At 71.0% G+C, this 89,512-nt stretch carries 75 protein-coding genes and 1 riboswitch (1 of these 76 running past the window's edge); of the genes, 48 read left to right on the top strand and 27 right to left on the bottom strand.

What is annotated here, in order from left to right; translation table 11 throughout:
* A protein-coding gene (locus tag NQ165_RS11440) for a GNAT family N-acetyltransferase (protein ID WP_257526503.1) crosses the window boundary here: on the top strand, positions 1–389 show its 3' portion. 190 nt of this gene lie to the left of the window's left edge; the window shows 389 of its 579 coding nt (coding positions 191–579); its start codon lies beyond the left edge, outside the window; its stop codon occupies positions 387–389.
* A gap of 160 nt (positions 390–549) precedes the next feature.
* Positions 550–1,500 (top strand): hypothetical protein, encoded by a 951-nt coding sequence (locus NQ165_RS11445; protein ID WP_257526501.1) that lies wholly within the window; start codon positions 550–552, stop codon positions 1,498–1,500.
* Positions 1,501–1,777: 277 nt separating this feature from the next.
* On the opposite strand, the gene NQ165_RS11450 is transcribed toward NQ165_RS11445, so the two are convergent.
* Positions 1,778–3,697, bottom strand: coding sequence for a PTS sugar transporter subunit IIA (locus NQ165_RS11450; protein ID WP_257533519.1), 1,920 nt, complete (start codon positions 3,695–3,697; stop codon positions 1,778–1,780).
* A 125-nt stretch (positions 3,698–3,822) separates the two neighbouring features.
* Here NQ165_RS11450 and NQ165_RS11455 point away from each other — a divergent pair, with 125 nt between their 5' ends.
* From NQ165_RS11455 to NQ165_RS11500, 10 genes are all read left to right on the top strand, one after another.
* The gene (locus NQ165_RS11455; protein ID WP_257526499.1) at positions 3,823–4,140 is read left to right on the top strand and encodes a PTS sugar transporter subunit IIB; all 318 of its coding nucleotides are present in this window, start codon (positions 3,823–3,825) and stop codon (positions 4,138–4,140) included.
* Entirely contained in the window at positions 4,137–4,409 is a 273-nt protein-coding gene (locus NQ165_RS11460; protein WP_257526498.1) for an HPr family phosphocarrier protein, read from the top strand. The genes NQ165_RS11455 and NQ165_RS11460 overlap by 4 nt, the downstream gene beginning before the upstream one ends.
* A gap of 20 nt (positions 4,410–4,429) precedes the next feature.
* Positions 4,430–6,103, top strand: coding sequence for a phosphoenolpyruvate--protein phosphotransferase (gene ptsP / locus NQ165_RS11465; protein ID WP_257526497.1), 1,674 nt, complete (start codon positions 4,430–4,432; stop codon positions 6,101–6,103).
* Positions 6,100–7,707: a PTS mannitol transporter subunit IICB gene (locus tag NQ165_RS11470; RefSeq protein ID WP_257526496.1), complete on the top strand. Its 1,608-nt coding sequence runs from the start codon at positions 6,100–6,102 to the stop codon at positions 7,705–7,707. Before ptsP ends, NQ165_RS11470 begins: the two co-directional genes overlap by 4 nt.
* A gap of 144 nt (positions 7,708–7,851) precedes the next feature.
* Complete coding sequence (locus NQ165_RS11475) at positions 7,852–8,292, top strand: PTS sugar transporter subunit IIA (RefSeq protein WP_257526495.1); 441 nt, start codon at positions 7,852–7,854, stop codon at positions 8,290–8,292.
* Positions 8,289–9,440: a mannitol-1-phosphate 5-dehydrogenase gene (locus NQ165_RS11480; RefSeq protein WP_257526494.1), complete on the top strand. Its 1,152-nt coding sequence runs from the start codon at positions 8,289–8,291 to the stop codon at positions 9,438–9,440. The genes NQ165_RS11475 and NQ165_RS11480 overlap by 4 nt, the downstream gene beginning before the upstream one ends.
* Before the next feature lie 20 nt (positions 9,441–9,460).
* Complete coding sequence (locus tag NQ165_RS11485; RefSeq protein WP_257526493.1) at positions 9,461–10,258, top strand: alpha/beta hydrolase; 798 nt, start codon at positions 9,461–9,463, stop codon at positions 10,256–10,258.
* A 67-nt stretch (positions 10,259–10,325) separates the two neighbouring features.
* Positions 10,326–11,732, top strand: coding sequence for an NAD(P)/FAD-dependent oxidoreductase (locus NQ165_RS11490; RefSeq protein WP_257533521.1), 1,407 nt, complete (start codon positions 10,326–10,328; stop codon positions 11,730–11,732).
* Positions 11,729–12,745, top strand: coding sequence for a bile acid:sodium symporter family protein (locus tag NQ165_RS11495; RefSeq protein WP_257526491.1), 1,017 nt, complete (start codon positions 11,729–11,731; stop codon positions 12,743–12,745). Before NQ165_RS11490 ends, NQ165_RS11495 begins: the two co-directional genes overlap by 4 nt.
* Complete coding sequence (locus NQ165_RS11500; RefSeq protein ID WP_257526490.1) at positions 12,742–13,770, top strand: NAD-dependent epimerase/dehydratase family protein; 1,029 nt, start codon at positions 12,742–12,744, stop codon at positions 13,768–13,770. Before NQ165_RS11495 ends, NQ165_RS11500 begins: the two co-directional genes overlap by 4 nt.
* 5 nt (positions 13,771–13,775) lie before the next feature.
* Here NQ165_RS11500 and NQ165_RS11505 read toward each other — a convergent pair whose 3' ends face one another.
* The 8 genes from NQ165_RS11505 to NQ165_RS11540 all read right to left on the bottom strand — a co-directional run bounded on the left by NQ165_RS11505 (position 13,776) and on the right by NQ165_RS11540 (position 23,206).
* The gene (locus NQ165_RS11505) at positions 13,776–14,891 is read right to left on the bottom strand and encodes an adenosine deaminase (RefSeq protein WP_257526489.1); all 1,116 of its coding nucleotides are present in this window, start codon (positions 14,889–14,891) and stop codon (positions 13,776–13,778) included.
* A 26-nt stretch (positions 14,892–14,917) separates the two neighbouring features.
* Positions 14,918–16,210: a thymidine phosphorylase gene (locus NQ165_RS11510; RefSeq protein ID WP_257526488.1), complete on the bottom strand. Its 1,293-nt coding sequence runs from the start codon at positions 16,208–16,210 to the stop codon at positions 14,918–14,920.
* Positions 16,207–16,608 carry a cytidine deaminase gene (locus tag NQ165_RS11515; RefSeq protein ID WP_257526487.1) on the bottom strand — a complete coding sequence of 134 codons (402 nt, stop codon included), beginning with the start codon at positions 16,606–16,608 and terminating at the stop codon, positions 16,207–16,209. Before NQ165_RS11515 ends, NQ165_RS11510 begins: the two co-directional genes overlap by 4 nt.
* Before the next feature lie 7 nt (positions 16,609–16,615).
* Positions 16,616–17,902 carry an ABC transporter permease gene (locus NQ165_RS11520; protein ID WP_257526486.1) on the bottom strand — a complete coding sequence of 429 codons (1,287 nt, stop codon included), beginning with the start codon at positions 17,900–17,902 and terminating at the stop codon, positions 16,616–16,618.
* Positions 17,899–19,215, bottom strand: a complete 1,317-nt coding sequence (locus NQ165_RS11525; protein ID WP_257533523.1) for an ABC transporter permease — start codon at positions 19,213–19,215, stop codon at positions 17,899–17,901. The genes NQ165_RS11520 and NQ165_RS11525 overlap by 4 nt, the downstream gene beginning before the upstream one ends.
* Positions 19,212–20,726 (bottom strand): ABC transporter ATP-binding protein, encoded by a 1,515-nt coding sequence (locus NQ165_RS11530; protein WP_257526484.1) that lies wholly within the window; start codon positions 20,724–20,726, stop codon positions 19,212–19,214. Before NQ165_RS11530 ends, NQ165_RS11525 begins: the two co-directional genes overlap by 4 nt.
* 114 nt (positions 20,727–20,840) lie before the next feature.
* Positions 20,841–21,956: a BMP family protein gene (locus NQ165_RS11535; protein WP_257526483.1), complete on the bottom strand. Its 1,116-nt coding sequence runs from the start codon at positions 21,954–21,956 to the stop codon at positions 20,841–20,843.
* A 137-nt stretch (positions 21,957–22,093) separates the two neighbouring features.
* Positions 22,094–23,206, bottom strand: a complete 1,113-nt coding sequence (locus NQ165_RS11540) for a mannose-1-phosphate guanylyltransferase (protein WP_257526482.1) — start codon at positions 23,204–23,206, stop codon at positions 22,094–22,096.
* Positions 23,207–23,401: 195 nt separating this feature from the next.
* Here NQ165_RS11540 and sdhC point away from each other — a divergent pair, with 195 nt between their 5' ends.
* The 8 genes from sdhC (at position 23,402) to NQ165_RS11580 (ending at position 31,294) form a co-directional block, all read left to right on the top strand.
* Entirely contained in the window at positions 23,402–23,836 is a 435-nt protein-coding gene (sdhC, locus tag NQ165_RS11545; RefSeq protein ID WP_257526481.1) for a succinate dehydrogenase, cytochrome b556 subunit, read from the top strand.
* Positions 23,836–24,291, top strand: coding sequence for a succinate dehydrogenase hydrophobic membrane anchor subunit (locus NQ165_RS11550; protein ID WP_257526480.1), 456 nt, complete (start codon positions 23,836–23,838; stop codon positions 24,289–24,291). The genes sdhC and NQ165_RS11550 overlap by 1 nt, the downstream gene beginning before the upstream one ends.
* A gap of 41 nt (positions 24,292–24,332) precedes the next feature.
* Positions 24,333–26,138, top strand: a complete 1,806-nt coding sequence (gene sdhA, locus NQ165_RS11555) for a succinate dehydrogenase flavoprotein subunit (protein WP_257526479.1) — start codon at positions 24,333–24,335, stop codon at positions 26,136–26,138.
* 2 nt (positions 26,139–26,140) lie between these two features.
* Positions 26,141–26,911: a succinate dehydrogenase iron-sulfur subunit gene (locus NQ165_RS11560; RefSeq protein ID WP_257526478.1), complete on the top strand. Its 771-nt coding sequence runs from the start codon at positions 26,141–26,143 to the stop codon at positions 26,909–26,911.
* A gap of 69 nt (positions 26,912–26,980) precedes the next feature.
* Entirely contained in the window at positions 26,981–28,177 is a 1,197-nt protein-coding gene (locus tag NQ165_RS11565) for a YihY/virulence factor BrkB family protein (protein WP_257526477.1), read from the top strand.
* Positions 28,178–28,224: 47 nt separating this feature from the next.
* A complete protein-coding gene (locus NQ165_RS11570) occupies positions 28,225–29,076 on the top strand; it encodes an exodeoxyribonuclease III (protein ID WP_257533525.1) in 852 nt (283 codons plus the stop codon).
* Between the two features lie 46 nt (positions 29,077–29,122).
* Positions 29,123–30,127, top strand: a complete 1,005-nt coding sequence (trpS, locus tag NQ165_RS11575; protein WP_257526474.1) for a tryptophan--tRNA ligase — start codon at positions 29,123–29,125, stop codon at positions 30,125–30,127.
* 543 nt (positions 30,128–30,670) lie between these two features.
* On the top strand, positions 30,671–31,294 hold the full coding sequence (locus tag NQ165_RS11580) for an SDR family NAD(P)-dependent oxidoreductase (RefSeq protein ID WP_257533569.1): 624 nt from the start codon (positions 30,671–30,673) through the stop codon (positions 31,292–31,294).
* A 61-nt stretch (positions 31,295–31,355) separates the two neighbouring features.
* On the opposite strand, the gene NQ165_RS11585 is transcribed toward NQ165_RS11580, so the two are convergent.
* A complete protein-coding gene (locus NQ165_RS11585; protein WP_257526473.1) occupies positions 31,356–32,243 on the bottom strand; it encodes an endonuclease domain-containing protein in 888 nt (295 codons plus the stop codon).
* Between the two features lie 516 nt (positions 32,244–32,759).
* On the opposite strand from NQ165_RS11585, the gene NQ165_RS11590 reads away from it, so the two are divergent.
* On the top strand, positions 32,760–33,323 hold the full coding sequence (locus tag NQ165_RS11590; RefSeq protein WP_257526472.1) for a GNAT family N-acetyltransferase: 564 nt from the start codon (positions 32,760–32,762) through the stop codon (positions 33,321–33,323).
* A gap of 37 nt (positions 33,324–33,360) precedes the next feature.
* Entirely contained in the window at positions 33,361–34,236 is an 876-nt protein-coding gene (locus tag NQ165_RS11595) for an Fpg/Nei family DNA glycosylase (protein ID WP_257533527.1), read from the top strand.
* A 2-nt stretch (positions 34,237–34,238) separates the two neighbouring features.
* Here the strand turns inward: NQ165_RS11595 and glpK are convergent, their stop codons facing one another.
* The 6 genes from glpK to NQ165_RS11625 form a co-directional block, all read right to left on the bottom strand.
* Positions 34,239–35,780, bottom strand: a complete 1,542-nt coding sequence (glpK, locus tag NQ165_RS11600; RefSeq protein ID WP_257533570.1) for a glycerol kinase GlpK — start codon at positions 35,778–35,780, stop codon at positions 34,239–34,241.
* The gene (locus tag NQ165_RS11605; RefSeq protein WP_257533571.1) at positions 35,780–37,522 is read right to left on the bottom strand and encodes a glycerol-3-phosphate dehydrogenase/oxidase; all 1,743 of its coding nucleotides are present in this window, start codon (positions 37,520–37,522) and stop codon (positions 35,780–35,782) included. Before NQ165_RS11605 ends, glpK begins: the two co-directional genes overlap by 1 nt.
* A gap of 2 nt (positions 37,523–37,524) precedes the next feature.
* Positions 37,525–40,215, bottom strand: coding sequence for a sugar-binding domain-containing protein (locus NQ165_RS11610; RefSeq protein WP_257533529.1), 2,691 nt, complete (start codon positions 40,213–40,215; stop codon positions 37,525–37,527).
* A 78-nt stretch (positions 40,216–40,293) separates the two neighbouring features.
* Complete coding sequence (locus NQ165_RS11615) at positions 40,294–41,673, bottom strand: extracellular solute-binding protein (RefSeq protein ID WP_257526469.1); 1,380 nt, start codon at positions 41,671–41,673, stop codon at positions 40,294–40,296.
* Positions 41,674–41,756: 83 nt separating this feature from the next.
* On the bottom strand, positions 41,757–42,665 hold the full coding sequence (locus NQ165_RS11620) for a carbohydrate ABC transporter permease (protein ID WP_257526468.1): 909 nt from the start codon (positions 42,663–42,665) through the stop codon (positions 41,757–41,759).
* Positions 42,662–43,774 carry a carbohydrate ABC transporter permease gene (locus tag NQ165_RS11625; RefSeq protein ID WP_257526467.1) on the bottom strand — a complete coding sequence of 371 codons (1,113 nt, stop codon included), beginning with the start codon at positions 43,772–43,774 and terminating at the stop codon, positions 42,662–42,664. The genes NQ165_RS11620 and NQ165_RS11625 overlap by 4 nt, the downstream gene beginning before the upstream one ends.
* A 125-nt stretch (positions 43,775–43,899) precedes the next feature.
* On the opposite strand from NQ165_RS11625, the gene NQ165_RS11630 reads away from it, so the two are divergent.
* The 7 genes from NQ165_RS11630 to NQ165_RS11660 all read left to right on the top strand — a co-directional run bounded on the left by NQ165_RS11630 (position 43,900) and on the right by NQ165_RS11660 (position 50,641).
* On the top strand, positions 43,900–44,910 hold the full coding sequence (locus tag NQ165_RS11630) for a LacI family DNA-binding transcriptional regulator (RefSeq protein WP_257526466.1): 1,011 nt from the start codon (positions 43,900–43,902) through the stop codon (positions 44,908–44,910).
* A gap of 240 nt (positions 44,911–45,150) precedes the next feature.
* Positions 45,151–46,221, top strand: a complete 1,071-nt coding sequence (gene ribD / locus NQ165_RS11635) for a bifunctional diaminohydroxyphosphoribosylaminopyrimidine deaminase/5-amino-6-(5-phosphoribosylamino)uracil reductase RibD (protein ID WP_257526465.1) — start codon at positions 45,151–45,153, stop codon at positions 46,219–46,221.
* Positions 46,221–46,865, top strand: coding sequence for a riboflavin synthase (locus tag NQ165_RS11640; RefSeq protein WP_257526464.1), 645 nt, complete (start codon positions 46,221–46,223; stop codon positions 46,863–46,865). Before ribD ends, NQ165_RS11640 begins: the two co-directional genes overlap by 1 nt.
* Positions 46,862–48,136, top strand: a complete 1,275-nt coding sequence (ribB, locus tag NQ165_RS11645; protein ID WP_257533532.1) for a 3,4-dihydroxy-2-butanone-4-phosphate synthase — start codon at positions 46,862–46,864, stop codon at positions 48,134–48,136. The genes NQ165_RS11640 and ribB overlap by 4 nt, the downstream gene beginning before the upstream one ends.
* A complete protein-coding gene (gene ribH, locus NQ165_RS11650) occupies positions 48,133–48,609 on the top strand; it encodes a 6,7-dimethyl-8-ribityllumazine synthase (RefSeq protein ID WP_257526462.1) in 477 nt (158 codons plus the stop codon). The genes ribB and ribH overlap by 4 nt, the downstream gene beginning before the upstream one ends.
* A gap of 48 nt (positions 48,610–48,657) precedes the next feature.
* Entirely contained in the window at positions 48,658–49,011 is a 354-nt protein-coding gene (locus NQ165_RS11655) for a Fe-S protein (RefSeq protein ID WP_257526461.1), read from the top strand.
* Positions 49,012–49,195: 184 nt separating this feature from the next.
* Entirely contained in the window at positions 49,196–50,641 is a 1,446-nt protein-coding gene (locus NQ165_RS11660) for an MFS transporter (protein ID WP_257526460.1), read from the top strand.
* A gap of 82 nt (positions 50,642–50,723) precedes the next feature.
* On the opposite strand, the gene NQ165_RS11665 is transcribed toward NQ165_RS11660, so the two are convergent.
* Genes NQ165_RS11665 through NQ165_RS11675 form a run of 3 tightly spaced genes read right to left on the bottom strand, consistent with a single transcriptional unit; the run spans position 50,724 to position 53,391 of the window.
* Positions 50,724–51,575: an ABC transporter permease gene (locus NQ165_RS11665; RefSeq protein ID WP_374679349.1), complete on the bottom strand. Its 852-nt coding sequence runs from the start codon at positions 51,573–51,575 to the stop codon at positions 50,724–50,726.
* Complete coding sequence (locus NQ165_RS11670) at positions 51,572–52,453, bottom strand: ABC transporter permease (protein WP_257526458.1); 882 nt, start codon at positions 52,451–52,453, stop codon at positions 51,572–51,574. The genes NQ165_RS11665 and NQ165_RS11670 overlap by 4 nt, the downstream gene beginning before the upstream one ends.
* A complete protein-coding gene (locus NQ165_RS11675) occupies positions 52,450–53,391 on the bottom strand; it encodes an ABC transporter ATP-binding protein (RefSeq protein WP_257526457.1) in 942 nt (313 codons plus the stop codon). The genes NQ165_RS11670 and NQ165_RS11675 overlap by 4 nt, the downstream gene beginning before the upstream one ends.
* A 105-nt stretch (positions 53,392–53,496) precedes the next feature.
* Here NQ165_RS11675 and NQ165_RS11680 point away from each other — a divergent pair, with 105 nt between their 5' ends.
* Both NQ165_RS11680 and NQ165_RS11685 read left to right on the top strand, forming a co-directional pair.
* A complete protein-coding gene (locus NQ165_RS11680; RefSeq protein ID WP_257526456.1) occupies positions 53,497–53,712 on the top strand; it encodes an AsnC family protein in 216 nt (71 codons plus the stop codon).
* Between the two features lie 29 nt (positions 53,713–53,741).
* The gene (locus tag NQ165_RS11685; protein ID WP_257526455.1) at positions 53,742–55,640 is read left to right on the top strand and encodes an ABC transporter ATP-binding protein; all 1,899 of its coding nucleotides are present in this window, start codon (positions 53,742–53,744) and stop codon (positions 55,638–55,640) included.
* Positions 55,641–55,746: 106 nt separating this feature from the next.
* On the opposite strand, the gene NQ165_RS11690 is transcribed toward NQ165_RS11685, so the two are convergent.
* Entirely contained in the window at positions 55,747–57,636 is a 1,890-nt protein-coding gene (locus NQ165_RS11690) for a phosphoenolpyruvate carboxykinase (GTP) (RefSeq protein ID WP_257533534.1), read from the bottom strand.
* Between the two features lie 103 nt (positions 57,637–57,739).
* Here NQ165_RS11690 and NQ165_RS11695 point away from each other — a divergent pair, with 103 nt between their 5' ends.
* Positions 57,740–59,182 carry an XRE family transcriptional regulator gene (locus tag NQ165_RS11695; protein ID WP_257526453.1) on the top strand — a complete coding sequence of 481 codons (1,443 nt, stop codon included), beginning with the start codon at positions 57,740–57,742 and terminating at the stop codon, positions 59,180–59,182.
* Between the two features lie 6 nt (positions 59,183–59,188).
* On the opposite strand, the gene NQ165_RS11700 is transcribed toward NQ165_RS11695, so the two are convergent.
* Positions 59,189–60,277 carry a winged helix DNA-binding domain-containing protein gene (locus NQ165_RS11700; RefSeq protein ID WP_257533536.1) on the bottom strand — a complete coding sequence of 363 codons (1,089 nt, stop codon included), beginning with the start codon at positions 60,275–60,277 and terminating at the stop codon, positions 59,189–59,191.
* A 344-nt stretch (positions 60,278–60,621) separates the two neighbouring features.
* Complete coding sequence (locus NQ165_RS11705) at positions 60,622–62,094, bottom strand: NAD-dependent succinate-semialdehyde dehydrogenase (protein WP_257526449.1); 1,473 nt, start codon at positions 62,092–62,094, stop codon at positions 60,622–60,624.
* Between the two features lie 228 nt (positions 62,095–62,322).
* On the opposite strand from NQ165_RS11705, the gene NQ165_RS11710 reads away from it, so the two are divergent.
* Positions 62,323–63,972, top strand: a complete 1,650-nt coding sequence (locus NQ165_RS11710; protein WP_257533538.1) for a thiamine pyrophosphate-binding protein — start codon at positions 62,323–62,325, stop codon at positions 63,970–63,972.
* Between the two features lie 355 nt (positions 63,973–64,327).
* On the opposite strand, the gene NQ165_RS11715 is transcribed toward NQ165_RS11710, so the two are convergent.
* Positions 64,328–66,244 carry an FAD-binding monooxygenase gene (locus NQ165_RS11715; RefSeq protein WP_257533573.1) on the bottom strand — a complete coding sequence of 639 codons (1,917 nt, stop codon included), beginning with the start codon at positions 66,242–66,244 and terminating at the stop codon, positions 64,328–64,330.
* Positions 66,245–66,388: 144 nt separating this feature from the next.
* Between NQ165_RS11715 and NQ165_RS11720 the strand changes: the two genes are divergently transcribed.
* The gene (locus tag NQ165_RS11720; RefSeq protein ID WP_257526447.1) at positions 66,389–67,090 is read left to right on the top strand and encodes an IclR family transcriptional regulator; all 702 of its coding nucleotides are present in this window, start codon (positions 66,389–66,391) and stop codon (positions 67,088–67,090) included.
* Between the two features lie 51 nt (positions 67,091–67,141).
* On the opposite strand, the gene NQ165_RS11725 is transcribed toward NQ165_RS11720, so the two are convergent.
* Positions 67,142–68,527: an MFS transporter gene (locus NQ165_RS11725; protein WP_257526445.1), complete on the bottom strand. Its 1,386-nt coding sequence runs from the start codon at positions 68,525–68,527 to the stop codon at positions 67,142–67,144.
* Positions 68,528–68,637: 110 nt separating this feature from the next.
* Here NQ165_RS11725 and NQ165_RS11730 point away from each other — a divergent pair, with 110 nt between their 5' ends.
* From NQ165_RS11730 to NQ165_RS11765, 8 genes are all read left to right on the top strand, one after another.
* A complete protein-coding gene (locus tag NQ165_RS11730; RefSeq protein WP_257526444.1) occupies positions 68,638–70,113 on the top strand; it encodes a fumarylacetoacetate hydrolase family protein in 1,476 nt (491 codons plus the stop codon).
* 1 nt (position 70,114) lies between these two features.
* Positions 70,115–70,789: a GntR family transcriptional regulator gene (locus tag NQ165_RS11735; RefSeq protein WP_257526443.1), complete on the top strand. Its 675-nt coding sequence runs from the start codon at positions 70,115–70,117 to the stop codon at positions 70,787–70,789.
* A gap of 26 nt (positions 70,790–70,815) precedes the next feature.
* Positions 70,816–72,330: a 5-carboxymethyl-2-hydroxymuconate semialdehyde dehydrogenase gene (hpaE, locus tag NQ165_RS11740; protein ID WP_257526442.1), complete on the top strand. Its 1,515-nt coding sequence runs from the start codon at positions 70,816–70,818 to the stop codon at positions 72,328–72,330.
* Positions 72,331–72,361: 31 nt separating this feature from the next.
* A complete protein-coding gene (gene hpaD, locus NQ165_RS11745; protein WP_257526441.1) occupies positions 72,362–73,522 on the top strand; it encodes a 3,4-dihydroxyphenylacetate 2,3-dioxygenase in 1,161 nt (386 codons plus the stop codon).
* A 214-nt stretch (positions 73,523–73,736) separates the two neighbouring features.
* On the top strand, positions 73,737–74,522 hold the full coding sequence (locus NQ165_RS11750) for a 2-keto-4-pentenoate hydratase (protein WP_257526440.1): 786 nt from the start codon (positions 73,737–73,739) through the stop codon (positions 74,520–74,522).
* Positions 74,507–75,310, top strand: coding sequence for an HpcH/HpaI aldolase/citrate lyase family protein (locus tag NQ165_RS11755; protein WP_257533540.1), 804 nt, complete (start codon positions 74,507–74,509; stop codon positions 75,308–75,310). Before NQ165_RS11750 ends, NQ165_RS11755 begins: the two co-directional genes overlap by 16 nt.
* A 121-nt stretch (positions 75,311–75,431) precedes the next feature.
* Positions 75,432–78,986 (top strand): S8 family serine peptidase, encoded by a 3,555-nt coding sequence (locus NQ165_RS11760; RefSeq protein ID WP_257533542.1) that lies wholly within the window; start codon positions 75,432–75,434, stop codon positions 78,984–78,986.
* Between the two features lie 141 nt (positions 78,987–79,127).
* The gene (locus NQ165_RS11765) at positions 79,128–79,703 is read left to right on the top strand and encodes a hypothetical protein (RefSeq protein ID WP_257526437.1); all 576 of its coding nucleotides are present in this window, start codon (positions 79,128–79,130) and stop codon (positions 79,701–79,703) included.
* 106 nt (positions 79,704–79,809) lie between these two features.
* Here NQ165_RS11765 and NQ165_RS11770 read toward each other — a convergent pair whose 3' ends face one another.
* Complete coding sequence (locus tag NQ165_RS11770) at positions 79,810–80,694, bottom strand: bifunctional methylenetetrahydrofolate dehydrogenase/methenyltetrahydrofolate cyclohydrolase (RefSeq protein ID WP_257526436.1); 885 nt, start codon at positions 80,692–80,694, stop codon at positions 79,810–79,812.
* Positions 80,691–81,965 carry a serine hydroxymethyltransferase gene (gene glyA, locus NQ165_RS11775; protein ID WP_257526435.1) on the bottom strand — a complete coding sequence of 425 codons (1,275 nt, stop codon included), beginning with the start codon at positions 81,963–81,965 and terminating at the stop codon, positions 80,691–80,693. Before glyA ends, NQ165_RS11770 begins: the two co-directional genes overlap by 4 nt.
* 59 nt (positions 81,966–82,024) lie before the next feature.
* Positions 82,025–82,108: riboswitch (ZMP/ZTP riboswitch) on the bottom strand.
* Between the two features lie 89 nt (positions 82,109–82,197).
* On the opposite strand from glyA, the gene nagA reads away from it, so the two are divergent.
* Genes nagA through NQ165_RS11790 form a run of 3 tightly spaced genes read left to right on the top strand, consistent with a single transcriptional unit; the run spans position 82,198 to position 85,191 of the window.
* Positions 82,198–83,355, top strand: a complete 1,158-nt coding sequence (gene nagA / locus NQ165_RS11780; protein WP_257526434.1) for an N-acetylglucosamine-6-phosphate deacetylase — start codon at positions 82,198–82,200, stop codon at positions 83,353–83,355.
* A 43-nt stretch (positions 83,356–83,398) separates the two neighbouring features.
* On the top strand, positions 83,399–83,812 hold the full coding sequence (locus NQ165_RS11785; protein WP_257526433.1) for a YrdB family protein: 414 nt from the start codon (positions 83,399–83,401) through the stop codon (positions 83,810–83,812).
* Positions 83,809–85,191 (top strand): FAD-binding oxidoreductase, encoded by a 1,383-nt coding sequence (locus NQ165_RS11790; RefSeq protein WP_257533544.1) that lies wholly within the window; start codon positions 83,809–83,811, stop codon positions 85,189–85,191. Before NQ165_RS11785 ends, NQ165_RS11790 begins: the two co-directional genes overlap by 4 nt.
* A 22-nt stretch (positions 85,192–85,213) precedes the next feature.
* On the opposite strand, the gene nagB is transcribed toward NQ165_RS11790, so the two are convergent.
* Positions 85,214–85,993 carry a glucosamine-6-phosphate deaminase gene (nagB, locus tag NQ165_RS11795; protein WP_257526431.1) on the bottom strand — a complete coding sequence of 260 codons (780 nt, stop codon included), beginning with the start codon at positions 85,991–85,993 and terminating at the stop codon, positions 85,214–85,216.
* Between the two features lie 208 nt (positions 85,994–86,201).
* Here nagB and NQ165_RS11800 point away from each other — a divergent pair, with 208 nt between their 5' ends.
* The 3 genes from NQ165_RS11800 (at position 86,202) to NQ165_RS11810 (ending at position 89,191) form a co-directional block, all read left to right on the top strand.
* The gene (locus tag NQ165_RS11800) at positions 86,202–87,671 is read left to right on the top strand and encodes a L,D-transpeptidase family protein (protein ID WP_257533546.1); all 1,470 of its coding nucleotides are present in this window, start codon (positions 86,202–86,204) and stop codon (positions 87,669–87,671) included.
* Positions 87,672–87,699: 28 nt separating this feature from the next.
* Positions 87,700–88,674 (top strand): acetylxylan esterase, encoded by a 975-nt coding sequence (locus tag NQ165_RS11805; RefSeq protein WP_285181642.1) that lies wholly within the window; start codon positions 87,700–87,702, stop codon positions 88,672–88,674.
* A 64-nt stretch (positions 88,675–88,738) separates the two neighbouring features.
* Positions 88,739–89,191, top strand: coding sequence for a GNAT family N-acetyltransferase (locus tag NQ165_RS11810; protein WP_257526428.1), 453 nt, complete (start codon positions 88,739–88,741; stop codon positions 89,189–89,191).
* Positions 89,192–89,512 lie beyond the last annotated feature (321 nt).

Below are 89,512 nucleotides of genomic sequence, written 5' to 3' on the forward strand. Positions count from 1 at the left end.
TGAACGCCTGGGCGATCGTGCGGGAGGGCACCGCGGTCGGGATGACGACGTTCTGCGGCATCGACCAGGCGAACCGTCACGTCGAGATCGGCTACACGTGGCTCGCACTGTCGGCGCAGCGGACAGCGGTGAACACCGCGGCGAAGCTGCTGCTGCTCGGGCACGCTTTCGACGCGTGCGCCGCGATCGCGGTGGAGTTCCGCACCCACTGGCACAACCGGCAGTCGCGCCAGGCGATCGCGCGGCTCGGGGCGAAGCAGGACGGCGTGCTGCGCAACCACCGGCTTGGTCCGGGCGGCACGCTGCGCGACACCGTGGTGTTCTCGATCCTCCCGCACGAGTGGCCGGCGGTGTGCCTCGGGCTCGAGGAGCGACTGCGCCGCGGCTGACGGCGCCGGCCCGGTCACCCCCACCCTTCCCGGTTCGGGAACCCACACGCGACCCAAGGGCGCGGTGACGCCTCCTCCACACGGCGGGGATGCCGCGACCTGTCCACCATCCGGGACTTCGCCGTCGCACTTGCGCGCCCGGGGGGACGACGCTCGGACCATGACCGACGGCATCCCCCTGCTCACCCTCGACGATCTCCGCGCACGCGGACTGCCGTCGCGCCGGGTCGCTGCCGAGGCGGCGGGCGGGAGCCTGGTGCGACTGCGGCGAGGCATCTACGTCGATGCGGCCAGATGGCGGTCGGCTTATCCGGAGCAGCGCATCGTCGCCCGTGCGCACGCGCTGGCCGCCGTCTCGGCCCGCCGTCCGGTCTTCGCGTACGAGACGGCGCTCGCGCTGCTCGGTCAGCCGCTCTACCGCGCAAGTCACGACCGGGTGCACGTCATCGCGGATGCCGATCGCACCGGGCCTGCCCACGGCGTGGTGCGCCACCGCGGCGAGCCCGACCACGACGTGGTCGAGGTCGCCGGCCTGTTGTGCACGAACCTGGCGCGCTCCGTGGCCGATGTGGCTCGGACGGCGTCCTTCGAGCAGGCGGCCACGTCGGCCGACGCGGCGCTTCACACGCTGTTCGCGCCGCGCGACGGCGCCTACGACCTCTCCGGTGCAGGTGAGTTCCGTGAGTGCGTCCGTGGGATCGCGCGGACGAGAGCCCACGGCATCCGTCGCGCCGAGCGGGTTCTGGATTTCGCCGACGGAAGGGCGCATCTGCCCGGTGAGACGATCAGTCGCATCCGGCTGGTGGAGCTCGGTTTCCGGCGGATCCGGTTGCAGGCTGCCGTGCCCTCACCTTCGGGCAGCTACTTCGTCGACTTCGCTCTCGACGACGCCGACGCGTTCGGGGAGTTCGACGGGACCATCAAGTATCAGGACGGCGGGATGCTGGACGGGCGCTCGCGCGCGGACGTGTTCGACGCGGAGAAGCAGCGAGAGGACTGGATCCGCGGCACCACCCAACGCCGACTCGCGAGGTGGGGTTGGCCGCACGTGGCCACCGCGGCGGCGCTCGGTGAACGGCTCGGTGCCTTCGGCATCCACCCACCGCGCTGACCCGATCACCCGGGTTCGGGAACCGATATGCGACCCAAAGGCCCACAACACCCGGCTCGGGAACCGACACGCGACCCAAACCCCCGAAACACCCGGCTCGGGAACCGACACGCGACCCAAACCCCGCAACACCCGGCTCGGGAACCGACACGCGACCCAAACCCCGCAACACCCGGCTCGGGAACCGACACGCGACCCATACCCCGGCGAGGCGGCGAGGCCGCGACCGCGGCGACCGCGGCGACCGCGGCGACCGAACCCCGCGCGGCCGCCGACGTCAGCCGTCGATGACGGCGACCAGCTCATCCAGGAACGACGCGAAGTCGGTCCCGCGGCGCACGATCCGCTGCACGCTGTCGCGCTCGCTGAAGACCTCGACGAACTGCTCGAACACCGTCTGGAACGCGGCGCGGTCGCCCTCGGAGAACGCCGTGAACGCCACGACCTGCACACGGCCCTCACCCCACGCGATCGACGGCTCGGCGATGCCGATCGCGATCGCGGTGCGGGTGGCGGTCATTCCGATCGCGTGCGGCACGGCGAGCGCATCGGTGAACGCGGTGGACGAAAGACCCTCCCGCTCGATCGTGCGCTGCACGTACCCCTCGTCGATGATGCCCTCGGCCACGAGCGTCTCGCCGAGCCGACGGATCACCGCCTCTTCTCCGCCCTCGCCGTCGAGCCCCCGCACGAAGGCGGTCGGCGAGAAGTACCGCTCCAGCTCCTCGCGCAGGCGGGCCAGGCGGCGTCCCCGCCGCACCCTGCCGGCCGCCGCCTGCACACGCTCCACGTCGGCCTCGGTGAGGAACGGCTGGATCCGCACGATCCGCTCGCCCGGCGCCGGCGGCTCGATGGTCGTCAGCACCAGGTCGGTGCGGATTCCCGCCCAGTCGGGGTCGACGCGGGTCTCCACCCCGACGACCTCCACCACCTGCCCGAGCGAGCGGTCGACACTCGAGCGCAGCAGCTCGTGCAGCTCGTAATAGCCGGGGCAGACGATCGTCGCCGTGAGCATCTGGTCGGCGCGGCGGCTGCGCTCCAGGCGCCCCCCGACGTGCATGGCGATGTAGGCGATCTCGTCGTCCATCAGCGCGATGTCGAGCCGGTCGGCCAGGCGGCTGGCGATGTAGACGGCGACTTCGAAGATCATCGGGTAGGTCGATTTGAGCGAGCGCGTCAGCGGGTTGCGCGACCACGCCTGCGCCCGCGCGCGCTGCTGCAGGTTCTGCACGTGCAGGGCGAGGCGCACGATGAAGTCCTCGTGGGCGATGTCGACGAGGAACTCCGCCGCCGCCGCCATCACCACCTCCCGCACGGCGCGTTCGATATCGGGGTCCAGCCGCTTCATGGCCCGATCGTCGGGCGCGGTGCCGGGGGCCACGACGCGGGTGAGCACCAGGTTCGCCAGATGCCTGACGTCCCCCACCCCGAGCTGCACCCCCAGGTGCGCGAAGCTCAGACGGTCGATGAGGGCGCCGATCTCGGCGCGCGCCTCGTCGTCGTCGGATGCCGCGCCCTCCAGAGCCCGATCCCGCGCCACCCTGTCCGCGGCGATGGCGATGTGCATGACGACGTCGGCGATGCCGAGCTCGTTGACGAAGTAGCCGAGCGCGCCGAGCCCGGCGACGAGCTCGGTCTTGAACGGCCCGAACGCCTGCGCGCCGACGGATTCCGTCCCGAGCGTGCGGCGCAGCGCCTCGATGTCGAACGAGCCCGCATCCATCTCGTCGTGGGCGAGCCGGCTGAGCAGCCGCCGCTGGGCGGCCTCGGTGCCGCGCAGCCGCGCACGCGACGCCGAGCGCTCGAGCGTGAGCTCGGTCCCCCCGAGCAGTCCGCGCACCCGCGCAAGATCGGCATCCACCGTCGCGGGGCTGACGTGCAGGCGATCCGCCGTCTCGAACACATCGATGCCCTGATGCTCGTCCAGCAGCGTTCGCACCAGGGCGTGCAGTCGGTCGCGGGGGGTGCCGGCGTCTGTCTCGGCCCGCAGCGCCGTGCCCGCCTCCTGCCCTGCCCGGTACCCGAGCGGACCGGATTCGACCGCCCCGCCGCCCGGCACCCGGGCGTTGACGGCAGTGACATAGCTGCGCACGCTGCGCGGGGTGACCCCCAGGGAGTCGGCGAGCGTCGCCGCCGTGCGCCATTCGCCGTCTCGGGTGAGCAGTGCCAGGAGGCGGTCCTGCCTTGCTCTGGTCACGTGGATCTCCCCGAATACGGCGCCGGCTCCCAGTCAACCACGCCCCCACCTTCCGCCCCTGCGGAAGCAACCCTGGTTGTCCACTCCCAGCGGATTCACCACAATGGCCGGAGGAAGGCAGGTCGATGAGGATCCTCGTGGTGTGCGCAGCGGGAGCGTCGAGCACGTTCGTCGCGCAACGGGTGCGCCACGCCGCACACGACCGTGGTCTGCCCTACGCCGCCTTTGCGGGTACGGAGCAATCGCTTACCATCGATCTCGACTCGGCCGACGTCGTGCTGGTGGGCCCGCACCTCACGTACGCACTCGAGGACATCCGACGGGTGGCAGAGCCCCGCGGTACCGCCGTGGTGCTTCTCCCCGACGACATCTTCAGCGACCACGACGGCAGCCGCACGCTCGCTTTCGTCCAAGACGCCCTCAAAGAGACGGAGACCTTGTGACTGCACTCACACGAACCGTGCGCGTCGGTTCGAACAACGGACTGCACGCCCGCCCCGCGAAGATGTTCGCGCAGGCGGCGAAGGACTCCGGAATCCCCGTGACCATCGCGAAGGATGCCGGCGCGGCCGCCAACGCCGCCAGCATCCTCGGGGTGATCGCGCTCGGGGTGGAGCGCGGCGACTACGTGACCCTGACGGCCGACGGCGACGGAGCCGAAGCCATCCTCGATGAGCTGGCTGAGCTGCTGGCCACCGATCACGACGCCTGATGAACGACGAAGGAGAAAAGATGACCGAGCTGCGCGGAGTCGGAATCGGCCTGGGGGTGGCGCAGGGCCCGGTGGCCCGCATGTCCGAGCCGTTGCCCCCGCCGTCGGACGCGGCCAGCCAGCGCACTGCCGAGGAGGAGCGCGACCGCGCCCGCGCCTCGGTGGCTGCCGTCGCACGCGAGCTCGAAGAGCGCGGCGCGCACGCCGGCGGCGCCGCCCGTGACGTGCTCGAGGCGCAGGCGATGATGGCGGAGGATCCGGCGCTGCTGCAGCAGGTCGACGCCCGCATCGCGCAGGGCAAGACCGCCGAGTACGCCGTGTTCGACGCCTTCGCCTCGTTCCGCGAGCAGCTCACGGCCATGGGCGGCTACCTCGGCGAGCGCGCCGCCGACCTCGACGACGTCGCGCAGCGCGTCATCGCCCACCTGCAGGGCGTTCCCGCTCCGGGCGTGCCCGACCCCGGCCACCCGTTCGTGCTCGTGGCCCGCGACCTCGCCCCGGCCGACACCGCGCTGCTGGACCTCGACAAGGTGCTGGCGCTGGTGACGAGCGATGGCGGACCGACCTCGCACACCGCGATCCTCGCCCGAGAGAAGGCGATCGTGGCCGTGGTGGGCGCTGCCGGCGCCACGAACCTCGCCGACGGCGACACGGTCATCGTCGATGCGGCGGCAGGTCTGGTGGTCAGCGAGCCCTCCGCCGAGGATCTCGCCCGTGCACAGCACCGTGCCGACGCCCGCGCGTCCGCGGCATCCGCCCCCATCACCCCCGGCGCCCTCGCCGACGGCACGCCCGTGCCGCTGCTGGCCAACCTCGGCAAGCCCGAGGGGGCAGAGGAGGCCGTCGCGCTGGGAGCGGAGGGCGTGGGGCTGTTCCGCACGGAGTTCCTCTTCCTCAGTTCCAGCTCCGCACCCACCGTGGAGCAGCAGCGGGAGACGTACACGCAGCTGCTGCGGCACTTCCCCGGCAAGAAGGTGGTCGTGCGCGTGCTCGACGCCGGTGCCGACAAGCCGCTGGCCTTCCTCAACGACGCCCACGAGGACAATCCCGCTCTGGGCCTGCGCGGGCTGCGCGCCCTGCGCGCCAGCGAGGACATCCTGCGCGAGCAGTTGACCGCGCTGGCGCAGGCGGATGCCGCGACCGAGGCCGACGTGTGGGTGATGGCGCCGATGGTGTCCACGGTCGAGGAGGCACGGTACTTCACCGAGCTCGCCCGTGACTACGACCTCAAGATGGCCGGGATCATGGTCGAGGTCCCCTCGATCGCCCTCATGGCCGACAAGGCACTCGCCGTTGCGGACTTCGCCTCGATCGGCACGAACGACCTCACGCAGTACACCCTCGCCGCCGACCGTCTGCTCGGCTCGGTGGCAGCTTTCCAAGACCCCTGGCACCCCGCCGTGCTGCGCCTCATCCGCGAGGTCGGCGCCGCGGGGCAGGCCACCGGCAAGCCCGTCGGCATCTGCGGCGAGGCCGCAGCCGATCCGCTGCTGGCGGTCGTGCTCGTCGGTCTCGGCGCGTCGACCCTGTCGATGGCGCCCACCGCGCTGGCCGACGTGCGCGCCAGCCTGCTCACCCACACGTTCGGCGATGCGCAGCGCATCGCCGAAGCCGCCCTCACCGCCGACGACGCGGCGGGGGCACGCCTCGCGGCGCAGCAAGCCGCTACCCGAGAGAAGGAGACACAGCAATGACGACTGCGTCAGCCCCCGCCACCCAGGGCGGCAGCAAGGCGCGTGTCGGAGTCCAGCGCTTCGGCACGTTCCTGTCCGGCATGATCATGCCGAACATCCCCGCGCTCATCGCGTGGGGCATCTTCACCGCGTTCTTCATCGACGTGGGCTGGACCCCCAACGCCGACCTCGCGACCATCGTCGGTCCGTTCATCCACTACCTGCTGCCGATCATCATCGCCTACACCGCCGGCCACATGGTCTACGGCGTGCGCGGCGCGGTCGTCGGCTCGATCGCCGTCATGGGCGCGATCGCCGGTTCCGACCAGCTCATCGCGCAGTTCAACGCGACCCTCCCCGAGGGTGTGGCGCCGCTCGGCCAGATCCACATGTTCATCGGCGCCATGATCATGGGCCCGCTCGCGGCCTACACCATGAAGTGGCTCGACAAGCTGTGGGACGGCAAGATCCGCGCCGGCTTCGAGATGCTCGTGAACATGTTCTCGGCGGGCATCTGGGGCTTCGTCATGGCCATCGTCGGGTTCTACCCGGTGGCGTGGCTGGTCAACGGCCTGATGGATGTGCTCGGCAACGCGGTGGACTGGCTGGTCGAGGCCAACCTGCTGCCCCTGACGAGCATCCTCATCGAGCCGGCGAAGGTGTTCTTCCTGAACAACGCCATCAACCACGGCGTGCTCACGCCACTCGGCATCGCCCAGGCGGACGAGACCGGCAAGTCCATCCTGTTCCTGCTCGAAGCCAACCCCGGCCCCGGCCTCGGTCTGCTGCTGGCGTTCACGTTCTTCGGCATCGGCGCGGCTCGCGCGTCGGCCCCCGGCGCGGCCGTCATCCAGTTCTTCGGCGGCATCCACGAGGTCTACTTCCCGTTCGCCCTGATGAAGCCGGTGCTGATCGTCGCGCTCATCGCGGGCGGCATGACCGGTGTCACCACGAACATGCTGCTCGGCGCCGGCCTCCGCGCGCCGGCGGCACCGGGCTCGATCATCGCCGTGCTCGCACAGACGGCGAACGACAGCTACGTCGGTGTCATCCTGTCCGTCATCCTTTCGGCGGCGGTCACGTTCATCGTGGCGTCGCTCATCCTGCGGGCTTCTCGCAAGCGCGATCTGCTCGCCGAGGGCGACAAGTTCGCCTCCGCGGTCTCGCAGACCGAGGCGAACAAGGGCAAGACGTCGGCTGCCATGGATGCGCTGCGCGCCTCGGGCCGCAACGACCGTGAGTCCGTGCGCGAGGGCGAGCAGGCGGTGGACCGCCTCGAGACCGAGGCGGAGACCGGTGGTCGCCTGGACGGCGGCGCCGTCGCGGTCAAGCCGGTGCGCAACATCGTGTTCGCGTGCGACGCGGGCATGGGCTCCTCGGCCATGGGCGCGAGCGTCCTGCGCAACAAGATCAAGAAGGCGGGCATCGAGGATGTCACGGTCGTCAACAAGGCGATCGCGAACCTCGACCCCTCCGCCGACCTGGTCATCACGCAGAATCAGCTCACCGACCGGGCGCGGAAGCAGACGCCGAACGCCATCCACGTGTCGGTGGACAACTTCATGAACTCGCCGAAGTACGACGAGGTCGTGGAGATGGTGCGCGACCAGCACGACCGCGCGTGACAGACCGCTGCGGGGCCGGGCGGCGCGATGCCCCCGGCCCCGTGGCCTTTTTCCGTCGGGCGCGCAAGAGGTCGTCATGTCCCGCCCCGACTTGAGACAGTGAACACGGATGCCACGGCATCCGACCGATGAAAGGGGTAAGACATGGCACGGGACGTGCTGAACGTCGGACAGGTCCGCATCCACTCCGGCTCGGTGAGCCGCGAAGACGCGATGAAGGAGGCCGCCGACATCCTGGAGGCCGCCGGGGCCGTCACCCACGCTTACTTCGATGCGATGCAGCAGCGGGAGGAGACGGTCTCCACCTACATGGGCAACGAGCTCGCGATCCCGCACGGCACCAACGAGACGAAGGAGACGATCCTCGACTCGGCGCTGTCCTTCGTCCGCTATGACGGGGGCGTGGACTGGGACGGCAACCCGGTCACGTTCGTCGTGGGCATCGCGGGGAAGGGCGACGAGCACCTCGAGATCCTCTCGCAGATCGCGCTGCTGTTCTCCGACGATGACGAGGTCGCCAAGCTGAAGCAGGCCCAGTCGCCCGAGGAGCTCTACACCCTGCTGTCGGCGGTGAACGAATCATGAAGGCCGTCCACTTCGGCGCCGGCAACATCGGTCGCGGCTTCGTCGGCCTGCTGCTGCACGAGGGCGGCTACGAGCTGGTCTTCTCCGACGTCGCCGGCGACCTCGTCGACGCCATCAACGCCGCCGACTCCTACACGGTTCACGAGGTCGGCGAGGGCGGGGTCGACAAGGTGGTCACGGGCTTCCGTGCCGTCAACAGCCAGACCGACCCCCAGAAGGTGGTCGACGAGATCGCCACCGCCGACATCGTGACGACCGCGGTCGGTCCCACCGTGCTGCGCTTCGTCGCGCCCCACATCGTGGCCGGCCTCGGCACGCGCGACCCGGCTCTCCCGCCGCTGATCGTCATGGCGTGCGAGAACGCCATCAACGCCACCGATCTCCTGCGCGAGGAGATGCGCGCGCAGGCAGGCGACGCGTGGGATGCCATCGCCGGTCGCGCCGTCTTCGCCAACACGGCCGTCGACCGCATCGTGCCGGGCCAGCCGGCCGGCGGCGGGGTGGACGTGACGGTCGAGCCGTTCTTCGAGTGGGCCATCGAGGCGCCGCCCTTCCAGGGCGACCTGCCTTCGATCCCCGGCGCTCACTTCGTCGGCGACCTCGCCCCCTACATCGAGCGCAAGCTGTTCACCGTCAACACCGGGCACGCGGCGACGGCGTACTTCGGTGCGCGTGCGGGCGTGGACACGATCGCCGCAGCGCTGTCGGATTCGGTCATCATCGCGGCCGTCGCGCGGGCGCTGGAGGAGACCTCCGCACTGCTGGCGGCCAAGCACGGGCTGGATGCCGACGACCTCACGGACTACCGCGAGACCATCCTGCGGCGGTTCGCCAACCCCGCCCTGCCCGACACCGTCTGGCGGGTCGGGCGACAGCCGCTGCGCAAGCTCTCGCGCCACGAGCGGTTCATCGGCCCTGCTGCCGAGGCGGCGGAGCGCGGTCTATCGGTCGACGCCCTGCTGGCTGCCGTGGGCGCCGCACTGGAGTTCGACGACGCGGAGGACCCGCAGTCCGTCGACCTGCAGCGGCTGCTGCGCGAGCAGGATGCCGCGACCTTCACGGCATCCGTCACCGGGCTCGAGCCGGACCACCCGCTGTTCTTCCGCGTTCAGCAACTGGTGCAGGCACGGCAGAGGGCCCTCTCCTGACCGATCCTGCCGGCGCGACGGTGCCGGACGACGAGGCTGTGGAGCCCGTCGCCGGCACCGCCGCCACGCCGCGGCGCCCACGTCGGCGCCGGGTGCTCAACTGGGTCCTCGGCTCGATCGGCGCTCTGCTGGTCGTGGTGGTGATCGGCGTCGTGGTGTGGAGCCAGATCGGCGTGATGGCCGCAGAACCGGAGCCGCTGGCGTCCGTCCGCGCCGACGAGCGGGTGCGCATCGCGGACGGGCCGGGCGCGATCGTCCTCTCCCCCACTTCAGTGGAATCGGACACGGGTCTGGTGTTCATCCCGGGTGCCAAGGTGGATCCGTGGGCGTACGCGGCGATCCTGGCGGGCATGGTGGCCAAGGACGAAGTGACGGTCGTCATCACGAAGCCCTGGCTGAACCTGGCCTTCTTCGATCCGCGGCCGCTGGATTCCTTCACCGGCCTCGCCCCCGACGTGGACACCTGGATCGTCGGCGGCCACTCGCTGGGCGGGGTGCGCGCGTGTCAGCTCGCCGAGGACGCCGATGCGCTCGCGCTGTTCGCGTCGTACTGCTCCGGCGACCTGTCCGACACCGATCTGCCGGTGCTGAGCCTGGCCGGCACGGACGACGGCCTGTCCACCCCGCAGAAGATCGCCGACGCCCGGCACCTGCTCCCCGCCGACGCGGAGATGGTCGAGATCGAGGGCGCCTCGCACGCCTCGTTCGGCGACTACGGCGCCCAGGCCGGCGACGGCGACCCCACGATCACCCGCGATGAGATGCATGAGGCGGTCACCGGTGGCCTCGGCTCCTTCGCCGATTCGCTGACGCGCTGAACCGGTCGGTCCGCCGTCTCAGTGAACAGCCGCTAACATCGACCCAGACGACGACGTCTGGGGGATCATGCGTGCGAACTATGCCGTCATCGGCGCGGGCCCATCAGGTTTGGCCGCCGCGCGGGCGCTGACGAAGGCCGGGCTGCAGGTGGTGGGGTACGAGGCCGCCGACGGCGTGGGTGGCCTCTGGGACATCGACAATCCCCGATCGAGCATGTACGAATCCGCCCACCTGATCTCGTCGCGCACGACCACCCAGTTCGCCGAGTACCCGATGCGCACCCGCGTCGACTACCCCGGGCACCGCGCGCTGCTGCAGTACTTCCGCGACTACGCCGACCGGTTCGATCTCACGGGGCGCTTCCGCTTCGCCACCACCGTGACCGCGGTCACGCGCGAGCCCGACGGCACCTGGACGGTGGAAGCCACCGGGCCGGAGGGCGCCACCAGCGAGCGCCACACCGGCGTGATCCTCGCCAACGGCACCCTCGCCCATCCCCGCGTGCCGGAGTTCCCCGGCACGTTCAGCGGCGAGCTGCTCCACACCAGCCGGTACAAGAGCGCCACCGCCCTCGCCGGCCGACGGGTGCTCATCATCGGCGCCGGCAACTCCGGCTGCGACATCGCCGTGGATGCCGTGCACCATACGGCATCCGTCGACATGAGCGTGCGCCGCGGCTACCACTTCGTGCCGCGCTACCTCTTCGGCCGGCCGGCCGACACCCTCAACCAGGGCCGCCCGCTGCCGGCGCGGCTGAAGCAGGCGATCGACACCCGCGTGCTGCGTGCCTTCACGGGCGATCCCACGCGCTTCGGCTTCCCCCGCCCCGACCACCGCCTGTACGAGTCGCACCCCATCGTGAACACGATGCTGCTGAACCACCTCGGTCAGGGCGACCTGCGCATCCGTCCCGACGTCGCAGGGTGGGAGGGCTCGACGGTGCACTTCCGTGACGGCACCCGGGGCGAGTACGACACCGTGCTGCTGGCGACGGGCTACACGCTGGACTATCCCTTCGTCGATCGCGCCGAGCTGAACTGGACGGGCTGGTCGCCGCAGCTGTACCTGAACGTCTTTCCGCCGGCGTTCCGCGGCCTGTTCGTGATGGGCATGATCGAGGCCTCGGGCATCGGATGGCAGGGCCGCTATGAGCAGGCCGAGCTCATCGCCGCCTACCTCACCGCGCCGGAGGCGGTGCAGCGGGACTTCCGCCGCCGGGTGGCGGCCGGCCCGTGGCCCGATCTCACCGGCGGCTACCGGTATCTGGGGCTGGAGCGCATGTCCTACTACGTCAACAAAGACGCCTACCGCCGCGCCGTGCAGGCGGCGACGGCCGGGCTCGGCGGCACGGACGCGGGCGCGGGCGACGGGGAGGCAGGTGCGGGATCGCGCCGGGTGACGCACCGCGTGCGCAGATCGGCGGCACGCGCTGCGCGGGGCGTCCGGGCCGCGTGGGGAAGGAGCAGGGCATGACTCCCGACGACGTGGTGCTGAACTTCACCCCGGGCACCCTCATGATCCTCAACGTCGTGCTGGGGCTCATCATGCTCGGGATCGCGCTGGACACCAGCCCCGACGACTTCCGGGTCGTCGCCCGCAAGCCGCGCCCGTTCGCCGTAGCGATCCTCGCGCAGCTGCTCGTGCTCCCCGCGGTCACCCTGGGCCTCACGCTGCTGCTGCCGGTCACCGCGTCGATGGCGCTCGGCATGATCCTCGTCGCCTGCTGTCCACCGGGGAACATCTCGCAGGTGCTGACCCACCGCGCCGGAGGCAACGTCGCGCTCTCGGTGTCGATGACGGCGGTGGGCAACCTGCTCTACATCGTCGCCCTGCCCTTCAGCATCGCCTTCTGGGGATCGCTGCGGCCCGACACCCGTGCCCTGCTCGCGACGGTCTCGCTCAACGGCTGGCAGATGCTTCTGGAGATCCTGCTCATCATCGGCCTGCCGTTCCTGGTGGGCCTGGCGGTGCGGGCGAAGCTGCCGCGGGTCGCCGCGCGGGCGCAGCCGTTCGTGAAATGGTTCTCGCTCCTGGCCCTGCTCGGCTTCATCCTGGCCGCCCTCATCGGCAACTGGGGCTACTTCGTGGCGTTCCTGGGCGTCATCGTCCTCGTCGTCACGATCCACGACGCCGTCGCGCTGGCCATCGGCTACGGCACCGCGGTGGTCGGGGGTCTCGGCACGCGCGAGCGCAAGGCGGTGACATTCGAAGTCGGCATCCGAAACGCCGGACTCGGGCTGGGGCTGGTGTTCAGCTTCTTCGGCGGCCTGGGCGGCATGGCGATCGTCGCCGGCTGGTGGGGCATCTGGGACATCGTGGCCGGGCTCGTCGTCGCCGGGCTGTGGGCCCGGCACACGCGACGACGCACCGGGTCGGCGAAGGGCGACGCCTCGCGGCACGCGGCGGCATCCGACGTCGGCGGCCGCCCGGCCACCGGCGCGGCGCCCGGCAGCGGGACGGACGCGGCGGCGGGAGGTGCGGCATGACCGGCCAGGACCCGGCCCGAAGCACGGCGGATGCCGGCGCTCGCCGGGGCGCCCGCGTGCTCGTGACCGGCGGCGCGGGGTTCCTCGGCACCCATGTGATCGCCGCCCTGGCAGAGGTGCCGGGCGTGGACCTCGTGGTCGCGGGCGACGTGCGCTCCCCCGTCGACCCGCCGGCCGGAGTCCTCCACGAGCACCTCGACGTGACCCGGCGCGACACGGTCGACCCGGTGCTGCGGCGCCATCGGATCGACGTCGTCGTCCACCTCGCCGCGATCGTGAGCCCCGGGCGCGATCACGACCAGGAGTACCGCGTGGACGTCGATGGGACGTGCCACGTGCTGGAGGCGTGTCTGGAGACCAACGTGCGGCGCATCGTCGTGTCCTCGTCCGGCGCGGCATACGGCTACCACGCCGACAACCCGCCCTGGCTGCGCGAGCACCACCCGGTGCGCGGCAACGAGGAGTTCCCGTACGCCAAGCACAAGCGCCTCGTCGAGCAGCTCCTCGCCGCGTACCGCATGGCCCACCCCGAACTGGAGCAGACGGTGTTCCGCATCGGGACGATCCTCGGCCCCAGCGTGCGCAACCAGATCACCGCACTGTGGGACGGTCCGGGCATCCTCGCCGTGCGGGGATCGGACTCCCCCTTCGTCTTCGCGTGGGTCGACGACGTCGCCGCCGCGATGGCGCGGGCGGCCACCGACGGGCCGCCGGGGGTCTACAACGTCGCCGGCGACGGGTGCCTCACCGTCCGCGAGATCGCCTCCCGGCTGGGCAAGCCGGTGGTGACGGTGCCGCCCGGCCTGCTCGCGGCGGCGCTCCGCCTCGCACAGGCGCTGCGCCTGACGGTGCACGGCCCCGAACAGGTCGGCTTCCTCCGCCATCGTCCGGTGCTCGCGAACGACGCGCTCAAGCAGGATTTCGGGTTCACCCCGTCGCGCACCAGCGCCGAGGCGTTCGAGGAGTACCTCACCGCCCATCCCCGCGTGGCGCGCCGGCGGCGGGCCGCGGCGATCGACCGCTGACGCGGTCAGCCGGCGAAGCCCTCCGCGATGATCTCGATGAGCTCCTCGCGCTCTTCCACACTGAGGAAGGCGCCCGCGGCCGCGTTCAGCTGGAACGCCTCGAGGTCGTCGAGGTCGTACTCGAAGGTCTCGGCCAGCAGGGCGAGCTCTCGCGTGAGCGACGTGCGGCTCTGCGTGCGGTTGTCGACGTTCACGGTGACCGAGAAGCCGAGCTGGTACAGCAGATCGAACGGGTGGTCCGCGAGATCGGTGCCCCATTTCGACGAGGCGCCGGTCTGCAGGTTCGACGAGGGAGAGAGCTCCAACGGGATCTCCCGGTCGCGCACCCAGCGGGAGAGGTCGCCGAGCTGCACGAACACCTCCTCGCCTTCGCGCGAGACGACTTCGAGGTCCTCCGCCAGGCGCACCCCGTGCCCGAGCCGCAGCGCGCGACCGTCGATGAGGGCGGAGCGGATCGAGTCCAGCCCGGCCGCCTCCCCCGCGTGCACGGTCACGGGGAAGAAGTGCGCCGCGAGGTAGTCGAACGCGGCACGGTGCATTGCCGGCGGGAACCCGTCCTCGGCCCCGGCGATGTCGAAGCCCACGGCTCCGCGCGTGCGCATCGCCACCGCCAGCTCGGCGATCTCCATCGAACGGTCGGTGTGGCGCATCGCGGTGAGCAGCTGGCCCACGCGGATGTCGCGGCCACCCGACTCGACGGCATCCTCGCCCTCTTCGATGCCCTCCTGCACCGCTTCCACGGCCTCTTCGAGCGTGAGCCCGGCCTGGAGGTGCTGCTCGGGCGCCCAGCGCACCTCGCCGTAGACCACGCCGTCGGCGGCGAGGTCCTCGACGAACTCCCGAGCGACGCGAGTCAGCCCCTCGCGGGTCTGCATGACCGCCGTGGTGAGGTCGAAGGTCTTCAGGTACTCCACGAGAGAGCCGGAGTCACTGCGCTCCTCGAACCAATCCGCCAGCTCGCCGGGGTCGCTCTCCGGCACCTCCAGCCCGATCTCGTCGGCCAGTTCGATGATCGTCGCCGGGCGCACCGCGCCGTCGAGGTGGTCGTGCAGTGACACCTTGGGCAGTGCGCGCAGAGAGCGTCCCTGCAGCTGGACGTCGCCGTGCTGGTCGATGGCCATGGAGATTCCTTCGTTCGGATGCCGGGTCAGGCGGTGATGCGTTCGAGCACGAGCGGAGTGCGCGCCACTGCAGTGTCGCCGATCTCCCACGCGTCGTCGAGGGCGTCCAGCGCCCGGTCGAAGCGCTGGGCGTCATCCGCGAGCAGCGTGAAGAGCGGCTGCCCCGGGCGGACGGCGTCTCCGGGCTTCACGTGCAGGTCGATGCCGGCGGCGTGCACGACGGGGTCCTGGGCACGGGCGCGCCCGGCCCCCAGCCGCCAGGCGGCGATGCCGAAGGGCAGCGCGTCGAGCCGGGCGACGAAGCCCGACGAGGTCGCCGTGACGGTGTGGGTCTCGCGCGCGACCGGCAGGGCTGCGTCCGGGTCGCCGTCCTGGGCGCGGATCATGGCGCGCCACGTGTCCATCGCGCGGCCATCGCGCAGCGCCGCCTCGACATCGGCATCGGGCTGACCGGCCAGGGCGAGCATCTCGCGGGCGAGGGCGACGGTGAGCTCCACGACGTCGGCGGGACCGCCGCCGGCGAGCACCTCGACGGACTCCCGCACTTCGTTGGCGTTGCCGATCGCGAGCCCGAGCGGGGTGTTCATATCGGTGAGGAGGGCGGTGGTCGCCACTCCCGAGTCGGTCCCGAGCGCGACCATGGTGCGGGCGAGCTCGCGAGCCTTGTCGACATCGCGCATGAACGCGCCGCCGCCGAACTTCACGTCGAGCACGAGCGCGTCGGTGCCCTCGGCGATCTTCTTGGACATGATGCTCGAGGCGATGAGCGGGATCGCCTCGACCGTGCCGGTGACGTCGCGCAGCGCGTAGAGCTTCTTGTCCGCCGGCGCCAGGCCCGACCCGGCGGCGCAGATGACCGCGCCGATGTCACGCAGCTGCGCGAACAGCTCGTCGTTGGTCAGTGCCGCCCGCCATCCGGGGATCGATTCGAGCTTGTCGAGCGTGCCGCCGGTGTGGCCGAGTCCGCGCCCCGAGAGCTGCGGCACGGCGACGCCGAACGAGGCCACGAGCGGAGCCAGCGGGAGGGTGATCTTGTCGCCGACGCCCCCGGTGGAGTGCTTGTCGACGGTCGGCTTGCCGAGGCCACCGAAGCTCATGCGCTCGCCCGAGGCGATCATGGCGTCGGTGAGCACGCGGATCTCGTCGCGCTGCATGCCGTTGAGCAGGATCGCCATCGCGAACGACGCCATCTGCGCGTCGGCGACGTAGCCGCGGGTGTAGGCGTCGACCATCCAGCGCAGCGCGTCCTCGGGGACGGCTCCCCCGTCGCGCTTGGCGCGGATGACGTCGACGGCGTCGAAAGGCTCGGGCGTGCTCATCGTGCTGCTTCCTCCAGGTCGCGCGGCCCGAACGCGTCGGGCAGCACTTCGTCGATCGTGCGGATGCCGGAGACGGTCTCCAGCAGCATGCCGGGCAGCGAGAACTCGTAGAGCAGCTGCCGGCAGCGTCCGCACGGCATGATCGTCTGGCCGTCGTTGTTCACGCAGACGAAGGCCACCAGCTGTCCGCCGCCGGACATCTGCAGGTCGCCCACCAGCGCGCACTCGGCGCACAGGCCCACCCCGTACGAGGCGTTCTCCACGTTGCACCCCGCCACCACGCGGCCGTCGGTGACGAGGGCCGCAGCACCCACCCGATACCGCGAGTAGGGGGCGTACGCCCGCTCCATGGCCTCCGTCGCGACGGCGCGGAGATGGTCCCAATCGATGTCGGTCATGTCAGTGTCATCCCTTGATGTATGGCTTGCCGGCTGCCGCGGGTCCGCGGATCTGGCCGGCGAACCCGGCCACGGCGATGATCGTGACGACGTAGGGCAGCATGAGCATGAACTCGCTCGGAATGGGCGTGCCCAGCACCGTCAGCAGGTTCTGAAGGTTGGTCGCGAAGCCGAACAGCAGCGCGGCCAGGGCGGCGCGGATGGGATCCCAGCGGCCGAAGATCACGGCGGCCAGGGCGATGAAGCCGAGACCCGCGGTCATCTCCTTGCCGAACTGCGGCACCGACACCAGGGTGAAGTACGCCCCGCCCACGCCGGCGATCGCACCGGCCAGCGACACGTTCCAGAAGCGGGACATGTTGACCTTGATGCCCACGGTGTCGGCGGCCTGCGGGTGCTCGCCGACGGCGCGCAGACGCAGTCCCCAGCGGGTGCGGTACAGGCCCCACGCCACGACGGCGACGGTGATGTACATGAGGTACACCAGGAACGTCTGGTTGAACAGCACCGGTCCGATGATCGGGATGTCGCTCAGCAGCGGGATCTCCAGCCGCGTGAAGCGCACCGGACGGTTGAGCGTGTTCTCGTTGGGCACCAGCAGCGCGCCGTAGAGGAAGCCGGTGAGTCCGGTGACGAGCACGTTCAGCACGACACCGACGATCACCTGGTCGACGAGGTACTTGATCGCGAACGCGGCCAGCACGAAGGCGACCAGCACGCCGCCGATCATCGCGCCGATCAGGCCGATGAAGGGGTTTCCGGTGATGCTGGACAGCAGCGCCGCCGAGAAGGCGCCCAGCAGCAGCTGGCCCTCGATGGCGACGTTGACCACGCCGACCCGTTCGCCGATGACCCCGCCCAGGGCGCCGAAGACCAGCGGCACCGACAGGGAGATCGCCCCGAACAGCAGACCGGTGACGGGCACCAGTCCGCCCGCGGCGGCCCACACCAGGAAGGCGAACACGCCGAGCACGGAGAAGACGATGATCAGCCACAGCGGCGGGCGACGGTACGACCAGGCATCCCACGCCGCCCAGGCCGTCAGCGCCAGCAGCAGCACGACCAGCAGCCAGCTGGTGGGTGCGGTGGGCAGCTCGACGTTGGGGAGCGCGATCGCCGAGGAGGCGTCGCCCAGGCGGAAAGTGCTGACACCATCGCGCGGGGCGAAGAAGAACAGTGCGGCCAGCAGCACCGTGACCAGCGCCAGGACCACGGGCACCTTCAGGTGCCGCTCCTTGACGGTGCCGAGCTGCAGGGCGCCGGGGTTGGGCGCCGTGGATGCGAGCGCGTTCATGCCGCCACCGCCTTCTTCGCGGCCTTGGCTCTGGCCTTGGCCGCCTTCTCGACGTCGGTCTTGGGAAGGAAGAACACCGCGCGCAGCAGCGGCGGCGCCGCGATGAACAGCACGATGAGCGCCTGCACGACCAGCACGATGTCGACGGGGATGCCCTGGGCCTGCATCGAGAACGAGCCGGACTTCAACGCGCCGAACAGGATGCCGGCGGCGAAGGTGCCCCAGGCCCGGCTGCGACCGAGGAGGGCCACGGTGATGGCGTCGAACCCGATGCCGGCGTCGATCGATCCGCTGAAGCCGGAGGTCACCGACCCCTGGATCTGGCTCATCGCGGCGAGGCCGGCCAGGCCGCCGGCGAAGAGCATGGCGTACACGTAGATGCGCTTGACGTTGATGCCGGCGGCGCGGGCGGCGTGCGGGTTCTCACCCACGGCACGCAGGCGCATGCCGAGGCTGGAGAACTCCACGATCCACCACACCGCGATCGTCGCGATGATCACCATGACGAAGCCCCAGTCCAGCAGCGGGAACGCCGCGCCGAACAGTTCGGGGAACTGGGCGGTTTCCGGCGTCGCCGAGGAGATGGGCTGGTTCGTTCCCGGCTTCTGCAGCAGTCCGGGGGTGCGGATCATCCACAGCAGCAGGTAGTAGGCGACGTAGTTGAGCATGATCGTGAGGATCACCTCGTGCGCGCCGGTGCGTGCCTTGAGCACACCCACGATGCCGCCCCACAGGGCACCGCCGATGATGCCCGCGAGCATCGTCAGCGGCATGTGCAGGAAGAACGGCAGGTCGAGGTTGAACGCGAACAGCCCGGCGAACATCACGCCGACGAGCATCTGGCCGCGGGCGCCGATGTTGAACAGGCCGACGCGGAACGCCAGCGCCACGCCCAGACCGGCCGCGATGAGCGGTGCGGCGAAGCCCAGCGAGCTGGTCAGCGGGCGGATCTGGGCGGCGAAGTCCGCACCGCGCGGGTTGAACACCGCGCCGCGGAAGAGCGCCTCGTATCCGCCGTAGACGGCTTGCCAGATCGCGCTGAAGGTGTCGCCGGGGCGGGAGAAGAAATACCCGGCCGCCTCCTGCACGTCCTCGTCGGTGAAGGCGATCAGGATGCCGCCGACGATCATGGCCAGCACGATCGCGAGGATCGTGGTGAACGCGCTGCCGCGCAGCAGATCCTTGAAGAAGACGTTGGTCCGCGGCGGCGGCGGGATCTGCGGCTCACCCGCGAGCGGGCTGTTCACCGGCGGGAGCTGCTCGGGCGGCAGCCCCTTGGTCACGTCGTCGGGACCGGGCGTCGTGCCGGTCATGCTGCCACCTCCGGGTCGCTGGCGCCGGCCATCATGAGGCCGAGGATGTCGCGCGGGGTGTCGCCGGGGACGACGCCGACGATCGCGCCGCGGTACATGACCGCGATGCGGTCAGCCAGCGCGGTGACCTCGTCCAGCTCGGTGGACACCACGATCACCGGAACGCCGCTGTCGCGGGTCTCGATGATGCGCTTGTGGATGAATTCGATGGAGCCGACGTCGACGCCGCGGGTCGGCTGAGCGGCGACCAGCAGCCGCAGCTCACGGCTGAGCTCGCGGGCGATGACGACCTTCTGCTGGTTGCCTCCGGAGAGGGTCGCGGCCAGGGTGTGCGGGCCCTGCGTGCGGATGTCGTACTCGGCGATGCGGTCGCGCGCGAACGCATCGAGAGTCGGGCGCATGATCGTCCCCGCGCGCACGAACTCCTTGTCCGACGAACGGTCCAGGATGAGGTTCTCGGCGACCGAGAACCCTCCGACCAAGCCGTCCTCGTTGCGGTCCTCGGGGACGAAGCCGACGCCGGCATCGAGGATGCCGCGCACGCTCTTTCCCACCAGCTCCGTGCCGTCGAGGCTGATGGAGCCCTCCACACGGGCGGCGAGACCGACGATCGCGTCGACCAGTTCGGTCTGACCGTTGCCCTGCACGCCCGCGATGGCGAGCACCTCGCCGGGGCGCACGTCGAAGCTGACGTTGTCCACGACGATGCCGCCGCTGAGGGTGAGCACGCGGAGGTCGCGCACCTCGAGTCCGCCGGAGCCCACGTGCGGCGGCTGCTTCTGCACGGTCAGCTCGACCGCGCGGCCGACCATGAGGGAGGCCAGCTCGGTGTTCGACGCCGTCGGCGATGCCTCGCCGACCACCGCGCCGTGGCGGATGACGGTGATGCGATCAGCGACCTCGCGCACCTCGCGCAGCTTGTGCGTGATGAACACGATCGAGGTGCCCTCACTGCGCAGCTGGCGCATGATCGTCATCAGCTCGTCGGTCTCCTGCGGGGTGAGCACCGCGGTGGGCTCGTCGAAGACGAGCACCTTCGCGTCACGGGAGAGCGCCTTGATGATCTCGACGCGCTGCTGCACACCCACCGGCAGGTCGCCGACGGTGGCATCCGGGTCGATCTCGAACCCGAACCGGTCGGCCACGGCGCGCACGTGCGCGCGGGCGGCGGCGAGGTCGAGCCTGCCCAAGCCCTTCGTGGACTCGTGGCCCAGCATGACGTTCTCGGCGACGGTGAACACCGGGATCAGCATGAAGTGCTGGTGCACCATGCCGATGCCCGCCGCCATCGCGTCACCCGGCCCGCGGAAGTGCTGCGGCACCCCGTCGAGCAGGATCTCGCCCTCGTCAGCCTGATACAGGCCGTAGAGGACGTTCATCAGCGTGGACTTGCCGGCACCGTTCTCGCCGAGGAGCGCATGGATCTCACCCGGATTCACGGTGAGATCGATCCTGTCGTTGGCGACGAGGCTGCCGAATCGTTTGGTGATTCCGCGAAGCTCGAGCTTCATAACTGCACCCTATTCCAGGAGCCGCCTCGCGGGGAAAACGGCTCTCCCTGTCCATGGACATGCTCGGGGCGGGCAGCGACGAGCGCTGCCCGCCCCGAGCGAGACTTCAGAAGGTCACGGAGAGTTCGGGGACTCCACCGTGATGTCACCGGCGATGATCTGCTCCTGCAGCGCCGCCAGCTCGTCGGCGAGGCCCTCGGGCAGCTCGCTCTCGAAGTCGTGGAATCCGGAGAGCTTGACGCCCTCGTTCTCCAGCGTGCCGACGTACGGCTCGACGTCGAAGTCGCCGCCGGCGGCCTCGAGCGTTGCGTCGTACACGGCCACGTCGATGGCCTTCATGATCGACACGAGGGTCACGTCGGTGACGCTCTCATCGGCCACGGCGAGGTCCTTGTCCACGCCCAGCATGACGACATCCAGGCCACCGTCGGCGATGGCCGCCGCGGCGCTCTGGTAGATCGGTCCACCGACGGGGAGGATGACGTCCACACCCTGGTCGAGCACGCCCTGCGCGGTCTGCTTGGCGGTGTCGTTGGCCGCGAAGCCGCCGGTGAAGGCGCCCTCCTGTGCGGCGGTGTCCCAGCCGAAGACCTGCACGGAGCCGGACTTGTCCTCGTTGTACTTGTCGACGCCCTGCTCGAAGCCGTCCATGAACACGGCGACCGACGGGATCTGCATGCCGCCGAAGGTGCCGACCTTGTTCACGTCGTTCTGAGCCGACCAGGCGGCCGCGGCGTAGCCGCCGAGGTACGACGCCTGCGCGGTGTCGAAGACGAGGGGCTTGATGTTCGGGGCGTCGGTGGCGCCGTCGAAGTCGTTGTCGGCCCAGTCGTCGATGATCGCGTAGTCGATCTCGGGGTTGGCCAGCGCCGACTCGACCGTGGCGGCCGAGAGGTTGAAGCCGACCGAGACGATGAACGAGCAGCCCTCGGAGACGAGCGTCTCGAGGTTCGGCGCGTAGTCGTTGGGCGAGGTCGACTCCATCTCGATGCCCTCGATGCCGAGCTCCTCGAGAGCACGGTCCATGCCCTCCTTGGCCGACTGGTTGAACGAACGATCGTTCCAGCCGCCCTCGTCGGAGATCAGGCAGGGCTTGAAGTCGTCTGCCGGCTCGGGTGCGGCATTGCCGCCGGTGTTCTCCTCGGGCGCGGTTCCGCAGCCGGCGAGGGCGACGAGCAGCGCAGCGGCGCCGGTTGCGCCGAGGACCTTCTTGGTGGTCGAGATGGTCAATGCAGCCTCCACATTGATGGCCGCCGCGGATTTCGCGACGCCAGTTGAAAGTTACCTACTGTGACGCGATGCCCTTGACCACATCGCCCCTTCATGGCCAATGGTTACAAAGACGCAATCATCGCGTCATAGAGAGCTCACAACACGTCCCCGCGGCCGGTGAGTTTGAGGGCATCGACAACGCCCTTCACGCGCTGGGCGTGCTCACTGGTGGTGACCAGCAGCGCGTCCTCGGTGTCGACGACCACGATGTCCTGCACGCCGATCAGGCTGATGACACGAGAGGTCTGACTCACCACGATCCCGCTGGCCGCATCCGAGAGGATGCGGGCGTTCTTCCCCAGGATCGCCAGCTCGTTGCGTCCGTGGGAGTTGAGCTTGGCCAGGCTGGCGAAGTCCCCCACGTCGTCCCAGTCGAAGTGACCGGGGATCACGGCCAGGCGACCCTTCTCGGCCGCCGGCTCGGCCACGACGTAGTCGATGGCGATCTTGGGAAGTGTCGGCCACACCCGGTCGACGACGGGACCGCGACGCTCCCGGTCGTCCCACGCCTCCGCGAGCTCCAGCAGTCCGGCGTGCAGCTCCGGCGCATTCTCGGCGAGCTCGGCCAGGAGCACATCCGCCCGGGAGATGAACATGCCCGCGTTCCACAGGTAGGAGCGGTCGCCGAAGTACTCCTTCGCGGTCTCGAGATCGGGCTTCTCCACGAAGCGCTCGACGATCGCGGCCTCCGGGGCGCCGTCGACGATCAGCTCGCCGTCCTTCTTGATGTAGCCGAACCCCACCGAGGGTTCTGAGGGCTGGATGCCGATCGTGCAGATGTACCCGTCCCGTGCCACGGCGACGGCCTGCTGCACCGCGAACTCGAACGTGCGCGTGCCGCGGATGACGTGATCGGCGGCGAACGAGCCGATGATGACGTCGGGCTCCCTCCGCACCAGCACGGCCGCGGCCAACCCGATCGCCGCGGCGGACTCCCGCTGCTCGGATTCGAGGAACACGTTGCGATCGGGGATCCCGGGCAGCTGCTCCTCGACGGCGGCGCGGTGCGCGCGCCCGGTGACCACGGCGATGCGGTCGGCACCGGACAGCGACTCCAGCCGGTCCCAGGTGTCGCGCAGCAGCGTCTGGCCGGAGCCGGTGAGGTCGTGCAGGAACTTGGGCGCGTCGGCGCGCGACAGCGGCCACAGCCGGCTGCCGATGCCCCCCGCGGGGATGACGGCGTAGAAGTCCGGGATGGTGTGGGACATACCCCCAGGCTATCGACACCACACATCCGGACCCCTTATCGGCCGACCCTGCCGCCGGACGCCCCGGCCCGCGCCGTCGCCCAGCACTCGATCCGCGGGAATAGGATGGAGGCGCGTCCCTTGTGGCGCACCGCGGACGACGCCCCCGATCGTGAGAGCGAGCCGCCAACCCCCTGTCGATCATGGAGGACGAAAGTGGCTGCACCAGCACGCCTCACACCGTCGGTGACCGAGACCACGTCGAGAACACCGCGGGGCACCCTGTACCGCGGCAACGAGGGCATGTGGTCGTGGGTCCTGCACCGCATCACCGGTGTTGCGATCTTCTTCTTCCTGCTCGTGCACGTGCTCGACACGGCGCTGATCCGCGTGGCCCCCGAGGCGTACAACGCGGTCATGAGCACCTACAAGAACCCGATCATGGGCATCGGCGAGGTCGTGCTGGTCGCGGCCGTCGCCTACCACGCCTACAACGGGCTGCGCATCATCCTCGTGGACTTCTGGTCCAAGGGTGCGCGCTACCAGCGCCAGCTGTGGTGGGGCGTCCTCGCCCTCTGGCTGGTGACCCTGGTGCCCTTCACGGTGCGCCATCTGTCCATCGTCTTCGCCGCCGGATGGGGAGACCACTGATGACTTCCGAGACCCTCGCCGCGCCCCGCACGCCGCACTCGACGCCCCGTAAGAAGGGCGCGAACCTCGAGAAGTGGGGCTGGATCTACATGCGCGTCTCCGGCGTGCTGCTGGTCGTGCTGATCTTCGGCCACCTCTTCGTGAACCTGATGCTGGGCGAAGGCATCCACGGCATCGACTTCGCGTTCGTCGCCGGCAAGCTCGCCTCGCCGTTCTGGCAGTGGTGGGACGTGCTGATGCTGTGGCTGGCGTTCATCCACGGCGCCAACGGCATGCGCACGATCGTCAACGACTACGTCACCGGACCCAAGGCCCGTCGCGTGCTGGTGTGGGCGATCTGGCTGTCGGCCGGTTTCATGATCGTCCTGGGCACGCTCGTGGTGTTCACCTTCGACCCGTGCCTCGGGATCGAGAACAGCACCACGCAGTGGCTGATCGAGAAGTGCGCGGCGTAGCGACGCCGCGCGACACAGCAGAGATTGAAGGCATCTGACACGTGAGCACCCAGAGCGAAGGCAGCGTCGTCAAGGACGGCGTGCACTACCACCAGTTCGACATCGTGATCGTGGGCGCCGGCGGTGCCGGCATGCGCGCGGCGATCGAAGCCGGGCCCGGCGCGAAGACCGCCGTGATCTCCAAGCTGTACCCGACCCGCTCGCACACCGGTGCGGCGCAGGGCGGCATGGCGGCGGCCCTGGCCAACGTCGAAGAGGACTCGTGGGAGTGGCACACCTTCGACACCGTCAAGGGCGGCGACTACCTCGTCGACCAGGATGCCGCGGAGATCCTGGCCAAGGAGGCGATCGACGCCGTCATCGACCTCGAGAACATGGGGCTGCCGTTCAACCGCACCCCCGAGGGCAAGATCGACCAGCGTCGCTTCGGCGGGCACACCGCCGACCACGGCAAGACGCCGGTGCGCCGCGCCTGCTACGCCGCCGACCGCACCGGTCACATGATCCTGCAGACGCTGTTCCAGAACTGCGTCAAGCTCGGCATCAACTTCTTCAACGAGTTCTACGTGCTCGACCTCATCACGGTGAAGGCCGAGGACGGCTCGATGCAGGTCGCGGGCGTCGTCGCCTACGACCTCGCGACGGGCGACCTCCACGTCTTCCAGTCCAAGGCGACGATCTTCGCCACGGGCGGGTTCGGCAAGATCTTCAAGACGACCTCCAACGCCCACACCCTCACCGGTGACGGCGTCGGCGTCATCTGGCGCAAGGGTCTGCCGCTGGAGGACATGGAGTTCTTCCAGTTCCACCCGACCGGCCTGGCCGGTCTCGGCATCCTCCTCACCGAGGGCGCCCGCGGCGAGGGAGCGATCCTGCGCAACGCCTCGGGTGAGCGCTTCATGGAGCGCTACGCGCCCACCATCAAGGACCTCGCCCCGCGCGACATCGTGAGCCGCTGCATGGTGCAGGAGGTGGCCGAGGGCCGCGGCGCCGGACCCGAGCGCGACTACGTGCTGCTGGACTGCACGCACCTGGGCGCCGAGGTGCTCGAGACGAAGCTCCCCGACATCACGGAGTTCGCCCGCACCTACCTGGGCGTGGACCCGGTCGTGGAGCCCGTACCGGTCATGCCGACCGCCCACTACGCGATGGGCGGCATCCCGACGAACGTCAACGCCGAGGTGCTCAGCGACAACACCACGGTCGTCCCGGGCCTCTACGCCGCCGGCGAATGCGCCTGCGTGTCGGTGCACGGCTCGAACCGCCTCGGCACCAACTCGCTGCTGGACATCAACGTGTTCGGCAAGCGCGCCGGGCGCAACGCCGTCGAGTACGTGCAGACCGCAGACTTCGTGCCCCTGCCGGAGGACCCGGCCAAGGAGGTGCGGGAGATGATCGAGAGCCTGCGCAACAACCCGGGCACCGAGCGCATCGCCGTGCTCCGCAAGACCCTGCAGGACGAGATGGACCGCAAGGCCCAGGTGTTCCGCACCGACGAATCGCTCTCCGAGGTCATGGACGTCATCGCGGACCTCCGCGAGCGCTACCGCAACGTGCACGTCGACGACAAGGGCAAGCGCTTCAACACCGACCTGCTCGAAGCGGTCGAGCTCGGCTTCCTGCTCGACCTCGCCGAGGTCGTCGTCGTCACCGCCCGCAACCGCAAGGAGAGCCGTGGCGGTCACATGCGCGACGACTACCCCAAGCGCGACGACGAGAACTACATGAAGCACACGATGGCGTACCTCTCCGGCGACCCGCATTCGTCGCACCCGGAGGACCACATCCGCCTGGACTGGAAACCCGTCGTCATCACCCGCTACCAGCCGATGGAGAGGAAGTACTAGGCATGGCCAGCGCACTCGCCCCCGCCGAGACGGCCGACGCCGTGGAGTCCGGCGCCACCGGCATCCAGTCGTTCCTCGTCACGTTCATCATCCGCCGCTTCGACCCGGAGAAGGACACCGAGCCGCGCTGGGTGGACTACGACGTGGAGCTGTACGCCACCGACCGCGTGCTCGACGCCCTGCACAAGATCAAGTGGGAGGTCGACGGCTCGCTGAGCTTCCGCCGCTCGTGTGCCCACGGCATCTGCGGCTCGGACGCCATGCGCATCAACGGCCGCAACCGCCTGGCCTGCAAGACGCTCATCAAGGACCTCGACATCTCCAAGCCCATCTACGTGGAGGCCATCAAGGGCCTGCCGCTGGAGAAGGACCTGATCGTCGACATGGAGCCGTTCTTCGCGTCGTACCGCGAGGTGCAGCCGTTCCTCATCTCGAACTCCGCGCCGGAGCCGGGCAAGGAGCGCATCCAGACGATCGCGAACCGCGAGATCTTCGACGACACCACCAAGTGCATCCTGTGCGCGGCGTGCACCTCGTCGTGCCCCGTGTTCTGGACCGACGGGCAGTACTTCGGCCCCGCCGCGATCGTCAACGCCCACCGGTTCATCTTCGACTCGCGCGACGACGCCGGCGACGCACGCCTGGACATCCTCAACGACAAGGAGGGGGTGTGGCGCTGCCGCACCACCTTCAACTGCACCGAGGCGTGCCCCCGCGGCATCGAGGTCACCAAGGCCATCGCCGAGGTCAAGCAGGCGATCCTGCGCAAGTAGTCGCGCACTGCGCGCTGAACGGGGGCGGATGCCGGCGGGTGCGGCATCCGCCCTCGCTACGCTGTCGACGTGAGCTCTTCACCTGCGCGGCCGCCGTCGGATGACGCCGGCTGGCGTGCTCGGTGGGACGACTCCGCGCTGCGGGGGCGACTCGACGAGCCCCTCGACCGCGCGAACAAGCTCACACGCCGCACACTGAAGGCGTTCCCCGTGCGGGTGTGGCGGCATTTCCTGCGGCACAACGGATTCCTCCTGGCGGCGAGCATCAGCTACCAATCGCTGTTCTCGATCTTCGCCGCCCTGTACTTCGCGTTCGCCTTGGCGGGCGCGTGGCTCGGCTCGCGCGCACAGGCCGTGGCCGGGCTCATCACGATCGTCGACACCTACGTGCCCGACCTCATCTCCGCCGGCGGGGTCATCTCCCCCGACGAGGTCGAGGCCATCGCCCGCAGCAGCGGCGGCGTGCTCGCGGTCACGGGTGTCGTGGCCTTCCTCGTGGCGGTATGGACCGCGATCGGGTTCGTCACCTTCACCCGCCGCGCCGTGCGCGACATCTTCGGACTGCCCTTCGACGGGCGCAACTACTTCCTGCTGAAGGCGCGTGACCTCGTCGCGGCTCTGCTGTTCGGCGCCGCCCTGGTGGTGGGTGCGGGTCTGTCGAGCTTCGCCGCCGGCGCGCTGAACGTGCTGCTGGGCGCCCTCGACATCGGCGACACCTCCACCTGGGTGCAGGTGCTCAGCCGCGTGCTCTCCGTCGCCGTCGCCTTCGGCATCGCCGCGACCGCGATGGCGGGGCTGTTCCGCTTTCTCGCCGGGACTTCGCTGCCGTGGCGCACCATCTGGCCCGGCGCCCTGCTCGGCGGGGCGGGACTGGTGGTGCTGCAGCTGGGTGCCGGCACACTGCTGTCCTACACGCCGTCCAACCCGCTGCTGGTGACCTTCTCCGCGCTCATCGGCATGCTCCTGTGGTTCCGGCTGAACGGCGTGGTGATCCTGGTGGCCGCGTCGTGGATCGCCGTCGCCGCCGCCGACCACGAGATCCCGCTGACGCACCTGACCGATGCCGAGCGCCGCCGGCGTGAACTGGGCGCCCTGGCCATCGCGGCCGAGGTGCGCCTGCGCCGCGTGCGCGCCGAACGGGCCGCCGCCCCCTGGTGGCGGCGGTGGATCGCCGACCGGCGCGTGAGCGCGGCCCGGGCGGACCTGGCGCGCGCCCGCGCCGCGGTGCCCCCCGAGGACGAGCCCCGCCTGCTCACATTCGACTGAGCATCGGCCGTGCGGCGGTGTCCGCTCCCCCGATTACGCTTGCCGTCGTGCCCCGAACGATCCGCATCGCCTCCGTCAACGTCAACGGCATCCGTGCCGCCGTCCGCAAGGGCATGACGCCCTGGCTCGAAGACGCGGGAGTGGACGTCCTCACCCTGCAGGAGGTGCGGGCCGAGGCCGCGGACCTGGCCGCCGCCCTGCCGGGCTGGCACGTGGTCAACGACGAGGCACTGGCCAAGGGCCGCGCCGGTGTCGCGATCGCCGCCCGCGAGCCCCTCGACGTCTGGCGCACCGACCTCGGCGGCGACGACACCCTCGATGCGAAGGGCCGCTGGGTCGAGGCCGACATCGACGTCGACGGCGAGCGGCTCACCGTCGTGAGCGCCTACGTCTTCACGGGGCAGGTCGACACCGACAAGCAGGTCGCGAAGTACGCGTTCCTCGACGCGATGGAGGCGCGGATGCCGCTCCTCGCCGCGGACGGCTCGCTCGCCGTCATCACCGGGGACCTCAATGTCGGCCATCGGGAGCTCGACATCCGCAATTGGAAGGGCAACGTCAAGAAGGCCGGGTTCCTCCCGCGCGAGCGGGCGTACTTCGACCGGTTCACCGGGCCCGCCGGCGCCGAGGTGCGAGGCGTCGACGGATCGACGGGCACCGGCCTCGGCTGGATCGATGTGGGGCGCACCTTCCATGGCGAGGTCGACGGCCCGTACACGTGGTGGTCGAACCGCGGAAAGGCGTTCGACACCGACACCGGCTGGCGCATCGACTACCACCTCGCCTCCCCCGCCCTCGGGTCCCGGGTGGTGGACTACCGCGTCGTCCGCGCGCCCTCGTGGGACACCCGCTGGAGCGACCACGCGCCGGTGATCGCCGACTACACCCTCGGCGTCTGAGCCCGGCACGGCGAGGGCGGTGGCATCCGCTCTCTAGACTGGAGGGGTGACCAGACCCCGCCTCTACTCCGGAATGCAGCCCTCCGCCGATTCGCTCCAGGTCGGCAACTACATCGGGGCGCTTCTGCAGTGGCGTGACCTGCAGGAGGCGTACGAGGCGTACTTCTCGGTGGTGGACCTGCACGCGCTCACCCAGCCGAACGATCCAGGGGTGCTGCGGGAGAAGACCCGCCGCACGGCCGCGCAGTACATCGCCGCCGGCATTGAGCCGTCGCGGTCGACCCTGTACGTGCAGTCGCACGTGCGCGCCCACGCCGAGCTGGCCTGGATCCTGTCGACCATCACCGGTTTCGGCGAGGCGTCACGCATGACGCAGTTCAAGGACAAGTCGCAGCGCTACGGCGCCGACACCACCTCGGTCGGGCTGTTCACCTACCCGATCCTGATGGCCGCGGACATCCTGCTGTACCAGACCGACATCGTGCCGGTCGGCGACGACCAGAAGCAGCACGTCGAGCTCACCCGCGACCTCGCGGCGCGCTTCAACTCGCGCTACGGCGAGACGTTCACCGTGCCGATGCCGGTGATCCAGAAGGAGACGGCGCGCATCTACGACCTGCAGGACCCGCTGGCGAAGATGTCGAAGTCGGCCGAGTCCGACGCCGGCGTGCTGTGGCTGCTGGATGACCCGAAGGTCTCGGCGAAGAAGATCATGCGCGCCGTCACCGACAGCGAGGGCGTGGTGCGGTACGACCGGGAGAACAAGCCCGGGGTGTCGAACCTCCTCGTGATCTATGCGGCGCTGACGGGTCGGCAGATCCCCTCGATCGAGGACGAGTACGCCGGCCGTGGCTACGGCGACTTCAAGAAGGGACTCGCCGAGGTCGTGGTCGAGGAGTTCGGCCCCGTGCGCGCCCGCGCCCTGGAGCTGCTCGACGACCCCGCCGAGCTCGACCGCGTGCTCGCCGCCAACGCGGCCCGCGCCGACGAGGTCGCCGACAAGACGCTGTCGCAGGTCTACGACCGCGTGGGTCTGCTGCGCCGAGGCTGAGGTCCCGGCGGGCCACCCCGTCGCTTCCCACCGCAGGGCACCGGCGCGCTCGGCGTCGGCCGGTCCGCATGACCGACGCCGGCCGGGCGGGCGCGCGCCGCGTTCCGGGGGGGCGCGTGCACAACGTCGCCGAACCGGCTGCGAGGGCCCGTCGACAGCCACCGCAGGCCGGCGCACCGACGCGATCACCGTCGTTGTGCGCGGCCCAGGCCTTGTCCGAGGCCGCACCCAGGGGCAGGATCGGACAATCGCGCGACGCGGTGCCACCCTCCGAGGAGCAGCCATGCCCGAGAAGAAGCCCTGGACCACCGGACGCCTCGATGGCAGGATCGCCGTGGTCACCGGGGCGGCGCGCGGAATCGGCGCGGCCGCCGCAGTCGCCCTCGCACGGGCGGGCGCCGACGTTGTCGGGATCGACATCATCGCCGTGGTCAGCCGCGCCGACGACTTCCCGCCCGCGACCCAGGGGGAACTGGACGACACCGGCGCCCGGGTGCGCGATGCCGGCACGCGCTGCTGGGCATCGTCGCCGATCACCGCGACATCGGCGCGCTCCGCGACGTCGCGACCGAGGTCGAGACGACCTGGGGCGGCGTGGACATCGTCTTCGCGAACGCCGGCATCCAGGCTTTCAAGCCCATTCTCGAGATGGCGGACGCCGACTGGCACGACCAGATCGACAACAACCTCACCGGCACTGCGAACATGCTGCGCGTCTTCGCGCCGCTGCTGGTGCGCCGCGGAGGGGGGCGGATCATCGTGACGTCGTCGACGCAGGGCCAGCACGGCACCAAGTGGGGGTCGGCCTACTCGGCGTCGAAGTGGGGCATCATCGGGCTGATGAAGTCCGCGGCGCTGGAGCTCGGAGCCCACGGCATCACGGTGAACGCCGTGATCCCGGGCCTCGTCGACACGGCGCTCACGCGCCATGAGGACCGGTACGCGCAGGCGATCGCCGTCTCGGGGTCGTCGCCGTCGGGCGATGTCGCCGACGACGAGGCGACCGCCCGCCGGATGCTGGCTGCCAAGAGCCCCATGGGCCTGCCCTGGATCGAGCCGGAGGACGTCGCGCCGCTCGTGGTGTTCCTCGCGTCGGACGAAGCGCGGCTGATCAGCGGGACCTCGCTCGCGGTCACGGCCGGGGACAGCGCGAACGTCACCGCCTGACCCGCGCGGCGGGTGTCACGCCGAGGCGTGCACAACGTCGCGGATCCGGCGCGCCGCCGGGCTACGGCGCGCGTGTGCTGCGCCGGCGGGGACGGGTGGCGACGTTGTGCACGCGACGCAGCGGCGCCCCGTGCGCCATCACGTCACGGAGGGCGGCGATCACCTCGTCCGGCCGGTGGATGACGTCCTCCGCAATCGGTCGCAGCGTGACGTAGCCCAGGCGCGCGGCCTGGAGGTCGCGCCGGCGGTCGCGACGTCCCTCGAGCCATCCGCCGTGGAACTGCGCGCTGTCGCACTCGATGATGAGCCAGCCGTCGACGACGAGGTCCACCCGGCCCACGCCCGGGATGAGGACCTGCACCTCGACCTGCCACCCCTGGGCGCGCAGCATCAGACGCAGCAGCGTCTCGATGCCCGACTCCGCGCGCCGGTCGAGGTGGGCGCGCAGGATGCCGAAGCGTCGCGGCAGCAGCCGGAACACGTCCGCGATGCCCGCCTCGTCCACCCGACCCTGGTGCCATGCGCTGTCCAGGGTGGCGATGGCCGCCCGCGGGGGCTGGCACCGGCATGCCTGCGCGAGGGCCTCGATGAGCGGTGCGGCGAGCGCATCGGACGCCGCCGCTGTGCACCGCCAGTGGCGCTCCAGCCCGTCGCGACGCGGCGGGAGACGGGTGGCGCCGTAGTCCATCTGGACGTGCGTGGCGGTCGCGTCGAGCACGAAGACGCCCCAGGCCGCCAGCAGCGAGAGGCAGTCGAGGCGGCCGCCCTCACGGGCCGCGAGCAGGAAGGCGGGCGGACAGTCACCGGGCACATACGTTCCGCGTCGCACGCGAATCAGCGCGCCGCCCGCGACTGCTGAGTCGATCCGGCGGCGCGGCACCCCGCCGGCGCGCAGCATCGCGTAGCTGACGGTGGTCGGCGAGGTGCCGACGACGGGGGTCGGGATCACCCTCCCACTGTGTCGCGGCGGCATCGCCGTCCTTCGGCGATCGGCTGGTCCGTGGACAGCTGCCCGTGTTGCCAGGCCTGGGGAGGAGGCGCCGCGGCCGGCGCGCGCGGCGGCGGGCGTGCAGAATGTCGCGACCGTCGCGGGGCACGACGGACACCACCGGGGCACAACGTCGCGGGATCGGGGCGCAGGGCCGTGAACGCGTCAGGGACCGCCCCGGTGCGGGCGGGGTGGCGACGTTGTGCACGCCGCTCGGGGCGCGCGGCGGCGGGGTGGCGACGTTGTGCACGCCGCTCGGGGCGCGCGGCGGCGGAGTGGCGACGTTGCGCACGGACAGCCACGACAACGGCCTGTCAAGCGCGGCGGGCCGCGGCGGGCCGCGGCGGGCCGCGGCGGGCGGCGGGCTGCCATGTGCGGGCGGCGGTGGGTGCGGGCGGCAGTGGGCGCGGGCGGGGCGCGCGGCGGCGCAGGGCGGCGGCGGAAGGCGGACGGCCGCGACGGAGTTAGGCTCGAATGATGCAACCCGTCAGTCTCCGCACGTCCCGCCTCGAGCTGTCGCTCCCGACCCCGGCCGATGCCGACGCCGTGACGGAGGCCGCGCAGGACCCCGAGGTGCCGCGGTGGACCACCCTCCCCTCCCCCTACACCCGCACGCACGCCGATGACTTCATCGCTCTGGCCGCCCAGTGGTGGGAGGACGAGACCGAGCTCACGTGGGCGATCCGCCACGACGGGCAGTGGATCGGCATGATCGGCCTGCAGCACCTGCGCCCCGGCGGCGACGCCGAGATCGGCTTCTGGATGGCCGCCGGCGCACGCGGCCAGGGCTACCTCGGCGAGGCGGCCCGCGCGGTGATCGACTTCTCCTTCGGTGAGGCGCTGCGCCTGCAGCGGGTGGAGTGGCAGGCGATCGTCGGCAACATCCCCTCCGCGCGCACCGCGCGCTCGCTCGGGTTCCGCTACGAGGGCCTGATGCGCCAGAAGCTCGTCGACCCGCGCGGGCGCCACGACGGCTGGGTCGCCGGTCTCCTCCCCACCGACGACCGCACCCCCGTGGACTGGCCGATCCTGGCGGTCTGACCGCCGCGGTGCCGGCGGTTCGTGCCAGGATGCCGGTATGCCCGAGATGCCGGAGGTGCAGGGACTGGTCGACTTCCTCGGCGAGCGCACACGCGGCCTGCGCGTGACGACCGCACGCGTGGCGAGCATCGCCGCGCTGAAGACCTATGACCCTCCGGTCGACGCGCTCGTCGGCGCGGGGATCGAGACGGCGGCACGGCACGGGAAGTTCATCGACCTCGCCGCCCGCACCGATGCCGGCGAAGCGCTGCACCTCGTGTTCCACCTGGCCAAAGCCGGGTGGCTGCGGTGGTACGACGCCCTGCCCGCCACGGTGATCAAGCCGGGCCGCACCCCGATCGCGCTGCGCATCGGCTTCGACGACGGCTCGGGCTTCGACCTCACCGAGGCCGGCACCAAGAAGTCGCTCGCCGTGTACGTCGTGCGCGACCCCGCCGAGGTGCCCGGCATCGCCCGTCTCGGCCCCGACCCGCTCGCGCCGGGATTCGACCGCGACGCGTTGGCCGGCCTGCTCGCGGGCCGCCGCACCCAGATCAAGGGGGTGCTGCGCGACCAGTCGATCATCGCCGGCATCGGCAACGCCTACTCGGACGAGATCCTCCACGCCGCACGCATGTCGCCGTACGCCCTCGCGGCCGGCCTCGATGACGGTGAGGTCGACCGGCTGTTCGCGGCACTGCGCGACACCCTCGCCGAAGCACTCGCCGCGGCATCGGGCAAGCCCCCGGCGGACCTGAAGGATGCCAAGCGCCGCGGCATGCAGGTGCATGGGCGGCGGGGCGAGGCGTGCCCCGTGTGCGGAGACGAGGTGCGGTCGGTCTTCTTCGCCGACAACTCCCTGGAGTACTGCGCCACCTGCCAGACCGGCGGCAAGGTGCTCGCCGACCGCCGCCTGTCACGCCTGCTGAAGTAGCGCTACTGGTCGGTGCCCATGAGGATGCGGGCGTCCTCGTCGACCCAGTCGAACGACTTCGTCACCGCCTTGCGCCACAGCCGGTAGCGGCGTTCGCTCTCGTCCCGGTCCATGCGCGGCTCGAAGCGCGCGTCTTCGCGCCACTGCTGACGCAGCTCGTCCTCATCGGCCCACACGCCGGTCGCCAGCCCGGCCGCGTACGCGGCGCCGAGCGCGGTGGTCTCGACGATGCGGGGCCGCACCACGGGGATGCCGAGGATGTCGGCCTGGAACTGCATGAGCAGGTCGTTGCGGGTCATGCCCCCGTCCACCCGCAGCTCCGTCAGCGGCGCACCGGTGTCGGCGACGACCGCCTCGACGATGTCGCGGGTCTGGAAGGCGGTGGATTCCAGCGCCGCGCGGGCGATGTGCGCACGGGTGACGTAGCGGGTCATCCCCACCAGAGCGCCGCGGGCGTCGGGGCGCCAGTACGGCGCGAACAGCCCCGAGAACGCCGGCACGAAGTAGGCGCCGCCGGCGTTGTCGACGGTGGCGGCGAGCGTTTCGACGTCTTGCGAGCGCGCGATGATCCCGAGGTTGTCGCGCAGCCACTGCACGAGCGATCCGGTGACCGCGATCGACCCTTCGAGCGCGTAGTGGGCCGGCTCGTCACCCCGGCGATACGCGACCGTCGTGATGAGTCCGTGCTGCGAGCGCACGAGCTCGTCACCGGTGTTGACGAGCAGGAAGTTGCCGGTGCCGTAGGTGTTCTTCGACTCCCCCGCGCCGAACGCCGCCTGGCCGAAGGTCGCGGCCTGCTGGTCTCCGAGGATGCCGGCGATGGGGACCCCGCGTGCCACGCCGGGCACGGCGACCTCGCCCACCACCTGCGACGACGAGCGGATCTCGGGCAGCATCGCGCGCGGGATGTCCCAGACGGCGAGCAGCTCGTCGGACCAGTCGAGCGTGCGCAGGTCCATCAGCAGCGTGCGGCTGGCGTTGGTGACGTCGGTGACGTGGATGCCGCCACGGCTGCCGCCGGTGAGGTTCCAGATCACCCAGGTGTCGGGGGTGCCGAAGAGCACCTCGCCGGCCTCGGCGGCGGCGCGAGCCCCCGGGACGGCATCGAGGATCCACGCGATCTTCGACGCGGAGAAGTAGGTCGCCAGCGGCAAGCCGGTCTGCTCGGCGAACCGCAGGCCGCCGGCATCCGACTGCGCCGCGAGCTCGTCGATGCGCCGCTGGGTGCGGGTGTCCTGCCAGACGATCGCGTTCGCGATCGGCCGGCCGGTGCGGCGGTCCCAGAGCATGGTGGTCTCGCGCTGGTTGGTGATGCCGATCGCGGCGACCTCGCTCGCCGCCAGCCCGGCGCGGGCGACAGCCGAGGAGAGCACCCACTCGGTGTTGGTCCAGATCTCGACCGGGTCGTGCTCCACCCAGCCGGCCCGAGGGAAGATCTGCTCGTGCTCCCGCTGCGCCGTGGCGACGATCGAGCCGGCGGAGTCGAAGACGATCGCGCGCGTCGACGTGGTGCCCTGATCGATCGCGATGACGTGATCGGCCATCATGCCTCCAGGGTCGTCGCGGCCAGCTCCTGACCCGACGGCTCGGCGGCGGGCTCGGGTTCGGCGGCGCGCACGGCCCGCAGCGCCCTCGCCGCCTCGTGGTGGACGCGTTCGTCGTCCCACCCCAGCACCGGGGCGATGGCCTCGGCGACCTCCAGCGCGAGGGCGGGGGTCACCGCGCCCGTGAATGCCAGGCCGGTGCGGCGCAGCAGCACGTCATCGAGGTGATGCACATCCTCGGTGGCGGCGAGGTGCCGCAGTTCGCCGGTGCTGTGGTGGGGGGCGCCCTGCAGGGGGCGGTCGGTCTCGTCGGCGGCGACCGCGGCGATGTAATCGGCCGCGATCGTGCCGTAGCGCCCCAGCAGCTGGTCCACCCGCTCGGCGGGCACCGTGCCGGAGTGCGCCTTGACCCACTGCGCGCGGGCGCGCTGGGTGCCGGGGAAGCCGCGCCCTCCGCCGATCGCGACGCCCTTCGTGGACCGGCGCCGCGGCACGGCCAGCTCGCTCAGGACCGTGTCGGTCAGCCGCTCGGCCGATGCGCGGAAGGTCGTCCACTTGCCGCCGACCAGGCTCAGCACGATCGCGGACAGCCCGGCGACGCGTGTGCGGTCGATGCGGTAGTCCCGCGAGACGAAGCCGGGGGCGACGTCGTCGTGCCGCGGCAGCGGGCGCACCCCCGAGAACCGGTAGACGATCTGGTCGCGCTCCACCGGGATACCGGGAAGCACCTGCGCGACGAGGTCGATGAAGTAGTCGACCTCCGCCTCGGTGCACACGGCGGGTTCGCGCATGTCGTGCTCGATGTCCGTCGTGCCCACGAGCACACGGCCGCGCAGCGGATAGATCAGCACGATCCGTCCGTCCTCGTTCTCGAAGAACAGCTCACGGCCGCCGGTGGCGGCGAGAAGCTCGGGGTTGTCCACGACGATGTGCGAGCCCTTGGTGCCGCCCATGCGCTCGACGCGGTCGCCGAGCGCGGCGTTGGTGAGGTCGACCCACGGGCCGCTGGCGTTGACGACCACCGCCGCGGTGAAGCGGATCTCCTCGCCGCTCATCGCGTCGCGGAGCACGACCGCGTCGTCTGCCGTGCCGACGGCGGCGGTGTAGGCGGCGGCGCGGGCGCGATCGCCGCCCGCGCGCAGGCCGTCGCGCAGCACGTCGATGGCGAGCCGCTCGGGGTCGTGCACCGAGGCATCCCAGTAGGTGGCGGTGTACTTCACCGCGGGGTTCAGGTCGGGCAGCTGCTGCAGCGAGCGCTTCCGCCCGTGGAAGGTGTGCCGGGGCACCTGGCCGCCGCCACGGGAGAAGGAGTCGTAGATGACCAGGCCGATCTTGATCAGGGCCGCGCCGCGCTCGCGCGCCCGGCCGCTGCCGTGCCGCAGGAATCGCAGCGGGGCGGACAGCAGTCCGGAGAAGGTCGAGAAGATCGGGATCGTCGTCTGCAGCGGGCGCACGTAGTGGGGCGCGATCTTGAGCAGCGAGTTGCGCTCGGTGACCGCCTCGTGCACCAGGCGGAACTCCCCGTTCTCGAGGTAGCGCACGCCGCCGTGGATCATGTGGGATGAGGCGGCCGACGCGCCGCTGACATAGTCGGCGCGTTCCACCAGCGCCACGTCCACCCCCTGCATGGCGAGGTCGCGGAAGGTCGCGAGCCCGTTGATCCCGCCGCCGATGATCAGCACGTCTGCATGCGGGCGGGCGGCGAGGGCGGCGAATCCGGTGTGTGCGTCGTCGTTGTGCATGATCACGTCTCTTCCTCGTAGGCGCTCTGTCCACCCTCGCATGCTTCGGGGGCCCGGGACGCGTATGCGTGGGCCGCCGCGCTGAGCAGTGCCTGTGCGACGGCACGGGCGACCGGCACCGAGGCCGACCCCCGCACCCGCAGGGTGGTGATCGTGACCGCGCCCTCGCTCCAGCGGATCGTCACGGTGCTGGCCGCAGCACCACGCAGCCAGCCGGAGAAGATCCCCGAGTGGACCACGGCCGGGCGCAGAGGTCCGGGAATCCCGCTGATGACGCGCTCGCCCAGGAGGTCTTCGAACGCGATGCCCAGCACCGCCTCGCCCGGCACCGACCGGAAGGGGCCCCTCCGGTCGAGCCACTCGGTGCGAGGCACCCAGTCGCCGTCACCGGCCCGCCCGACCAGCCGCGCGGACGGGAGGTAGTCGAATGCGTCGCCGAGCGCGCCGTCGTCCTCCGCCAGCAGCAGGACGCGCCCGCCCGCGGCGGCATGGTGTCGAGCCGACTCGGTGAACCGACGGGTGACCAGCAGCGCTCCCGGCTCCTCGACGGTCACGAGATCCACGCCCAGTCCGCTCAGCCAGATGGCCGTCTCGTCGTCACCCGCGACACAGCGCAGGCCCGAGACCGCTTCGTGCGCGACGACGATCACCTCGGCGGTGTCGCGCGCGACGACGGCGCCGTCGATGACCAGCTCGACCGCGATCTCGTACTGACCGGGCGTCTTCGGCAGCGCGACGGTGACATCGGCGGCACGAGGGGAATCGCCGACGACGCCGAGGTCCCGCGGGCCCGCCTCGTCGCCGAGCAGGCGCAGCCGCGCGCCGGGGCCGGCCCCCCGCGGGCCGGGGAGCGCGGTCACCGTGACGGGAAGGATGTCCCCGGCGAAGACGCTGTAGGCGGCGGGGCGCAGCGCGACGGCGTGTTCGCCGTTGACCATGCCGAACTCGGAGGTGAACTGCTTCGGCCGGCGGTTCATGTCGAACAGTCCGTTGGCCTCCCACTGCACGTCGCTGAGCTGCGTGAGCACGTAGCCACGGATCTCGGGGTGCAGCCGGATGCTGGTGGTCTGATAGCGGTTGGCCACCGACTGGGCGCGCTGAAGCTGGGAGAGGAGCTCCTCCCACGAGCCGAAGACGCCGTCCAGGCCCAGCGAGACGAACCGATCGCGCAGCCCGGTGGCGTCGGCGGCTCCGAAGGCCCAGCCGGCCCCGAGGGCGAACCACCACGGCTCCTCGCCGTCGATGTACTGCTCGCGCACATCCGGCAGGCCCCAGTTGCCGAACTCCGACAGCATGAGGGGTTCTTCTCCCGTGCGGACGGCATCGCCGTAGGGCGAGAAGGTCCATGCGGGCCGCCCGGCGAACTCGGCGATCTTGGAATCCCACTCGCGGCGGGATTCCGGGATGCCCCGGTACAGGTGGTAGTCGTCGACCTGGGTGCGCAGATGGAAATTGGGGGCGCAGGCGGAGTTGTCCACGATGACGTGGCCCGGCAGCTCGGCGCGGAATTCCTCATACATTCCGCGGAGCCACGAGCGCTGCTCGTCCTGCGACAGATCGACGCCCCATGACTCGTTCATGATCGTCCACATGACGATCGACGGGTGGTGGACGTCCTCTGCGACGATGTCGTGCAGCAGCGCCCGCGCCTCCTGGGCGCCCCTGCGCGTCCAGGTCATCCAGCTGGGCAGCTCCGTCCACACCAGCATGCCGAGGCGGTCGGCGATGTCGTAGTACCGCGGGTCGGGACGTTTGATGTGCACGCGCAGCATGTTGAAGCCCAGCGCACGGGTCTGCCGCAGGAGCTCCTCCCACTGGGCGAAGTCGTCCGCCATGGGCTGGGAACCAGGGTGGTAGTCCTGATCGAGCACCGCGCGCAGATAGATCTCCCGGCCGTTGAGGTGGAATCGGCCGTCCGCTGCGGTGAACTCGCGGAAGCCGGTCGAGCGCTCCACGGCATCCACGACGGCGTCGCCCTCGCGCACCTCCACGCGGACGTCGTAGAGCACCGGGGAGTCGAGATCCCACCGCTCTGCCCCGTCCACATGCACCGTCGCCCGGTGGCGATCGCCCGCCGCATGCAGGCGCGCCTCGGCCTGCACGTCACCGCCGCGCGAGACCACGACGTGCACCTCGCGCCCTGCCGCCACGGCCGGGGTGACCTCGGCGGAGACGTCGAGGGTCGCCGCAGCCGCATCGGCGCGCACGCTCACCCGCCGCACGTGCGCGTCGTGTCGCTCTTCGAGGCGCACCGACTGCCAGATGCCCGCCGTCGTGCCGTACCACGACTGCTTCCCCAGGGGGCGCTCGAGGAAACCGGGCTCGCCGTCGTCCCCCACGCGCGGCGGGTAGGAGACCGTCACCTCGAGGATGTTCTCACCCGCTCGCATCGCTGCCGTCGCATCGAACTCGAAGGGCATCCACGCTCCTTCGTGCTCTCCGAGCAGGATGCCGTTGAGCACGACGCGTGCGTGGTGGTTGACCGCGTCGAACCGCAGCACCCACCGCCGCTCCGCGTCGGCGGCTTCACCGTCGAAGCGGCGTTCGTATCGCACCGTGTCGTGCGCGTCGCCCGCACCGGGGATCTGCGCCGTCCAGGCGCCCGGCACGGTGACGTCGGCCGTTGCGCCGTCGGGGAGGTGCAGGGTCCACGTGCCGTCGAGACGGAGCCGGCGACGGGGATGGGATGGCATGGGGCTTCCTTCCGGGGAGAGGGACGCGGGGCCCGCCGAGGGCGGACCCCGCGTCGGGGGGACGGGCTCGGGTACCCGTCAGTCCAGCTGCTGCTCGACGCGGCTCTGCGCTTCGGCCAGCGCGGCGGCGACGTCCTTCCCGTTGAACCAGACCTCTTCCAGCTGCGTGTGGATGAGATCCTTCACGGCGGTCCAGTTGTCGATCTGCGGCACGAAGCGGATGTCGTTCAGCGCCGTCGACGTGTAGAACTCGCGGTTCGGCGCCGCCTGATACGCGTCGGACTCGACCACGGACACCCGCGGTGCGATGTGTCCGGTCGCGACGGCCCAGACATCGGTGTTGTCGTAGAGGAACGATGCGAACTCGAGAGCGGCGCGGTAGGCGACCGGGTCGTCGTCACGCTGACGCGGCAGGACCCACATGTGCGACGAAGCCCACACGGCCGGCTCGCCCATGAGAGCGGGGAAGTCGGTGACGGCGTAGCCGAACGGCGCCGTGGCGGCGTATTCGTTGACCACCCAGGTGCCGTTGACCAGGATGGCGGACTTGCCGCTCTTCCATTCGTCGATGGAGCCGGCGTAGTCGGCGTCGGTGTGGATGTAGCCACCCTCGATGAGCTCGTTCATCAGCTCCAGGGCCGCCGCGGCCTCGGGGGTGTCGATCTGCGCCTCACCGTCGGCCGAGACGACGTCCGACCCCTGCTGGCGCACGAGGGAGTAGAACATGCGCCACGCCATGTCGTCGTTCGCGACGCCGAGCGAGAACAGGTAGGTGCCCGTCTTCTCCTTGACCGCGGCCGCCATCTCCAGCAGCTCGTCGGCGGACGTGGGCATGATCGGTCGCCCGTCCTCGCCCATGTATCCCGCGGCGCCGAGGATGTCGGTGTTGATGTGGGCGAGGATGGCGTGCGAGTCGAAGGGCACCGCATAGGTCTTGTCGTCGTAGACCACCGACGACTGGGCCTGGGCGGTGCTGTCAGACAGGTCGATGCCCACTGCCTCGGGATCGAAGGCCAGCAGCTGGTCGCGCTGGGCGTAGTCCGACATGGAGTAGTCGTGCAGGTTGGCAATGTCGGCGGGGTCGCCGCCGGCCACCGAGGCGTTGAAGGCGTCGTAGTAGGAGTGCCAGTCGGCGCCGCCGAGCCGCTCGACGGTGATGCCGTACTCGTTCTCCGCGTTGAACTGGTTGGTGAGGATCTGGATCGCCTCGCACTCGCTGGCCGCGAGCGACGGATCGGTCACGCCCTGCGTGGTCTCCTCGCAGTCGCCGAACATGCGCGACATCGTGATCGTGACGCCGTCGAGCTGGTCGTCGGTGACCGCCGCGATGCGGTCGACGAGGTCGTCGGCACCGCTGCCGGCCTCGCTCCCGGTGCCGGTGCCCGTGCCGCACGCCGTCAGCAGCATCGCCGCTGCCGTCAGCGACGCCGCTGCGCCGGCGAATCTGGTTTTCCGCATGTGTGTTTTCCTCTCTCTGGTGGACGTCTCGTCCTGGTCAGCCGCGAACGACCGGGTCGGGTGCCCGGCATTCGACGGACAGGTCATTTGCCGCCCGAGGTCATCGAGATGCCTCGGATCAGGTGGCGCTGGAACAGCAGGAAGATGATGAGCAGCGGCAGCGATCCGACGAGGCCGCGCGCCATGAGGCTTCCCAGCTCCGTCGCCTGCGCGAAGTTGCCCTGCAGCGACGCCAGGCCGGTGGTGATCGTGAACATCTCCGAACGGGTGGCCGAGACGAGAGGCCACAGGTAGTCGTTCCAGGTCTGCACGAAGGTGAAGATGGCCAGCGCGATCATGGCGGGCCTGGCCAGCGGCAGCATGATGAAGAAGAAGGTCCGCCAGGGACCCGCACCATCGATCCGCGCCGCCTCCTCGACCTCGTGCGGCACCTTCGAGAAGAACTGCGTCATCAGGAACACGCCGAGAGGCGCGGCGATGCGCGGCAGGATCAGAGCCGCATAGGTGTTGTGCATCTGCACGTCCGCGACCATCGTGAACAGCGGGACGAACATCGCCTCCTTCGGGATCATCAGCCCCGCCAGCACGCTGGCGTAGACCACCGCTTTGCCCCGGAAGTCGATCCGCGCGAAGGCGTAGCCCGCCATGGCGCACAGCAGCACCGTGAGCACCGTGGTGACGATGCTGACCACGGCGCTGTTGAGGAACCAGCGCGAGGTGAGCCCCACCGAGAAGACACCCAGGAGGTTGTCGAGGGTGATGTCCCGGGGGATGAGGAACTGGGTCTCCCGGGTCAGGGCGGCGTTGTCGCTCAGCGCCAGCGAGGTCATCCACAGCATCGGAAGCAGCCAGACGACCGCGGCGACGATCATCGCGACGTGGTACCAGGAAGCGGCCGAGGCGCGGCGGAGGGCGGAACGGGCGGGCGGGCGCACCTGCGGCGCCGGCGAGGAGGCGGCGGACGGTGTCGAGGTCACTGCGGCGGTCGTCATTTGCTTTCGTCCTTGCCGAGGTACTTCATCTGAATGACCGACACCACGAGCATGATGGCGAACAGCACGAGGGACATCGCCGAGGCGTACCCCAGCTCGAAGTCCCGGAAGCCGGTCTGGTAGATGTGCCGGATCACCACGTCGGTGGCGCTGCCGGGACCGCCCCCGGTCATGATGTTGACCTGCCCGAACACCTGGAACGATGCGATCACCTGCATCACCATGACCAGCAGGAGCACGTGCCGGATGCCGGGAAGGGTGACGTGGATGAACTTGCCCCACGGGCCCGCGCCGTCGAGGGACGCCGCTTCGTAGAGCGACGCGTCGACGTCCTGCAGGCCCGCGGCGAACAGCACGAGGTTGAAGCCCACCGTCCACCACACCGTCGTGGCGATGATCGCGATCATGGCGGTGTCGGTGCTCGACAGCCAGGGGATCGGGGCGATGCCCAGCGGCTCCAGCAGGGCCGCCAGCAGGCCCTGATTCGGCGAGAGGAAATAGGTCCAGATCAGCGTGACGACGGAGACGGGAAGGATGTAGGGCAGGAAGAACGCCATCTGATACCACCGGGCGCCACGGCGTCCGCCCTGCAGGGCGAGCGCCATCACCAGGCCGAGACCGGCGATGAGGGGCGTGGAGACAGCGGTGAACAGCAGCGTGTTCTGCAGCGCCGTCCAGAACCGCGGGTCGTACCAGAAGCCGGTCTCACCCGGGTGGAACCCGAGCGCGAAGGCGATGGCGACGAGGCCGATGGCTCCGGCGGCGTTCCACACCGTCAGGCGGCGCCGCCGCACGGCGCTGACCACGACCACGGCGGCGAGCGCGAGAACCGCCAGGCGCCACCAGAACAGATGGCCCATGCTCCACGTGATGTCCACGCCCCACAGCATCCGGACGTAGTTGTCCACGCCGATGAACTCGCGTGTGTGGCCGAGCAGGTCCCAGTCGTGGACGCTCATCACGACCGCCTGCACGACGGGGATGAGCACGAACACCACATAGAGGGCCACGAAGGGCCCGATGAACGCGATCCCGTACCTCAGGCCGCTCTTGCCGCCGCGGGACGCACGCGCGGTCGCCACCGCTCGCTCGGCCTGGATCGTCGCCATGATGCTCATTTCTTGCCACGTTGCAAATTGCGCGATCAGTCTGCCCACGCGACATACTCGTTGTCAACTCGGCACCGCTTCGCGGCGCCCTGGACGCACACGCAGACACCGACGAGGGGGGCGGGATGGCCACGAGCATGCGCGACGTCGCACAGCTCGCGGGGGTATCGCCCCGCACGGTGTCCAACGTCGTCAACGAGTACGAGTACGTGCGCGACAGCACGCGGGAGCGGGTGCTGCGTGCGATCGAGGAGCTCAACTACAAGCCCAACATCTCCGCCCGCCGGCTGCGGGAGGGGCGCACGCGCATCCTCGGATTCGCGGTGCCGGAACTGTCGCAGCCCTACTTCGCAGAGCTGTCGGAGCTGGTCGAGTCCGCCGCCCACGCGCGCGGCTACACCGTGATCGCCACACAGACGGCGGGGCGCAAGGACAACGAGCTGCGCATGCTGCGCGAGTTCACCTCGCATCTCGTCGACGGCCTCATCTTCAGCCCCTTCACCCTCACCGACGAGGAGTTCCACGCCGCGACCCCGAGCGTTCCCACCGTGCTGATCGGGGAGCAGATCTCCAGCCCCCGCCACACCGGCATCGCCATCGACAACGTGCAGGCGACGACCGACATCACCCGGCACCTGCTCGAGCAGCGTCGGCGGCGCATCGCCGTGCTCGGCGCCTACCACTCCGACCTCTACCGCAGCGCCAGACTCCGTCTGCAGGGGTACCGCGACGCACTCGAGTCCTCCGGCATCGCATTCGATCCCGACCTGGTCCTGTACACCGACCGCTTCGGGCGCCGAGCCGGCTACGACGGGGTCACCGGTGCGCTCGCCCACGGCCTGCGCTTCGACGCACTCGTGTGCTTCACCGACATGCTCGCCTTCGGCGCCGTCCGCGCGTTCGCCGATGCGGGCGTGCGCGTGCCCGAGGACGTCGCCATCGCCTCGATCGACGACGTGCAGGAGGCGGAGTTCTCCGTCCCCTCCCTCACGACCGTCGCGCCGGACAAGAAGGCGATCGCCGACACCGCGGTGGAGCAGGTGCTCTCCCTCGTGGACGAGCCGGAGGCTCCGCCGCGCAGCGTCGAGATCGCCTACCGTCTCGTCACGAGGGAGAGCTCGGCCGTCGGGGAATGAAAGACCCCAGAGCGCGTTGAGTAGACTCGAGAGCAATACGTGCTCCGGGGTCGGTGAGAATCCGAACCGGCGGTGACAGTCCGCGAACCCGCGCCGAGAGGCAGAGGTTGACCCGGTGGAAATCCGGGACCGACGGTGATGCGACGCAAGTCGTCAGTCCGGATGGGAGGCAGCACGGGGCGACGCGGTGCGCGTCGTCTGTGGCCACCCGCCCCCGGAGACCCGACCGGAGGACGAGGGATGACCGCGACACATCGCGAACGCGAGGCCATGGCCCGCGCGCTGTCGCTGGCCGCGCGCGGTCCCCGCGGGGTGAACCCGCAGGTGGGCGCCGTCCTGCTCTCCCCCGGCGGCGACGTTCTCTCCGAAGGCTGGCACCACGGCGCGGGTACCGCGCACGCCGAGGTGGAGGCCCTGCGCGCGCTCGCGCCGGGAGCCGCCCGCGGCGCCACCGCGGTGGTCACCCTCGAGCCCTGCAACCACACCGGTCGCACCGGCCCGTGCAGCGAGGCGCTCATCGAGGCCGGCATCGCCCGGGTCGTGTACGCCGTCGACGACCCCGGCGAGCGCTCCTCGGGAGGGGCCGAGCGACTGCGGGCCGCCGGGGTGGAGGTCGTTCCCGGCGTGCTCGCCGACGAGGGACGCGCCCTGCTGGACTCGTGGCTGACCGTGCAGCGGCTCGGCCGCCCCCACGTGACGGTGAAGTGGGCGCAGTCACTCGACGGCCGCGCCGCTGCCGCGGACGGCACGAGCCAGTGGATCACCGGTCCCGCCGCCCGTGCCGATGTGCACCGTCGCCGGTCGGAAGCGGATGCCATCGTGGTCGGCACCGGCACGCTGCTGGCCGACGACCCCGCCCTCACCGCCCGGCGCGACGACGGCACCCTGTACGACGCGCAGCCGATGCCGGTCGTGCTCGGGCGCCGCGACGTGCCGGCATCCGCCGCCGTCACCCGCCACCCCCGCCCGCTGCTGCAGCACGGCGGCGGCACCTTGTTCGACGAGCACGGCGACGTCGCCGGATCCCTGCTGCACGATCTGCGCGAGCGCGGCGTGCACCGCGTCTTCGTCGAAGGCGGCCCGACCGTGGCCGGCGCCTTCCTGCGCGCGGGCCTCGCAGACGAGATCCTCGTCTACCTCGCCCCCACCCTGCTCGGCGGCCCCGTGTCGGCCGTGGGCGATGTCGGGGTGACGACCATCGACGAGCAGCTGCGCCTGCGCGTGGCATCCGTCGAACGACTCGGCGACGATCTGCTGATCGTCGCGACAGCCCGCCATGAGCGGGACGCACGACAGGAAGGAACCGCCTGATGTTCACCGGGATCGTGGAGGAGCAGGGCGAGATCACCGCCATCGAGCCGTCCGGCGACGGCGTGCGACTGACCGTGCGCGCCCCGCTGGCGGTGTCGGATGCCGGGCACGGCGACTCCATCTCGATCAGCGGTGTGTGCCTGACGGTCGTCGACCGCGCGAGCGATGTGTTCACCGCCGACGTCATGAAGCAGACGCTCGACATGTCGACCCTCGGCGGGCTCGGCACCGGCACGCGCGTGAACGTCGAGCGGGCGATGGCCGCTCACGGCCGTCTGGGAGGCCACATCGTGCAGGGTCACATCGACGGCACCGGCGAGGTGCTCGAGGTGCGCCCCGGCGACCAGTGGCGGGTGCTGCGGATCTCCCTCGACCCCGCTCACGCGCCCCTCGTCGTGGACAAGGGCTCCATCGCCGTCGACGGCGTGTCGCTGACCGTCAGCGCCGTGAGCCCCGCCGACGCCGCGGAGGCGTGGTTCGAGGTGTCGCTCATCCCCGAGACGCTCACCGCCACGACGCTCGGCGCCCTCTCCCCCGGCGACCGCGTGAACCTCGAGACCGACATTCTGGCGCGCCACGTGCAGCGCCTGCTCGCATTCCCCCCGACCGCCCCGGCGGTCCCGAACGAAGGAGGCTCGCGATGAGCCTTTCCACCATCCCCGAGGCCCTCGAGGCGCTGCGCGCCGGGCGCCCGGTCATCGTCGCCGACGATGAGAACCGCGAGAACGAAGGCGACGTCGTCATCTCGGCACAGCTCGCCACCCCCGAGTGGATCGCCTGGACGGTCCGCCACTCCAGCGGCTTCATCTGCGCCCCCATGCCCGCCGAATGGGCCGACCGGCTCGATCTGCCGCCCATGGTCGAGGTCAACGAAGACGCCCGCGGCACCGCGTACACGGTGAGTGTCGACGCCGCTGAGAACGTCACCACGGGCATCAGCGCCGCCGACCGCTCGCACACCCTCAATGTGCTGGCCGACCCCCGGTCCACTCCGTCGAGCGTGATCCGTCCCGGCCACATCCTGCCGCTGCGCGCGGTGGAGGGCGGCGTGCGTGAGCGCGGCGGCCACACCGAGGCCTCCGTCGACCTCATGCGCCTGGCGGGCCTCGAGCCCGTGGCCGCGATCTGCGAACTCGTCGCCGACGACGGATCGATGATGCGCCTGCCCGCGCTGATGGAGCTCGGCGAGCGCGACGGGCTGCACGTCATCACGATCGAGCAGCTCGTGGCCTACCTCGACGAGCACGAGCCGCAGGGCCCCGGCGACTCCGGGCCGCAGCGGCGGCGGGTGAGCCTTCGCGCGGAGGCCAAGCTGCCCACCGCCCACGGCACCTTCCGGGTGCTGGCCTACAAGGACCGCGTCACCGGCACGGACCACCTCGCCATCGTCTCGGGCGATCTCACCGGGGACGCACCGCTGGTGCGCGTGCATTCCGAGTGCCTCACCGGCGAGGCGTTCGGGTCGCTCAAGTGCGAGTGCGGTCCGCAGCTGGATGCCGCGCTCGACGCGATCTCGGTCGCCGGGGGCGTCGTGGTGTACATGCGGGGCCATGAGGGTCGCGGCATCGGCCTGATCAACAAGCTGCGCGCGTACAGCCTGCAGGAGAACGGGCTGGACACCGTCGACGCCAACCTCGCGCTCGGCCTTCCCGCCGATGCGCGCGACTACGCCGCCGCGGCCGGCATCCTCGCCGATCTCGGCGTGGACAAGCTGCGTCTGCTGACCAACAACACCGACAAGGTGGCGCAGCTGCGCGCCCTCGGCCTCGACGTCGTCGAGCAGGTCCCCCTGCTCGTGGGCGTGGGCCCCAACAACCACCAGTACCTGGTGACGAAGGCCGAGCGTATGGGCCACATCATCGCCAGCGACGATCTCGACGGCGCGCTCGCGCGCACGAAGGAGGCCAGCGCATGAGCGGCACCGGTTCCCCCGAGCAGCACACCCCCGTCGACGGCAGCGGCCTGCGCGTCGTCGTCATCGCCGGCACCTGGCACGACGTCATCACCGACGGCCTCATCGCCGGCGCCCGGCGCGCCCTCGACGCCTCGGGCGCGCAGTGGTCGCTGGTGCGCGTGCCCGGCTCGTTCGAGCTGCCGGTGGCGGCGAAGACGGCGCTGGATGCCGGGGCCGACGCCGTCGTCGCGCTCGGTGTCATCATCCGCGGCGGCACGCCGCACTTCGAGTACGTCTCGGCGGCCGCGACCGACGGGCTCACCCGCGTCGCGCTGGACACCGGCAAGCCGGTCGGCTTCGGGGTGCTCACCCTCGACGACGAGCAGCAGGGCCTGGACCGCGCGGGCCTGGAGGGGTCCCAGGAGGACAAGGGCGCGGAGGCGGCGGACGCCGCCCTGCGCACGGCGCTCGTGCTGCGTGGGCTGCGCGGCTGACGCCCGCCTCCCTCGGCGTCGCTGAGGGCGGGGTCTACACTGTCGGCCATGGAGATCCTGCGGCACGTCGTCCTCCTCATCCACATCACCGGTTTCGCGCTGCTCTTCGGCGCCTGGGCGGTAGAGGCCTTCGGCGGAAGGCGCCGGTTCACCCGCATCATGAACGTCGGGATGACCCTCGCGTTCATCGCGGGACTGATCCTCGCCGCGCCCTGGGGCATCGACCACGAGCTGAACTACACCAAGCTCGCCGTCAAGCTCGTCGTGCTGCTCATCATCGGTGCGGTGATGGGGATCGGCGGCGCCCGCCAGCGCAAGACCGGCGGCGTGCCGACCGCGATGTTCTGGTCGGTGGGCGTTCTCACGCTGCTCAACGCGGGCATCGCCGTCATCTGGCGCTGATCCCGCGCCGATCCCGGAAGGATTCCGACAGGGGCTTAGGATGAACAACCGTGCGGCCGCGACAACGCGGGCGCGCCCGGTGATTCAGCGCTGAGACGCCCGCCGCACCACCCTGCTCCGGACGCCTGCCACCGGACCGTCCCACCCGGACGGGCCCACCATTTGTCGACAGGTATCCTCCTCCATGTCCTCAGCACCCGCGGCATCCACCGCTCCCGCCAATCCCCGGTCGCGCGTCATCACCGCGAGCCTGGTCGGCACGACGATCGAGTTCTACGACTTCTACGTCTACGCGACCGCCGCCGTCCTGGTCTTCCCCATCCTCTTCTTCCCCACCGGCGACGAGACCACGGCCCTGCTGTCGTCGTTCGCCGTGTTCGGCGCTGCCATGGTCGCCCGCCCCATCGGCGCGGTCGTGTTCGGCCACTTCGGCGACCGGTTCGGCCGCAAGGCCACCCTCGTCGGCTCGCTGCTGACCATGGGCATCGCGACCTTCCTCATCGGTCTGCTGCCGACCTATGACGACATCGGCTGGTGGGCGGCGCTGCTGCTGCTGACGTTGCGCCTCGCACAGGGCTTCGCGCTGGGCGGCGAGTGGTCCGGCGCGGCGCTCGTGGCCACCGAGAACGCCCCGAAGGGCAAGCGCGCCTGGTACGGCACCTTCCCGCAGCTCGGCGCCCCCATCGGATTCATCATCGCCAACGGCGTCTTCCTCATCATCAACTTCGCACTCCCCCACCCCGACGGCCCCGCCCAGCGCTCTGCGGACTTCCTGGAGTGGGGCTGGCGCGTGCCGTTCCTCTTCTCCGCGGTGATGGTCATCGTCGGCCTCTGGGTGCGACTGAAGCTGGTCGAGTCCGAGACCTTCGCGAAGGCGGAGAAGACCGGTGCGATCCGCAGGTTCCCGCTCGGCGAGGTCGTCCGCCGCCACTGGCGGCCGCTCATCCTCGGCACGTTCATCATGCTGGCGACCTACGTGCTGTTCTACCTGATGACGAGCTTCACCCTGTCCTACGGCACGAAGCCGGGGCTCGAGGCCGCCGAGCAGGCCGCCCTCGACAACGGTCTGGCGTTCGACGCGGCCGCCTACGTGCCCGGGCTCGGGTTCGGATACACCGACTTCGTGATCATGCAGATCATCGGCGTGGTGTTCTTCGGCATCTTCACGCTGCTGTCCGGACCCGTCGCCGACAGCATCGGACGTCGCAAGCTGCTGCTGTGGGTCACCGCCGCCATCGCGGTGTTCGGTCTGCTGTTCAACGTCTTCCTGCTCCCGCACGCCGATCCGATGTTCACCGGCGCCCTCACGCAGGCCTTCCTGATCTTCGGGTTCATGCTGATGGGCGTGACGTTCGGCCCGATGGGCGCCGTGCTGCCGGAGCTGTTCCCGACGAACGTGCGCTACACCGGCTCGGCGATCTCGTACAACGTCTCGTCCATCCTGGGCGCGGCGCTCGCGCCGCTGGTGGCGGTGGCGCTGTGGGCAGCGGCCGACGGCCAGCCGTGGCTGGTCGGTGTCTATCTCACCGGCTCGGCGGTGCTGACCTTCATCGCCCTGATGCTCTCCAAGGAGACCAAGGACGTCGACTACGAGACCAACATCGGTCTCGGCGTCACCGGTTCGCTCTGACGCGACCGACAGCACGGCGGATGCCGCGGGGCCGAGGCTCCGCGGCATCCGCCGTTCTGCGTTCCGAAGCGTGCGACCGACGTCAGTCGAGGAACAGCGCACGCAGGCGCTTGGTGGTGAACACCAGCCCGACGACGATCATCACGACGTAGTAGAGGATGTGCCAGCCCATGTCGGGGCTCATCGCGCCGGTCGTGAACCCGCGGATCATCTCCACTCCGTGCCAGAGCGGGAACGCCATCACGATCCACTGGACGACCTCGGGGTACACCGTGATGGGGTACAGGGTCGACGAGAACAGGAACATCGGCAGCAGCACGAAATTGATCCAGTCCATGTGCTGGAACGTCTTCATGTAGCTGGTGACGGCCATGCCGAGGCTGGCGAACCCGAAGGCGATCAGCAGAACCGCGGGGATGGCGAGGATCGCCGTGGGGGCGAGGTTCAATCCCAGGATCTGCATGATGATGAGGAACCCGGTGGCGTAGAGGAGGCCCCGCAGCAGCGCGTAGAGCATCTCGCCGAGGGCGACGTCCAGCGGGCCCAGTGACGTCGACAGCATCCCCTCGTAGAGCTTGCCGTAGTTGAGCTTGAAGAAGACGTTCCAGGTGGAGTCGTACACCGCGCCGTTCATCGCCGACACCGCCAGCAGCGCCGGCGCGATGAACGCCGCGTACGACACCGCCACGCCGGCGCTGGTCTGCACGTCGCCGATGAGCGCCCCGAGCCCGATGCCCATCGAGGCCAGGTAGAACACCGGCTCGAAGAAGCCGGAGAACACCACGACCCAGCTGGACGAGCGCGCGGCGAGCAGCCCCCGCTGCACGACGGCCCAGGGGTTGCCCGCCCACAGCGCCCGCACCCCGCCGCGGCGCGCGACGGCCTCGGGCGGTCCGGCGGGCGGTTGCGGCCCCGTGGCGTATGTCGCGCTCACTTGGCGAGCCTCCGTTCGAAGAAGTGACGACCGAGCAGCCAGCCCGCGATGGCCAGCACGAGCAGGTAGCCGACGTGCACCGCGAGCATCGGCGGCAGCCCGTCGCCGTAGGTCGCCGCCCGCCCGAGCTCGGTGGCGTGCCACAGGGGCGAGATCCAGCCGATCCACTGCAGCCATCCCGGCAGCTCCGAGAGCGGATAGAAGGTGCCGGAGAAGAGGAACATCGGCATGAAGATGAACCGCTGCACCAGCGCGAACTGTCCCTTGTCGTCTTCGATCGATGCCGCGTAGGCCATGATCGGGATGCCGAAGGCGAGCCCGGCGGCGAGGCCCGCCAAGATCGACAGCCATCCGGTCGCCGGGTCGGGGACGGCACCGAAGAGCCACAGGAACAGGTAGTACAGGACGACCGTCACGACCATGCGCGCGGCGGCGCCGGCGACCACTCCCCCGGCGATCTGGGCCGAAGACAGCGGCGAGGCGCTGAAGCCGTAGAAGTACCGGCGCCACTTGAACCCGGCCATGACCGGGTAGGTGAACTCCTCCGATGCCACGGCGATCGCCGCCGTCATCAGCAGCGCGGGCGCGACGAAGACGAGGTAGTCCACCTCCTGCCCGCGGTCGACGACGGGCGCGTCGATGAGGGCGGCCAGACCCACGGCCATACCCAGCAGGTACAGCACAGGCTGCCCGAGGGCGCCGACGACGATCGTCCAGCCGTAGGCGCGCATCGCGCGCACCATGTGCTCGGTGACGTACCAGGCACCGCGGGCGCGGGGTTTGCGACCCCACTCCAGCGCCTCGGCGCGCATCTCGTCGAGCGACGGGTTCGCCGCCGCCGCCGTCTGCGGCGCCTGCGGGTCGTTCGCGGCCGTCATTCGATCAGCGACCTTCCCGTGAGCCGCAGGAACACGTCCTCGAGCGACGAGCGCCGCACCAGACTCGTGATCGGCTCGAGGCCGGTCGCCGTGACCCGCTCCAAGGCCTGCTCGCCGTCGTGCGCGTAGATGAGGATGCGGTCGGGCAGCACCTCGACCCGCTCGCCGATGCCGTGCAGCTGCGCGGCGACCTGCTCATTGCGCGCCGAGCCGAAGCGCACCTCCAGCACCTCACGGCTGGAGTGCTCGCGGATGAGCGAGGCGGGCGTGCCCTCGGCCATGATGCGCCCCTCGTCCACGACGACGAGCCGGTCGCAGAGCTGCTCGGCCTCGTCCATGTAGTGCGTCGTCAGCACGAGCGTGGTGCCGCGCTCCTTGAGCCGGAACAGGCGGTCCCACAGCACATGGCGCGCCTGCGGGTCCAGTCCCGTCGTCGGCTCGTCCAGGAGCAGGATGCGCGGGTCGTTGATGAGGCCGCGCGCGATCGTCAGCCGGCGCTTCATCCCTCCCGAGAGCTGGTCGACCTTGCTCTTGGCCTTGTCCTGCAGCTGGGCGAACGCCAGGAGCTCGTCGGCCTTCTCCGCGCACACCCGACCGGGCAGGCCGAAGTAGCGACCGTAGATGTAGAGGTTCTCGCGGGCGTTCAGCTCGCCGTCGAGGTTGTCCTGCTGCGGCACGACTCCCAGACGCGACCGGATCTCGGGCCCGTAGCGGTCGGGGTCGAGTCCGAGGATCTGCAGGTCGCCACCGGTGCGGGTCGACACCGCCCCGATCATCTTCATCGTCGTGGACTTGCCGGCGCCGTTGGGGCCGAGCAGCCCGAAGGACTCGCCCGGCGCGACCTCGAACGACAGCCCGTCGACGGCGACGAAGTCGGGCTTGCCCTTCGCACGATAGGCCTTGACGAGGTTGCGGGCGGAGATGACCGGTTCTGGCACCGCACCACAGTAGCGCCGCGCTCCGACACCGGAGGCGAGGAATGTCAACAGATGTTGACTGCGCTCCTCCCCGTCAACTATTGTTGACCCCCGAAGGAGGGCACCATGAGCGCAGACGACATCCGCACGCTGATCGGCTCACCAGGCGAGCGGGAGCCGATCGCCGAGCTGCACCGCCTGACCGAGGTGCGCCGGGAGCTCTCCCGCGCCGAGGAGGCGCAGGTGCGCCGCGCCCGCAACCTCGGGTTCTCCTGGCAGGCGATCGCCGCAGCCCTCGGCGTCAGCAAACAAGCAGCGCACAGGAAGTACGGTCGACGATGACCCCCCCACGGACGAACGAGGTATCCGCCATGTCCTCCCCCCGCCCCTCCCGCGGCCGTCGCGGTCGCAGCGCGGCCTCCGACGGCCCCCGCGCGAGCCTGAAGCAGCTGCTGCCCTTCCTGCTGGAGCACAAGCGCGTGCTCGTCGTCGTCGCAGCCCTCAGCGTGTTCGAGGCGCTCGCGACGCTCGGCCAGCCGCTCGTCGTGGGCCAGGTGATCGAGCGGGTGCAGGGCGGAGAGGTGCTCGGCACCCTCGTGTGGGTGCTGGTGGGCCTCGTCGTGGCATCCTCGCTGATCGGCGCATGGCAGCACTATCTGCTGCAGCGCACCGGCACCGCCGTGGTGTACTCCAGCCGCCGACGCCTCATCGCCCGCCTGCTGCATCTGCCCATCAGGGAATTCGACGCACGGCGCACCGGCGACCTCGTCTCACGCGTGGGCACCGACACGACACTGCTGTACGCCGTCCTCACGCAGGGGTTCGCCGACTCGATCGGCAGCGTCCTCATCTTCGTCGGCGCGATGGTCGCGATGCTCCTCATCGACCCGCTGCTGCTGCTGCTCATCCTCGTGGTGATCGGCGCGTCGGCCACCGTCGTGGGGCTGCTCAGCGGCCGCATCCGCTCGGCCACGCAGGCGCAGCAGCAGAAGGTCGGCGAGCTGTCGTCGGGGGTGGAGCGCGCGATCGGCTCGATCCGCACCATCCGCGCCGCGGGCGCCGCCGAGCGCGAGCAGCAGGCCATCGACGAGACGGCACGCGGCGCCTACGACGCCGGTGTGCGGGTCGCGAAGGCCTCGGCGCTGGTGGTTCCCGTGGCCGGGGTCGCCCTGCAGGTGTCGTTGCTCGTCGTGCTCGGCGTGGGCGGGTTCCGAGTGGCATCCGGCGCGATCTCGATCGCCCAGCTCGTCACCTTCGTGATGTTCCTCTTCTTCCTCGTGCAGCCGCTCGCGTCGTTCTTCGGCGCGATCACGTCGGTCAACCAGGCCCTGGGCGCCCTCGGACGCATCCAGGAGGTGCTGGACCTGCCGACGGAGACCGGCGACGACGCGACCATCGCCGCGGCCGCCGTGGCGCCGTCGGAGCGACCGGACGACGCCCCCGCGATCGAGTTCCGCGACGTGCGGTTCCGCTACCCCGAGGCCGTGGTCGCCGCCCGGCGCAGCGCCGAGAGCGAGGCCCTGCGCGCGCTCGCCGATGCGCACGTGGACGCCGCAGCGGTCGAGCTGGCCGATGGCGAGCACCGTGACGACGACGTGCTGCGGGGGGTGTCGTTCTCGGTTCCGGCGGGCGCCCGGGTGGCGCTGGTCGGCCCGTCCGGCGCCGGCAAGAGCACCACCCTCGCCCTGATCGAGCGGTTCTACGACCCGACCGGCGGAGCGATCCTGCTGCACGGCCGCGACATCCGCAGCCTCGACCGCGGCGAGCTGCGCGCCCAGCTCGGCTACGTCGAGCAGGACGCCCCGACCCTCGCCGGCACCATCGCCGACAATCTGCGGCTCGCCTCCCCCACGGCATCCGACGCCGAGTGCGAGCGGGTGCTGCGCGACGTCAACCTCGGCGACGTGCTCGAACGCAGCCCGCTGGGGCTAGAGGCCCCCGTGGGCGAGGCCGGCGTCATGCTCTCGGGCGGCGAGCGCCAGCGGCTCGCGATCGCGCGGGCGCTGCTGGCCGCCCCGCCGATCCTGCTGCTGGACGAATCGACGTCGTCCCTCGACGGCCTCAACGAGCAGCGCATGCGCGAGGCGATCGACGCGGTGGCCACCGGTCGCACGCTCATCGTGATCGCGCACCGCCTGTCGACGGTGGTCGACAGCGACCACATCGTGGTCATCGACCGCGGCGAGGTCGTCGGTCAGGGCACCCACTCCGAACTGGTCGCGTCGACACCGCTGTACCGCGACCTCGCGAAGCACCAGCTGCTGGTCTGACCGGGCCCGCCCTGCGCGCGCGCGAGCGCCGGGGCGGGGCGGGCGCGCAGCGACGGATGCCGCAGGGCTGCCCGCGGCATCCGCGCTGAGGCTCCCCCCGGATGCCTCAGCTCTGCTGGGCGAGCCTCAGTCGGTACCGCAGCGCGGCGAGCTCCGCCTGCAGCGTGGCCGGGACGCGACCGTCGAAGGTGCGGTAGAACTCCTCGGTGAGGTCGGCCTCCTGCAGCCACAGGTCGGGATCGATGGCGAAGAGCTCGTCGAGGTCGTCCTGGCTGACGGCCACCCCGTCGAGGTTCAGGTCCTCCACCCGCGGGAGGCGGCCGATGGGGCTGTCCACCGCGGGCACGGTGCCCTCGACCCGCCGCACGATCCAGTCGATCACGCGGGAGTTGTCACCGAAGCCCGGCCACAGGAAGCGACCATCCGAGCCCTTGCGGAACCAGTTGACCTGGAAGATGCGCGGGGCGCGGTCGAACCGCACCTTCTGCCCGACCTTCAGCCAGTGCGCGAAGTAGTCGGCCATGTTGTAGCCGCAGAAGGGCAGCATCGCGAAGGGGTCGCGGCGCAGCTCGCCGACTGTTCCCTCCGCGGCGGCGGTGCGCTCGGAGGAGATGTTCGAGCCCAGGAAGACCCCGTGCGCCCAGTCGGTGGCCTCGACCACGAGCGGAACGTTGGTCGCCCGGCGGCCGCCGAAGAGGATGACGTCCAGCGGCACGCCCTCGGGCGCGTCCCAGTCGCCGGCGATCTGCGGGCACTGCGCCGCGGCGACGGTGAAGCGCGAGTTGGGGTGGGCGGCGGGGCGGCCGCTGGCGGGCGTCCAGGGGTTGCCCTCCCAATCGGTCAGCTGTGCCGGCGCCTCATCGGTGAGCCCTTCCCACCACACGTCGCCGTCGGGGCGCAGCGCGACGTTGGTGAAGATCGTGTTTCCCCACAGGGTCTCCACCGCGGTGACGTTGGTCGACTCGCCGGTGCCGGGTGCGACACCGAAGAACCCGGCCTCGGGGTTGATGGCCCACAGCCGCCCGTCCTCGCCCGGGCGGATCCAGGTGATGTCGTCGCCGAGAGTCTCGACACGGTAGCCCGGCAGGGTGGGGCGGAGCATCGCGAGGTTGGTCTTGCCGCAGGCCGAGGGGAACGCCGCTGCGATGTGGAACGCCTTCCCCTTCGGGTCGATGACGCGGATGAGCAGCATGTGCTCGGCCAGCCACCCCTCGTCGCGGCCGATCACCGACGCGATGCGCAGCGCGAAGCACTTCTTGGCGAGGATCGCGTTGCCGCCGTAGCCGGAGCCGTACGACCACACCTCGAGGGTGTCGGGGAAGTGCACGATGTACTTCTCGTCGTTGCACGGCCACGCCACGTCCTGCTCGCCCGGCGCGAGCGGCGCGCCGACGGAGTGCACCGTCTTGACCCAGGGCTTGCCCGCCTCGATCGCCTCGAGCACGCTGCCGCCGACGCGCGTCATGATCCCGATGGATGTCACCGCGTACGCGCTGTCGGTGATCTGCACGCCGATGTGCGAGAGCGGGCCGCCGACGGCTCCCATCGAGAACGGCACGACGTACATCGTGCGTCCGCGCATGGAGCCGGCGAACAGCGGGGTGATGGTGCCGCGGATCTCGTCGGGGGCGATCCAGTTGTTCGTGGGGCCGGCGTCCTGCTCACGCTCCGAGGCGATGAAGGTGCGCGCCTCGGTGCGGGCGACGTCGCTCGGGTGCGAGCGTGCCAGGTACGAGCCGGGTCGCCACTCCGGGTTGAGCTTGATGAGCTTGCCCTCGTCGACCATCTCGCGCAGCAGAGCCTCGTTCTCCGCAGCGGAGCCGTCGACCCAGTGGATGCGGTCGGGCTGGGTCAGCGCGGCGATCTCGTCGACCCAGTTGTACAGCGCCTCGGCACCCTCGCCGGTGAGGGTGGGGCGGGCACCGTACGACACGGCCGCGGGAGCGGTGCGCGCCGGGCTCGGGGCGGGGCGGGCGAAGATGTCTGCGAGGGCCATGATCTCTCCTTCAGGGGGGAACATCCTCAGAATGACGTGCTCAAGGGGTGTCTTATCGCAATTGCGGCAGTAAGAATCTCGGATCTTTCGTTAGCATCAAGGAATGCCGACCTCCTCGATCGAACTGGCGACCCTGGGCCATCGCATCCGCCATCACCGCCTGGAGCGAGGGCTCACGCTCGACGAGCTCGGTGCGACCGTGGGCGTCGCCGGCAGCCAGCTGAGCCTCATCGAGAACGGCAAGCGCGAGCCGAAGCTGTCGCTGCTGCAGGCCATCGCGGATGCCACCGGCACCGACGTCGCGAGTCTGCTCTCCGCCGAGCCGCCCAACCGCCGCGCGGCGCTGGAGATCGAGCTCGAGCGCGCGCAGTCCAGCACCGTGTTCCGCCGGCTGGGGGTCGCGCCGGTGAAGGTGACCAAAGGGATGCCGGACGAGACCATCGAGTCGATCATCGGCCTGCACCGCGAGCTGCAGCGGCGGGAGCGGGAGGCGATCGCGACTCCGGAGGAGGCCCGGCGGGCCAACACCGAGCTGCGGCTGGCCATGCGCACCCGGCACAACCACCTCCCCGAGATCGAAGCCCTGGCGGAGAAGCAGCTGAAAGCCGCCGGACACGTGTCGGGAGCCCTCACCCACCGGACCGTGAGCATCATGGCCTCGCAGCTGGGATTCGAGCTCATCTACGCCGGCGACCTGCCGACGTCCGTCCGCTCGGTGACCGATCTCGAGAACGGGCGGATCTACCTGCCTCCGGCATCCATCCCCGGCGGTCACGGACTGCGGTCGATGGCACTGCAGGCCATGGCGCACCGGCTGCTCGGGCACCGCCAACCCACCGACTACGCCGACTTCCTGCAGCAGCGGCTCGAGATCAACTACTACGCCGCCTGCTGTCTCATGCCCGAGGCGGCATCCGTCGCCTTCCTCCAGCAGGCCAAGCGCGACCGCAACCTCGCCGTGGAGGACTTCCGCGACGCGTTCGGCGTGACCCACGAGGCCGCGGGGATGCGGATGACCAACCTGCTGACCACGCACCTCGGCATCCCGCTGCACTTCCTGCGCGTCGACGGCACCGGCGCCATCTCCCGCGTGTACGAGAACGACGGCCTGCCGCTGCCGATGGACGTCACCGGAGCGGTGGAAGGGCAGATCGTGTGCAAGCGGTTCCTCGCGCGGTCGGCCTTCGAGGAGCACAACCGCACCACCGAGCACTACCAGTACACCGACACCCCGGGGGGCACCTTCTGGTGCTCCACCCAGACCGGCAGCACCTCCGACGGCGAGTTCTCGATCACCGTGGGCGTGCCCTTCGACGACGCGCGGTGGTTCCGCGGCAGGGAGACCCCCAAGCGGGCGACATCGTCGTGCCCCGATGAGGCGTGCTGCCGTCGCCCGCCCGCCGACGTCGCCGCCCGCTGGCAGGGCAAGGCGTGGCCGAGCGCGCGCGTGCACATGCAGATGTTCTCGCCCCTGCCGCGGGGAGCCTTCCCCGGCGTCGATGACACCGAGGTGTACGACTTCCTGGAGCGGCACGCGCAGGGGTGACGGGCCTCAGGACGTGACGAACCGCAGGAAGCGCGCGAGCGCCGCGGCGACGTCGGCGGACGGCGGGGTCGCTGCGGGCGCCCCGAAGAGCCGAGCCTCCGGCGCCACCGCATGCCTGCCCGCGGCGCGGGAGTGCGACCAGACGCCGCAGACCTCCCCGTCCGCCACCAGGATCGGTCGGACCATCCCGTTCTTGGACGGCCCCACCTCGGGCAGGAAGGGGGCCGGGCACATCACGGCGCGATCGGCGTAGGGCAGATACGGCTCCTCGAAGGGCGACAGGGCCAGCACCGGGGGCGCGGTGCCGATGCGGCGGGGCGCCGGCCCCCGGCGCACGAACCGCGCGCCCCCGCCGGCACCGCCCACCGGCTCGACCTCGTCGGCGGCCGCCTCGGCAGCCGCACGCGCCACCCCGAGCGGCAGCCCCGACCACCAGGCGAAATCCCGTGCGCCTGCGGGTCCGTGTCCCGTGACGAAGCGCGTGAAGAAGGCGGCGAGCGGGTCTGCGGGGGTGTCCTGTTCGCCCGCCCACTCGTCCACCAGCACGAAGCTCTGCTCCCGCGTCGGCCCGTCTGCGCGGGGGACGACGGGGCCCTGGCAGACGACCAGCCGCGTCGAGAGCATCACCAGCAGGTGGTAGCCGCGCTGCCGCGCTGTGGAGACGCCGGCAGCCTCGAGCGCCGCGAACAGCTCCGCACGTGTGAGCCTGCCCCCTCCGCGAAGGGCTGCACGCACCGCGCGCTCGGCCCGCAGCGACTCCGCGTCGTCGATGCCCTCGGCTCGGTGCACGCCCGCCGCCTGCTGCCGCTGCCGTGCTCCGGTGAGCGAGAGCACCCAGGCCAGGTCCCGGGCGGGCACGATGTGGATCGTGCCGCGCATCGTCCACGCGCGCACCAGGTCGCCGCGGTCGAAGGCGGCATCCACGTCGCTCAGCGTCGGCGAGCCGCGGGTGCGGGCCGCCAGCGCCCACCGCCCGCCCCAGAACTCCTGAGCCTGCACGGCCAGCATGTGGGATGCCGCCTCGGCGACCGTGGCAGCCGGAGCGCTCAGCCGCTGGGAGCGCAGGCGCTCGCGGCGGAGGGAGGCGGCATCCATCCGCTCATCATGGACGACCCTGCCGACGTCCGCGGCAGGGGTCGCCGTGCACCGGTGTGCACAATGTCGCCACCACGCCCGCGCCAGGCCCGGAATGCCGCCCGCGCGGGCACCCGGCGCCGGATTCGGCGACGTTGTGCGCGCGCCCGCGCGGGCACCCGGCGCCGGATTCGGCGACGTTGTGCGCGGGGACCACGGCCACCCCGTGCGATGCGAGCCGCCCGGGCCATCCGCACTCGGCGCCGCGCGGCGTGCACGATGTCGCCACGACGCCCGCGCCAGGGCCGGAATGCCGCCCGCGCGGGCACCGGGCCCCGCCTTCGGCGACGTTGTGCGCGGGGACGTCAGGCGAAGGGGTTCGCGGTGAGGGTGTACTTCGTCTGCAGGTACTCGTGGATGCCTTCGGCGCCGCCCTCGCGCCCGAGGCCCGACATCTTCCAGCCGCCGAACGGCGCGGCCGCATTCGAGACGACCCCCACGTTCAGGCCCATCATGCCCGTCTGCAGCCGCTCGATCATCCGCTGACCGCGGCTGAGACTCTCGGTGTAGACGTATGAGACCAGACCGTACTCGGTGTCGTTGGCGATGCGAACCGCGTCGTCCTCGTCATCGAAGGGCACGATCGCCAGCACCGGGCCGAAGATCTCCTCGCGGAGGATCTCGCTGCCGGGCCGCACGTCGCTGAGCACCGTGGCGGCGAAGAATGAGCCGGGGCGGTCGATCTCGGCACCGCCGGTGCGCAGCGTGGCGCCGCGCTCGACAGCGTCGGCCACCAGCTGACCGGTCTTGGCCACCGCCTTGTCGTCGATGAGCGGGCCGATGACGACGCCCTCCTCGGTGCCGCGCCCGGTGCGGAACGACTCGACGCGCTCGGTGACCCGGCGGGCGAACTCGTCCGCGACCGCGCGGTGCACGATGAAGCGGTTGGCCGCCGTGCAGGCCTGGCCGATGTTGCGGAACTTCGCCGCGATCGCTCCGTCGACGGCCTTGTCGAGGTCCGCGTCGTCGAACACGATGAACGGCGCGTTGCCGCCGAGCTCCATCGACGTGCGCAGCACGCCCTTCGCGGCCTTCTCCAGCAGGGACACCCCCACGGGCGTCGAGCCGGTGAAAGAGAGCTTGCGCAGACGGGGGTCGGCGATGATCGCGTCGGACATCGGCCCCGACGACGCGGTCGTGACGACGTTCACGACCCCGGCGGGCAGCCCGGCATCCTCCAGCAGCTTCGCGAAGGCGAGGGTGGTGAGCGGGGTGAGGGCGGCGGGCTTGATCACGACGGTGCAGCCGGCGGCGAGCGCGGGCGCGATCTTGCGGGTCGCCATGGCGAGGGGGAAGTTCCACGGCGTGATGAGGAAGCAGGGCCCCACCGGGTGCTGGGTGACGATCATGCGACCGGTGCCCTCGGGGTTCGCCCCGTAGCGCCCGTTCGCGCGCACCGCCTCCTCGCTGAACCACCGCAGGAACTCACCGCCGTACGCCACCTCGCCGCGGGCCTCGGCGAGGGGCTTGCCCATCTCGATGGTCATGAGCAGGGCGAAGTCCTCCTTGCGCTCCTGCAGCAGGTCGAACGCGCGGCGGAGGATCTCGGCGCGCTCGCGGGCCGGGGTCGCAGCCCAGGCCGGGAACGCCGCATCGGCGGCATCCAGTGCGGCCACGCCGTCGGCGACCGAGGCGCTGGCGATGGTCTTCACGACGTCGCCCGTGGCGGGGTCGACCACATCGAGCGTCGCGCCGTCCGCAGCGGCGCGCCACACGCCGTCGATGAACAGCCCGTCCGGCACGCCGGCCAGCAGCTCGATCTCACGCTCGTCGCTCATGAAGACTCCTTCGTCGGTGGATGCCGCAGACACGCGTCACGATGATCGTATACGATCGCGTGCCGAACGCGTCCCCCTATACTCGTACCGTCCAGCGGCCGCGCGCGCCGCCGGTGCCCGAAAAAGGGGCACGCAGCCACCTCGAGGCCACGACCGACGATGGTCGCGGGCGGGTGAGCCAGACACACACGGCATCCATTCACCGTCCCTGTACCTGGAGCACCGCCCATGCCTTCCGTCTCCGCGCACGTCGCCGTCACCCTCGCCACCCAGATCGATCACGTCTTCGGGCTGATGGGCAACGGCAACGCCTGGTTCCTCGACGCCCTGGTGCGCGACACCGATGCCTCCTTCACCGCCGTGCGCCACGAAGCGGGCGCCGTCGTCGCCGCCGACGCCTATCACCGCGCCTCGGGGCGATTGGCCGCCGCCACGGCGACGTACGGCGCCGGTTTCACCAACACCCTCACCGCGCTGGCCGAGGCGGTGCAGGCGCACGTGCCGCTGGTGCTCGTCGTGGGCGACGAGCCCACATCGGGCCCCCGCCCGTGGGATGTCGACCAGATCGCCCTGGCGGCGGCGGTCGGCGCCCGCACCTACACCGTGGGACGCACGGATGCCGCCGCGACCACCGTCATCGCGATCGAGCACGCCCTGACGTACCGGGTGCCGACGGTGCTGGCGATCCCCTACGACGTGGCCACGCGCGAGGCCGGCCCCATCCCCACCGCGCCGGCGCCCGCGCTGCCGGCGCCGCTGCAGCCGTCGGGCTTCGGCCAGGCCGCGGTGGCCGAGCTCGCCCGCGCGCTGGCCGGCGCGCAGCGCCCGCTGCTGCTCGCGGGCCGGGGCGCGTGGGTCGCCGGCGCCGGGGAGGCGCTCGGGCGCATCGCCGACGCCGTGGGGGCGGCCACCGCCACCACCGCGCTCGGGCGCGGGGTGTTCCCCCGCCCGGAGTACGACCTCGGCGTGACCGGCGGGTTCGGCGCGGAGGAAGCGATGCAGCAGGTGCGCGAGGCCGACGTCGCGGTGGTCTTCGGCGCGTCGCTGAACCAGTTCACGATGCGCTTCGGCGACCTGTTCGCCCCCGGCACCCGGGTGGTGCAGGTCGACACCGCCCCGGCGGCGACCCATCCGCACGTCGGCTCCTTCGTGCGCGGCGACGCGGCCGTGGTGGCCGCCGCCCTCGCCGACGAGCTGGATCAGCTGCGACCGGCGGGGTCGGGCTGGCGGGAGTCGCTGGACGCGGCGGCGCTGCGCACCCAGGAGGCCGGTGAGCAGTTCGCCGCCGACGGTCGCCTCGACCCTCGCGCGGTGGCGGCGCGTATCGGCGAGCTGCTGCCGGAGGACCGCGTGGTGGTCTCGGACGGCGGTCACTTCATCGGCTGGGCGAACATGTACTGGCCGGTGGCCTCTCCCGACCGCATGATGATGATCGGCACCGCGTTCCAGTCGATCGGCCTGGGCTTCCCGAGCGTCCCCGGCGCGGCGCTCGCCCAACCGGATGCCACGGTGGTGCTGACCACCGGCGACGGCGGCGGCCTCATGGCGCTGGCCGACCTGGAGTCGGCGGTGCGCGTGGCCGGCGGGCGGGGCCTGGCCGTGGTGTGGAACGACGGGGCCTACGGCGCCGAGGTGAACCTGTACGGGCTGAAGGGCGTCGCCCGCGGCCCGATGATGATCCCCGACGTGGATTTCGCCGGTCTGGCATCCGCCGTCGGCGCCCACGGCGTGGTCGTGCGGGAGCTCGCCGACCTGCAGGTGCTGGCGGAGTGGACCGCCCAGCCGGCATCCGAACGCCCGTACCTGCTGCTGGATGTGCGCATCTCGTCGTCGGTCGTCGCCCCGTACCAGCAGGAGATCATCCGCGTGAACTCCTGACCCGCCCGCGTGCCCGCGGCGCGGGCGGGCGGGGCGCGGCGCGGCGCGCGCGGGCGCTGCTCCGGTGTCGCGAACGGCGGATCGCGCGAGCGGGCACCGTGCGAAAGCGACACCGGAACCGCGCGGGCACGCGAGCGCACCGCCGGGCTCCGGGTACGGCTCGACGCGCTGCTCCGGTGTCGCGAACGGCGGATCGCGCGAGCGGGCACCGTGCGAAAGCGACACCGGAACCGCGCGGGCACGCGGGCGCGCGGGCGCGCGGGCACGGCACACGCACACACGCACACGCGGCGCGCGGACGACGGCGAGGCCGTTCCCGGGAGAGGGCGGGGGGACACCTCTCCCGGGAACGGGTCTAGGCGACGGGCGCCGCCACGCCCAGCGGCGCGGTGGTGGCGCGCGAGTCGGCGGGCTCCGTCATGTGCTGGGCGAAGAAGTCCGCGAGCTCCCCCGTGGCCGACAGCGGCAGCACGTGCGCGACGTACTGGTCGGGACGAACGACGACCACGGCCCCGCCCCGGTCGATGCCGCGCAGCGCGAAGATGTCCTCGTCGGGACGCGCGGCGTAGATCTTCTCGTAGTCGATCAGCCCGAAGGGCCCCACCCGCGGCAGGAACACCGAGGGGATCTCCGCCATCTCGACCTCGGAGTGGTCCTGCTGGTAGACCGCCTTCACGTCGAACACGGCGTCGAGATCGGCATCCGCCGGGGTGAAGCGCAGAACCGGCGACGCGGATGCCGTCGCCAGCCAGTCCGCCCACTCCCGCAGCGCCGACGCGTCGCGGTCGGCGAAGGCGTAGATGCGCCACCGGCCGTCGGCCCGGGCGTGGTGGCCGAGGTGGGCGGGCACCGCGTCGCCGATGCGCACGACGGGCGCCGACTTCAAGCGTTTGCCGACGGGGAAGCCCGTGGCCAGGTCCTGGTGCGTCGCCTCGCCGACGATCATCGACGGCCGGTACTGCGTCATGAACCCGGCGGGGAACTCCGCCGTGGCCGTGTAGAACTCGGCGAGCTCCTCGGGACTGTCGAACTCCTCAGGCTTCTTGGCCATGAGGCTCGACCACTCCTTGTCGAAGTCGATCAGGTTCTGCGCGATCTCCTGCCGCTCCGCGGAGTACGTCGACAGGAGCGTCTCGGGCGCCCGCCCGGTGAGCACCGATCCGAGCTTCCAGCCGAGGTTGAACCCGTCCTGCATCGACACGTTCATGCCCTGGCCGGCCTTGGCGCTGTGGGTGTGGCAGGCGTCCCCGCAGATGAACACGTGCGGGGTGCCGTCCTGGCCGGGATCGATGTCGTCGAACTTGTCGGTCACACGGTGCCCGACCTCGTACACCGACCACCAGGCGACGTCCTTCACCTCGAGCGTGTACTGCCCGAGGATCGCGTTGGCCTTGGCGATGATCGTCTCCAGCGGGGTCGTGCGCACCTTGCCGTTGTCGCCTTCGGGCACCTCGCCCAGGTCGACGTACATGCGGAACAGGTGGCCGCCCTCGCGGGGGATGTGCAGGATGCTGCCGTGCTCGGACTGGATCGCGCACTTGATGCGGATGTCGGGGAAGTCGGTGACCGCCAGCACGTCCATCACGCCCCACGCGTGCCGGGACTGGTCGCCGATGTGCCGACGCCCGATCACCTGGCGCACCTTGCTGCGCGCGCCGTCGCAGCCGACGACGTACCGTGCGCGCACCGTGCGCTGCTGACCGGCGTCGGGTCCATCCGTGCGCTCCAGCGTGACCGTGACGGGGCGGTCCCCCTCGCCGACCTCGAGCGAGACGAACTCCCAGCCGTAGTCGGGGGTGATGCGTGCCGGCGAGGTCGCGGCGACCTCGCCGAAGTAGTCCAGCACACGGGCCTGGTTGACGATGAGGTGCGGGAACTCGCTGATGCCGTGGGGGTCGTCGTCGGCGCGCGCGGTGCGCACAATGCGCGAGCGGTCGGTGGTGTCCGGTGCCCAGAAGTTCATCTCGCTGATGCGATAGGCCTCGGCGGTGATGCGCTCGGCGAAGCCGAAGGCCTGGAACGTCTCGACGCTGCGCGCCTGGATGCCGTCGGCCTGCCCGATCGCCAGGCGGCCGGGACGGCGCTCGACGATGCGGGTCGTCACGGAGGGGTACTGCGCCAGCTGGGCGGCCAGCAGCATGCCGGCGGGTCCGGATCCGACGATGAGCACGTCCATCTCGTCGGGAAGCTCGGCGGGCCGGTCGAGGCCCGTTCCCGCCGCGGGCTGCACGCGCGGGTCGGTGGAGACGTAGCCGTGGTGGTGGAACTGCATCGTCGTCGATTCCTTCCTCGGACGCGACGTCATGCGTTGACGTCGTCGTCATCGTGTTCTATATTCGAACACGTCGTTCTACTATTGAACAGATCGTATACGACCGGTTGCGCTGCGGCAAGCATCCGGCGGAGAGGACGCCCCGTGCCCGAGGCCCCCGCGTCACAGACCCTGAGCCGCGGCATCCGCATTCTGGAAGTGCTCGCGGATGCGCCCGGCCCCCTCACGATCGACGAGGTCGCGGCGCGCCTGGAGGTGCACCGCTCCGTGGCCTACCGGCTGGTGCGCACCCTCGAGGACCACGGACTGGTCTCCCGCGACGCGTCCGGCCGACTGACGCTCGGCGCGCGCATGGCCGCCCTCGCCGCCGGCGTGGCCCACGACCTGCAGGCCGAGGCCCTCCCCGAGCTCACCGCCGTCGCCAACGAGCTCGGCATGACCTGCTTCCTCGCGGTGCTCGATCACGACCAGTGCATCACCCTCGCCAGCGTCGAGCCGCGACATGCCGTCGCGTCGGTGGCACAGCGCCCGGGGGCGCGGCATCCCATCACCGTGGGGGCGCCCAGCAAGGCGATCCTGTCGACCCTGGCTGCCGAGCACTGGCCGGTGCCGCTGCCGGCGGCGCTCGCCGACCAGGTCGCCGCCGCCGCCGAGCGCGGCTACGCCACCAGCGCCGACGAGGTCATCCCGACGGTGCAGTCGGTGGCGGTGCCGCTGCGGCTGCGCGCGCCGGCGCGCCCCGCGGCGATCGCCGTCGTGCACGTGGGCGGCCGGGCCGACCACGCCGCCATCGCGCGGCGGCTGCAGCGCTCGGCCGACGCGATCCGCGAGGCCCTCGACGGGTGACGACGAAGGGCTCGGATGCCGCGGCATCCGAGCCCTCCGCATCGCGCGGGGTCAGGCCCTGGACATCCCGTAGATCGGGCTCTTGGCCTGCTCCTGCTCGTGGTCGGGGCCCAGCGGAATGCCGCTGCGGTCGCGCAGCAGCAGCGTGGCCACGAGCCCGAGCAGGGTCATGCCGGCGAGGTAGAAGGTCACGGCATCGGTCGACCCGGTCGCCTGCACCAGCGCCTGCGCGATGGTCGGGGCGAACGCACCACCGAGGATCGCGCCGATCGCGTACGAGATCGACACTCCCGAGAACCGGATGGATGCCGGGAACAGCTCGGCGTACAGCGCCGCCTGCGGCCCGTAGGTGAACCCGAGGCCGGCGGTCAGGAGCACCAGCCCCAGGGTGAGCAGCCCGATGCTGCCGGTGTTCACGAGCGGGAACAGGGCGAACACACCCGCGAGCTGCAGCGCCCAGCCGACGAGGTACGTGTTGCGGCGGCCGATCTTGTCTCCCGCCCAGCCGGCGATCCAGGTGAAGACCAGCCACGACACGGCGGAGATCGTGACAGCGCCCAGCACATCGGCGGTCTGCAGACCGACCGGACCCTCGGGGTCGGTCGCGTAGCGCTGGATGTAGCCGCCGGTGGTCATGTAGCCCACGGCGTTGTTGCCGGCGAACACGAGCGCCGCGACGATCACCAGCAGCGCGTGCTTGCGGAACAGCTGCACGATCGGCATGCGCGTCTGCTCCTTGCGCTCGGCGAGCTCGGTGAACACCGGGCTCTCCTCGACCTTCTTGCGCACGTAGTAGCCGATGAGGATCAGCACGAACGACAGCAGGAACGGGATGCGCCAGCCCCACTCGAGGAAGGCGTCGCCCGGAGCGATGACGGCCATGAGGCCGAGCATGCCGCTGGCCAGCAGCAGACCCAGCGGCACGCCGATCTGCGGCGAGGCGCCGAACAGGCTGCGCTTGGCCTTGGGCGCGTGCTCGACGGCCATGAGCACGGCGCCGCCCCATTCGCCGCCCGCGGAGATGCCCTGAAGGATGCGCAGGAAGATCAGCAGGGCGGGGGCGGCGATGCCGATGGCGGCGTACGTCGGCAGCAGACCGACGAGGGTGGTCGCGACGCCCATCAGCATGAGCGTGAGCATCAGCACCAGACGGCGGCCGTACTTGTCACCGAGGTGCCCGGCCAGGAAGGCGCCGAGCGGGCGGAACAGGAAGCTGATGCCCACGGTGATGAACGAGAGGATCTGCGCGAACTCCTCGCCGGCGGGGGCGAAGAAGAGCTGGCCGAAGACCAGGCCCGCGGCGGAGGCGTAGAGGAAGAAGTCGTACCACTCGACGGTGGTACCGACCACCGTGGCGAAGACGACCCTTCTGCGGTCCTTCGCGACGGCGATTGTGCCGGTAGGGGTGAAGCCCGAGGTGGGCGTGGGGTGACTCATCGTTGTGACTCCCAAAGGTGACGGCTCTGTCTTGTGTCGGGTCCACCGGGGTTGCCGGTGGTGGCATGATCATATACGATTTCGGATACGACGCAAGGGCGAGGGAGCTCATGACCATCGACACCACCACCGATCCCCGGTTCTCCGGCCTTCCCGGCCGCCCCGGCAAGATCATCGCCGTGCACCTGAGCTACGAATCGCGCGCAGCCCAGCGCGGGCGCCGCCCCGCCGCCCCGTCGTACTTCTTCAAGGCATCCAGTTCGGTCGCCGCCACCGGCGGAACCGTCGAACGCCCGGAGGGCACGGAGCTGCTCGCCTTCGAGGGCGAGATCGCGCTCGTGATCGGCACGGCCGCGCGGCGCGTCTCCCTCGCCCGCGCCTGGGAGCACGTCGGCTGGGTCACCGCCGCCGACGACCTGGGGCTGTACGACCTCCGCGCGGCAGACAAGGGCTCCAACGTGCGTTCCAAGGGCGGCGACGGGTTCACCCCGATCGGCCCCAGCCTGATCGATGCACGCACCGTCGAGCCCACCGAACTGCGGGTGCGGGCATGGGTCAACGGCGAGCTGCGACAGCACGGCACGACGGCGGACCTCATCTTCCCGCTGGCCCAGTTCGTCGCCGATCTCTCCCAGCACTTCACCCTCGAGCCGGGCGACGTGATCCTCACCGGCACGCCGGCGGGCTCCTCGGTCGTCCAGCCCGGCGATGTCGTGGAGGTCGAAGTGGATGCCCCCGAGTCCGGCGCCACCTCCGGTCGCCTCACCACCACCGTCGTCGCCGGCCCCGCCGTGCCGTTCGATCCGCAGCTGGGCTCGCTCCCCCGCGTCGACGACACCCAGCGCGAAGAGGCGTGGGGCTCCCGCGACGCCGCCGGCCTGCCGACGACGGGTCTGGACCCGGCGCTGCGCGCCCAGCTCGAGCGCATCCCCGTCGCCGCGCTCTCCCAGCAGCTGCGCAAGCGCGGCCTCAACAACGTGACGGTCGACGGGGTGCGCCCCACCCACCCCGACCAGAAGCTCGTCGGCACCGCCAAGACGCTGCGCTTCGTCCCCGGCCGCGAAGACCTGTTCGCGGCGCACGGCGGCGGCTACAACGCGCAGAAGCGCGCCTTCGACGCCGTCGACGAAGGCGAGGTCCTCGTCATCGAGGCCCGCGGCGAAGCGGGCTCCGGCACGCTCGGCGACATCCTCGCCATCCGCGCCCGCGTCCGCGGCGCCGCCGGGATCGTCACCGACGGGGGCGTCCGCGACGCCGAGGCGGTCGCCGCCGTCGGCATCCCGGTCTACTCCGCCGGCGCCCACCCCGCTGTGCTCGGCCGCAAGCACGTCCCGTGGGAGACCGACGTCGCCGTCGCGTGCGGGGGCACCACGGTGCTGCCCGGCGACATCATCGTCGGCGACGCCGACGGCGTGATCGTGCTTCCGCCCGCCCTCGCGCAGGAGGTCGCCGATGCGGCGCTCGCGCAGGAGGAGGAAGACGCGTGGGTCGCCCGGCAGGTCGCCGCGGGGAACCCCGTCGACGGGCTCTTCCCCATGAACGCGCAGTGGCGCGCGCGGTACGACGCCGAGCGGGCGGGGTCCTGACATGGATGCCGTCAGCAAGTCGCAGCGCGCCTACCAGTGGATCAAGGAGCGCATCGCCGCCCAGGAGTTCACGCCGGGCTACCGGCTGGTGCTGGGCACGATCGCCGGCGAGCTCGACATGAGCGTGGTGCCGGTGCGCGAGGCGATCCGCCAGCTGGAGGCGGAGGGACTGGTGACCTTCGAGCGCAATGTGGGTGCCCACGTGTCGATGGTCGACGACTCGCAGTATCGCTACAGCATGCAGGCGCTGAGCGTGCTGGAGGGCACGGCGACCGCGCTGGCATCCCGCGCCATCACCGAGTCCGACATCCGGGACGCCCGGGCGATCAACGAGCAGATGGTGCAGCGTCTGTCGGACTTCGAGCCGCGCGCGTTCACCGCGCTCAACCAGCGCTTCCACGAGATCCTCTACGCCCGCTGCGCGAACCCGCGCCTGCTCGAGCTCGTGCAGGCCGAGTGGGCACGGCTCGGACATCTGCGCGACTCGACCTTCACCTTCGTGCCCGGCCGCGCACAGGAATCGGTGCGCGAGCACGAGGAGATCCTGCGCCTCATCGAGCGCGGGGCCCCCCTCGGCGACATCGAGCAGGCCGCCCGTCGACACCGGGTGGCCACCCTCGACGCCTACATGATCCACGAACACCCCGACGAGACGCTCCGTCTCCCGGCCTTCTGACCTTTCGCCGACCTGGAGGAACCGACATGACCGACGCCCCCGCGCTGGACCGCCGCCACGTCCCCGCCGACCTGCCCGAGCGCATCCGCCACTACATCGACGGCACATTCGTCGACTCGGTGGACGGCGACACGTTCGATGTGCTCGAGCCGGTGTCCAACGAGACCTACGTCACCGCCGCCGCCGGCAAGAAGGCCGACATCGACCTGGCCGTCGCGGCTGCCCGCCGGGCGTTCACCGACGGGCCGTGGCCGAAGATGCTGCCGCGCGAGCGCTCGCGCGTGCTGCACCGCATCGCCGACCTCGTGGAGTCGCGCGACGCCCGGCTGGCCGAGCTGGAATCCTTCGACTCGGGCCTGCCGATCACGCAGGCCCTCGGTCAGGCCCGCCGGGCCGCCGAGAACTTCCGCTTCTTCGCCGACCTGATCGTGGCGCAGTCCGATGACACGTTCAAGGTGCCCGGACGCCAGATCAACTACGTCAACCGCAAGCCGATCGGCGTGGCCGGGCTCATCACCCCGTGGAACACCCCGTTCATGCTCGAGTCGTGGAAGCTCGCCCCGGCGCTGGCCACCGGCAACACCGTCGTGCTCAAGCCCGCCGAGTTCACACCGCTGTCGGCGTCGCTGTGGGCCGGGATCTTCGAGGAGGCGGGGCTGCCGCAGGGCGTGTTCAACCTCGTCAACGGCCTGGGCGAGGATGCCGGCGACGCACTGGTGAAGCACCCCGACGTGCCGCTCATCTCGTTCACCGGCGAGAGCTCCACGGGCCAGCTGATCTTCGCCAACGCCGCGCCCTACCTCAAGGGTCTGTCGATGGAGCTCGGCGGCAAGTCCCCCGCGATCGTCTTCGCCGACGCCGACCTCGAGGCGGCGGTGGATGCCACGATCTTCGGCGTCTTCTCCCTCAACGGCGAGCGCTGCACCGCCGGCAGCCGCATCCTCGTTCAGCGCGACATCTACGACGAGTTCGTCGAGCGCTACGCCGCGCAGGCGCGGCGCGTGAAGGTCGGCTATCCGCATGACCCGGCGACCGAGGTCGGCGCCCTCGTGCACCCCGAGCATTTCGAGAAGGTCATGGGCTACATCGAGATCGGCAAGACCGAGGGACGCCTCGTCGCCGGCGGCGGCCAGCCCGAGGACTTCGCGTTCGGCAACTTCGTCGCCCCCACGGTGTTCGCCGACGTGTCGCCGGAGGCACGCATCTTCCAGGAGGAGATCTTCGGACCGGTCGTCGCGATCACGCCGTTCGACACCGACGAGGATGCCCTGCGCCTGGCCAACGACACGAAGTACGGCCTGGCCGCGTATGTCTGGACCAACGACCTCAAGCGGGCCCACAACTTCTCGCAGGCGGTCGACGCGGGCATGGTGTGGCTGAACTCCAACAACGTGCGGGACCTGCGCACGCCGTTCGGGGGCGTCAAGGCCTCCGGCCTCGGCCACGAGGGCGGCTACCGCTCGATCGACTTCTACACCGACCAGCAGGCCGTGCACATCACCCTCGGCAAGGTGCACAACCCGACCTTCGGCAAGAACTGACCCACTCCGCCCGGATAGCAAGGACGCTGACATGACCCACCGCGACGACATGACCCTGACCTCCTCGGGCTTCTACGTCTCCCAGGAAGCCCCCATCCAGACCGACGACCCGGTGCCGACCCCCTCGGTTCCCGCGCCGGACATCCTGCGCTGCGCCTACATGGAGCTCGTGGTGACCGACCTCGCGGCATCCCGCGAGTTCTACGTCGACGTGCTCGGCCTCTACGTGACCGAGGAGGACGACACCGCGATCTACCTCCGCTCGACGGAGGAGTTCATCCACCACAACCTGGTGCTGCGCAAAGGCGACGTCGCCGCGGTCGCCGCATTCTCCTACCGCGTGCGGTCGGCGGAAGACCTCGACAAGGCGGTCGCGTTCTACACCGAGCTCGGATGCCGCGTGGAGCGGCGTCCCGAAGGATTCGTGAAGGGCATCGGCGACGCGGTGCGCGTGCAGGACCCGCTGGGCTTCCCATACGAGTTCTTCTTCCAGACCGAGCACGTCGAGCGCCTCGCCTGGCGCTACGACCTGCACACCCCCGGCGAGCTGGTGCGCCTGGACCACTTCAACCAGGTGACCCCCGACGTCCCCCGCGCGGTGAAGTTCATGCAGGACCTCGGCTTCCGCGTGACCGAGGACATCCAGGACGACGAGGGCACCGTGTACGCCGCGTGGATGCGCCGCAAGCCCACCGTGCACGACACCGCCATGACCGGCGGCGACGGCCCGCGCATGCACCACGTCGCCTTCGCCACGCACGAGAAGCACAACATCCTGGCGATCTGCGACAAGCTCGGCGCCCTGCGCCGCTCCGACGCGATCGAGCGCGGACCGGGCCGCCACGGCGTCTCGAACGCCTTCTACCTGTACCTGCGCGACCCCGACGGGCACCGCGTGGAGATCTACACGCAGGACTACTACACCGGCGACCCCGACAACCCGGTGATCACCTGGGACGTCCACGACAACCAGCGCCGCGACTGGTGGGGCAACCCGGTCGTGCCGTCGTGGTACACCGAGGCGTCGCTCGTGCTCGATCTCGACGGCAACCCGCAGCCGGTCGTCGCGCGCACCGACAGCAGCGAGATGGCGGTGACCATCGGCGCCGACGGGTTCTCGTACACGCGCCCCGGCGAGGACACGCTGCCGGAGTACAAGCAGGGCGAGTACAAGCTGGGCCACCAGCTCTGACCCCCGGTCGCCCTCGGTCGTTGAGCGAGCGCAGCGAGACGAAACGCCCCACACCCACCGCACCCGCCGGGTCGTTGAGCGAGCGCAGCGAGACGAAACGCCCCACACCCGCGGCGTTTCGTCTCGCTCACTGCGCTCCCTCGCTCAACGACCACCCCAGCGAGACGAAACGCCGCCCAGAACCCGTACGCTGACCACACCGAAGGAGACACCGATGCTGGATGCCGACACGATCGCCGCGATCGCGGACGAGCTCGCCGAGGCTGACCGCGTGCACGGCGTTATCCCCCGCATCACGGCCCGCTACCCGCAGGCGACGGTCGAGGACTCCTACGCGATCCAGGGCGTGTGGCGCGACAAGAACCTCGCCGCCGGGCGCCGCCTGGTGGGCCGCAAGATCGGACTGACCTCGAAGGCGATGCAGCAGGCCACCGGCATCACCGAGCCGGATTACGGGGTGATGTTCGACGACACCGTCTACCCCAGCGGGGCGGAGATCCCCGTCGATCACTTCTCGAACGTGCGCATCGAGGTGGAGCTGGCGTTCGTGCTCAAGCACGCGCTGTCGGGCCCCGACTGCACGCTCGAGGATGCCCTGGCTGCGATCGACTACGCCGTGCCGGCGCTGGAGGTGCTCAACTCGCACATCGAACTCGACGGCCGCACGATCGTCGACACGATCGCGGACAACGCCGCCTATGGTGCGATGGTGCTCGGCGACGTGCACAAGCGGCCCGACGAGATCGACCTGCGCTGGGTTCCCGGGGTGCTCTCCCGCAACGGCGAGATCGAGGAGACCGGCGTCGCCGCGGGGGTGCTCGGCCACCCCGCCACCGGCGTCGCGTGGCTGGCGAACAAGTTCCACGCCCACGGCGCCTGCCTCGAGGCGGGCGAGATCATCCTGGCGGGATCGTTCACCCGGCCGATGTGGGTGAGCCGAGGGGACATGGTCCGCTGCGACTACGGTCCGATGGGAGTCATCGAATGCCGCTTCATCTGACACCGACCTTCCGCCATGACCTGGCCGGGGCGTCCCGCCCGCTCGCCGGCATCTGGGTGTGCACGGGCTCACCGCTGGTCGCCGAGATCTGCGCCGGGTCCGGGATGGACTGGGTGCTCATCGACATGGAGCACTCCCCCAACGGACTCGCCTCGGTGCTGGCCCAGCTGCAGGCCGTCGCCGCCTACCCGATCACGCCGGTCGTGCGCGTCCCGGCAGCCGATCCGGTGACGATCAAGCAGGTGCTCGACCTCGGGGCGCAGAACATCCTCGTGCCGATGGTCTCGTCGGCCGACGAGGCGCGGTCCGTCGTCGCTGCGGCGCACTACCCGCCGCGGGGGATCCGCGGAGTCGGCTCGGCCCTGGCCCGCTCGGCCCGGTGGAACCGCGTCGACGGCTACCTCGCCCACGCGTCCGACCATGTGTCGGTGTTCGTCCAGATCGAGACGGCCGCCGGCGTCGACGCCGCGGCCGAGATCGCCGCCGTCGACGGCGTGGACGGGATCTTCGTCGGCCCCTCCGACCTCGCCGCCTCCCTCGGCGTGCTCGGTCAGCAGTCGCATCCCGACGTCCTCGCCGCCGTGGAGCGGGCTTTCACCGCCGTCCGCGCGGCGGGAAAGCCGGTCGGGGTCAATGCGTTCGACCCCGCCGCCGCCGAGGCCTACCTCCGCGACGGGGCGTCGTTCGTCCTCGTCGGGGCCGATGTGGCGCTGCTGGCGAGGGGATCCGAGGCGCTGGCGGAGCGGTGGTGCGCCGTGCGCGATGACGGGCCGACCGCCTCGTACTGACTCCGCCACGGCTGATTATGAGAGTTCGATGAGAGTCTCCAGCCGACCTGCGCGTGTCTGTTCAGGTGGAACGTAGGTTCTCCATACCGAACACTCAGGTTCGCTGACGGAGGCCTCCCGGATGACTCGATCGCTGTCGTTCCCGCGTTTGCTGCAACTCTTCGCCGCGCTGGGGGTGACAGCACTCCTCCTGGTCATGCTCGCTCCCCCGGCCCGCGCCGCCACCGGCGCAGACGGTTTCACCGGCAGCCCGGTCTCGCCCGAGGGCCCGGCGGATGTGACGAGCCGCTCCGCCACCGGCAAGCTCGCAGAGAGCGACCCCGATGTGCTCGCGCGGACGGACGCGGCCCGCACGACGGTCATGGTGAAGGTCGACGTCGACCCCGTGGCCGCGTATGCCGGCGGCATCGAGGGCTTCGCGGCGACGAGCCCCGCGGTCACCGGACGCGACCTCGGTGACAGCGACGTCACCGCGTACACCGCCTACGTGCAGGAGCGGCTGGATGCCGCGTTCGCCGAGATCCAGGCATCCGTCCCCGGCGCAGAACTCGTGTCCCGCTACGTGATGGCGTACGGCGGCCTGTCGATCATCCTTCCCGCCAACCGGGCGAAGGACGTCGCCGGCATCGAGGGCGTCGCCGCCGTGCAGGAGAACGCCCTGCACACGCGCACCGCCGCCGCCCCGGAGGAGACCCCCGCCCCGGAGGAGACCGCCACCCCGGAGGAGACCCCCGCGCCTGAGCAGACCACGGCGCCGGAGGAGACTCCTGCACCCGAGGAGACCGCGGCGCCGGAAGAGACCCCCGCACCGGAGGAGACCGCGGCGCCGGAAGAGACCCCCGCACCCGAGGAGCCCCAGGGACCGGTCACCTACGACACCAACGGCATCGACAACGACGGCTCCACCTTCGTCGGCGCCGACGCCGTCTGGCCGAGCCTCGGCGGCCGCGACAAGGCCGGCGTGGGCGTCATCGTCGGCGTGATCGACACCGGCATCTGGCCGGAGCACCCGATGCTCGTCGACAACGGCATCCCGGCCCCCGAAGGCGGCCCCTGGGCGTGCGAGTTCGGCGGCGGAGCAGAGGGCGCAGGCGACGACTTCTCCTGCAACGACAAGCTCATCGGCGCCTACGCGTTCCTCGACACGTATCAGCGCGTGGCACCGGAGCGGGCCGGCGCAGTGGACTTCTGCGGCGCGGACGTCTGCTCGGCCCGCGACTCCGACGGACACGGCACCCACACGGCCACCACCGCTGCGGGCAGCGCCGTGGACAGCTCGGTCGTGCTCGGCGTCGACCACGGCCCCATCAGCGGCATCGCCCCGGGCGCCTCGATCATCGCCTACCGCGCCCTCGGCCCGGCCGGCGGATACACCGCCGACCTCGTCGAGGCCGTCGAGCAGACGATCCTCGACGGCGTCGACGTGATCAACTACTCGATCAGCGGCTCCGCGAGCGTCTACACCGACGCGGTGGGCCTGGCGTTCCTCGACGCCTACGCCGCCGGCATCGCCGTGCACGCCTCCGCCGGCAACTCCGGCCCCGGCGCCTCCACGGCCAACCACGCCGGCCCGTGGCTGACGACCGTCGCCGCGTCCACCCTCGACCGGGCGTTCACGACCACCCTCGAACTGTCCTCGACCGACGGCGGCACACTGACCAAGTCCGGCGCGACCGTCACGCAGGGTGTCACCGACGCCCCCGTGGTCCGCGCCGACGCCGTGCCGGGCTACACCGGTGGCGTCCGCTGCGAGCAGCCCTTCGCCGACGGCAGCCTCACCGGCACCGTCGTGGTGTGCGAGCGCGGCGGCAACGGCCGTGTCGCGAAGGGCTACAACGCCTTCCTCGGCGACGCGGCAGGCATGATCCTCTACAACCCGACGACGCAGGAGACCAACACCGACAACCACTTCCTCCCCACGATCCACCTGGAGGGACCGAACGACGAGGTCCTCGCCTTCCTGACCCGCCCGGGCGTCACCGCCTCGTGGGGCCCCGGAATGGCGAGCCGTGCTCCCGGCGACGTGATGGCCAGCTTCAGCTCGCGCGGCCCGATCGGGGAGTTCCTCAAGCCCGACGTCACCGGTCCCGGCATCCAGGTGCTCGCCGGTCACACGCCCGAGCCCAGCGGCCCCGACTCCGGACCTGCCGGCCAGTACTACCAGGCCATCGCGGGCACCTCGATGTCGTCGCCTCACGCCGCGGGCGTTGCAGCCCTCGTGATCGCGGCGCGGCCGGACTTCACCCCCGGTCAGGTCAAGTCGGCGCTCATGACCTCCTCCCTGCAGGATGTCGTCAACGCGGACGGATCGCCGGCCGGCGTGTTCGACCGCGGTGCAGGCAGCATCCGCGCCGACCGCGCGGTGGCCCCCCTGCTCACCATCTCGGAATCGGCCGACCGCTTCGTGGCGAGCGCCGCGGACCCGCTGGGTCGCGTCGACCTCAACATCCCGAGCATCTACGTCGACCCGATGCCGGGCGCGATCGAGACCAAGCGCACCGTCACCAACGTCAGCGGCAAGTCGCAGACCTTCCGGGTCAGCGACGAGGCGACGGGCGGCCTGCGGGTGACGGTGTTCCCGTCGCGGTTCACCATCGCTCCGGGAAAGTCCAAGACGCTGTCGGTGATCATCGACGGGCTGGAGTCGGACGAGGGATGGCAGCAGGGTGAGATCACCCTGACGCCCACCCGCGGCGGCTCCGACGTGGTCATCCCGCTCGCGGCGAACGTGCGCGAGGCGGAGGTGTCGCTGGCCCAGTCCTGCGAGCCCGAGAGCATCCGCCGCGGTTCGAGCACCACCTGCACGGTGTCTGCGACGAACTTCCTGCCGGTGGAGGTGCCTGCGACCATCAACGTCGCCGCGCACCCGTTCCTGAACGTGCGCAACGTCACCGCACCCGCCAAGCGCCAGTTCCTCGGCGCGAAGTGGAGCGGCACGCTCAGCCCGGCGCTCGCGCCGAGCATCGACGCGGTCGGCCCGGATGACGGGACCCACCCCGCGGGCGGCTACCTGTCGCTGGCGAGCATGGGAATCGCCCCGGTGGCGACTCTCGGCGACGAGGCGATCGTGAACTACACGGTGCCGTCGTTCTCCTACGGCGGCGAGGTGTACAGCCGCATCGGCATCGTCTCGAACGGGTATGTCGTCGTCGGCGGCGGTACCTCGGCGGATGTGTCGTACCAGTCCACCGGAATCCCCGACCCGACGGTGCCCAACAACGTGCTGGCGCCGTACTGGACCGACCTGAACCCGGAGGAGGGGGGCGCGGTTCGCGTGGGCTCGCTCAGCGACGGGGTGAACAGCTACCTCGTGGTCGAGTGGGAGGACGTGCCGACCTACAGCGGCAACGCGACCAACACGTTCCAGCTGTGGCTGACGCTCGGCGCCACCGAGGGCCAGTGGTTCGCTTACGGCGACGCGCCGGTCTCGGATGCCGCGACCACCGCGGTCACGGGAGCGGAGAACCGCAATGGCACCAGCGGCGTGATCGCCGACGCACCCACGGCCGACTCGGTGTACGCGGTGACGACGTCGCCCCCCACCGCCGGCGGCACGGTGTCGTTCGACTACAGCGCGACCGGAGTGCTGCGCGGCTCGTGGGACATCTGGGCGACGCTGACGAGTCCGCAGCTGCGGGCGACGCCGGCCGAGCAGACGACGGTCACGGTGCGCTGACCCGCATCATCACGGGTCGCTGACACCACATCTGGCGGCCGAGGCAGGGGGACAACCCCCTGACTCGGTCGCCAGCTGTCGTCTCACGGGTGCGCGGGCGATGGGATGCCGCGCACGCGACCGGCGTGGCACAGTGGCGGTATGAAGACCTGGGTCGTGAGATTCGTCTCGCTGTACGTGTTCAACGTCGTGGTGCTGCTGCTGCTCGGCGCGCTGCTGCCCACTGTGCGGGTGGGGTGGGCAGCGCTGTGGGCGGGCGTCCTGCTGACGGCGGGCACGATCTGGCTGAAGCCCGCGATCGCGAAGCTGTTCCGGGGGATCGCCGCCCGGTCGGCCAGTCGCCGCAATCGCCTCGGCGAGAAGGTCGTGCAGGCCGCGCTCGTGTTCGTCGTCGAGCTGGTGATCTGGGTGCTCGTCGTGGTGTTCTCCGCCGTGGCGGTGACGCGCATCGTGGGCTGGCTCCTGCCGCCGCTGGTGCTGCTGCTCGCCTGGATCGTCTACGACATCGTCGACGACCGCCTCGAGGCCCGCGCCGCAGCGCTGTACGACCGCGCGCTGGGCGGTCGCCGCGGCACCCCGGCATCCACCCCCACCCCGGCATCCGCCCCCACCGACGTCCCCCGCCCCAGCACCACGCCCCCGCCGCCGCGCCCCGCAGCCGACGACGGCCTCACCGAGGAGCAGCGCCGCATGCTCGACGAGCTCGGCAAGGGCTGACCCCGCTCCCGTCGCTGAAACGGCATCTGGCGGCCGAGACAGCGGGTGATTCCCACGGTCTCAGCCGCCAGTTGCGGTCTCACCGGTCAGGGGTGCCGACCGCGGGCTACGACGAGACGCTGCGCTCGGCGGCTTCCACGACGTTGGTCATCAGCAGCGCCACGGTCATCGGGCCCACCCCGCCGGGGTTGGGCGAGAGGTATCCGGCCACATCGACGACGTCGGGGTGCACGTCGCCGTAGACCCGGTTCTTGCCGGTCTCGGGGTCGGTCTCCCGCGTCACGCCCACATCGAGCACCGCCGCGCCCGGCGCGACGTGCTCGGGGCGCACCAGATGCTTCACTCCCGCAGCCGCGACGATGACGTCGGCGCCGCGCAGGTGCCGCTCCAGGTCGACCGTTCCGGTGTGGGTGAGGGTCACCGTCGCGTTGATGTCGCGCCGGGTCAGCAGCAGACCGATCGAGCGACCGATGGTGACCCCACGGCCGACCACGACCACATTCTTGCCGCGCAGGTCGTAGCCGTTGCGGGTCAGCAGCTCGATGACGCCGCGCGGCGTGCACGGCAGCGGCGAGGCGATGGGCGTGTTCACGTTGAGCACGAGCCGGCCGAGGTTGGTCGGGTGCAGACCGTCGGCATCCTTCGCCGGGTCGATCCGCTCCAGGATCGCGTCGGTGTCGAGGTGCTTCGGCAGCGGCAGCTGCACGATGTACCCGTGACAGGAGGGATCGGCGTTGAGCTCGTCGATCAGCTGTTCGACCTGCTGCTGCGTCGCGTCGGCGGGCAGCTCGCGCTGGATCGAGTTCATCCCGATCGCCTCGGACTGCTTGTGCTTCATGCCGACGTACAGCTGGGATGCCGGGTCGGCCCCCACCAGCACGGTCGCGATGCCGGGGACGATGCCCTTCTCCGCCAGCGCCGCCACCCGGGCGCGCAGCTCGTCCTTGATCGCCGCCGCGGTCGCGACGCCGTCGAGCCGGACCGCGGTCACTGCTGCAGACCGGGGTACAGCGGGAACGCCGCGGTGAGCGCGGCGACGCGCACACGCAGCGCCTCGAGGTCGGCGCCCGGCTGCAGGGCCAGGGCGATGACGTCGGCGACCTCGGTGAACTCGGCGTCACCGAACCCGCGGGTCGCGAGCGCAGGCGTCCCGATGCGCAGGCCCGAGGTCACCATCGGCGGCCGCGGGTCGTTGGGGACGGCGTTGCGGTTCACCGTGATGTGGATCTCGTGCAGCAGATCCTCGGCCTGCTTGCCGTCGATCGCCGCGTCGCGCAGGTCCACCAGCACCAGGTGCACGTCGGTGCCGCCGGAGCGCACCGCGATGCCGGCATCCTTGACGTCCTGCTGCGTGAGGCGGTCGGCGAGGATCGCAGCTCCCCGCAGCACGCGCTCCTGCCGCTCGACGAACTCGGGGGTCGCGGCGAGCTTGAACGCCGTCGCCTTGGCGGCGATGACGTGCATGAGCGGCCCGCCCTGCTGACCCGGGAAGACGGCGGTGTTGATCTTCTTGGCGATGTCGGCGTCGTTGCTGAGGATGAAGCCGGAGCGCGGCCCGCCGATGGTCTTGTGCACGGTCGACGACACGACGTGCGCGTGCGGCACGGGGTTCGGGTGCAGCCCGGCGGCGACGAGCCCGGCGAAGTGTGCCATGTCGACCCAGAGAAGCGCGCCCACCTCGTCGGCGATGGCGCGGAAGGCGGCGAAGTCCAGCTGACGGGGGTAGGCCGACCAGCCCGCGATGATGACCTTCGGCTTGTGCTCGAGGGCGAGGCGGCGCACCTCGTCCATGTCGACCAGCGACGTCTCGGCATCCACGCCGTACGCGACGATGTTGTAGAGCCGGCCCGAGAAGTTGATCTTCATGCCGTGCGTCAGGTGACCGCCGTGGTCGAGCGAGAGACCCAGCAGCGTGTCGCCGGGGCGGGCGATGGCGTGCAGCACCGCCGCGTTGGCCGACGCGCCCGAGTGCGGCTGCACGTTGGCGAACTGCGCGCCGAACAGCGACTTCGCCCGCTCGATGGCGAGCTCCTCGGCGACGTCGACCTCTTCGCAGCCGCCGTAGTAGCGGCGACCCGGGTAGCCCTCGGCGTACTTGTTGGTCAGCACCGAGCCCTGCGACTGCAGCACCGACACCGGCACGAAGTTCTCGGAGGCGATCATCTCGAGGTAGCCGCGCTGGCGGTCGAGCTCGCGCTCGAGCACCTGTGCGATCTCGGGATCGACCTCGGCGAGGGGGGCGTTGAACACGGAATCGGTCATGGCGATCTCCAGACGGCAGCGGTACGTGATGGTCGAGAAGCCCGCGCACGGGCGTATCGAGACCCGGCCCAGGCGTGCGGTCGAATGCCCTGTCGGTCGCTCCCCGGTGGTCACCCACCTCAACGCCAGTCGCGACACCCAGAGCATAGCGGATGCCGCGTGGGCCACCCCCGCCGCGTGCCGGGCGACACCGCGCGGACAGGCGGATCACGCGTTGCTACGCTGGTGCACCGTGAAGACCCAGGGCGCACTCCGCGCGGACCGCGTCATCCATCACGTCCGGCTCATCGATGCCGGGGAGATCACCGACGACGCCTGGATCGCGTTCCGCGACGGGCGGGTCGCCGCCGTCGGGCAGGGCGACACCTGGCGAGACCACTCCCCCGTCGATGTGCACGACGGGGACGGCGCATGGCTCACCCCCGGGTTCGTCGACATCCACGCGCACGGCGGGGCGGGCCACGCGTTCGACGACGGGGCCGACGCCATCGCCGAGGCGCGCGCGATGCACCGCTCCCGCGGGACCACCCGGGCGGTGCTGTCTCTCGTGACGGCATCCATCGACGACCTCGCCGCACGCGTCGCGACGGTCGCACGTCTGGCCCGAGAGGATGCCACGATCCTCGGCTCGCACCTCGAGGGCCCCTTCCTGGACCTCGGCCACAAGGGCGCGCACACCCCCGCGCTGCTGCGGGCACCGGACGCGGCCGCCGTCGATCGCCTGCTCGCTGCCGGCGACGGCACCATCCGGCAGGTGACGCTCGCCCCCGAGCTTCCCGGAGCGGACGACGCGATCCGCCGGTTCACCGCCGCCGGCGTCGCCGTGGCGGTGGGGCACACCGACGCCGACGCCGACGCCACCCGGCGCGCGTTCGACGCGGGTGCGACGATCCTCACGCATGCCTTCAACGGCATGCGCGGCATCCACCACCGGGATCCGGGGCCCGTCGTCGCGGCGATGCAGGACGAGCGGGTCACGCTCGAGCTCATCGCGGACGGGACCCACGTGCATCCCGACGTGATGCGGGTGGTGTTCGCCGGCGCTCCCGGCCGTGTCGCCCTCATCACCGATGCGATGGGGGCCGCCGGGTCGGCCGACGGCGCCTACACGCTCGGCGGGCTCGCGGTGACGGTGACCGACGGGGTGGCGCGCCTGGACGACGGCGGATCGATCGCCGGGTCGACGCTGACGCAGGACGCGGCGCTGCGGATCGTCACCGGGCAGTGCGGCGTCTCGATGCCCGACGCGGTCGACGCGCTCACCGCCGTGCCCGCCCGAGCCATCGGCGCACAGGCGGGATCGCTGGCCGTGGGCGCCACAGCCGATGCGGTGCTGCTGGACGCCGCACTCGGCGTCCGTGCGGTGTGGGTCGACGGCGTTCCCGCGTAGCCGTCCCGCGGGCCCCAGGCCGCGTCGCACGTAGACTGAGGGCATGTCCGATCTGCCCTCCGTGCGCCCCGCGAAACCCGCCGAGCCGCAGCCGACGTCCGCCGAGCCGCAGCCCGGCACGCGGCGCGCCCTCGACGTGATCGACGTGCTGTCGGTCGTCGCCGGCCTCTTCGCGTTCGGCACTCTGGCCTTCTGGGGCTTCATCGCGTGGGACGTCCCCTGGAATCTCGTCGTCGGCATCGGCGCCCCCGTCGTGGCGATCCTGCTGTGGGCGCTGTTCGTCTCCCCTCGCGCCGTGCTCGCGGTGCACCCGTTCGTGCGGGCCCTCGTGGAGCTGCTGGTCTACGCGGCCGCGACGATCGCCTGGTGGGCGCTCGGCAACGTGTGGGTCGGCCTCGGCTTCGCCGTCGTCGCCGTCACCGTCGGCGTCATCTCCGGCCGGCGTCGCCTGGCATGAGCACCGCCGCGCAGCCGGCGACCGACGTGGTCGCGCTGCTGCGCGAAGCGCTCGGCGCCGGGGTCGACACCTCCCCCGCGGCGCGGCAGGCGGCACGCGCCGACAAGTCCGGCCACGCGTCCTCCGGCGCACCGCTGGCCGTCGTGCACGCGGCATCCGTCGCGGACGTGCAGCACACGCTGCGCATCGCCACCGCCACCGGCACCCCCGTGGTGACCCGCGGCGCCGGCACGGGACTGGCCGGCGGCGCCAACGCGGGTGACGGTGAGATCGCGCTGTCGGTGCGGGGCATGGACCGCATCCTCGAGGTGCGTCCCGACGACCTGCTCGCGGTGGTGGAGCCCGGCATCATCAACGCCGAGCTGAACGCCGCGCTCGCCCCGCAGGGGCTGTGGTGGGCCCCCGACCCCGCCAGCCGCGATATCTCCACCGTCGGCGGGAACATCGCCACCGGCGCCGGCGGTCTGCTGTGCGCCAAGTACGGCGTCGTGCGCGATGCCGTGCTCGGCCTGGATGTGGTGCTCGCCGACGGCCGGCTGCTGCGCCTCGGCCACCGCAGCGTCAAGGGCGTCACCGGCCTCGACCTCACCGCGCTCATGATCGGCTCGGAAGGAACCCTCGGCGTCATCGTGGGTGCCACGCTCAAGCTGCACCGCCTCGTCCCCGGCGGCACGCGCGCCCTCGCCGCCACGTTCTCCGACGTGCGCGCGGCCGCCGTCGGTTCGGCCGCGGTCACCGCCGCGGGCCTGCAACCGGCGATCATGGAGCTGATGGATGCCGTCAGCCTCGAGGCGGTCCACCGACTGCTGCAGCTGACGCCTCCCACCCCGGGTGCGGCCCAGCTCACGATCCAGACCGACGGTCCCGCCGCCGACGCCGAGGCCCGCGACATCGCCGCCGTGCTGAGCGCCGCGGGAGGAACGGTGGTGCTCGCCGAGGACGAGGCCGAGGGCGAGCGCCTGCTGGCGGTGCGCCGTGCGATGCACCCGGCCATGGAGACCCTCGGCACGACCCTCATCGAGGACGTCTCGGTGCCCCGCAGCGCCCTGCCTGCGATGTTCGACGAGATCGCCCGCGTCGAGCGCGACCACGGCATGGTGATCCCGACGGTGGCGCACGCCGGCGACGGCAACCTGCACCCGAACTTCGTGTTCGAGGGCGCCGAGGTGCCGCCGGCGGTCTGGGATGCGGCGGACGACCTGTTCCGGTCAGCGCTGCGCCTCGGCGGCACGCTGACCGGCGAGCACGGCATCGGCGTGCTCAAGCGGCGGTGGCTGGCCGACGAGCTCGGCGACGATCAGTGGCAGCTGCAGCGGGACATCGCCCGCGTGTTCGACCCTCTCGGGATCCTCAATCCCGGCAAGGTCTTCTCCCCCTGAGCGCCGCCGGCCCGCGCCGTGCTCAGAGACCCTGCCAGGCCGGCTTGTTCTCCCAGGTGTAGCGGTAGTAGTCGGAACGCTGCAGCTGGGACGCCGCGGCTTCGTCGACCACGACCGTCGCGTGCGGGTGCAGCTGGATCGCGGAGCCCGGGAGCGACGCGGTCACCGGCCCCTCGACCGCGCCGGCCACCGCAGCGGCCTTGCCCTCGCCGAAGGCCAGCAGCACCAGGTGCCGGGCCGAGAGGATGGTGCCCAGGCCCTGCGTGATGCAGTGCATCGGCACCTCGTCGACCGAGGTGAAGAAGCGCGCGTTGTCGTCGCGCGTCTGCGCGGTGAGCGTCTTCACCCTCGTGCGGGAGGCGAAGGACGATCCCGGCTCGTTGAAGCCGATGTGCCCGTCGGTGCCGATGCCGAGGATCTGCAGGTCGACACCGCCGGCCTCGGCGATCGCGCGCTCGTAATCCTCGCCGGCGTGCTCGATGCCCTCGAGCGACCCGTTCGGCACCCGCACCCGCGCAGGATCCAGTCCGAGCGGCTCGACGACCTCACGCGTGATGACGTTGCGGTAGCTCTCGGGGTGGGCGGGGTCGATGCCCACGTACTCGTCCAGTGCGAACCCGCGCACCCGGGAGAAGTCCACCTCGCCGTGACGGGCGCGCAGCGCCTCGTAGACCGGAAGCGGGGTGGAACCGGTGGCCAGTCCCAGCACGGCGTCCGGCTTGCGCTCGACCAGACCCAGAATCTCCGCTGCGACGAGTGCTCCGGCATCCGCCTTCGACGGGACGATCACGATCTCAGCCATGGGTTGCTTCCTCCTCGGTGGTGGCGACGGCGCCGATCGGCGCGGACGACATCTCCATCCAACCGCACCTCGGCGCGCGCCGCCGCAGGTCGCGCGCACGCCGGTGCGTCTTTCCGTGACCGATCCGTTGCCCCCGGTGTGTCACCCGTCTATTACCATGGAGAGGACGTATCGACTCACACAAACCGGGGGGTGGATTGTGACGGACGTGGTCACCAGACCTGAGACAGGCAGTTCGGACGCCGTTGGCGGCGATGACGCGACGACCGTCGTCCTCGATCCGACGGGTACCGACTCCGACGTGCGCTGGGCCCCCGTGGAACCGGCGCCCAAGAAGCGGCACCTCGGTCTGTGGATCGGCATTCCCGCCGCCGTGGTCGCGCTGGGTGCGGCCGCTGCCTCCCTCGTGCTCGTCGCCCCCGGCACCAGCGTCGCCGGCGTCTCCGTCGGCTGGCTCACTCCCGGGGCTGCCGCCGAGGCGGTCTCGGAGCGGCTCAACGGGACCGAACTCATCGTCGACGGCACAGCCGTGTCGGCCGCCGACCTGGGCGCCACCATCGACGCGCAGGCGCTCGCGAGTGCCGCGTTCGAGGAGCGTCCCCTGTGGAACGTGACCCAGTGGTTCGGCGATCCGATCGCCGCGCCCGTGGCGATCGACGCGGAGCAGGCCGCCACCGCGGTGCGCGACGCCGCGCCGGGCCTGTACGTCGCGCCCACCGACGCCGAATTGGCGTTCGATGCGGCCTCTCAGACGTACGTCGTCACCCCCGCCATCGACGGCGAGGGCGTCGACCCCGCGTCGGTGCAGAGCGCGCTGCAGCAGGCCTTCGACGGCGGGGCATCCTCGGTGGTCATCGAGGACCCCTCGATGGCTCCGCTGGCCGCTCACACGACCACCGAAGAGGCCCAGGCCGGCGCCGACGTGCTCAACGCCATGCTCTCCTCCGCCGGGTTCTACATCGGTGAGGAGCGCGCCGTCCCGATCGACCCCTCCGTGCTGGCATCCTGGATCACCGTCTCCACCGACGACGACGGCGGCGTCGTGTTCACCGCCGACGCCGACGCGATCCAGCCGGTCGTCGACACGCTCCCGGGGATCGTCGACCGCGACCCGGTGGACGCCACCGTCATCACCAACAGCGCCGGCGAGAACCTCTGGGACATCCAGGCGGGCCAGACCGGCCGCGCCCTGGAATCCACCGACGGCATCGCCGCGGGCTTCGCCGAGCAGCTGGCCGACGGCAACGCCGTCTACGCCCTTCCCGTCGTCGAGACGGAGTTCAAGACCACCGCGCTGGCCCGGTCGATCGACGTCAACCTCAGCAGCCAGTGGGTGACCCTCTGGGAGAACGGCAAGGCCGTCGACGGCTGGTCGGTCTCCACGGGAAAGCAGGGCGCTCCCACCTATCCCGGTGAATACACGATCCAGAGCATGTACCCCATGCAGACGCTCTACGGCACGTACCGCGGACCGAACGGCGAGGACCTCGGCCCCTACGTGCAGCCCGACGTGAAGTGGATGATGTACTTCAACGGCGGCCAGGCGTTCCACGGCGTGTACTGGCACAGCAACTGGGGAACCCCGAGCAGCCACGGCTGTGTCGGGATGCCCGAGTGGCGTGCCGCGCAGCTGTACGACTGGGCGGCTCCCGGCGTCGAGGTGTCGATCCACTACTGAGGCGCGCGCCACCTCTAGGGTGGCGTTCGTGCCCCGCTTCGACCTCTCTCCCGCCGAGCTCGCCGTCTACCGACCCGATGTGCGCGAACCGCACGATTTCGACGGGTTCTGGGAGCGCACGCTGCAGGAGTCGCGCGCCCGCGGCGGCGAGGTGACGCGCGAGCGCGTCGCCACCCCGTTCACGGTGCTCGAGGTCTTCGACGTCACCTTCCCGGGGTTCGACGGCGACCCGGTGCGCGCCTGGCTGACCCTGCCCCGCGGCGCGGAGGGCCCGCTTCCGGCAGTCGTGGAGTACAACGGCTACGGCGGGGGACGGGGTCTTCCCGGGGAGCGCAGCACCTGGGCGACCGCCGGCTATGCCCACCTGTTCATGGACACCCGCGGTCAGGGCTCGACCTGGGGCTCGGGCGGGGACACCCCCGATCCGCACGGGGCGGGACCCGCTGCGAACGGGTTCATGACCCGCGGCATCCTCGACCCGGAGCAGTACTACTACCGCCGCGTGTTCACCGACGCGGTGCGCGCGGTCGACGCCGTCCGGGCGATGCCCGAGGTCGACCCGACACGCGTCGCCGTCACGGGAGGCAGCCAGGGCGGCGGCATCACGCTGGCCGTGGCGGGGCTGTGCGACGGTCTCGTCGCGGCCATGCCCGACGTGCCGTTCCTGTGCCACTTCGATCGCGCCGTGGGGCTCACCGACAGCGATCCCTATCAGGAGGTCGTGCGCTATCTCTCCGTGCACCGCGGCGCGGACGAGGCGGTGTTCCGCACCCTGTCGTACTTCGACGGGGTCGCCTTCGCGCGTCGGGCGACGGCGCCGTCGCTGTTCTCGGTCGCCCTCCTCGACCCGGTGTGCCCGCCGTCGACCGTCTACGCGGCGTTCAACCACTACCGCGGCGAGAAGGCGATCGAGGTCTACACCCACAACGAGCACGAGGGCGGGCAGGCGTACCAGTGGTTCGCGCAGGCCGCCTTCCTCGGCCGGCAGGTGTCGCGCGGGTGACGGCGAGGTGACGGCATCCGGCCGAGCGTGCGTCGTGCCCGGAAACCCCGTTACCCTGTTGGGCATGGCTGAGCTGCGTGTAGAGGAACTGTCCGCATCCACGATCGTCGCGGTGAACAACATGTCGCTCAAGCCCGGGCAGGAGCGCTTCCTCGCCCCCGAGAGCTACGCGATCGCCGCGACCGTCGTCAACCCCGCCACCGCCTGGCAGCGCGTCGTGCTCGACGGCGACGAGGTCGTCGGCTTCGTCAGCGCGAACTTCGACCCGGAGGCCCCGCAGGAGCACTTCCGCTCCGTGCTGTGGCGCATCAACGTGGATGCCGACGACCAGGGGCGCGGCGTCGGCCGCTTCGCCGTCGAGCAGCTGCTCGCGGAGGCCCGCGACCGCGGCATGGACCACGTCGACGTCATCTACGAGGGTGGCGAGGGCGGTCCGGAGACCTTCTTCCGCCGCGTGGGCTTCACCCCCGTCGGCGAGACCGAGTTCGGCGAGATCGTCGCCGAGGTGCGCCTCTAGTCGCTTCGCGCTTCGTCGCATCCGGTGTCGTCGCGGGGCCCTGTGTCTGCCGTGCCCCTCGCGCCGGTTCGGGGACCGATACGCGCCCCAAACCCGCCCACCCACGGGCTCGGGAACCGATACGCGACCCAAACCGCCCACCCACGGGGTTCGGGAACCGACACGCGCCCCAAACCGCCCACCCACGGGGTTCGGGAGCCGACTCGCGCCCCAAACCCGCCCACCCACGGGTTCGGGAACCGACACGCGACCCAACCCCGCCCACCCGGGATTCGGGAACCGACACGCGACCCAACCCCGCCCACCCGGGGTTCGGGAACC

It is taken from the genome of Microbacterium sp. zg.Y1084, assembly GCF_024623595.1.
GTDB classification, from domain to species: Bacteria; Actinomycetota; Actinomycetes; order Actinomycetales; family Microbacteriaceae; genus Microbacterium; species Microbacterium wangruii.

Bases quoted from the DNA above. Each gene is read 5' to 3' on its own strand.
- NQ165_RS11520 (WP_257526486.1), bottom strand. From the start codon at position 17,902: ATGAACGCGCTCGCATCCACGGCGCCCAACCCCGGCGCCCTGCAGCTC.
- NQ165_RS11785 (WP_257526433.1), top strand. From the start codon at position 83,399: ATGTCCGATCTGCCCTCCGTGCGCCCCGCGAAACCCGCCGAGCCGCAG.
- NQ165_RS11625 (WP_257526467.1), bottom strand. From the start codon at position 43,774: ATGGCGACGATCCAGGCCGAGCGAGCGGTGGCGACCGCGCGTGCGTCC.
- NQ165_RS11655 (WP_257526461.1), top strand. From the start codon at position 48,658: ATGGAGATCCTGCGGCACGTCGTCCTCCTCATCCACATCACCGGTTTC.
- NQ165_RS11490 (WP_257533521.1), top strand. From the start codon at position 10,326: ATGCGTGCGAACTATGCCGTCATCGGCGCGGGCCCATCAGGTTTGGCC.
- NQ165_RS11670 (WP_257526458.1), bottom strand. From the start codon at position 52,453: ATGACGGCCGCGAACGACCCGCAGGCGCCGCAGACGGCGGCGGCGGCG.
- NQ165_RS11695 (WP_257526453.1), top strand. From the start codon at position 57,740: ATGCCGACCTCCTCGATCGAACTGGCGACCCTGGGCCATCGCATCCGC.
- NQ165_RS11690 (WP_257533534.1), bottom strand. From the start codon at position 57,636: ATGGCCCTCGCAGACATCTTCGCCCGCCCCGCCCCGAGCCCGGCGCGC.
- NQ165_RS11705 (WP_257526449.1), bottom strand. From the start codon at position 62,094: ATGAGCGACGAGCGTGAGATCGAGCTGCTGGCCGGCGTGCCGGACGGG.
- NQ165_RS11660 (WP_257526460.1), top strand. From the start codon at position 49,196: ATGTCCTCAGCACCCGCGGCATCCACCGCTCCCGCCAATCCCCGGTCG.
- ribB (WP_257533532.1), top strand. From the start codon at position 46,862: ATGAGCCTTTCCACCATCCCCGAGGCCCTCGAGGCGCTGCGCGCCGGG.
- ptsP (WP_257526497.1), top strand. From the start codon at position 4,430: ATGACCGAGCTGCGCGGAGTCGGAATCGGCCTGGGGGTGGCGCAGGGC.
- NQ165_RS11605 (WP_257533571.1), bottom strand. From the start codon at position 37,522: ATGCACAACGACGACGCACACACCGGATTCGCCGCCCTCGCCGCCCGC.
- NQ165_RS11760 (WP_257533542.1), top strand. From the start codon at position 75,432: ATGACTCGATCGCTGTCGTTCCCGCGTTTGCTGCAACTCTTCGCCGCG.
- ribD (WP_257526465.1), top strand. From the start codon at position 45,151: ATGACCGCGACACATCGCGAACGCGAGGCCATGGCCCGCGCGCTGTCG.
- NQ165_RS11615 (WP_257526469.1), bottom strand. From the start codon at position 41,673: ATGCGGAAAACCAGATTCGCCGGCGCAGCGGCGTCGCTGACGGCAGCG.
- NQ165_RS11755 (WP_257533540.1), top strand. From the start codon at position 74,507: ATGCCGCTTCATCTGACACCGACCTTCCGCCATGACCTGGCCGGGGCG.
- NQ165_RS11590 (WP_257526472.1), top strand. From the start codon at position 32,760: ATGCAACCCGTCAGTCTCCGCACGTCCCGCCTCGAGCTGTCGCTCCCG.
- NQ165_RS11715 (WP_257533573.1), bottom strand. From the start codon at position 66,244: ATGCAGTTCCACCACCACGGCTACGTCTCCACCGACCCGCGCGTGCAG.
- NQ165_RS11750 (WP_257526440.1), top strand. From the start codon at position 73,737: ATGCTGGATGCCGACACGATCGCCGCGATCGCGGACGAGCTCGCCGAG.
- glyA (WP_257526435.1), bottom strand. From the start codon at position 81,965: ATGACCGATTCCGTGTTCAACGCCCCCCTCGCCGAGGTCGATCCCGAG.
- NQ165_RS11790 (WP_257533544.1), top strand. From the start codon at position 83,809: ATGAGCACCGCCGCGCAGCCGGCGACCGACGTGGTCGCGCTGCTGCGC.
- NQ165_RS11560 (WP_257526478.1), top strand. From the start codon at position 26,141: ATGGCCAGCGCACTCGCCCCCGCCGAGACGGCCGACGCCGTGGAGTCC.
- NQ165_RS11640 (WP_257526464.1), top strand. From the start codon at position 46,221: ATGTTCACCGGGATCGTGGAGGAGCAGGGCGAGATCACCGCCATCGAG.
- NQ165_RS11730 (WP_257526444.1), top strand. From the start codon at position 68,638: ATGACCATCGACACCACCACCGATCCCCGGTTCTCCGGCCTTCCCGGC.
- NQ165_RS11680 (WP_257526456.1), top strand. From the start codon at position 53,497: ATGAGCGCAGACGACATCCGCACGCTGATCGGCTCACCAGGCGAGCGG.
- NQ165_RS11610 (WP_257533529.1), bottom strand. From the start codon at position 40,215: ATGCCATCCCATCCCCGTCGCCGGCTCCGTCTCGACGGCACGTGGACC.
- NQ165_RS11630 (WP_257526466.1), top strand. From the start codon at position 43,900: ATGGCCACGAGCATGCGCGACGTCGCACAGCTCGCGGGGGTATCGCCC.
- NQ165_RS11480 (WP_257526494.1), top strand. From the start codon at position 8,289: ATGAAGGCCGTCCACTTCGGCGCCGGCAACATCGGTCGCGGCTTCGTC.
- NQ165_RS11445 (WP_257526501.1), top strand. From the start codon at position 550: ATGACCGACGGCATCCCCCTGCTCACCCTCGACGATCTCCGCGCACGC.
- NQ165_RS11505 (WP_257526489.1), bottom strand. From the start codon at position 14,891: ATGGCCATCGACCAGCACGGCGACGTCCAGCTGCAGGGACGCTCTCTG.
- NQ165_RS11735 (WP_257526443.1), top strand. From the start codon at position 70,115: ATGGATGCCGTCAGCAAGTCGCAGCGCGCCTACCAGTGGATCAAGGAG.
- NQ165_RS11550 (WP_257526480.1), top strand. From the start codon at position 23,836: ATGACTTCCGAGACCCTCGCCGCGCCCCGCACGCCGCACTCGACGCCC.
- NQ165_RS11765 (WP_257526437.1), top strand. From the start codon at position 79,128: ATGAAGACCTGGGTCGTGAGATTCGTCTCGCTGTACGTGTTCAACGTC.
- ribH (WP_257526462.1), top strand. From the start codon at position 48,133: ATGAGCGGCACCGGTTCCCCCGAGCAGCACACCCCCGTCGACGGCAGC.
- NQ165_RS11700 (WP_257533536.1), bottom strand. From the start codon at position 60,277: ATGGATGCCGCCTCCCTCCGCCGCGAGCGCCTGCGCTCCCAGCGGCTG.
- NQ165_RS11540 (WP_257526482.1), bottom strand. From the start codon at position 23,206: ATGTCCCACACCATCCCGGACTTCTACGCCGTCATCCCCGCGGGGGGC.
- NQ165_RS11725 (WP_257526445.1), bottom strand. From the start codon at position 68,527: ATGAGTCACCCCACGCCCACCTCGGGCTTCACCCCTACCGGCACAATC.
- NQ165_RS11620 (WP_257526468.1), bottom strand. From the start codon at position 42,665: ATGACGACCGCCGCAGTGACCTCGACACCGTCCGCCGCCTCCTCGCCG.
- hpaE (WP_257526442.1), top strand. From the start codon at position 70,816: ATGACCGACGCCCCCGCGCTGGACCGCCGCCACGTCCCCGCCGACCTG.
- NQ165_RS11525 (WP_257533523.1), bottom strand. From the start codon at position 19,215: ATGACCGGCACGACGCCCGGTCCCGACGACGTGACCAAGGGGCTGCCG.
- NQ165_RS11710 (WP_257533538.1), top strand. From the start codon at position 62,323: ATGCCTTCCGTCTCCGCGCACGTCGCCGTCACCCTCGCCACCCAGATC.
- NQ165_RS11595 (WP_257533527.1), top strand. From the start codon at position 33,361: ATGCCCGAGATGCCGGAGGTGCAGGGACTGGTCGACTTCCTCGGCGAG.
- NQ165_RS11455 (WP_257526499.1), top strand. From the start codon at position 3,823: ATGAGGATCCTCGTGGTGTGCGCAGCGGGAGCGTCGAGCACGTTCGTC.
- nagB (WP_257526431.1), bottom strand. From the start codon at position 85,993: ATGGCTGAGATCGTGATCGTCCCGTCGAAGGCGGATGCCGGAGCACTC.
- NQ165_RS11510 (WP_257526488.1), bottom strand. From the start codon at position 16,210: ATGAGCACGCCCGAGCCTTTCGACGCCGTCGACGTCATCCGCGCCAAG.
- NQ165_RS11810 (WP_257526428.1), top strand. From the start codon at position 88,739: ATGGCTGAGCTGCGTGTAGAGGAACTGTCCGCATCCACGATCGTCGCG.
- NQ165_RS11515 (WP_257526487.1), bottom strand. From the start codon at position 16,608: ATGACCGACATCGATTGGGACCATCTCCGCGCCGTCGCGACGGAGGCC.
- NQ165_RS11500 (WP_257526490.1), top strand. From the start codon at position 12,742: ATGACCGGCCAGGACCCGGCCCGAAGCACGGCGGATGCCGGCGCTCGC.
- hpaD (WP_257526441.1), top strand. From the start codon at position 72,362: ATGACCCACCGCGACGACATGACCCTGACCTCCTCGGGCTTCTACGTC.
- NQ165_RS11685 (WP_257526455.1), top strand. From the start codon at position 53,742: ATGTCCTCCCCCCGCCCCTCCCGCGGCCGTCGCGGTCGCAGCGCGGCC.
- NQ165_RS11470 (WP_257526496.1), top strand. From the start codon at position 6,100: ATGACGACTGCGTCAGCCCCCGCCACCCAGGGCGGCAGCAAGGCGCGT.
- NQ165_RS11475 (WP_257526495.1), top strand. From the start codon at position 7,852: ATGGCACGGGACGTGCTGAACGTCGGACAGGTCCGCATCCACTCCGGC.
- NQ165_RS11530 (WP_257526484.1), bottom strand. From the start codon at position 20,726: ATGAAGCTCGAGCTTCGCGGAATCACCAAACGATTCGGCAGCCTCGTC.
- glpK (WP_257533570.1), bottom strand. From the start codon at position 35,780: ATGGCCGATCACGTCATCGCGATCGATCAGGGCACCACGTCGACGCGC.
- NQ165_RS11495 (WP_257526491.1), top strand. From the start codon at position 11,729: ATGACTCCCGACGACGTGGTGCTGAACTTCACCCCGGGCACCCTCATG.